A 115,343-nucleotide genomic window follows, 5' to 3' on the forward strand; every position below is an offset into this window, starting at 1 on the left:
ATGCTTACATGAAGAGTTTCGCACATAAGCTTTACAGTCCAAAGTTCATTGTGCTTGTCATAAAATGAACTGATAACGGTAATGAGCCCTTATTTCTTCCGGCTTACGGCGAAAAAACCGAGAGCCTCTTTAAGAATGTCATTAGACCGTTGAAGTTCTAAAACCTCTTTTTCAAGCTCGCATATCTTTTGATCCTTGGCATCATTAGATAAACGTTTGTTACCGCTTCCAACATATGCGGTTTCCTGATATTTTTTACGTTTATTACGCCAGCCCGAAAGGGTGTAATAAGGAATACCGAGTTGGTTAGCAGCGGCATTAAGACCAATTTCATCGGATAGCTTAACAGCCTCTTCTTTAAAAGTTTTGTCGTATTGCATTTTGATCACCTCTGTGTTTTTAATAATACCATAGATTTGGTGAGTTTACCAACTCTACTTAAATGCTACCACTCCACTGCTCCACAGCTTAAAGAGCCACTAAATCCGCTCATTGCATCCAAGTATAATTTGTATACACAAACGGAAATGTAGATTATAAACATAACTGCGCATATTAACTCCGGAAATATTGTATATTCTATCTTACAGCCATTATCTTGTTCTTCTATGCTACCTTTCACATAACACAATCCTATATGCTTAAATCCACTTTTTTTACCTTGTAGTATTATTTGAAATTTTTTATCTTTTAATAATTTCATGAAAGATAATTTATCAAACATTTTCAATATTTCTGCTGTAGTTTTATTTGTTATACATGACCCCTTTACTATAAAGCTTACCATAAACATTTAACCTCCATATGTCAAACACTGCTTTGACTGAAATTATTAGAATCTGCTATCAATGATCCAGAGTCAAAAGGATATGATAATCTCGGATTATGCCAATTAATTGGAGCTTCCCCATATACCCAACCTTCTGACAGCTGTTTATATAATGTAATTTCCACTCCTGCACCACCTCAAAGTCCTTCTCCTTCAATAACTTCGCTATAATTATGTCCTTATTTTTAAAAATATCATTACAAAGCACTTTTTCTACCGCCTTTTTCCAGAGTACTGCAATAATATCTTCATATCCTTTTAGAACAAATCTTATTCCTTCCTCTATTTCCGTTTCACTGAAATCAGGTATAGTTGCAAGCATATTAATAAAACTTTATTCTAGCCTTCCCATAATAAACAAACATTCCATCCAAATGATTTGGAAGTGATATATTTCTATAATGATCAAATATTCCTCGTCCAAAAACCTCTGTTGAAACAAATTTCACACTTTCCGGCAAATAAATTTCTCTAAGATTTTTACAAGATGAAAATATATCATTTCCCAAATATTCCACTCCGACAGGAATATTTGCGAATACTAAGTTATTACAATTCTCAAATGCCCTATCTCCAATTATTTTAATCCCTTGTAAAAAATCCAAATTATAAATTCTTGTACCCTCTAAGGCGGCTTCCGATATCATAGTTGTCCCCTCTTTAAGCTGTATATCAGCCTTTGTTTTGTCTAAACATTCTACAAGTACCTTTCCTACATATTTGCATCCGTCCACTTCTTCTTGACTGTTATACCAAGGGGTTTCATTTAATGCCTTATAGCCGACAAAACTTACACCGGAAGAATCACCTATGTCAACCAATTTTTTACAGCCTTCAAAGGCTTTCTCTCCTATGTACCTTGTTTTATCAGTTAAATTAATTGAACTTAAATTTTCACATTCTGCAAATGAATTATCCCAAATATTTTCTAAACCGGAGCCTAATACCACTTCCTTTAAATTTTTGCATTGATAAAAGCTATATGACTGTATCGACTTTATTTTACTTGGCAATACTATCTTTTCAAGTGAATCGCAGGCTGCAAATACACTATTTCCCATTAACTCCACATTCTCCGGTATATCTATATATGACAGTTTTTGACAATAACTAAAGTTGGCACCCCCTATAACCGTTAAGCTATCAGGAAGAATTACTTCCTCAAGTTCGGAAGAATTAGTAAAAACTCCACTTGCTATACTTTTAATTCCATCTCTAACTATTACCTTCTTCTCATTTCCTTCATATCCCATTAAAATGTTCGAAAAATATTTATACCCGGCATCTATTGGAAGTTCGGATAACCACAAAGTATTTTCAAAAGCATCTGAGCCCAACAAAATATCTTCTCTATTCAAGACAACTTCTTTCAAATTTTTACAACCCATGAAAGCTTCACTTTCTACATTTCGTGTATTGAAAGGTATACAAATCTTTTCAAGACTTATACAATTATAAAAAGCCCTGTATTCGATTTTTGTCAAATTTTCTGATAATTGAACATCATTTAACGAAATACAATTTTCAAAAATCCTTAAGCCTATATATGTTTTGGAATCCGAAAAGTTTACTTTTTTTAGGTTGAAACAGTTTGCAAAACTTCCCCAAGTCAAATGTTCCAAAGAATCAGGAAATACTATATCCTCTAAACCTGCACAACCTTCAAACGAAAAGAAACCTATTTTCTTTAGCCCTTGTGGAAAATTAATTTTCTTCAATCCGGTACAATCTGCAAAAGCATAATTTCCTATATTAACAATTGAATCAGGTAAAACCACCTCTTCAATATGTGTATTACCTGCAAAAGCATAATCACCTATACTTTTAACTCCTTCCGGAATAATTAATATTTTGGAATTATCACCTCTATTTATTATGCCTTTTTGTATTCCTTTTACAGTATTATTATATATAACCATATGTTCAAACAACATATTTCTTATGTAATGTTGAAATGTAAAAACACAAGTTATTATAACAATTGAAACAATAATTAATCTTCTTATTAAACATTTTTTCTTTAATAATTTCACCGGTTTACTCCTTCTGTGTATTATTCACCTAGAAACATTTGTATAATACCATTTAAAATTTGTACAACTGACAATCCCTTTCTACCTGTGTCTTGTAATATATATTTTTTCCTCTCTCCAGTTTTTCATATTTAATATCCGGTTCCAATCTTATTTCTTTACCGGGTTGGTCGGTACTTAACATATTAATTCTCTCAATTCTGTCAATATTATCCGGTGCATAGGACATTTCAAAACCATTTACTAAATCATTATTATCAAAAGTAATCTTTATACCAAATTCATCATTATAAAGTCCATCTAAAAAATAATATTTCTTATCTTCAATTTTTTTATCACCGTCATTTTCAATATTTCTGCTGTCGTTTTATTTGTTATACATGACCCCTTTATTGTAAAGCTTACCATAAACATTTAACCTCCATTAACGCTTACAATGTTTTGAACTATAAAACTGTAATTACCTAACTCTCTATTTTTCTGTTTCTCTCTTGAATTTCTACTTTTCTTAATTCTCCCATATACTCTCCGACAAGAATATAAGGGATTTCCCTTATGTCCTTATTTTTAAAAATATCATTACAAAGCACTTTTTCTACCGCCTTTTTCCAAAGTACTGCAATAATACCTTCATATCCTTTTAGAACAAACCTTATTCCTTCCTCTATTTCCGCTTCACTTAAATCAGGTATCTTTGTTTTATTTTGTACAAGCTTTTCCCTAATAATACTCGCATCCTTTTTCACAAAATCAGGTACCCAATATCTTATGTTTAGTGGTTTATTTATATATAGACTTTCATCCGCTGCATATAGCATATATTTATAAGATTTCGTATAAAGGCTTGTATCAAGAAAAAACAGTACAATATAAGCAAGTTTAGTTTCTTTTATTTCACTTTTGTTTTCTATAATATCTGCCAAAAGTATCCTGATTTCATCTTTTAAACTTTCTGTAGAATACATTTTGTATTCTTTAATTTTTTTGCTTATCCATTGATACCTGAAAGCTTCAAAATACTTTATTTTTTGATTTTCTCTATTCATCTTTTACTTTCTTATAAGTTCAATATTTTGAAATATATCAGTTGCCGCCTTTTTCCATGCATTTGAACTGTGTTCCCTACAATTAAAGATTAACTGTATCATTTTCCTGTCGGTTTTTCCCATTCCTACTATATGATAAATTTTTTCATCTATTCCGGGTAGGATAAAATCAAAACAATGCATTTCAATACAGCCTTCTTTATTAAGTTTTGCAGTATCTAAGAACTTTATACCCTTATGTGCCTTTGAAAGAAGATTTACAAAATCACCTACCAGGGTCTCGACATCTGCATTCTCACTTTCTTCCAAAAGACTGAAGCTGAAATTTATATCTCCTGCAAGATTTGTTTTTATCATCTCAGGTCTGAAACTGGTAGGATACTTTATTTCTTTTATTTCATCCGGCATATCTATAAAGGAAGAAGGGGTGTATATTGATACAGAATCATTAAAGTATATAGCTTTTGTAAAGGTTTCCAACTTACCTGATATATAGTAACCGTCTTCTAAGGACATGGAAATACTATTATCCATTTCTAATTTCATTGGTATAATTTTCTCGTCAATATGATTTTTTGACATTTTATTCAATATATCTCACTTTCACATCACTATAATAATTTTTATCATTGTTTTTAACTTTAATATTTTTAATATGTCATAAAACCTATAGCTTTAATTTATTAAATATATTAATTTACTACTTTTAGTAGAATACCAGTTTAGGCGTCTTTATGCCGGCAGTTTCAATCCAGTAGTACTCCCCCTTCAATCTTTCCGGCAGCTGAATTTCTTCTAAAAGAAAACATTCTCTGATAGCAAGCGGATCAAGTTTTTCAACATTTTCCGGTATTTTTATACTTTTAAATGCACATCCTCCAAAAGCATATGCATATATGCTTTTTAGGCTTTTAGGTAATTCTATATTTTCCAGCTTTCTACAACCTACAAATGTAAAACCATAAATTTCCTCTATTTTAATACCGTCCTCGAAAATTACCTTTTTTTAATTGGAACATAGAAAAAATGCTTGTGATAAAATTATTTCTACACTTTTAGGAATGAAAATCTCCTCAATATCTTTATTATTTGCAAAAGTTTCAGCTGCAATTACTCTTGTTCCATCCTTGATTTTTATTTTTTTTACTCCATTATCTACAACATCCAAAAGTATATTGTCTGCATACTTACAACCGAATTCATCTGTTTTCATATTCTTCAAATACAATGTGTTTTCAAAGTTGTAAGCCGCTATACTTTCAATTCTGTGAGGTAAATTTATATACTCAAGTTCTTTACAATTATTAAATGCTCCATATCCAATCGTAACTATACTTTCAGGTAATTTGACTTTTTTTAACTTTGAATTTTTGAAAGTATCATTTCCTATCCTTTCCAATCCCTCTGAAATATTTACTTTTTCCAAAGATACACAATTTTCAAAACATCTATCTCCTATTTCCAATATACCTTCAGGAAAGTCCACTTCCTCTATAACAGAATTATTAATAAACGCAGCATTCGCAATTACTTTACTTGATTCTTTAATCTTAACAAACTTACTTATACCCTTGTTATATAAAAGAACTTTTCCCAAGTATACAGACCCGTACTCATCAGACTTGGTATTATTTATAAGAGCAGTACCTGCAAACGCATCTTCTCCAACACTTCTGATTCCCTCAGGCATCTTTACCGCTGAGAGATTACTACAAGCTGCGAATGCGAGAGCATCAATCCTTTCCAGACTGTTCGGCAAATCTATACTTTTAAGATTTTCGCAATTAGCAAAGGCACTCCCGCCAATTTCCGATAATTTATCGGAAAAAGTTATCTTTTTCAAAGAATGGCAACCCAAAAATACATTCGCTTCAATACTCTTTATTCCCTCAGGGAGTTCTATTTCTTGTAAGAGCACACAATTTGAAAATGCACCGGTCTCTATAGTTTCTAATTGCTCCGGCAAACTGATACTACTTAGTTTTACACAGTTATAAAAAGCACATACACCTATGCTTCTTACACTACCCGGTATCTCAACACTTTCCAGGTTGGAGCAATCTTTAAATGCAAAAAAACTAATCGCCGTTACTCCATTGGGAATTTCTATAATTTTAATATCAGCCCTTTTTTCTATAATTCCATCTTTTATTCCCAGCAAAATATCATTCTTAATTATCACCCTGCACTTCAAATTTGCGACTGTCCAAAGCACGGCAACAATAATAAAAAATCCTATTAATATATATTTATGTATTTTTTTTATTTTAAACATTTTCATAATCCTTTTGACACAAATTAATTATTTAAAATTATCATCTATCTCTTTAAAAGTATCTCCTATTTTATTTTTAATATCTTGCAATTCTTTAAAATCTATGTTTATAGGTTCCAGCATATGAAAAAATGCTTGTATATATCTAGCACTGGTACATACAGCCGATACTAAACTAATAATATTTAGAAGTGTTACCAACTATGTTACTATTTTGTGCAATCCTTATTGAAATAAAATCTCTAATTAACTATTATATCCTTTCGCTAAATACATAATTACAACCGGATTCCCAATACCATTGTCATAATATTTTGCTACTTTTAAGTATCGATATACATACGGATTCATTTTTTAAATTCATCATTTAATATCCAAATTCCGCCTGTATTATCATCTTTTATCATTTCTTCCTCTTGATTTCCAATCAACATATAATCAAATGCCTCCCTGCTTGGACAATCAATCTCAAAATAATAGTCCTTTCCAGCTTTAGTATGTTTTAATATGTCCTAGAAAATCATTATTATAATCCGTATTCTCCTAAATTCTGTTGATCCGCTAAAAGTCCAAATGAAACCTATATATTCAATTGTTGCTATTGTATACAGCTACTTAATGATGTATAAAATCTTGCTTTCCTACAGTTATTTTATATACATTATCATCTTCATCAAAATAGCAATCTATTTCAAATGCACCATCTACAACTGACAAGTATCCATCGGGCTCATATTCAAAATATCTAGCATTCCTATATATTTTCTCAATAGTATTTTTACTTGTACCTACTCCTATTTTATAACGCCCGAACCTATATTTAGTACCGGTAACTTCTATTCTACACAAACTAGCCACATTACCACGCATTGTTCCAAATACAAAGTTCCTTCCATCTGTAGTATATACTTCTCTAAAACCATATCCATATTCTCCATAACTGCTATCTTTAATTTCCTTAATTGGACCATTATTTACAATAACCGATTCATAAAAATTATTTTCTGCAAAATTTACTACTGCATAATAATCTTTAACATAAATGCCTTTATTGTTTATGTTAAAGATTATTATTAAAAATATTAAAATTACAACTCCTGTCAACAGTATAATTTTCATTGTTCTATTTGCTCCCATCACATGCATTGTTTATGCAAGTTCCCGGATAGTATCCATTACGCATAAACTCTCCTTTATAATATATAACTACCTCCATTAACACTTGTAATGTTTTTATCAATAATTCTTTTTTTTACTTTCCTATAAGTTCAATATTTTGGAATATATCCGTTGCCGCTTTTTCCCAGACATTCGTGCTGTATTCATTCATTTAAAGATTGCCTGTATTATTTTTCTGTCAGCTTTTCACACACCTATCATAGGATAAATCTTTTCATCAATGTGTTCTTTCATAAACTTTCATAAAATATCAGTTTTTATTAGATTCAACTATCTGTGTAATATAAATATTTCATGAATAGATTTATGTAATACCTATATTTGAAATATTATATCAATATTATTAAGGATAAAATGGCCATATGAAGTCATCTGCAACTTCCTGAAGACCATATTGTTTCCCATACATAACTTTCCCATTTACCGTCTTTTTTTATATAAGTAACCAAATCCATTGAGCCTCCTCTATAATATATCTGTGCTATATTTTCACTATATTCAAATACCTTTATAAAATAATAATTTGCCAAAAAACAATTATCCTTTTCTAAGTATAAAAACTCTTTAGAGTATAAATGTGTTAGTATTTCTACTTTTATATAAGGATATATTAAAAATCCTACTAAAAAGAATACTGCCAACAATATATATTTTTTCATTTTATACCCCCTACTATAATTACCTTTGTATCTTCATAGTTGTCTTTTATAAATTCAATATCCTCTATTAAAAAACTCTGTCCTGTATTTAATATTACACCGTGAAGTACATATTTAGTCTTTCCATGCACAAGTATCCATGAATCATTAGACTCACTACTATACTTTTGCTCCAGTATTTCCTTTACTTTATCACCATATTTAACCGTTAAATGTATGGGGTGCAAAATATAACTGTAAAGAACTGAAAAGCATAATCCTAAAATAAATGCATATAAAAATTTTTTCAATGTTTTATTCTCCCATTCTATTGTAATTTTCTTTAACACTATTACCAAAAGGGCTAGGTCTCGGAGCATCATGTGGTAATCTTGGTTTATTTCCGATTCCAAATATATATCCCAACGTTCCATCACCTCGCTTTACATGAGCTAAATTATAAATTGAACCCAATAGTTCAGGAGATGATACCTGTGGGGCAAGAGGTTCCCACTCATCCAACATTTATCTAAGATAGGCGGCGGCATATACTATATTTATCTCATTATTATATAAGCTATAAATTATCTTGTATTATCATTAGCATTTACATCATACTCCCTGCCAACTACTACTATAAACAGCAATATCAATATTGATGTTACAGCAATAATTACTCTTAACTTCTTTTTACTATTTGTATTCACTGCCGCCTTTTATGTCTCTCTGATATTCATAATTTCGATATGATATGGAAAACAATTCTCTAACTCCTATAGTTCCACTCTCATGTATAACATTTTCTGTGCCATCACCCATATCAAATGTTATCCTACCATTGAAGCCTGAACCGTCTAATCCTATTACTGAAAGAGCATACAAATAATATTCACCGTCTTTAGTTGACTTGTGCATATAAGCTATTAATTCATCCAAATTCTTTATTTCCTGAAACTCCTTCATTCCTTCTCCCTCTGATATAGTCTTTGGTGGGATAGGAATTCCGGCTCCGCTTTCTCCGCTTATTCTTATATTTTTCATATTGTCATTAAAGTTCTCAATATATTTCTGTATATTTTCATTTTCTATAATTTTGTACTCATAAAGACTCTGCTTATCCCCTGATATATAATCTGTAATGTCCTGATTAACCATATCAAGCAAGCTTTTATTATTCCTCTTTATGACCCATGTATTTCCTTTGTTGTCATTGCATTCCATGTCCATTACCAACATGTCTGCCAAAATTACTGTTGTTGATATTGCATCATAATATCTAAGTGCTCTATCTCTTCTCTTTTCATCCAAGTACTCCCTGCCAACTATTGCTATAAACAGCAGCATTAATATTGATGTTGCAGCAATAATTACTCTTAACTTCTTTTTACTATTTGTATTCACTGCCGCCTTTTACGCCTCTCTGATATTCATAATTTCGATATGATATGGAAAACAACTCTCTAACATCTATCATTCCACTTTGATGTATAACATTTTCTTTTCCATCACTTCTACCTTCCGGTTGCTCAACTTCATGGCATGAATATGCCGTATATAATCCAATACATCCTTACACCTTACTCCTATTAAAATATTGTATTTTAGATTACCTTATCCATAAGCCATATTTAAATATTACTTGCTATTATTTTTAAAATAGACTATGTTTTTATCTTCAATTATATATACATCACATTACAATACTTCAAATAATTTTCTGAAAGATATTCTCCCATATTCTTTTATTACTTTTTCTTCTCCATTTCCGTAGTCATAGATAAACTTTGTAAATTGTGCTGTCCTATCATGCCCTATTATATTAAGTTCATCAATATACAGCACATTGAACTCACTTTTCTTATACATATATCTATACAATTCATCCAGATTTCTTATTTCCTTAAATTCTTCCAAGCCTTCGTTCTCAGAGATTGTCTTATATCTTTTCTCCGGTTCATTCCATATTTTTATATGAGACATATTATCATTAAATATCTCTATCTTCCTTGCTGTATTTTCTCCCTCCGTCAGTTTAAATTGTCCTAATACTTTTAGCTCCCCCCTTATATATTTATCAGATACTTCATTACACTTATCAACCAACATAGTTTCATTATCAAAATAAAAAATACTTCCATCAGCAGAGATATATTCTAATTTAGCTTCTGTAGCTTGCTGTAATTCATATTTTCTTAGTCCATCATATAAAAATTCTATAGAATCTTCATTACGCATATATCTTATATTTTGTAAGTGAATTCTATATCTATAAATAGAATAACTAATAATACATACTAAGGTAACTATTCCCCAAAAAATAAATAGTCTTATCATTCTCCCCTTTTTATCCAAAATTAATCTCCTATGTATTTTAATCAAATAAATCACCAAAGTCTATTTTTCCGTAGTCTGTTATTACTTTTTCTTCCCCATTTCCGTAATCATAAATAAACTTTGCAAATTAGGAAATTTTATTATTACCCTATCTCCAACTTCAGGCATACAATACCAACTTCCTCCTTCCGGTGAAGAATATACAGTAGCATAGTTTAGTAGAGCCTTGTCATCAGTTTTATCAACTTCTATATGCCTGCTAAAAGCTGTCAATATATTCAGAAATCGTCTTAATATTTTCTTTTTCAATATCGCTTAAATCATTCTCACTAAAATTTTCATTTTTCTCATACCATCTTTTTGTTCTGAAATAATTATATTCCGGACTGTTTTTGGTATATATCTTTCCATGTCTTGCATATATCTCTTCACGAGCCATACATGCCGCAAATTTTGAAAGTTTTTTCAGCTTTTCTAAATTTGATGTTCCACTAATGATTTCCGTAGCACTTCCCGGAAAAAACTCACCATTATCACTTGTACTGATATACATACTGATTCGATTACCCTTAGAATCATACCCGTATTTTTCTATAAATTCCTCATAGTCCGACAGTAGGCTATATTCTGGATCAAAAAATAGCCTCATTCCATGTCCCAGATCATAGTACGCCAAGTCATCATACCATTGCAAAACCTTAGATATCCTCCATTTATTATCTTCACACAGTTCAAAATACACCTCACCATCACTGATTTTCGGCATATCCTCAGCTAAAAACTCACTTTTTATAAATTGTATTTGTACGCATATACTTTTTTTATCTCTATACTTTATATGAAATTTTCCTTTCGTATAGATTCTATAGTACATGCAGTTACTGAATTCGCTTTCGGATTCTCTCGACTGTGTATGCCTTCCTCTATAAAATCTTATATTATATAATTTACATAGATAATTATATGCCATATCCTTAATATAATCTCTATGATACACATACAGTTTTTCTTCATACTCCTGATTTTTAAAATAGTAATCATCATATCCGTCCGACTCTCTGCAAGACACCTCATGACTGATTTTTTCTCCTAAATACATAAAATCGGCAATTTCTCTAATAATTTCTATGGCTCTTTCATCAGTCATTTCAGTATTACTGTCTTTATTTTCAATGGCAACAGTTTTAGCATTAAGTATAAAAAGTAATATTACACCTATGCAAAATACGCCCAATAATTTATATCTCATACTCTTGTCTCCTAAAATTCTTCCAAATGTGCTTTTATAATATCTAAATTATGTTTTTCAATATCACTTAAGTCATCTTCACTAAATCCCTGATTTTCTTTATACCAATCTAATCCGTTGAAATAATTATACTCTATGGAATATTTCGGATATATTTTCCCATGCCTCGCATATATCTCTTCACAAGCTATATAGGTCGCAAGCTTAGAAAGAATATCTAATACATAACTATCATCTAAACGCTCCAATACATCAAAACTGCTAATTCTTCCAAATGTGCTTTTATAATATCTAAATTATGTTTTTCAATATCACTTAAGTCATCTTCACTAAATTTCTGATTTTCTTTATACCAATCTAATCCGTTGAAATAATTATACTCAATGGAATATTTCGGATATATTTTCCCATGCCTCGCATATATCTCTTCACAAGCTATATAGGTCGCAAGCTTAGAAAGAATATCTAATACATAACTATCATATAAATGCTCCAATACATCAAAACTGCTGCTTGATAGAATCGCAGCTTTTGGAGAATATCTTAACATCTGCATAGGTATTTTATTTCCATTTTTATCATATCCATATTCCTTAATAAAAGCTTCATAGTCCTCTTTCACATTATTCTTACTGTCGAAAAATTCATCTATATATTCTTCCAATTCATAAAATACCAAATCATCATACCATTGAGATATCTTAGATATTCGCCATTTATTATCATCGCATAAAGTAATAAATATTTGTCCCTTGTCCGTATCCGGCATACCATCTCCAAGGCTGCTGTCTTTATTGAAAACCGCCTCTATACATATCTCTTTATCCTTTTTTGACAAAATATTAAAATTGCCTGCACTGTCTAACCTATATCTAATATAACCGCCGCTAAACTCATTTTTCGCTTTTCCCATACCTGATCTAAACCTGACGATTTTATACATACCTGTTAAATATTTATAAGCAGTATCTTTTATGTAATTCCTTTGATAGATTTCTAATTTATTCTCATCTTCTTTGTTCTTAAAATAGGCAAATCTCTCCCCGTCAAAACCTTCAACATCCTCACCTGTTTCTATACCTGTATCCATAAAAGCTATAATTTCTTTTACAAGCTTTATAGCCTCTTCATCCGAAAGAATTTCCACTCCGGCATTATAATCAATAAACTTTTCTTCCTTCACATGTAAATTTGTCCTACATCCGCAGCAAAGACCAATTATTAAAAGTATCACAGAAAATATGTATAAATTTTTATTTCTCACTTTCTCCTCCTCTCACTGATGGGTTATCCGGTATATCCCCATAATCAGTACCTCCATTACTACAAAAACCGTCAAAATATTTATAACCTTTAGCAGAATAATCTATTTGCGTTTTTCTTACAGCTGTTCTGCCATTAAAATTTCCTGTATCAAAAAATTACTCAATCTGCTTTCTCTCTGACATATAAATATTGTAATATTGTGGGACTCTTTAAAAAATATCATTTTTTTTCATCTTTCACTTCATTGTATAATTAACATTTCCGGTTCATCATCCAAACCATCTTCCGTGCGAATCACCTCAATTTTAGGCTTCTTATTCTCATCGATACATAAAGTAAAGTCCTTTCCGTATTCTATATATCCTATAATTTCTTCTTTCTCCCCCTTCTTTACCCATATTATGTCCATATCTTTAGCCCAGCCAATTTTATACAAACTCTTGACCTGTACATATAAAGGCTCATCATACAGAGTCAGTTTATAGGAAACATCCCGCTCAAGTTCAATATTTCCCTTTCCTGTAATGCTTACTTCCCCCTTAACATCTGTGGCAATTTCATTTAATCGTTTTATTCTGTCTATATATTTATGAGCATATGTCATAGTAAAACCCTTTATCGTTTTATCACTGCCTGTACCTGTATAGATACCAATTCTGGCTTCCAAATATAAGGGATCTACAAATCCGTATATTCCATGAGCTCCATATCCGTAAGCATAGTCTCCTCTATTATGATCTTCAAAAAGTTCAAAATCAACATCAGAAATCCCCTCTCCAAACCCTGTCTTTAGGCTTACAACATACCATTTTGGATCATCTCTCCTTTGGCAATACCATACAATACAGTATATTTCCTTACCCTCCTTCGTAAGTATGATTTCCGCTCTTTTTTCATCCTTTTTCAGCTTTTCAGTATATTTCCAACCGTCTGATGTGAGTTCATCCAAAGGAAAAGGCATTTGATATAAAGATCCGTCCAGCCTGAAAATATAATCGTCTATGGAATCTCCCATAGTAAGAGGTTTTTTGTATTCATCCCAATCATTTCCCTGGAAAAGCTCCTCCTTTTCATAAGTTGTTTCTTCAAGCTCTATGGGAACAGCCATCAAATAGTCCGCACTATACGCCTAGCCATGCAAAAATTGCACTTCACGGGTTAAAGAACAGCCATCAAATAGTCCGCACTATACCCGCCGAATATGCTTTTCTCATTCTTATGAAGCCTAACCTCTACATACTCTATATACCTGCAAAAAATAGGGCTATATATTTTGTATTTTACCGTAAGTTTTCCATCCTCTCCCATTCTAAATTTCCAGTCTCTAAATTCTATAAAGTAATCACTTCCTTCTCTTCTGTACATTGGCAGGATAAATACATCTTCAGATTTCATATTATAGCTGTAATTTTGAGAGAGATACCGCCATGTCTTTGTTGTCGTGGAAGCTCCCGCCATTTTCAGTATAAGCTCCGCATTTTCACGGCTTATAAGTTTTTTATCATTTTCAAAAACAACGTACTCTCCTAAACTATCTTTAAGAATATGTTCATATTCCATTTCATTTAAACTATAAAGAAACTCTACCTGTTTTTCCTTAGTATCCAGCACACATCCCTTTCCTATAATATTTGAGTCGCCTGTATGAGATACATGCAGAGTCTGTATCAGCCATTTAAGTTTTTCAAGATCCGATTCAGACAATTCTTCCGCCTTATTATCACGCTTTTCGGATTGACTTTTTACAAATACAGGAGTTTGTCCTATAACTTTTTTCCTGTTTATAAAACCACAGGAGAATAAAACACTTGTGCATACTATTAATACTGTTACTATAAATATCTTTCTCATTTTTCTATTCTCCAATATCCTGATGTCCTGCCATATACGGTAATAATGGCACACAAGATAGCTGCTATTATTCCTAAAACATCAAGTAAAAATCTTTTATTCATAAATTCTTTTCAATTTTATATTTTATAAAAATAGGCTGCATGACAATAAATGTCTTGCAGCCCAAACTTTTAACGACTGATTTTTTTGTTACTCGGCTGCGTATCCGCCTTCAACTATCAGACCTGCCATCTAAGTTTTTCAGGATTAATATCTTCAATCAACAAAGTACGATTCGTTTGTTTTATAATACTCTCTGCCATCCTGCACCTCTTTAAATCTGTATTTTTTCTTTATAAAATACAAACTCTAAGATTTCATTACATAAATATATCGGGTAATAAGGAACATAAAGATATAAAGCCAATGATTATTTTTGGCAGTACAGAACATAGACTAAATAGAAAAATAACAACAGATAAATTGTGTTGTTTCTCTCTATCAGAACTAACTTCAGTTACCAACAGTATCCTTTCTTACTAAGAAACATTCCTTAATAACAATAAAACAACAATTACACCTATTTTATTTACAAATTTTTATATTGCCTTTGAGATATAGCAAGCGACTTTCTTTGTCTCCTTTTGGAAAAGCATAAGTTTTGAACTACTATGAGTTCACCTTGCTCAAAGCCAAAATATTTATGCCATTCATTATGGTTATAATATTAACATATTTACAAAATAATTTCAAGATATTTTACTTGATTTTTTTTATTTGCAACTAAATTTAAGAATATTTTTTTGCAAATACTTCTCAAAAAATACCATAAATATTTCTCAAAAAATATCGTAAATATAAGGAGTCTTTACTCTTTTTGTGTATAATTTAATCAGACCAGAAAACATACCAAACAAAAACCATGATGTTGCCTTTTGTGTAATTGACAGGGAATTGTTTTGTATTTTAAATTACGGTTTTAAGGCTCTTAATTAAAACTATATGCTTCAATTTATATTACTTTTAATTTCCTCAGATATTATAATCTCCTTTTTTGAAGCCGAGGAAAGTGCTGCACCCAATGCCCCTGCATATCTGCCCAGTTTATGAGTCTGTATATCTTTTCCAAGTTTTTGTGATAAAAGCTCTACAAAATAATCTGTACTGCATAACCCTCCCGTTAAAAATACTCTATTCATAAAACCGTGCCTTTTACATAAATTGGCTACCCTGTCTGCAACAGAATCTATAACTCCGGCAGCGATATCCTCACGCTTTTCGCCTGCACCTATATGGCTTATAACCTCAGATTCGGCAAAAACTGTACACATCGAACTTATTGAAAGTGCATTGCCTTCCTTTGCCATATCATAAAGCTCATCAAATGTCGCACCTAATCGGTTTGCCATTATTTCTATAAATTTACCTGTTCCGGCGGCACATTTATCATTCATAAGAAAATCCCTTACATTACCGCCCTCAAGGCTTATTATTTTAGTATCCTGCCCACCTACATCAATTACTGTGCAGTCGGCACCAAAAAGCGCAAACGCCCCCCTGCCATGACATGTAATCTCAGTAATTATTTTATCCGCATACTCAACACAGATCCTTCCGTAGCCGGTGGCAACACACCTCATAGAGTCCGTATATCCCTTTTCTTCAAGGATTTTATAAATTGCTTTGGCAGTTTCCTTACTGTTCCAGCCTGTAGGCAGATTAAAACATTCCAAAAGCTTCTCATCATCAATTACTGCCACCTTTGAAGCAGTAGAACCTATGTCAACTCCTGCAAAATAATTATAATCCATAAAAGTACCCTTTTAAACCAATACCTGTTATTTATCAATCGTCTCAAGGAATGCCTCGAGCCTTGTATTTATCTGTCCCACATCAGACTTTGAATAATCAGTTTCTATCATTATATAAGATTTCCCTTTCTCAAGCACTGTTTTTTTAACATAATGTGATTCAATAGCAAATGTATGACATGCCTGAAGTATTATCTCAAGCACACCGTCAATATGATACTCGTCAATCATATCACCTATATATTCCAGCCTTGCAGTATTTGGGCTCATGATAGAACAGTTTATATTAAGGTACTTTTTTGCAAGAGCTTTATAAATAGGAAGCTGCGGATCAACCTTTTCAATTTTTTCTCTGGTTGCATTGCAGGCATCAAATGCCACCACATCAGCCCCAAGTTCCTCAAGTGCCTTTATAGTCTTATCCCTCACACCTCCGTTCGGGCAGCCTGTAATTAAAATCCTCGGTCTTTTCGAAGTTCTTCCCTTATAGTTTTCTTCCCAGTCCTTTAATACCTCTTCGGTTCTTTTTTCTATCTGTGATATACGTTCATGTATATCCGGAATAAAACTGAGTGCATCAAGTTTTGTACCAAGCTCATATCCTGTTACAGGAGACGGATCAAGTTTCCCAAGTTCCAAAAATTTAAGCACAACATCTCTTTCTATATTTTTTAATCTTATACATTCCTTTATATCATCTTCAGTTATTGTTATACCATAAAAATCCTCAAGCTTTTCTTTAAATTTTACCATCTCATGTTCCCATACCGTAAGTGCCATATCATCCCTATGATTAGGAAGTTTCATTACATACGTTTCCTTAAGCTCATTCATAATCTCAAACATCTTCCTCTTTCCATCACAGGTGGTTTCACCGACTATAAGATCGGAAAAGTAAAAATACGGGCATGTATCTGTAAGTGCAAAACCATAACTTGCCTTTATAAGCGGGCAAAGATTTCTAGGAAGATCCGCCTCTGCAGCATTTATAGGTTCTTCGCTTGTAGCACATAAGGAAACCGGTGCAGCCTTTGCCGCCATAATAATTTCTAAAGGTACAAATGAGCAGTATATACCTACAACCCTTCCGCCGTCTTCCTTTAACTTCTTCATTTTCATAAATCCCGCCTGGCGTGCTTCATTAAATGTTTCAAAATTCTCAGGTAATTTGAGCATATGTTATTTCCTCCAAAAAATATCAATTTAAAATAAAAATTTTAATATTTCAGTGTCATAGTATATTATACAATATATAACTTCAAAATTAAACTAAATATTACATAGAAAGTAGTTTTTGCCAATTTCTTTATTTCTGTTAATTATACTCTAAGTTAGATAAATATGGATTAGCTTTAAAAATAAAACTCATGAAAAACATATAAGAAACCATATAATTTAATTGACATTTTCTTAAATATACATTTAAACATCTATATATTAAAAAATCTAATTAATTACAATAAAAAAATCCCTACCGTCTTAATACGGTAAAGATTTTATATAAAAGTCTATCCAAGTCCCACGACTATCCCTCCGTCGCATGCATATACAGTAGTTACTCCGGCAGCTTCACTTGTAATAATATCTTTAAACTTTCCGGTATTTCTAAAAAGTTCAGCTACATATTCTATCCTTTCAGGATTGTTTACATGAGTTATAACTACCGTCTTTTCACCCTCAAACAGCTTTGCATCTTTTTGAGCTATTTCTACCAGTTTTGCAAGTGCTTTATTTATACCTCTTGCCTGATCCAGCTTAACTATACGCCCATTCTCAGCCCCCATAACCGGCTTTATATTAAGTTTTGTGGCAAAAAACGCCGACAGCCCTGAAAGCCTGCCGTTTTTTCTAAGGGTTTCAAGGTCTTCAAGTACAAAATAGGTTTTCGCCCTGTCTCTAAATTTAGTTATTTCTTCACAAATCTTATTAAAATCGAAGCCCTGATTTATAAGCCTTTCAAGTTCTATAAATATCCTGAGTTGAGTTGCGGAAGCTCCATGTGAACTTAATACAAATATATTTTTGGCACTGTCTCCATGTTCTTCTTCAAAAAGCTGCTTACCTATTGCCGCACTCTGATAGGTTCCACTTAAATGTTCTGAAAGCGTTACAACAAATATATTATCCTCCTCACATTCATAAGCATTCTTAAAATCCTGTGGTGAAGGACAGGCTGTTTTTGATGAAGCATTTGATCTTTTTACTCTGTTTAAAAAATCTTTCTGGTTAAATGAAGTATCATCTAATATCTGGTAATTCTCTATCTGAAGCGAAAGAGGAACTATAGTATAATGAGGATCTGCCTTCCTGCCTGCATCAAGGTCCGAACAGCTATCACCTATAAGTCTATATTTCATATAAATTAAAGCCTTTCTTTTATACAGAAAAATCGTCCTGTTTAAAATGCTCTAACCTGAAAGTCAGAGCTTACTATCTTAACTTAGCTTTTTACTGCATGTAGTTTTGAAAACTATGTAACATTATAGGCGTTGATTAAAATAAAGTCAACAAGTAAAATTATCCGCTCTTTAAGTAGCAATTTACTTATTTCATTTACTAAAAACAACCTTATCAGCAGATCTTCTATCAGCAAATTTTCAAATCAAATAAGGCTGTTAAAGCATAGTTAATAAACTTACAATGTGAAAATAGAAAAATAGACAATCTAAGGAGCCGCAAAATCATCTGTTATAACTTTACGGCTCCTCTATATATAACTGTTAATTATACTTTCTATACTTTTTCAGTTTTTAAAGCTTTCAATAGAGCCGCAGCTGAAAACAGCATTATAAATATAAATGGAAAAGCTGCCGCTATTGATATTATTTGCAGTGGCTTAAGTCCTCCCGCTATAAGAAGTCCTATTGCCATAACTGACTGAACCGCACCCCACAGTATTTTTTTATTATTCGGAGGATTCAAGTCTCCATCAGAAGTAAGCATTGCAAGCACAAAAGTACCTGAATTTGCAGAGGTTACAAAAAATGTACAGACTAAAATCATTGTAATTATTGAAAGTATTATACCTAAGTTATAATATGAAAACACTGTAAATATCCCTGTTTCAGGGGCAGACTTAATACTTTCTATAACCTCTTTCGGAATTTTTACCACTTCAGAAAGATGGAGTCCCATACTTCCAAATATTGCAAACCATAAAAGAGAGCCAAGCGAAGGCGCAAGCACTACCCCTATTATAAACTCTCTTATAGTTCTACCCTTTGATATTCTCGCTATAAATATACCTACAAATGGAGCCCAAGCTATCCACCATGCCCAGTAAAATACTCTCCAGCCTTGAATCCATGAATTATCTCCATAAGTTGATATATTTAAGCTGTCATTAATAAATCCGCTTATATAAGCTCCTATACCGGAGATAAAATTATTTAAAATCTCCAATTTAGGACCTACAAGCACTGCAAGTATCATAAGACCGAATGCTATATAAAGATTTGCATCTGAAATCAGCTTAATACCTTTTTCAATTCCTGCAACTGCCGACCATATATAAATTATTGATATTATAATTACTATAATTACCTGAACCTGAAGACTTGAAGGTATTTTAAACATGTAGTTTAAACCGCTGTTTATCTGCATAGTCCCAAGCCCGAGTGAAGTGGTTACTCCTGCCACAGTAGCAAATACTGCAAGTATATCTATCAATTTCCCAACCGGTCCTTTTACACCCTTCTCACCAATTAAAGGTTCAAATATAGTGCTTATAAGTCCGGGCCGGTTTTTCCTAAACTGAAAATACGCTAAAGCCAGACCTATTATTGCATAATTTGCCCAAGGGTGAATACCCCAGTGCATAAACGAAGCTTTTATCGCAAAAGCTGCAGATTCAGGACTCATTTCCTTTATACCTGCTATAGGACTTACATAATGGGATATAGGTTCTGAAATACCCCAAAATACAAGCCCTACTCCCATGCCTGCACCAAAAAGCATAGCAAACCATGAAGCGGTAGAATATTCAGGTTTTGAATCATCAGGACCAAGTTTAATATTTCCGTACCTGCTAAAAGCGATTGCAAATACAAATACTACAAATGCAAGCATAGCAAGCAGGTACAGCCAAGCAAATTTGACAGTCAGAAAGTTAAACACTGCTCCTGAAGCCACAGTAAAACTCGCATTGCCCAGTACAGCCCAAAGAGCAATCCCGCCTACCAATATGAGTGAACCTATAAATACTACATTTTTATTATTTTTTTCCATTATTTCAGCCCCCTTTTTACAAGAATCAGACCGGAAATACAGTCTGTTCTGTTATATCGGCAGTCAGACTTAAAAGTGCAGTCTTAGTTCTTGAATAGCGCAGCTTCCACTGGGTTTCCTTTGGAGTTGCAGGATCTCCAAGCGGATAAGGTATTGATATAGTAGGTACTATACGATTAGAACCTACGGTTTTAGCCACAGGAATAAGATTGCACATCTGTACTATGGGTATTCCCGCTTTTTCAACTTCTTTTACCATCGTTGCACCGCAACGAGTACAGGTACCTCATGTTGATACCATTATAACACCGTCTACATTATCTTCTTTAAGATAAGGAATCATCTCGTTTGCCATTCTCATGGCTTCCGCCTGAGTAGTTCCCGTACCTACAGTTGTGTAAAAATAAGGATGAAGACTTCCGTAAACTCCTTCTTTATTCAGAGTCTTAAGTACATCAATCGGTACAACCACATTTGGGTCTGCATCCGCTGCTGCCGGATCAAAGCCTGCATGTATAGTCTTATAAACGCCGCTCTTTAAAGAATCTATATTCTCTATATTATAACGTCCCCAGCGTGTTGCCGAAGCTGATTGGATCTTATCCGGATTATCGACGGGAACTATACCGCCTGTATCAAGTATAGCTATCCTTGCTTTTGATAAATCCTTTATAGGAGGTGCTATCGGTACTCTGTCAGGCTCAGGTATAGGAAGTTCAGTTTCAAACGCCTCTCCCCTAATCTTTTTAAGAAGCATCTCTATCATCCTTTCAGAAGCAGGCTTTAAATCTTCTCTCCATACCTGCCTGCGTATACCTCGACCGAAGTAACCTTCGTCCTGTGCAGAACCTATTTCCTCATTATTTAATATCTTATTTGCAAGTTTTATCATAGCTGCCACATCGGCACGCATTTTTGAAGCTATATTCCCTCCCTTAAGTATGTACATATCTTTTTTAAACATTTCCACACCGGGATTTTCTACATTCATTGAAGTTATTACAGGAATATTGTATTTTGCTTTTATAGCTTTACATATAGTTCCACATGCTACACCGTATCTTCCGGCCTGAAATGCCGGTCCGGCTAAAAATATATCAAACTCTTTTCCTTCTAAAAGTTCTATAATTTCATCTACCGCCTTATCAGCATTACTGCCCATATAATTATCACCACATATTACAGTACCAATTATCTCCGCATTAAGATTTTTTGCAAATTCCAATGCCGGACCTATTTTTTCTTTTTTAAATACCGGAGCAAAGTCAGCCTTATCTTCTCCACCTATCTGACCGAAAAACTGGTTTATATAAACAACTGCTTTTTTCATAGTCGCCTCCTAAAATTCTTTCATAGTTTTTGGGGACCATCCACATACCATGTCGCCACAGAACATTGAATTGTTTTCCATAATGATTGAACCGTCTTTTCTTACTGAAGGACCAAGTATTTCATCATCAGCCCAACCTCCTGATAAGCCGTCTCTTCCTAATGACTCAAGTTCTCCAAGTACAGTTTCCATAGGCGGCAGTTCTATTAACTCAGAAACATTTCCGCATGAAACTATAGCATCACATTTTACATCAAGTGTTACCAATGGCTGAGACTGACCATCTCTGCCTGTACATTCATTTGTAACGCCTACTGTCTTTATGCCTGCATCTTCAAGTGCTACACAGCACGCTATAAAATCCGCATCAGGATTTCCATAACCTTCTTCCGCTACTATAGCAGCCTCTGCACCTAAAGTTTTAGCAATTTGTGCTACAAAAAGGGCAGCCCTTTCTTTTTGTTCAAGTGCGACATTCAAATTTGACATAATAACACCTAAGAAATTGATAGTTTTACCATGTTCCTTATAAAGCGCTTTTATATTAGGACAATTTTGAAAATCATAGGTTGACCATTTTGAAGAAACCGGCATAAAGCTTCCGGAAACCAGTGCTCCGTCTAAAACTTCATTAGGATGCATAAAAGTAGGAAGCATCCTGTTCATATCCCATCCATAAACAAGGTCATTATAGCCTATCTCTTCCATCTGGGATTGAGGCTGCATTACATACACCACCGAAGGCAGTTTTTCTATTTCAGGATTCCTTTTTATTACCGCTTCAAGTTCAAATACTTCCCTATCCTCAGGAGTAAGGTTTTTAACACATTGTGCTATAAATTCAGCAAGCCTATGACCTGCCCTTCTTAAAGCATCATTTTTCTTCTGCTGCTCTCTTTGTTCAAAAACTTCGTCCGTATCAGCAACTAATACTATATTATTAAGACTGCCGAAAAGAGTATATTTCTGACCCTCACCGCTCATATCTATAAGACCATCCTGAAATCCTCCCCAATGTCTGCCTACTACAAGTACGCTACAGTTTTTAAGTGCATAACTTATGCCCTCTCCTGCCTTGTCAAGATTTGAGGTATATCCCGGAAAGCTGCCTTTACCATTTAATCTGATCCTGGGTTCTATCGCTTCTTTTACAGGACATAACCTTATCTTATCACCTGGTTTTGCAATATATAACTGAGCTTCGGTGATCCTTTCATCCTGTCTTATAAAATCCAGTGCTTCATCTTTATTAATAGTTAATAAGCCTTTGTCATAAGATAAAGCACTCCCAAAGACTATATCTTTAACATAGAAATTACCTATCTCAAGTTTCATAAGAATCCTCCTTGTTAAATTTTTGTTAAATATAGATTATAAAACTCTATAAAATCCGGTTAAATAAAGTACAATCGCGATTGTCCTTAAATTAATGATATCTATATACGTAAATTAAGTCAAGTCAAAATAAAAAAATAGTCTGTATGCTGAATATCTAAACGTTTTTTTGTATAGAATAAACAAAAATATTTTTTTGTTTAAGTCATATTAAATAAAAAACAAGATTAAATTCTGTTAATAATTACTAAAGCTTTTTTATTATTAAGTTTTATGTTATAATCCTATAGTTGCTTATATTATAAGGGTAAACCAATTTATTTTTCTGAAAATTACTAATATTTTTAAAATAAAATAAATATTTATTAATACTTTATCTTTTAATATAACGTATATAAATATTTATTGTAATATAATGTTTGACTGCGTAGTTCTAATGTCATATACTACTTTAATACTTTTATTTTCAATTAAAAAACTTGGAGGTTATTTTGAATATCGAAATTTTAAAAGATGAAAAAAAACTGAATAACATAAGTAATTTTATAAAAGCCACAAGAAGTATTATTGATAAAGAGGGTATAACAAAGGTAAGTACAAGGAAAATCTCAGCTTTGTCAGGACTTCATAATTCAACTATATATAGCTATTTCGATAATCTTTCAGAACTTGTTATGCTGTCTTGTATTTCATATTTTAATGAATATTGCAAGGCTCTTAAGGCATTTGATGATAAACAAAAAAACCCGGAAAAAAATTTATAGGAATATGGGATATTTTTATGCAGTGTGCATTTAAACAACCTGAAATATTTTATTATTTTTTCTTTGAAGTAAAAGAATTTAACCTTGAAACATTATTTAAAGTCTACTATATGATATTCCCGGAGGAAGCAAATGAATTTACTGATACAGTAGCACAGATGTATTATGGTCCTAACATATATGCAAGGAGTATTAAGATCCTTGGTTTTTTAATTAACAATGAACATCTATTAGTAAATAAAGACAATATCACTCTTGTAAATGAACTGATAGTCGAATATTCAGGTTTTAAAATAATACAGGCAAAGCTTCATACAAAGAGTAAAGAACTGCTCAAACAGGAGTTTATTCAGATTTTATACCATGTAACAGGCTTGGAAAATATTAAATATTAAGGTTAATAAAATGTCAATTAAATTTCATCTTATTATTCTAATTTTATATTCTCTTGCCTGATTATGTGATGTGTAATATAATAAAGCAGCTTAAAATTTTTATTAAACTAATCCCCTGAAATATAAGCTGTTTATATAGTTAAAAGCAGTTTTCACTACTACTAAAACATAAGTAAAGGCAGGCAAAATGTTTATGAATAATAAGAAAACCCGACTGCACAACAAATCTTCAGATGAATATAAAAATAATAAAAAACCGAAAGGAACAAATATATTGAGAAACATAAAATTTATTATAATTGCATTTATTATAGGCTTTTTTTCAAGTGTTTTAATTTTAAATTTTTTTAACAAATCTTCAGCCAGAAATGATAAAGTAACCATAGACGGAAATATAATTAAGGGTCCAAACTATACCGCTACGGTAAAAGCCGTCGAAGATACGGTAAAGTCTGCAAGCAATCTTGTTACCACTGAATATTTTTATAAAGATGCCGATACATATGTAAACTATCGTGAATTTATGGGTTACAAAGTTCCGCTTACAACTGATATGTCGGTATTTACATATAAAGGAAAAGTGGGAATAGGCATAGATCTGTCTGAAGCCTCATATTCGGTTGACAATACAAATGGTATAATAACCGTTACGCTTCCTGAAGTAAAAATTATGTATAACGAAATAGATATGGGTTCATTTCAGTATGCATTTAAATCGGATTCTATTTTAAACAATACAGATATGGAAAATCATACACAGCTCCTTGAACAGCTTAAAAACAAAACAAGCAATGAAGTCAATCAGGATAGCGAGCTTTTACAAAAAGCCGGAGAAAATGCCAGAAATGTAATAAGTACATTTCTTACGTCAGCCGAACAGACAAAAGACTATAAAGTGGAATTTAAATAACAGGTCTTATTCAGATGTTTAATTATCATGTATATAATGTCTAATCGCTACATACTAAATTTAACAGTTATTATAAAAATCATGACCACCCTTTTAACGGGTGGTCATGATTTTATAAAATTACTTTTATAACTATATTAACTTCTTTATATTAACCATTTTTCCTGGCAGCAAAAGCTTTAGTAAGCTCAGGAACTATCTCATTAAGATTTCCCACTATACCGTAATCAGCTACACTGAATATAGGAGCATCAGGATCTTTATTAATTGCTATAACAGTATCTGAAGCACTGATTCCTGCAAGATGCTGTATAGCACCTGATATACCTATTGCAAAGTAAAGCTTCGGAGCAACAGTCTTTCCCGACTGTCCTACCTGATGTACTTGAGGCATCCATCCGGCATCAACTACTGCACGGCTGCAGCCTACAACTCCGCCAAGTACTTTTGCAAGCTCTTCAATAATTGCAAAATTTTCTGCGGAACCCACACCACGTCCGCCTGAAACTATAATTTCAGCCTCATCAAGTGCAACACCGCCTGCAATCTCCTCAACACGATCTATAAGACGTGTACGTATCTTATCTTTTGCAAAGTGGATTTCCTCTTTTATAATTTCGCCTGTACGGCTCTCATCATAAGGATTTTTCTTAAATACTCCCGGGCGTACGGTACCCATCTGCGGACGATGATCAGGGCACATTATATTTGCCATAAGATTACCGCCGAATGTAGGTCTGGTCCATACTATAACACCTGTGTCCTCATCAATTGATATATCAGTACAGTCAGCAGTAAGTCCTGTCTGAAGCCTGCATGCAACCCTAGGTCCAACATCACGACCGTTATGTGTCGCACCTATCATAAATGCCTCAGGTTTATATTTCTCAACAAGTTCGGTAAGTGCCGCAGCATATGCATCTGTTGAAAATTCTTCATATTCATCCGAATCAACCAAAATTGCCGAATCAGCACCATAACATATAGCATCTTTAGCAGCCTTTTCAACATTCTTTCCAAGTACAACCGCAATCAGACCGCACTTTTTCTCATCAGCAAGCTTCCTCGCAACACTTAAAAGCTCATAGCCGACATTTTTTACTTTTCCATGTTCAGATTCTATAAAAACCCAAATATTTTTATAATCACTAAGATTAGCCATTTTTAAATAATTCCTCCTACACTAATTTTGCTTCATGCATAATATCTGCAAGTTTTACTGCCGATTCATCAGCGGCAAGCCCCTTAAGTATTACTCCGTCCTTTGTATTTACAGGAGTATAAGTCTTTTTAACCTTAGTAGGAGAACCCTTTATTCCGCATTTTGAATAGTCAAGCATTGAAAGATCTTCTTCTGAGAGAACCTTAATCTCTTTCTTTTTTGCTGCAAGCTTACTCTTTAAAGTAGGATATCTCGGCTCATAAGGAAGCCTTACAACTGTAACAAGTGCCGGGAGATTAACGCCTATTACATCATAGCCGTTTTCACCCTCTCTCTTAACATGTATTTCACCATTTTCTTCCAATACGTCAAGTGCATATGTAACCTGCGGTATATCAAGACATTCCGCAACCTGCGGTCCAACCTGTGATGTATCACCGTCAATTGCCTGTTTCCCGCAAAGTATAAGGTCAAATTTAAGATTTTCTCTTTCTTCCACAAGTTTTATAGCTTCTGAAATTATATAACCTGTTGCAAGTGTATCTGAGCCTCCAAAGCTCTTTCCCGATATAAGATATCCCTCATCAGCACCTACTGAAAGGCAGGTCATTATGGCTTCCTCAGCCTGTTTCGGTCCCATAGAAAGTACTATAACTTTTCCGCCGACCTTCTCAACAAGCCTTACGCCTACTTCAAGTGCATAGGTATCAAACGGATTTACTATACTGGGTACTCCTGCACGCACAAGATTATGTGTAACCGGATCTATCTTAATCTCATTGGTATCAGGTACCTGTTTAATGCAAACACAAATATTCAATTTTTTATCCTCCTTAAATTATAAACGGTGGCATACCTTGCCCGGATTTAATATCATCTTAGGATCAAATACCTTTTTAATTCCTTCCATCAGGTTCATATTTACTTCACCTATCGATTCCGCAAGATATTTAATCTTTCCTGAACCTATTCCATGCTCGCCTGAAACAAGTCCGCCACAGTTAATTGCCTCTTTATAGATCTTTTCAAAGAAAGTATCAACTCTCTTTTTAAATTCATCCTCAGCAAGGTCATTTGAGCACTGGTATATATGAAGGTTACCGTCTCCTGCATGTCCAAATGATTTAATTACAAGACCGCATTCCTCACCGGTTTTATTTACAAATTCAAGATAATCTGCAATTTTATTTACAGGAAGTACAACATCACATTCGTCAAGAAGCTTTGTTTCTTCCATAATAGCCTCAAGGAATGATGAACGTGCAGCCCATGCATCCTTAAGCTTTGCAGGTGTGTCCGCTACAAGCACATCCATCGCTCCGGCTTCAAGTACAAGCTCACCTGCCTGTTCTATCATAGCATCAAGCTCCTCAGGAGTGTTTGCATCAAATGTAAGAAGAAGATAAGCACCTATATCCTGACCGTTTAAACTCTTTGGAAATACTTCCTTTCCTACATATCTTTCCGATGAAAGAACAATTTCTCTCTCCATAAATTCAATAGCCTGAGGATTCATATGTGAAAGTTTAAATTTAGGAACTGTGGTAAGTGCAGTTCTGAGGTTCTCAAACGGAACTATAAGCGATACAACATTTTTAGGCTTCGGAATAATCTTCATAGTAAGTTCTGTAATTATACCGAGTGTTCCCTCAGAGCCTATCATCAGATTAAGAAGTGAATAGCCTGATGATGTCTTTGAAACCGTTGCACCGAATTTTGTAATCTCACCTGTAGGAAGCACCACAGTCATAGCCCTTACATAATCACGGGTCGTTCCGTATTTAACAGCTCTCATACCTCCGGCATTAGTTGCAACATTTCCGCCGACACATGCAAATTTCTCGCCCGGATCCGGAGGGAAAAGCATCCCCTTTGTAAGGCAGTCTTCTGCAAGATCATTAAGCAGTACGCCTGCCTCAATCTCAACAACAAAATTCTCAAGATCATATGACTTTATCTTATTCATCTTTGTAAGATCGATCAGTACTCCTCCGTAAAGCGGCACTGCACCGCCTACAAGACCTGTTCCTGCACCTCTTGGAGTAACAGGTATATTATTCTCATAGCAAATCTTAACTATCGCTGCAACTTCTTCAGTTGAAGTGGGAACAGCTGCAAGACCCGGCATCCTTGTACCATAAATAGGCATCTCATCTTTTGCGTAATCAGGATTTATATCATCACCTGTATAAACCTTAGCACAAACTTTTTTGATCTTATCTACAATTTCCTGATTCAGTTCATTGTACATTGCTCAAAACCTCTCTTTCCATACATAAAATAATCTTAAATCTATAATATAGGCAGATATATACTATGTCAAATAAATATTCATAAAAGATAAACTTACACAATATAAATATTGCCATATATTCTAAAAACAGCACCTGCCGTGTTATAAAGCATGTATTTTGCCTGAATATAAACAGCTTTCAAAATATTTAAACCTGCAAAACAGCCGGCTGTAAGTTATTTTTTAACTTCAGGCTATATATTTGGATATTAAACATACTTTCCTTTAAATCTTAAATATAAATGATCCTGCAAGGCATATAACCCCTGCAAGCAGTGCATAAAATATAAAATATTTAAACACTGCACCTAAAACCTTGCTTTCAGAACCGACCTCATTTACCGCACCCGTTCCTATGGCTATGCCCTGCGGGCATACCATCTTTCCTATACCTGCACCAAATACATTGGCAGCAGTAATCCAGTAGACATTTAAGCCCAGCTGCTGGGCGGTCTCTTTTTGAAGTTCTCCGAAAAGAACACAGGTTGATGTACCTGAACCCGTTATAAATGCTCCTAAAACTCCTATAAGCGGTGAAACAAACGGATATACCGGACCGGTAGCTTTAACAAGCATCTCGGCTATGTCCTTTATCATACCGCTGTAAGTCATTATCTTTGCTATTGCAAGCACTGCACATATAGTAACTATAGTTTTCCAGTATTTCTTTAATGTGCCGCAAAATACTCCAATTATATCGGCAATTCCTGCACCCTGTATAATTCCACCTATAAATGCGGAAATAAAAATCATAACACCGGGTGTATTTATCCATGAGAAAGCCAGCGGCTTACCGCCCTCTCCCGGATAAATAAGAAAAGAAGACTTAATAGGTTTTATAAGATTGTTTATAGGCGGACATATGGTTGAAGTAAGTGTCAGCAATATAAATATAAGTATAAACGGTGCCCATGCTTTAACACCTTCTTTTGGAGTTATACTTACCTTTGCAGCAGAGCTGCTTTTTTGATTTTTTAAATCTCCCTGTCCGGATGTTTCAATTAAATATTCCTTATCTGAATCAGTCTTAAATATCCTTGAAGCGGCAATCATACATAATATGGAACATATAGAACCTATTATATCAGGAAGTTCAGGTCCGAGATACCTTGCTACAAAGAACCATGGAAGTGTAAATGACAATGATGCGGTTAAAAGCATAGGAAGCATGCCTTTAAATGCTTTTTTTCCCCCTCCTATTATATATACCATTATAAATGGTGATATAAATGTAAGTATACACTGTATAAGTGCAATATAGCCTGCCATTGTTATATGTTCAAGATCAGTTACGGTTGAAAGCACGGTTGTCGGTACACCTACTGAACCGAAAGCGGTCGGTGTAGAGTTTACCACAAGGCATGCAACAACTGCGTTTATAGGATTCATACCTATACCGGCAAGCATTGAAGCCGGTATTGCAACAGCGGTTCCAAATCCTGCCATACCTTCCATAAAATTGCCGAATCCCCAGCCTATTATAAGTGTAAGTACTCTTTTATCATTTGATATACCGGCAAGCATTTTTTTAATCTGCTCCATTGCACCGGTTTTAAGTGTAAGGTTGTAGGTGAAAAGTGCGGCAACTATAACGAGGCATATGGGCCAAAGTGCATTTAAAGAGCCTTCCAATGCGGCGGCAGCCGTATTTACAGGTGAAAGCTTCCAAATAGCAAGTGCCAGCACAGCCGTGATTGCCAAAGCAGACAGACATGCCGTATGACTCGGCATTTTTAAGCGACTTAAAGCTACGATCAGCCAGATTATAGGCAGCATTGCCAAAAGAAATTTTACAAGCATCATAGGGATCATAATATAAAAATTCCTCCTTCATTCATTTAAACAATATCAAGAAATAAACAATATCAACAAAGAATAGTATCTAGAAAAATCCGTTTATATTAAGTTATTTTTTTAACTAATTTTATATCTACATAGAAGTACACTTTGTTTAATAATTATTTACAATGTATGTTTCAGTGAAATATGGCCCATAAGTCTTATACATTTTATATATTAAACTCCTTTTTTTGTCAATAGTTTTCTAAGTCATTTTATGATTTTAATAATACGGATTTTTTATTTTATACTCAAATAGGGGTTTAAATATAGCAAAAAAATAACAGTTTTATATAAATCCTATATATTATGCAGATTATTAAAATTAAATACCGTAATTTAAGTTAGTATGTGAATTATTCTTAATACACAAAGATATGGCTGCAAATATATAGCAACATATTATTGCAGCTTTTAATTTATTTTATTTATATTATTTTTTAAAATGATTAATAATAAAAAAAGCAAGCCGTGCAGCCTGCTTCTTTTAATTATTAATCTTTAAGATTTTTATTTTCCTATAACATGATTTGCTATAACTATCCTTTGAATCTCATTTGTACCTTCAAATATCTGGAATATCTTTGCATCCCTGTACAGTTTTTCTACCGGATATTCTCTTGAATACCCATAACCTCCGAATATCTGCACTGCCTCGCTTGTAACCTCAACAAGCATATCTGAAGCATAGCATTTTGCAATTGCGGAATCAAGACCGTACGGTATCCCTGCATCCATCTTATTAAGCGTATTTGCTACCATCTGCCTTGCAGTTTCAATCTTTATAGCCATATCAGCTATCTTAAATTGAATAACCTGATTTTTTATTATAGGCTTACCGAATTGAATTCTTTCCTTTGCATAAGCTATCGCTTCTTCCATAGCCCTCTGTGCTACACCGACTGCCATGCAACCTACCCATGTTCTAGCCTGATCAAGTGTCTGCATCGCAATTTTAAATCCCTGACCCTCTTTGCCAAGTAAATTTTCCGCCGGTATCCTGCAGTCTTCAAGAACCACATCACAGGTATGTGAACCTCTTATACCCATCTTATCCTCATCTTTTCCAGTACTGAGCCCGGGAGTACCTTTCTCAACAAAAAACATTGATATTCCCTTTACTCCGGCTGATTTATCAGTCATAGCCGTGATACAGAAAAAATCGGCAGCAGGAGCATTTGTTATAAAGCATTTCCTGCCGTTTAATATATAGCTGTCTCCGTCTTTAACCGCAGTAGCTCTGCCTGCACTGGCATCAGAACCCGCATCAGGTTCAGTAAGTGCAAATGCACCCATCTTTCCGTCAAGTACAAGTTCACACAATTTCTTTTTCTGCTCCTGACTTCCTGCAATAAGTACGGGCTTCATAGCAAGGCTGGTTGCGGACATAGTTACTGCAAATCCGGCATCCGCCTTTGCCATCTCCTCCAAAAGAGCAGCAATATCAATCCTTGAAAGACCTATACCGCCGTATTCTTCAGGAACCTCAAGTGCTGTATATCCAAGCTCTCTCGCTTTATTATACATATCTTCAGCCCACTCTCCGGTTCTGTCATATTCCTTTGCCTGCTCCCTTACCTCCTTATCACAAAAATTTTTAATGTCTCCCAGTAAGTCCTTTGCATCATCTGAAATTATATAACCCAAAGTAATGCCTCCTTTATAATGATATTTTTTAAACAAAAGTTTTTGAGTTGATTCCACTGTTTAAATGTAGAAAAACACCAAAAACTTATTGTATTATGGTGCTTTTCTACTAATAATATACTATTTATTTAATTTTAACAAGTAGAATTATATTTTTTTATAAAATTAATATCAGATTTTTAAATCATTCCCATAAGTTTATTGCTTCTTTCTACAAAGCTTGCCATTCTTTCCGGTGAAAGGTTTCCCTGTGCAAGTCCTGCCAAGTCATAAAGCTGTTTACATATAAGCTCATTATTATCACCTTCAGGATTTTTAAGAAGTTTTTTTACAAGCTCATGTTTTGAATTAAGCACCAGTGTTTCATCATTATTTGAAAACATCGAGGCATCCATACCCGGCATGGCATACTGCTTCATCATCTCCTGCATCCTTCTGCCCTCTTCCGATATAAGAAGCACGGAAGCCGTATTTTCATTTTTAAGCGGACTTATTTCGACTTTAATTTTATCATTTTCAAGTACCTTTTTAAAGACCTCACAGAGTTTGTCATATGATTCTTTTTCAGCCTCGTCCGTATCCTGTGCCTCTCTCATCTCATCACTTATATCGGAATCTATTCTTAAAAATTTAAGACCTTCATTTTTCATCTCAAGTTGTGCAATAAAAGGCATATCTATATTATGAGGAAGTATAACTGCATCTTTTTGGGCTTCTTTGAATAAATTAATATATTGACTCTGCATATTTATATCATTTACATAATATATCTTATTTTCTTTTTTATCAGACTCTTTATTCTCCTGAGTCCCGGAATCAGTTGCGGCATCTGAAACCTTGGAACCGGAAGCCTCATCTGCCGCAGCTGTATCAGCCGTATCCTGCGAATCACTGTCCTCAGCCTTGTTTTCTCCCTGAACATCAGCCTTTTTATCATTTATAAGTTCATCAAGCGTAAGATATTTTGAATTAATATCTTTAAAGAGTATTGACGGCATTACTTTCTCACCAAATTTATCATCCTTGAGATAACCGAATTTTATAAATGGTGCTATATCATCCCAATATTTTTCATATTTTTCACGTTCCGTATTACAAAGTCCGTTAAGCTTATCAGCAACCTTTTTAGATATATAATCAGATATTTTCTTTACAAATCCGTCATTTTGGAGTGCAGACCTTGAAACATTAAGAGGCAGATCAGGGCAGTCTATGACGCCTTTAAGAAGCATTAAAAATTCAGGTATTACCTCTTTTATATTATCGGCGATAAACACTTGATTGTTGTAAAGTTTTATAGTGCCCTCTATTGACTCATATTCCATATTGATTTTTGGAAAATACAATATTCCCTTAAGATTAAACGGATAATCCATATTGAGGTGAATCCAAAAAAGCGGTTCCTTATAATCCTTAAATACTTTTCTGTAAAAATCCTTATATTCATCCTCAGTACACTCATTCGGATGTTTTGCCCAAAGCGGGTGATTATCATTTATAGGCACCGGTCGTGCCTTTATTTTTACTTTTTCTTTTGCAGGTTCTATCTCTACGGTTTCAGTACTTCCGTCATCTTTTTTCTTTTCTTCGGTTTTTGCAGGTTCTACTATATTTTCAATTACGGTATCGCTTTCAAGCAGCTCATCTTTTTCTATTAGCTGCGTCTTTTCCTCTGCATCAATGTCATTTAAAAATATTTCAAAGGGCATAAATGAACAGTATTTTTGAAGAACCTCACGAACTCTGTATTCATTTGCAAATTCATAGCTGTTATCATTTAAATGCAGGGTTATCTGTGTACCTCTCTCTGTTCTGGTACCGTCCTCCATCTCATATTCAGCACCGCCTTCACTGCTCCAGTGTACCGCAGTGCCATCTTTTTTATATGTAAGTGTATCTATCTCTACTTTATCCGCAACCATAAAGGCTGAATAAAAACCGAGACCAAAATGCCCTATTATCTGATCTTCATTTGCCTTATCCTTATACTTTTCAAGGAAATCACGTGCACCTGAAAAAGCTATCTGATTTATATATTCTTCAACTTCTTCGTAGGTCATCCCTATACCATTATCTGTAAATTTAATTGTTTTTGATTTTGGACTTACTTCTACAATTATTTTATATTTTTCATCGGCAGGTTCATTAAATTCACCTATAAGTGCAAGTTTTTTCAGCTTGGTTATGGCATCACTTGAGTTTGATATCATCTCCCTTACAAATATATCATGGTCTGAATAAAGCCATTTTTTTATTATTGGAAACAAGTTTTCACTGTGTATAGAAAGATTACCTTTCTTCTTCGTCATATTATTTACCTCTTTCTTTTATATTTATAATATTAATTTGCAACATAAGTTTAATCACAGGTAACATTTTTATAATTACTTAAAACCGGGAAGCTTTGTCTTATTCCCGGCACAAAAGTATATCAGGGGTATAAATACGGCAATTTAAAATTTCGACATTTCTTTAATCTGATTTAATATAAGTCTGAGTCAGGCTCTTATAATACCCTTCTCAGTGCAGATCAAATTTAAAATATACCGTAAAGAATAATTATAAACACAGCTGATAGCTATGTCAAATCTCTCCTGCTGCCAAAAATATATCATATTCTATATTCTCTTTTTTACCATGCCTGATTATTTCATAATTTGTTAATTTCCAACCTGTATTTTTAAAATAAGTACGGATCTCTTCCTCTGAAAATCCGTTATGCCCGTCAAAATCCGGAAAATCTTTATGAAATTCAGCCGGAATTGTACAAAAGTCCATAAGATAAAATTTACCTTTCGGCGTGATCAATTTTTTTAATAATTTCAGCTCGCTTTCCACATCTGCAATATGGTGAAAAACCCTATGGCTATATATAAAATCATATTTTTCAGTTATATTATCAAGGAAGCTTTCATCATAAATAAATACATTGTCTGCTGAAAATTCATCCTTGTTCTTAAGAAACTCTTCCCTCATACCAACCGAGCTGTCTACACAGTCTATTTTATAAAAATGTTTTGAAAGAAGCATAGCCAGTATACCATTTCCTGCACCTATTTCAAGTACTTTTATTTTTGACAGATCCCTTTCTCCTTCTAATCTGTTTAAAATAATTTCTTTTATCTCCTCACTTGCAGAATTTCTTTTCGGAGTATTCCACTCCTTTGCCACCTTATCAAAATAATTTTCTTTCATCATTTATCCCTTCTATACCAAGAAATTAGCACTCATTGTAAATGAGTGCTAATTAAATAGTTTTTATTTTTATATTGTACAAAGCTTTATCTACTAATCTGTCCTTGCACCGTCAGCACCTATACTGTGTCCATCAACCTGTGTATTAACTGAAAGACTTCCGTCAGCATTAAAATGGTAGAATTTTCCGCCTATATTTTCCCATGAAGACAGTGCTATATAACCGCCGCCTTTTGCGAAGTACCATTTTCCACCTAAATCAATCCATTTATTTTCGGATATATAGCCTCCATTTTCAGCATAAAACCAGTTATTTTTATTAAATATCCATTTGTTTTCAGATATATAACCTCCGTCCTCGGCATAGAACCAGCTATCTTTTACCTTTACCCATTTATTTTCTACGAGCTTTCCGTTTTTGTCAACTACAAACCAGCGAGAATTACTTTTTATCCATGCGGATTTTACAATTTTTCCATCTTTTTTGTAATACCAGCCATTATTATATATCCACTCTCCTGCCTCTATCGTTGCAACAATATCTATAATAATGCTTTCCTGTGAATTATCAGGCGAAGTTTTTACATTTGACAATCTGCCGCCTCCGCCGTTTCCGCCGCTTCCGCTTCTTCCTGAACCTGAGCCGCCTGCATTATTTTTATTTCCGTTATTTCCCTGATTTTTACCCTTATCATTATCGGGAACTATCGGTTTGTTAGGTTCTTCAGGAGCCGGATTCCCATTTTTATCAGGCTTGGGACTGTCAGGTTTAACATCGCCGGGCTTGTCCGGCTTAGAATTATCAGGCTTGTCCGGTTTGGGATTATCGGGCTTAGGATTGTCAGGTTTAGGATTATCAGGACTTTGCCCATTTATCTTATTAACCGCATTTTTAATTGCATCATAATAAACCATACTGCTTACAGTGGCACCTGAGATTGTATCAATATCCAGCTCTTTGCTGTTTTTTGAAGCTTTGATTTCAGATATATCCTTGCCTATATACCTTAAAAGTACAGGCTTTGCCATCTCAAGATATCCCTCATTATGCTTCTCATCTTCATCCGGATCATCGGACTGTGTTTTATTGTCCATGACATATGCCAGCTTTCCGTCCTTTACCCATACTCTGACTTTTATAGTATACGGCTCTATATAATGTGTTTTTGGAACCTCGGCTTCACCGTCATAATATTCACTTCCATATATACCGTCAGATTCAAGTCTTGAAAGTGCAAGTTCAAGATTGCCTGCAAGCTGCTTTACCTTTTCATCGGTTATATTTACAATCATAAGATATCTTTTTGCATATGTATAAGCTATATCAACATCTTCCCAAAGAGCCTTATCAAACCCGGAGCTTTTTTTCTCAAGAGCTTCCTTTTTTGCCATCTGCATGCTAAGCTCTACCCTGCCCTGTGCAAATTTAAGTGCTGTAACAGCACCCTGCACGGCTGCAACGGAACTCTTTTTATTTTCAAGCACCTTTTTCCCGTAATCAAGGTTCTCTTCAAAATATTTTTTAAAATCCTTCCCAAGACTTTCTTTATCAACCGTTTCAAGCTTTTCAATTATATCCTTTAACTGTGCTATATCATTTTCATCGGCTGCTATTTCAGGATCTATAACAAAAGTACCGCTTATATCGTCGGCAAGCTTGTTTATATTTTTCCCGTCCTTAGTATGCAGGACTACTGCATTGCCGTACTCCTTTATACCCGGATTTCCTACAAATGCCTGTATTTTTATAACCTTAAGTGAATCAGGTATATTCAGCTCTGTAAATTTATTGTTCCCGAATGCCTGTGAGCCTATCTCTTCAAGTCCTTCAGGCAGAACCACCGTACTAAGTTCATTATCGGCAAATGAAAGTGAATCAACCTTTTTAAGATTATTTCCGTTAAATTTAAGACTTGTAAGGAAACATTTCCTAAATGCGGCATTTCTTACAACTTCAACAGAACCCGGAAGCTCAAGCTCTTTAATCGGACATTCAAAAAAGCATGCCTGGTCTATGTATTTAAGCTTATTATTAAATTTAATATCGCTAAGAGTACTGTTTGACATAAACACTCCCATGCCGAGTGTTTCAAGATCCCTTGGCAGCGTAACCTCGGTAAGCTCATTGAACTGAAATGCATAATCACCTATTTCAACTACTGTATCGGGGATTTTTACACTCTCTATATCAAAATTTGAATTAAGTGCTCTAAAAGCATCCTGTTCTATTTTTAAAACCTGCTTTCCTTCCGAATTGAAATCAGGTATTACAAGAGCTTTGTTTTTCTTGATTTTTTTAAATCCGTCAGCGGAAAATCCGTTAACTGTCTGACCCGTATATTCAAAGTCCTCAACAGTCCATTTTGTATAATCCATATCATCAGGATTTTCCTGTTCTTTAGGATCAATTATATAATTTTCCTTATTAGGCAGTTTCTGGGGATTATTGCCCGAAACAGTTCTTAATACCAGCTTTCCGCCATACCCCGCTTTTCCGTGATTTTTTTCAAATGCCTGAATACCTATTTCCTTTAATGAATCCGGTATATTTATCTCTTCAAGACGGTTTTCACCAAAGGCAAATCTATCTATACTTACAATATCACCCTTAAATACAAGTTTCGCAAGTCTGTTGCCTCTAAAACATGATATAGGTATATAAGTAATGTTTGCAGGTATTTCAACACTGTCTATTCTGTTTCTGAAAAATGCACCCATTTCAATTGATTTTAATGTAGATGGAAGCTTAAGTTCACCCTCTATACTGTTAAAAGCAAATGACATTGAACCTATGTAAACATAGCCTTCAGGTATTGAAACACCCGTAATTCCCCTTATGCCGAAGCTTCCGGTAAAAGCACGGTTTGCAACCGCTTCTATCTTCTTTCCTGCGGCATCGCTTTCCGGCAGTTCAATCATTTTATTTGTCTTATATTTTTCCTTGCCCGAATCGCTAAGACCTGTAACCGCATATAAATCCGTATTTGCATTATCAATGTTAACTGATATGGAGTCGTAGGTAAAATCCCCTTTAAGCCATTTTTCCGAATCTTTCGGTTTTTCCGGTTTAGACGGTACGCCTCCCCTAACTTCAAGTTTTACATAATCACTTTGGTTATTAATTGATTTAAGTTTTTCCTGTGATGAAACATAGCCTGTTACAGTTTCTCCATCTTGTCTGTAAAAAGCCATCTCACCTATACTTTCAAGGCTGTCGGGAAGTTCAATTTCTTTTACTGAAGCCTCCCAAAAAGCCATATCACAGATTTTTGTATAGCCCTGCGGAACTACTATTTTGTCAACTTCAGGCACATCATTCTGAAATGCATACTCTCCTATCTGGGTTATGGCTTTTGAATCGGAATCTTTTGCAGGAAGTTTCAGTACGGTACCTTTTCCCAGTTTATCAAGTTTTTTACTTCCTGCTGCTGAAAAACCTGTCAATATGCCGTCTTTCACAGTAAAATCCTTTATTGTATATTCAAGATTTTCTGCCGAAGGATCTACTATAAAATTCCCTCTGTTTACAAGATTATTAGGATTATCTTTATTTTTAGTCCATAATATCACTTTCTTTTCTGAAGGTATTTCAGGATTTTCAAGACCTGGATTGTCATCAAATGCACTGTCATATATACCTTTAATCCCGTCTTCTATATTCTTCAATGAAAGCGGTATATTAAGTTCCGTTATTTGATTGCCTTTAAAAGCTCTTTCAAATATATGTTTTGTATTGTCTCCGAAAATAATATTCGTTATCTGATTGTTCATGAAAGCTTCCGGTCCTATGCTTTCACAGCTTTGAGGAAATTCAATACTTTTAATGTTATTGTTTTTAAACGCTCCCTTTGCAGCATATTTAAATGTTGACGGAAGATTCAATTCTTCTATCTGATTATTTAAAAATGCATAACTGTTGGCATAAATCACACCTTCTTCAAGTGTAAGCGTTTTAATTGCATTATTTTCAAAAGCACTGTCCTGTATATGTGTATAATTGCCGGGAACTGTAAGCTCCTCAATCCCAAGTCCCTTAAAAGCATTTTCATTTACCCACAGCGGAATTTTACCATTTGAATCCTTATCCGGAAGTATAAGATTTTTATTGCTCTCTATCTTTTCTTTTCCACTGTCTGAAAGCCCTGTAATGCCATAGTAAACATCAGGATATCCATCATCATCTTCAGTTCCCGGAACAGGTATCTCAGCATAACTGAAATCTACGGCTACCCATTCATTTACATTAATTTCATCTTCACGCTTAATTGTAAGATCTGCAAGATTATCAGAAACGGACTCATCTTCAGTATTTTCTTTTAAAGAAGCAAAATCCGATTCTTTTTCTACCGCTTCAGTAGGGATATTCTCAGTCTTGATGCTGCCTTCTGAAATCGTCTTTGTATCTGCGGTATCGCCCTGTGAATTTAATAAATTACGTTCATCACTTTGCTCATACGCCAGTGCAGAACCTACCGGACCGAATGCCAGTATAAATGCCAGAACAAAACATGCCAAGCCCTTATATCTGCGTTTTTTTAATTTTCTGCAGTCTTTGCGGTTTAATGCACTCCAATTAAATTTCTTTTTAAAACTATCATCTGAACTTTTCATAGAACCCTCCTTTTAAGATTTTCCATAAAATAAATAAAAAATGTATTTTCCCCCCACATCATCTATTATTATTATATAATAGTATGTTAGTGTTTGCTAACTGTCAAGTGGTTTTATCAACTTTTTTCACTAAAAATTATATATATTTTAAAAAATCTTTTACATCGGTTTTATATTTTTAACATTAATTGCATATACAATATTATATAAAAAACAGGAGCCGACATTTGCAAAGACCGTATAAGTAATCGATCTGAGCTTTTGTCAGCCCCTATTTTAAATTAAGTATTTTTTATATATGCAAATTATTTGTTTTTACAGGCAACAAAGCCATATAACAAACTTAACTGCAATACCGCCTCTGTTATATAACTATAACGGCAACAGTATTAATACCTTTATGAGTATAAGTCCACAAGCTTCTCAAGATAAGCAAATCTCTCTTTTGCATTATCCTCGTTCTGTTTAAAGAGTCTTTCAGCCCTTGCAGGATCTTTAAGTGCAAGTGAAGCATAACGCACCTCACCTTTAAGAAATTCCTGATAATCTCCCGTAGGAGCCTTTGAATCAAGTGTAAACTTCTTCTGTGCAGCAGGATTAAATCTGAAATTATGCCAATATCCCGCTTCAACTGCAAGCTTCTCCTCAGTCATCGCTTTGCCCATGCCCTTTTTAATACCATGTGCTATACATGGAGCATATGCAATTATAAGCGAAGGTCCGGGATATGCCTCAGCTTCCGATATGGCTTTAACAGTCTGTGCATAATCAGCACCCATAGCAATCTGTGCAACATATACGTAGCCATAGCTCATAGCTATACTTGCAAGATCCTTTTTCTTTACACATCCTTGCCGCCTGCGGCAAACTGTGCTATTGCACCTGTTTTAGTTGATTTTGAGGACTGTCCGCCTGTATTTGAATAAACTTCGGTATCAAATACAAATATATTTACATCACGACCGCTTGCTATAACATGGTCAAGACCTCCAAAACCTATATCATATGCCCAACCGTCGCCTCCAAATATCCACTGGCTTTTCTTGGCAAGCATATCCTGATTTTCAAGAAGATCCTTTACAAGAGGATTGTCTATACCGCTTATTGCTTTTACAAGTTTTTCAGATGCCGCACCATTTTCAGCACCTACAAGGAATGTATCAAGATAATTGCGGCAGGCTTCCTTTACTTCCTCCGAAACATCCTCAGTCATAAGCTTTTCAACCTTTGATTTAAGCCCCTGCCTCATAGCATCATGAGCAAGAGACATACCGAATCCAAATTCGGCATTATCTTCAAAAAGTGAGTTTGACCATGCCGGACCTTTTCCGTTATCTTTTACAGTATAAGGTGTTGACGGTGAAGAATTGCCCCATATTGAAGAACATCCTGTAGCATTGGCAATATACATCCTGTCGCCGAAAAGCTGTGTTATAAGTTTTGCATACGGTGTTTCACCACAGCCTGCACATGCTCCTGAGTACTCAAGAAGCGGCTTTTTAAACTGTGAACCCTTAACCGTTGTCTCCTTAAATTTAGATATTACATCAGGTTTTTCAGGCAGTTTAACCGTATAATCAAAGAACCTCTGAGTATCTTCATTCTCTGCCATATTTTTCATAACAAGTGCTTTCTTTTGCTCTCCGGTCTCCTTATCTTTTTTACCCGGACATACATTTGCACATGAGCTGCATCCCGTACAGTCAAGTGCGGAAACCGTTACGGCAAATTTATACCCCGGCATACCGTTAAGAGCAAGACTTTGCATTCCTTCCGGTGAGTTTTTAGCTTCATCATCGGTAAGTGCAACAGTCCTTATAACTGCATGGGGACATACATAAGAACAAAAACCGCATTGTATACAGTTATCACTATCCCATACAGGTATATTTACTGCAATACCTCTCTTTTCAAATGCGGCGGTACCGCTAGGTGAAGTTCCGTCTATATAATCGGCAAATGCGGAAACAGGAAGACTGTTGCCCTCATGTGCATTTACAGCAGCCTGTATATTATTTACAAAGTCAATTACTTCTTTCCTGCCATCAGTTGCAGGTCTAAAATCAAGACCTTCATCTTTGCAGTCTTTCCAATGCTCAGGTACATTTACCTTTACAACCTTCTTTGCACCTGCGTCTATTGCCGCCCAGTTCTTCTTTACAACATCCTCACCCTTACGACCATAGGTTTTTTGTGCTGCCTGCTTCATAAGGTCAATTGCCTTTTCCTCGGGAATTATCTTTGCAATCTGGAAAAAAGCGGACTGAAGTATGGTATTAATCCTTGTAGCTCCCATTCCGGTCTCTACACCTATCTTAACACCGTCAATTGTATAAAAGTTAATATTATGATCGGCTATATACTTTTTAACCTGTCCGGGAAGCTTATTTTCAAGTTCCTTTTCATCCCAGGGGCAGTTAAGAAGGAAACTTCCTCCGTCAACAAGCTCCTGAACCATGTTAAATTTCCTTATATATGCAGGATTATGGCATGCCACAAAATTCGCTTTACTTATAAGATAAGTTGATTTTATAGGCTTATGTCCGAATCTAAGATGTGAAACCGTAACACCGCCTGATTTTTTTGAATCATAATCAAAGTACGCCTGTGCATACATGTCGGTGTTATCACCTATAATTTTTATCGAGTTTTTATTTGCACCTACCGTACCGTCAGCACCAAGTCCCCAGAACTTACAGTTTTTTGTACCCTCCGGTGTAGTGATAAGAGGCTTGCCCGTTTCAAGAGACAGATGGGTTACATCATCAACTATGCCCACTGTAAATCTTTTTTTCTCAGTGTTTTTAAACACTGCAACCATCTGTGCAGGTGTTGTGTCCTTTGAGCTGAGTCCGTAACGTCCTGAAAATACCTGAACATTATGAAATTTAGTATCTCTTAAAGCTGCAACTACATCAAGATAAAGCGGCTCTCCAAGTGCTCCGGGTTCTTTTGTTCTGTCAAGTACCTGAATTCTCTTAACGCTATCCGGTATAGCATCTATAAACGCCTGTACATTAAAAGGTCTGTAAAGTCTTACTTTAACTACTCCAACCTTTTCTCCATTAGCTATAAGATAATCTATTGTTTCTTCTATTGTGTCATTAACAGAACCCATAGCAACTATGATTGTCTCGGCATCAGGTGAACCGTGATAATTAAACAGTTTATAATCTGTACCTATCTTGGCATTTATCTTATCCATATATTCCTGCACTATCGCCGGAAGTGCATCATAATAAGGATTACATGCCTCTCTCGCCTGGAAGAAAACATCAGGATTTTGTGCTGAGCCTCTTTGAACCGGATGCTCCGGATTAAGAGCATGTCTTCTAAATGCGTTTACTGCATCAAAATCTGTCATCTCTTTAAGATCTGCATAATCCCAAGCCTCAATTTTCTGAATCTCATGTGAAGTTCTAAATCCGTCAAAAAAATTTATAAAAGGTATCTTGCCTTTAATAGCTGCAAGATGTGCTACCGGGGTAAGATCCATAACTTCCTGTACTGATGAGCTGCAAAGCATCGCGCATCCTGTTTGACGACAGGCATATACATCCGAATGATCTCCAAATATACTGAGCGCATGTGTTGCAACCGTTCTTGCAGATACATTAAATACACCCGGGAGAAGCTCTCCCGCTATTTTATAGAGATTAGGGAGCATGAGCAAAAGTCCCTGTGAAGCTGTATAAGTTGTTGTAAGTGCACCTGCTGCCAATGAACCGTGTACCGCACCCGCAGCACCTGCCTCTGACTGCATCTCCGTTACTTTTACCGTTTGACCGAAGATATTTTCCCTTCCTTCGGTCGCCCATTCATCAGTATGTTCAGCCATAACTGATGATGGAGTTATAGGATAAATAGCCGCAACATCAGTAAATGCGTATGATGCGTGAGCAGCGGCCTGATTTCCATCCATGGTTTTCATTTTTCTATTAGCCATATTTACACCTCCTACTTACATGTTAGCATTTTAAAAAAAATAAAATCCTTACTTTAATTATAATCATTAGATAAAAAAAAGCAATTGATAAAAGATATCTATTGTGTATTATTCTAAGAACAATCCGTATTATACAGTTTTAATAAAAATTAGTAACATTGGTTAATTTTATTATTTTTATATTCATATCTATATTTTTATACAAAATATATACTTTAAATTTACTTTATTAATATTAATTCATATATTTTTACCAAATTATATATTTATAAATAAAAATATACTCCCGAATTTTTCTAAGGCATACATAACTGTTTAAATCTAAATAAAATACAGCAATAATGATATCTGCCTTTTGGTTATGTAAAAAAGCGATCCGGTCAATTTAATTAAACTGACCAAACCGCTTTTTATTATACAATATTAATCTCAATACAACTTATATACACATCATACCGGTTTTTAATTGTTCGGATTTAACGGTGCTATAGTTTCCTCAGTGGTTTCAGTTGCTCCCTGTGAACGCTGTGTAGTTGAGGAGGCTTTAGCTGATGAAGTTTTTGCACCTGATGAATCCTTTGTATGCTTTGAAGAGCTTCCCGGTTCTCCTGATGATGATTTTGTTGTAGTTTCTCCGGGTCTTGTTGCCGAACTCGAACTCGTCTTTGAACCGTCCGGACGACTTTCAATTGTCTCTGAATCGGAGCTTGAACTTGATTTTGAAGATTTTGAAGCTTTCTTGGCGGTCAAAGAGGTATTGGCATTTCCTGAAGCCGCTGATCCCTGATTTGATTTCGGAGGAGCCGTTGCAGCAGTATTTCTCTTTATAATAGGACCTTTGCCCTTATAAGTGCTGTTATGAAAAAATTCACTTGAAATAACTTCATTGCCCTTTTTCTTTATAAGTTTAGTCTCCCAACGACTTCCTTTTGTCGCCGGCTTGATTTCCCTTGATTCACCCATTGGAAGACTGTCATCTTCTTCATATTGGATTACTGAATCGTCATTTTCGGAAATCTTTTTAGACTCCATACTTATCTTAACACCCTCCTCAAGTATAGGCATACCGACTATGGATACGGAAAGCTTCTGTTCTACAAGTTTTGCCCTTATGGCTATAGCTGTACTTGAATTATTTTTAAATTTCATATCAGGACCGGCATAGCCGTCATAGCTTACCATAGCATCCTCTCCGGGAGTACAGTATGTAGGCTCAAATGTATGTGCATGACGTTCAGTAGTTTCAAGCCCTGAAAACACCACCGCATTATATAATGTTGACGACACCTGACATACACCGCCTCCGGGTTCTTCAATTAAAACTCCGTCAAGATATGCACCTGCCGGTTTATATCCTCTTTCAAGAGTCCTGTTGCCTGTAGCGTTATTAAATGAAAATTCTTCGCCAGGAGGTATTATAACCCCGTCAATAGCCTGTGCCGCAAGACTTATATTTGTATTTCTGTCTTTATTCTGTGTAGTATTTGTAGTAAAAGTACCTATAACTTTATACATTGCCTTTGCCTGTTCTTTTGTGATTTCAGGCGTTATAACTTCAGAATTTGCAGTAATTACAGTATTGAAATTCTTTGATTCAAGTGCCGATTTTATATCCTGTGTAAGTTTTGTTTCATCAATTTTAAGCCCATTCTGTTCATCATCATACAAAAACTCTCCACTTTCTTTATTAAATCCCGCTATAGAACCATTTTTAGCAGCTACATTCCATTTCTGTGCCATGGCTGCGACTTCCGCCGCAATCTCATTATCAAGACCTGTAAATTTAAGTGTGTAGTTCTCCTCGGCAGCACCTGAATATATCTGATCAAGCAGATTATCAACCGTCGGCTCAACCATGTTTTTTAATGTATATTCGCCATCTGCCGAGCTGCTTCCACTTAATCTCACTTTCATATTCCATGTATAAGTTCTTAATATCGCAGCTCTCGCCTGAGCCTTTGACATACCTGAGATAGGTATGCTGTCAACAAATACCTGCTCTTTAAGTATCTTTTCAGTTGAAGATGCCGCTTCACTTTCTTTTTTTGCACCTTTGCCAACTCCTGCTATAACTGCTCTTATGCCGATTATAATGCATATTAACACAATAAGCAGTCCGCCGCCAAAAATTGCAATTTTTTTATAATCCCACTCCGACTGATTAGAATTTTTTCTTTTAGGCCGGTCTGTACGGTTACTCCCCGAACCTGCAAGTCTGTACCTTGTATTTCTTTTAATAGCCATTTTCTAAACCTCTTAAATACTTACTGCATATGAAGCAGAGCAGTTATAATAAGCTCTCTTCTGAAACGTTATATGATATAAATATTACCTGTGAATGTATATTTTAAGATATTTTAAAGTCCTTACTCTTTATTTGTACATTACACAGGTTGTCGTTGCTAAGTATAGCATAACTTATATATACTTGCCAATGTATCTTTTATGTTTTTAATGATAATTTTATGCCTTTGCTTGCAATCCGAACCACAGTTATGCTATCCTAAATAAAAAAGGAGATAACTTCGCTATGCCTGAATATATCGACCTGCATACTCACACAAATGCCTCAGACGGAACTCTTAGTCCGGCAGAACTTGTACAACTGGCGAAAAAATCAGGGCTTGCTGCAGTTGCCGTAACAGATCATGATACTATGGACGGTGTAGAAGAAGCAGCCCAAACGGCATTTAATCTCAATATAAGATTTATTCCCGGAGTTGAAATGGGTGCCGTTTATAAAGAAAAAGAAATCCATCTGCTTGGCTACCTCCTCAAAACGCCTGCCGCATCTATCTCAAATTCAGTAAATCCAATAAAAGATATTATAAATCTTCCTACAGCGGGGATATATAATGATCTTTATGAATTTGCACATAATAGAGATTTAAGAAATGATGAGATATTAAAACGCCTTGCAGCGGACAATATAATACTTGATAAAAAAGAACTTTATTTCGATAATCCCAAAACACAGATAACAAGGGCACATTTTGCCAGACTTATGATTAAAAAAGGCTATGTCAAGGATATAAAACAAGCCTTTTCCTCCTATCTTGTATACAACGGCAAATATATCCCTCCAAAAACTACTGATGTAGCAAAGGTTATGAACTTTTTTAATAAATATAATTTTTTCACATCGCTTGCACATCCGATACAATACAACTTTTCAAATAAAGAACTTGAACAGCTTATATTATATCTGAAGAACCTTGGACTGTCAGGTATAGAAGTACATCATTCAAGCCATAATCTTGCCGATATTATGAAATTAAAAAAATACGCCCTGAAATACAGGCTTTATCCAACAGGAGGATCTGATTTTCATGGAGAGAACAAGCCTGATATAATGATAGGAAAGGGCTACGGAGGGCTTAAAATTCCTATATCCGTTTTATATGATATGGAAAAATCATATACTATATAATTCAAAAAACTGCGATACATTTAAATAACATTATCTGAAATTTATAAAAATCTACAAGTTAAGTATAAAATAAAGCTGCAGCAAACAGGATAAAATTACCTGTTTTTTGCAGCCTTATTTTTATAATCATTTATTATTTTACAACAATATTTACAATTTTATTTGGAACATAGATTTCCTTTACTACCGCCCCATCAAGTTTACCGGCCGATTCAAGAGCTTTCTTTGCCTGCGATAAAATATCATCTTTTGTAATTTCGGCAGGCACCTTTATAACAATCTTTGTCTTTCCATTTATCTGTACCGGTATATCAAGCACGTCATCTTTCATCCTTTCCTCGTCATATACCGGCCAGGATTGCTTAAATACCGAGTCTGCACCGCCAAGCAGGCTCCAGATTTCTTCACCTATATGCGGTGCAAACGGAGCAAGAAGGATTGTAAAGGTTTTTAACGTTTCCGAATCTATTCCCCCCTCTTTTTTGGCAATATCAATAAATTTATTATTATATTCCATAAAACCGGCTATTACGGTATTTAAACCGAAGGAACGAAACCTGTGATCAATATCGGAAACAAGCCTGTTTCTAAGCCTTATCATCTCATCAGTAGCTTTTATATCTTTTCCAAGTGAATCTGAAACAAGATTCCAAAATTTATTTAAAAATCTTGAAACTCCCTCTATACCTCTGTCATCCCATTCTGCATCAAGGTCAGGAGGTCCTACAAAGAGCTCATACATACGCAGAGCATCACAGCCATAATCTCTGACAAGCTCATCAGGGGATACAACATTTCCCTTTGATTTACTCATCTTAACACCATTTTTCCCTGTAATCATCCCCTGATTAAAAAGCTTTTTAAACGGTTCTTCAATATCAACCACACCTATATCATAAAGAAATTTTGTATAAAATCTTGCATAAAGCAAATGCAGTACGGCATGTTCAACACCTCCTATATACATATCAACCGGAAGGTATTTATTTGCCTTTTCTTTTGATACAAGCTCTGTATTGTTATGATTGTCAACATAACGCAGAAAATACCAGCTTGAACCTGCCCACTGCGGCATAGTATTGGTTTCACGCTTTGCAGCTTCTCCACATACCGGACATTTTGTATTTACCCAATCATGAATATCTGCAAGAGGCGACTCACCCGTACCGGTAGGCTGATACTTTTCAACATTTGGAAGCAGAAGCGGAAGCTCCTCTTCAGGCACCGGAACATTGCCGCACTTAGGGCAGTGTATTATAGGTATGGGCTCTCCCCAGTATCTCTGACGTGAAAATACCCAGTCCCTTATCTTATAATTAACCGTTTTTTTACCATAACCGAGCTTTTCCATGATATGCGGAGCCTCTTCTTTAACTTCAGAGGCTTTCCTTCCGTTCCAGTCCCCTGAATTTATCATAACTCCGCCCATATCAGTATATGCCTGTTCAAGTTCAGCTTCCTGCTTTCCGTCAGGTGATATAACCTGAACTATAGGAATATCAAATTTCTTTGCAAACTCAAAGTCCCTTTCATCATGTGCAGGAACACACATAATTGCACCTGTACCATAATCGGCAAGTACATAATCTGAAAGCCAAATCGGGATTTTTTTATTATTTATAGGATTTATTGCATAGCTTCCTGTAAATACGCCTGTCTTTTCTTTTGACTGCATTCTGTCGACATTGGACTTCATAGAAGCTTCAAATATATACTTATCAACCGCCTCTTTATTTTCCTTTGAAGCAATGCCTGCTGAAAGAGCATGTTCAGGTGAAAGTACCATAAATGTAGCACCGTAAAGCGTATCAGGTCTTGTAGTATAAACCTTTATAGTGTCGCTGCTGCCGTCAATCTTAAAATCAATTTCAGCACCATATGACTTGCCTATCCATTCGCTCTGCATCTTTTTAACCTTTTCAGGCCAATCGAGTTTATCAAGGTCATTTAAAAGCCTGTCGGCATACGCAGTTATTTTAAGCATCCACTGACGGAGGTTCTTCTTTTCAACCTTGGTTCCACAGCGTTCACATTCTCCGCCTATAACCTCTTCATTTGCAAGTCCTGTCTTACATGAAGGGCACCAGTTTATAGGAAACTCCTTTTCATAAGCAAGCCCCTCTTTAAACATCTTAACAAATATCCACTGTGTCCATTTATAGTAATCGGGATCAGTGGTATTAACCTCCATATCCCAGTCATAGATGGCGGCTATCTCTTCTATCTGCCTTTTTATATTTACAATATTTTCTTCGGTTGATTTTGCAGGGTGAACTCCCATATTTATGGCATAATTTTCAGCAGGAAGTCCAAAAGCATCCCATCCCATAGGATGTATTACATAATGCCCTTTAAGAAGCTGATATCTGCTCCACACATCGGAGATTACATAGCCTCGCCAATGTCCTACATGAAGCCCCGAACCTGAAGGATACGGGAACATATCAAGACAGTAATATTTCTCTCTTTTTCCGTCATTGACATTAACAGGATGATCTTTCCAGATCTTTCTCCATTTTTTTTCAACAACACTGTGGTTATATTGTGCAGCCATATTATTTTCCTCCATCTTATCTTTTAATTAATGCCCGGCATACCTTTAGCTATGGTATGCCGGGCAGCAATAAAACTCTACTTAAAATATAAAGTTTTTTATTTCGCTAGAATATAGCATATCTAAAGCATATATGTCAATAACTGAATTTAAAAACAATGTATAAACTATCTGACAGATTTAAACTTTATTAGATATTACATACTTACTCTAAATACATTATATTTACTTTTTTATCTCACACAGCCTTTTTTTAAGAAGTGTGTTTCTATTTACTACATCAGTATTTGCAACCGAGTAAAATAAAGCATTTTTGCTCCCTATAATTATAAGTATTTTTTTTGCTCTTGTAATACCCGTATATATAAGATTTCTGTGCAGCATCAAATAGTGCTGCATTAATACAGGAATTACTACTATTGGATATTCAGAACCCTGTGCCTTATGTATAGTTGCGGCATATGCCAGCACAATCTCATCAAGCTCGGAAACATCATACTCAACTCTCCTGCCGTCAAAATTTATTTCAAGTGTTTTATCTTCAAAATCAATATTTTCTATAATTCCTATATCACCGTTATATACCTCTTTGTCATAATTATTTCGTATTTGCATGACCTTGTCATGCTTTTTATATATACTCCCGCTTCTTTTTATACCGGCACCTCCGGGGTTTACAGCAGCCTGCAATGCCTGATTCAGATTTTGTGCTCCAATCACACCTTTTTGCATAGGAGTAAGTACCTGTATATCTCCTGAAGATACTTTATAATATGAAGGAAGTTTCAAACTTACCAGTTCAACTATATTTTTAAGAACTTCCTCAGGTATATCCTTTTCAATAAAAAAGAAATCACTGCTCTTCCCGTTTGAAATATCAGGCGATTCACCTTTATTTATCCTGTGTGCATTTAATACAATGCGGCTGTTTTTTGCCTGTCTAAATATTTTTTCCAGTCTTACAACCTTAAAACTGCCCGAATCTATAAGATCACACAGTACATTACCTGCCCCTACACTAGGCAATTGGTCGGTATCACCTATAAATACTATATTCATATTATCCGGCACAGCCTTAAGCAGGTTATACATAAGTATAAGATCTATCATTGAACACTCGTCAATTATTAGAACATCTCCAGAAAGAGGATTTTCTTCATTTTTTTTATATCCGTTCGGAGGTTTTACCTCTAAAAGACGATGTATTGTCTTTGCCTCCATGCCTGTGGCTTCGGAAAGCCTCTTTGCAGCTCTTCCGGTCGGTGCTGCAAGAAGTATCCTTGCCCCTGCAAGTTTAAAAGCGGTGATAATGCCTAAAGTTACCGTAGTTTTACCGGTCCCTGGACCGCCTGTAAGTATAATTATCTTATTTATCAGTGCCATATATACCGCTTCAAGCTGAACCGGATCATAGCAGATATTTGTTTTTTCCTTAATCAGGAATTCAAGCCTTTTTAAGATAGCAGGCTCTGTTTTGTCTGAGCCTAAAAGGCGGTCTATATAACAAACCGGGTTCTCTTTGTTTTCACTGATTTTTTTCAGCCTTCTGACACAGCCTGTTTCAGAAAAATAAAATGGCGGCAGATATATCGCCTTTTCTTCATGCCCATTTGTCTTAACATCCCCTAAACTCTCAGTGATTACATCTTTTGTACGTATCATCTCGTCAAGTGTCATTGAAAGCAGATTTTCATCAACATCAAGCATTTTTGCACCTGATTCAACCAGCATTTCCCTGCATGCATAGCAATGACCGTCCTCAGCAAGTCTGTTAAGTGTATATATCAGACCGCTGCGCAGCCTTACATACTTTTCATGTTCAAAACCCATCTTTGATGCTATTATATCAGCGGTTCTAAAGCCTATTCCTCTTATCTCATCAGCAAGTCTATAAGGATTCTCATTTACTATATCAATACTTTCATTGCCATACTGTTTATATATCTTAGTCGCATGCCCTGTGCTGACATCATGATTTTTTAAAAAAAGCATTATATTTTTAATTTCCTTTTGCTGTATCCAACTTTTTTTAATCTGTTCAACACGCATCTTTCCTATGCCGGGTACATTCAAAAGTTCATCAGGTTTTTCCTCTATTATGCTGAGAGTATCTTTTCCGAAATATGCTGTAATCTTTTTTGCAAATCTGGGACCTATTCCTTTTATAAGACCGCTGCCAAGATATTTTTCTATACCAAAAACCGTAGCAGGCAGCATCTCTTCATAATTTTCTATTGAAAACTGTTTCCCGTATTTTGAATCTATACGCCAGTTTCCTCCAAGCTTCAGTACACTTCCTACATATACCTCATTCATACATCCGACTGCCACTATAAGCTCTTTATAGCCCGCCGCACGACATTTTATAACATAGTATCCGTTTTCCTCATTATAGTATGTAATTCTTTCAATCACACATCTCAGATATTCCAAATTAACCCCCCTATAAAACGAAGTATAAAAAGCGGTGAAATTTATAATATCATTATATTACATATATCTAAAATACTGCAAGTCCTGCTATATACCATGCAAAGAGATTTTTGCATGTTTTAGTTTTTCGGTCTAATTATACTTTAAATATATCTATTACGAAATTATTTGTCTAAAGCCTTTATAGGATATAATATTTAAAATTATACACTAAAAAAGAGGCTTCACCCAGATAAATCAATCATCTAAAGCGACAGCCTCTTTTAAGTTTATATTCATACAGATTATGTATGTTGCATATATAGCTTTCTAAAGATCTTACCGAATAAAAGATATGGTTCTTTAGAATTCCACCGGAAATTCTAAAGATTTTATTTTCATAAAACCAATATCACTTCCAGTGGAACAAAAACCGGTGATGACTTAGAACAAGTCTTCGGTTTTCAGAAAGCATCTAAAAACTAAAGCCTTTAAAAACCTATCTGACTATATGAACCACTGGACACAGTATATCATATTTACTATATAAATAAACCGTAAAAATAGTAAAATAATTAAATACTACAAAATATAGTTGTAATTAAGTGTATTTGGTTGTTTTTTGTAGCTATTCGGTGTTTATTCCGCCTAAAACACATAAAATATGCAAAAAAGATATTCTGCTAATACTGGTTAAGCCCTTTTAGAAATTCCTTTATAGTCAATACCTGCTTTTTTTGCCTGTTCATGCTGGTAGATGCGTTTTATTTTATAAACCCTTCCGTCTTTTCTAAATAACGCTCCTGTCTGTCTGAAATTAAAACTGACATTATATTTTATGCACTGCTTCCTTGTATTTAACACCCATTCAAAATCACAGAGCCTTGCACTTTCTCCGGATTCACCACCACATAAAACCATCTCAATTTCGCCTTCTTTAAGGTATTTTTCAATATCAACACTTTCAAGCATAGGTTCATGTATTATATATTTATGCCTGATCGGAAGGTGTATAAATAAAGGAAGCCTGTAATCTGCCATTTTTTGATTTTCACATGTACACATTATTGATACATTATCATAACCCTCTCCCCAATCCCACGGTATACAATGCATAAAACGGTGGATTCTTTTTGTTATTATAATGAAATTCAAATCCCTTCTTAAACGCATCATATTCCATGCCTCATCACGCCATGAGTCGGCTTGTTCGAGAAAAAAGTCTGAAGTCATACATGTAAATACATCTCCATATTCGCTTACAAGCTTATATTCCCTGTTCCTTTTTCTTTTTAAGGGAAGATTAAAATCATTTGTCTTTGCAATTACACTGCTGTCTTTTCCAAACTGTGAATCACGGCGATATACATAGCAGTTTTTACAGCCTTCGCTTATCTTTATACATCCATGCCACGGATTCCAGACGGGCATATAAACCTCCTAAACTTACAATTAATAAGAATATGCCTGCTAAAATTTCATAAGCTGTGTATGCCATAACTCTAATTACGATTAATAAAACTTTCCATGATAATCTCAATATCAGTCCTATCATCCCTTCTCCTTATAGCAGCCTTTACATCCCTTATATAATCTGTAATTATACCGTCAACATCGGAATCTACAAATCTTTCCATTGAGCTTTTTGAATTTACTGTCCAGACATATGATTTTTTACCGGCTCTATGTATTATATGCACTTTTTCAGGTGTCGCTTCTCTCTCCTCCATTATAAGTACATCAGCCCTTATATCAGATATTTTACCAAGCACAAAGAAATATAAAAAACCTGTCTGTATTTCCGGATATTTATCCTCAATATAATTTACAAGTTTATAACTTGATACCAGTATAACCACATCTTTTTCCATATCTCTGGCTTTAACCATAGCTATAACGTCATCTGCCATCTTTGTATCAGCCGTCTTTCCCTTAAGTTCAAGAAAGAGACCTATCTTTCCCTTGGCAGTATCAAGAAACTCCTCAGGTGTTGCAACCTTCTGTGCCTGCCCGGCTATATTAAACTTATCCTTAATCCTGAGTTTTGATATCTCTTCAATGGTCATATCCTTTGGAGCCTTTTTAACACCGGTAAGTCTTTTAAATGTCCTGTCATGATTAATTATATAATACCCGTCTTTTGTTCTTTGTATATCAGTCTCACTCCATGCCACTCCCTCTTCTATAGCAGCTTCAAGCCCTGCAATGGAATTTTCTGCAGCAAGATTGCCTCCGCCTCGATGTGCAACTATATCAATTTCCTTATGTTTTCTATAAATATCATCAAAGTTTACACCTGAATCCCATGCAACAAGAAAATTCAAAGCTATAATTGATAGAAACAAAATTATAAAACATACTTTTGTTGTTAGTTTTACTCTGAAAAAAGCCTCATCGCCCAGCCTGTCCGCCTTTACATTCATTACTATACTTACCGGCAACCCGTCCTTTTCATTATACCTGTAAAATAAAACTGTAAGTCTAAAGCATATAAACGGTACTGTCATTAGTGCTATAAACGTTGAAAACTCACCTACAAGCATTATTCCCATGATTGTCCAGACTCTGGTCTGCAAAAGCGATATTGAAAGCATATGTGCAGGAAGCACTGTCAGTCCCATTATAACAGCTACCACTCCTGAAATAAATAATGTCATTATAATTATCTGCAGTAAAAAATCTATTAAAAATTCCTTCCAGTGCTTTTTCATAAGGTTTGAAGCATTTCTCAAACCTTCTCCTATTCTGTTTCCAAGTATAAGTATATAGTGAAATAAAAATATATACCTAAGGCTTACAAATAATGAACCTGCTATTATAGTATAATAAATAATCGTATAAAGTCTGTTTCCGAAGATTACACTTGTTATAAATTTAGGTATCTGAAAATCTTCCATAGGCGATATTGCAAGTCCGATACCTGCCAGCGGTACTACTGCCGCAACATACAGAATTATAAGTATCCCTGAAGGTCTTAAAAACGATTTAAGGGATTTAATTCCTGCAATAAGCATATTACGTGCAGTCATCTTTATACGTTTTTCTTTTATTAATGCACTCATTATTATAAAGCCGTTTATATCAGTCCCTATAAGGAAAATAACCAGTACTATACCTAAAATAAGGGCTCCGACCCCTTGAAAACTAAGTAAAAATCTTTTATAGTCGCCACTTGATATAGTGCTTCTGCCTGAAGCCCTTATAAGGTAATTTAAAATAGCTGAAGATATATTAAAAACTGCTGCAAGAAGCAGACCTTTTGTTATTATCTGATATTTTGTATAGAGCCATGCCACCCTGCCGAACTCAGCTATTTTATTTTCCTTTTTTAATTCTCTAAGTCTTATTTTTTTTGCTTTTATTTTACTTATTAAAGTATCTGTTTTTTTTCTGCCATCTCCTGGATATTGTTCTGTTTTATTTGTTTTATCATCTGTATGTAAACTGTTATATTCAGGTGATTTACTATTTTTACCTCTATTTATTTCTTCCATTGTATTTTGCAAATAACCTCTGTTTTATTGTGTATATCTTTAATCCGTGAAATATTTTAGAATAAAACATTTTTTAAAAATTATATTATCCACAATAAATTTAATAATCTGCTCCTTAAATTTAAAAAACCCTGTTCTATAATATACGCAATACAGACAGTATATAAAAAAGAACAGGAAAGTGTTTGCTACTTGGGAATTATAGCATATGTAAGTAAAGAAAACAAATACTTTAAAACTTTATTGGCAAAGGTTATAATTATAAAAAACTGTAATATGGAGGAATAATGGCTTACAATGAGTTAATAAAGGATTTTGAAAAAATACGCAAATATATCCGTGAGTTTTATATCTATGGATTTAAAAGCCGCAGTGAATACAGTATAAAAAGCTCAAGATCCTATGATGACGAAAAGCGGCGTATGGAAAGCTGGCTCGGCAGGCATATGACATTTACAAGAACCTCAAAGGGAAAGATTGCAGCTATCTCTATAGACAGCCGGGCGTTCAGGCAGAATCCTCTATATAGAGCTTTAAAAACTGCAAGCTTTACTCCCAGGGATATAACACTTCATTTTATATTATTTGATCTGCTTTATACAGATTCCGAAAAGCTATGCCGCAATGAAATCCTTGATAAGATTAATGACTGTTATCTTAAAGATTTTAAAAATCCTATGGAATTTGATGATAAAACTCTGTTTAATAAACTTAAGGAATATATCTCATATGGATTTATAAATGCAGACAGAACTTCAAAACCTTTTAGCTATACAAGAACAGGCAGTGTAAACCTCTCATCTGCCATTGATGCGGTAAACTTCTTTTCCGAGGCTGCACCATGCGGTATAATAGGTTCTTTTATAAAGGATTTATTAAACTATGAATTATTTATAAAAAAGCTGATTTCAAAAAAATCAGTATATGTAGATAATGATGTATGTAAAACATTTAATGATAACTCCTGCTTAAAAATATCAGACTCTGCAAATACGACTTTAAAAAGCATATTTCTATTTAAACATCATTATATAACACAGGCACTTGACAGTGATATTCTTGCATCACTTTTTACGGCAATGCATGAAAAAAGCTTTGTAAGCTTTTCATATCATTCAGGTTCGGGAAACCCAAATAATATAGATAATATAGTACCAATCCGCATATATATAAGTGCACAAAGCGGCAGACAGCATCTCCTCGCCTACCGAAAACAAACAAAAAGAAGCTACTATTCATTTAGAATTGATTATATGTCCAAAGTTAAAATCACAGGGCGGTGTGAACAATTTGAACAGATACGCACCCGGTATAACCGGCTTAAGCCCTATATATGGGGGGTAAACTGTAAACGCTGTATAAAGTATCTTGAACATGTTGAATTTACAGTAGTTATAAATCCTGATGAAAATCACATACTCCACAGGCTTGAGCGTGAAAAGCGATGCGGAAATATATCTAAAATTGATGATACACATTATAAATTTTCAGCCGATATATTTGATACAAATGAGATAATCCCCTGGATAAGAACATTTATATGCAGGATTACACAGATTAATTTTTCAAACAGAAGCATTGAAAACAGATTTAAAAAAGATATTCAAAGCATGTATGAAATATATGGAATATAAATTTAGAATTGAGGATTTTACCATGATATTCAGTGAAATTTATTCAGTATATTATATTACTGCGGCTAAAATTGTCGCAGAGATTTTAAGCAATGGTTTAAGCAATGATAACAAAGATTGTTCAGACGGCGGTATTTCAGAAAGCGAACTTACAGATATTATAAATAAAAATGCTTTTTCAGAAAGTATTCTTGCCATACCTGAACTGCTGAATTCCGAAAAATGGCAGTTTATACAAAAAAACCAAAAAGAGTATATTACAATGCTTAAGAATTTTCCTTCAAGACCTCTAAGCCATCTTGAAAAACGCTGGCTTAAAGCTGTTCTTGAAGATCCACGCATAAAGCTTTTCAATATTGATATACCTGAACTTAGGAATACTATACCTCTTTTTACAAATGAGGATTATATGGTGTTTGATAAATATTCAGACGGAGATCCTTTCAATGATGAAGCTTATATAGAGCGCTTTAGACTTATTTCAAATGCCATACATTTAAAAAAACCTATTGAAATCGAATTTCTTAACAAGTATGCTCAGTGTAAAAAGGTATGCGTTTTCCCCCTGCGACTTGAATATTCTGCAAAAGATGATAAATTCAGACTTATTGTAAAAGGGCGCAATTTAAACTATTTTAATCTTGGCAGAATTACAAGCTGCAGCTTTTGCAGCAGCGAAAAAATATTAACACAAGGTATAAATGTCCGAAACAATAAAACAATTACTATAAGCATGGAAATAACCGACAGACGCAACGCTCTTGAAAGAGTAATGCTTCACTTTGCCCATTTTGATAAACATGCAAAAAAAATTGATGATGACCATTATATTATAGATGTAAAATGTTCAAAAAATGATGAGCTTGAGCTTGTAATAAGAGTACTGTCATTTGGACCATTTTTAAAGGTTATAGGTCCTGACAGCTTTATAGAACTTATACGAAAACGGCTTAAACTCCAGAAAGAACTTGGTCTCAGATAATTATTATAATTATCTTACGGCAAAATCTTATTTTCCGAACAGTATATAATAATATCTGTTAAATCCTGTCTTCTTTTAAATACTTTTTTGGCAGATATTTTAGATGCTGCCGTTTTTGTCCGTAATGAAAACACATACTTGAAAACCTATATACCTTGCTGTATAATGGGTAGACTGTGAAGTTGTGAAATACATAGCAGATAAAATATAATAGAAATTATAATAGATACATTATACCAGTTCTAAGGAAGTGAAACAGATTATTTATGAAAATATCAACCAAGGGACGTTATGCAATAAAAATCATGATAGACCTTGCTGAAAATCAGAAAGATGATTTTATACCTTTAAGAGATATAGCTTCCCGTCAGAATATATCTGAAAAATATCTTGAAAGCATCATAAAAATTCTGGTCAAAAATAAAATGCTTTTAGGTCTCAGAGGTAAAGGCGGCGGATATAAGCTTGTTAAAAATCCGGACACATATACCATTGCAGATATACTTAAAGTGTCTGAAGACAGCATAGCCTATATAGAAAGCTTTGAAGATGAAACAAATAGCACATCTTCATATAAAACAATTAAAATGTGGAATAAACTAAATTCATTAATTGATGAATATCTGAGCGGCATTACAATAGCAGACCTGATCTGTGAAGATCCCGGCAATGATTATGTAATATAATCAATATCCTTATTATATTTCAAAGGTCTAAGAATAGTGCCGCTTTTATATGTATTCCAGTTTTTTTAAGATTAGGGGGATTATATTAAAATAATTATGACAATAACAAAACGTTCAAAAATATTAAATGAAATAACTAACGGTCCTATAATACCACAGATACTTATGCTTTTTTTCCCTGTGCTGCTTGGGACTCTTTTTCAACAACTTTACAATACTACAGATGCAGCGATTGTAGGAAGATTTGTAGGTAAAAATGCCCTCGCCGCAGTAGGAGGCACTACAAGTATGGTCATAGGCCTGTTTATAGGATTTTTTGTAAGCCTTTCTTCAGGTTTTGCCGTTATAATAGCACAAAGATACGGTGCCGGTGATGATGAGGCAGTAAATGAGTGTGTACATACTTCATTTGCTTTTTCATTAATTATAGGTATTCTTCTTACCATTGTAGGTACTACACTTGCTCCGAAAATACTGCTTTTAATGAATGTACCTACAGAAATATTACCCGATACCACCGCCTATATACGCATTTACTTTATAGGCATAATACCTAACCTTATATATAATATAGGAGCTGCCATCTTAAGAGCTATAGGCGATACGGTAAGACCCCTGTTTTTTTTAATATTCGGCTGTATATGCAATATAATACTTGACAGTATATTTGTAATACTCCTTAAATACGGCGTCAGGGGTGCAGCCATAGCCACTATACTTTCACAGGCTCTTACATCCCTGATGGTATTGGCAGTCCTTTCGACAAGCAAGGGTTCTTACAGGCTTTCAATCGGCAAAATACATCTGAATATGCTTTTTCTTAAAAAAATGGTTTATTTAGGTATGCCTGCAGGATTTCAAAACAATATGTTTAATATAGCCAATATTACAATACAGTCCGCTGTAAATAATTTCGGTACTGAAAGCATGGCAGCCTGGGCGGCATACGGAAAAATAGACAGTATATTCTGGATGAGTATCCAGGCACTGGGCATAGCGGTAACTACCTTTATAGGACAAAATTACGGTGCAGGAAAAAAAGAAAGGATTAAACAAGGAACTGTAAAGTCAATATTTTTAGCCGTAATGATTACGCTTATAATTATGTTCTGTATACTGTCTTTAAGAAATTATGTTTTTTTGATATTTACAAATGATGAAAATGTAATAAAAATAGGCATAGGCATATTAATGACCATAGTTCCTCTCTACCTTACCTATTTTTTAATCGAAATTTTTTCCTCTATTTTAAGAGGACTTGGAGATACGCTCATTCCCATGCTCCTTACAGCTCTGGGTATCTGTGTATTTAGGGTTATATGGGTATTTACCGCCGTTAAACATTATAATACGCTACATACCCTTGTAATGGCTTATCCTCTTTCATGGATAATTACAAGTATACTCTTTATTATTTACTCATTGTTTTTAAGCCGTCTGAAAAATTTTCTTTTTATAAAATCAAATTCCTTAACATACTAGACTGCACAGGCATTTTGCAATTCCTTCAGAATTAAACGGATATGCCTGTGCAAATGGAGTGATTCCATAATTTACACAGGTCTGTGTAGTTACAGGACCTATTGAAATTATATTATTTTCCGCCGGTTTATCTTCATTTTCTTTAAAACTGTTTTTTTCAGATGTTTTGTCAGCCGTCATCTCAAAATAAGCTCTTGCTCCCATGCTGCTGCATAAACATACATAATCACATAAAGGCAGTATTCTTTTAAGCTCATCTTTTCTGGTCTGAGCTTTTACAGTTCTATAAACAGGTATATCACTGAAATTTATATTATTTAATGTAAATATCTCATTAATATCACTGCCTGCTTCCTCCGCCCTCAGTATGAGCACCCGATCCTTTTCAGTAAGCATTTTTACAAGCCCTTGTGAAAGTGCTTTAAGCGAATAGGATTTCGGTACAAAATCCGGATTAAATCCATGTTTTCTAAGCGTAGAGGCACTGCCGCTGCCTATTACAGCAATCTTTATATCGCCAAGATTCCTTAAATCAAGGGGATATTTATAACTATCTTTAATATCGTTAAAAGGCATACCGGATTCTGTTTCATCTTCAATACCGGTAAGCTCATCAAAAAATATATTTATACCATTTGAACTTGTAAATACCAGCCATGTATACGAGGAAAGCTCCTCCATAGCCCTGTAAAATCTCTCTGTATATAAGGGTATTGTCTCTATAAGGCTTATTACAACTGTTTCAGCACCATAATTATCAAGAATTTTATTTAATCTTGAAGCCATATATCTGCTTGCCGTAATTAATATTTTTTTGCCGAAAAGCGGTCTTTTTTTATATTCCTGCATAAAATTATCAAGTTCATATGACAGCTCAACAACTTCACCAATAACTATAATTGCCGGAGTTGTTATTTTCTCAGCCTTTATTTTTACATTTATATCTTTAAGCGTAGATATACATTTTCTCTGTCCCTGCATACTTCCGTTTGATATTACCGCTATCGGTGTTTCTTTCGGCTTTCCTGCATTTATAAGTCCATTTGTTATCTCATCAATAACATTAAATGACATAAGAAAAACCAGGGTTCCTTCAAGCTTTGAGAGTGCTGCATAATCAGATATATCATAACCTTTTATATGCTTTACAGACTTTGAATCGTATTTAATATACTTTCCTCTGCGTGCAGTTATTATATGAACCTGTGATGCATATCTTCTGTCGGTAAGAGGTATGCCTGCACTTGACGGAACGCTTAGTGCAGAGCTTACACCCGGTACAACTGCATATTCTATGCCTGCATTTTTAAGTGCCTGAGCTTCCTCGGAACCCCTTCCAAATAAAAAAGGATCCCCCCCTTTAAGACGCACTGTCATCTTTCCTTCAAATGCTTTTTTAATTAATAAATTATTAATCTCATCCTGCTCCATCGCATGGACACCGTTTCTTTTGCCCGCATATATAAGTTCACACCCGTGCACGGCTTCATTTAAAAGTGAAGGATTTATAAGATCATCATATATTATGGTATCCGCATTTTTTATACACTCATACGCCTTAAGTGTCATAAGCTTTATATCACCCGGACCGGCACCTACTATAAATACGGTTCCGTATTTACCGCCGTTATCAGATGTGATATTTTTTTCTGTGTTTTTAAATTTTAAATTAGAATTTATATAATCATACTTCATATATTTATCAGTTTTTATTAAATGTATCTTCTGCCGTATTTTTTAATTTTAATGCCATATCCCTTGCCGCCTTTAATGCATCCTTTGCTTTTATTTCAGCCTTAAGTGTTTCTATTTTATAAATTCCGTATGCTGAAAAAATGCTTACGACTTCAGCACTATCACTCCTGCAATAGATACCGTAAAGTGCATTGCAGTCAGCACCTATATTTTTAAGAAATTCCCTTTCAGTATTATAGGCAAGCACGCAGTTTTTATCAGATATACTTTTAAGTATGCCGGCTATTTCATTATTATCATAGGCATACTGCCCTGCCAGTATCCCCTGTGCGGCAGCCGGCAGGAAAATTTCAGGATCCATCCTTTCTATATTAAAAATACATTGATTGCCATTACAGATATATTGATTATTATAATCGGATTTAATATTGTTTCCGCATGAAATAAACCGTTTTGAACCGGCATTTAAAAGTTCATCACCCATTTCATTATATAATCTGTTAAATCCTGCAGCCGCAAGTATTATAGCATCATATCCGTCATTTTTTAATTTTTCAAGCCTCGTCAGTACATTGCCTCGTATAGGTTTTATAATTATATCGGGATTTATAAGTTTTGCAAAATATCCTCTCCTCATTGAGCCGGTTCCTACTACACTGCCTTTTTTTAATTCTCTTAAAGGAATTTTATTAAGACTTACAATTATATCACAGGGATCTTCTCTTTTTAAGACAGGCACTACATTCAGTTCACGTCTCATAACAAGCGGCATGTCCTTTGCGGAGTGTACGGCAAGGTCTATACTTTTGTATAACAGTGCATTTTCTATCTCATGCGTGAAAAGCCCTTTTCCCCCAAGCTCTAAAAGCGATCTGTCAGTTATCATATCCCCTCTTGTAGAGATAGGAACAAGCTCGGTTTTTATGTCCGGGTATTGAGCTTCTATTGCATCTGCCACAAGCCTGCTCTGTATAAGTGCAAGTCTGCTTTTTCTTGTACCTATCCGGATAATCTTATAATTCATCTATAAATCCTGAACCGATTCTCTTGCATGTTTTATAAATATTTCTCTTATAGATTTATACTCTCCAAGTCCTTTAAGTATACAGTGTACTTCAAATCCTTTCTTTACAAGGAGATTTTTCCATGAATCATCATCATCTCCTGCCATATCGTTTTTTACATGTTCTCCCGCCACTATCATAAAAGGTGCAAGTATTACCTTTTTATATTTTTTTTGTTCCAGCTTTTCAATTACATTATCAATATATGGATATGCTTCAACATTTGCTATAAAAATATTTTCCATACCATGGTCTCTTAACCTGTATTCAAGTGCCGCATATGCTGAATTGGCATGGTGGTTGCTTCCATGTCCCATAAGAAGCACGGCATTCTCCTTTGAATTTATTATACTATTTTCATCAGCAGCCTCAATCTCCCATGAATTAATTATATCATGAATTGCATCGGCAACATCTGAATAATCATTTTCAGAGGTAAGAAGCGGAGCTGAACATATAATTTTTTTAAATAAACTCCCGGACTCTCTCACCGCACTAAGCATATTATCATTTTCAACCCCGTTTATTATATGACTTGGCTGAACTATAACCTCTTCGATTCCATCTTTATACATTCTCTTAAGTGCGAAAGTCATATCATCTACAAACAGTTCTCCTCTCTCACGAAGCTTTTTTATAATTATACCGCTTGTCCATGCTCTATAAATTTTAAAATTACTAAATTCATTTTCAAAATCTTTCTCAATTGCCTCTATTGTTTTAACTCTGGTATCTTCATGTGCAGTACCGAAGCTTACTGCTAAAATTGCTTTTTTTATAATCTCACATCCTTATCTAATTATGTATTGTTTAATGAAATTAAATTTATATTTTAAATTATACCCGTTTTATGCCTTAAATCGGATTATTATATAAAAGCCTGAAAATAATTTATTTTAATATAGCGTTTTTTATATATTCTGCAAGCTCTAAAGCATAATATGTGATATAAATATCAGCACCTGCCCTAAAAGCTGAAACAGCCATCTCATAAACTGTTTCTTCTTCCTTAATCCAGCCGTTTAGAGCAGCCGCCTTTACCATTGCATATTCTCCGCTTACAGAATATGCGGCTACCGGAACATTTACAATATTACTTACCCTGTTTATAATGTCAAGATAATTCATACATGGTTTTACCATAACTATATCAGCACCCTCCTCAATATCGGCAAGAACTTCACTTAATGCCTCCTTAGAATTGCGAAAGTCCATCTGGTAGGTTTTTCTGTCCCCTTTAAGGCTGCACTTTGCAGCTTCCCTGAATGGACCGTAAAAATTTGACGCATATTTTGCCGAATATGACATTATAGGAATGTTCTCATACCCGTTTTTGTCTAAAGTATTTCTTATTGCTGCAACTCTTTTATCCATCATATCTGACGGTGCAACCATATCAGCACCTGCCTGCACATGGGAAAGAGCAGTTTGTGCAAGGAGTTTTATGGTTTCATCATTGTCAACCTCTCCGTCATGTATTATACCACAATGCCCGTGGCTGGTATACTCACACATACATACATCAGTTATTATATATACATCATTATACCTTTGTTTAATACTTCTTACCGCCCTCTGTACAATACCGTTTTCATCATATGCTCCGCTTCCGTTATCATCCTTTTTATCTGTAATCCCAAATATCATAAATGCCTTTATGCCGGCGGCAGTATACTTATCTATAACTTCATGACATCTGTCAATACTGTATCTATACTGTCCCGGCATTGAAGTTATCTCCTCCTTTATGCCATATTGCATATAAGAATTTTTATCAGAGTTTTTATACAGACTTTTTTCAGAATTGTTTTCTTCGTAATCCTCCGTTATAAATATAGGGTATACCAGAGAATTTATGTCAACTTCAGTTTCACTCACCATATCCCTTATAATTTTATTTCTTCTAAGTCTTCTTGTTCTTTTAAACATTATTTTTTCCCTTATCCTTAAAGATATTTTCTATTTTTCCCTTTATCAATTCAACAGTTTCTGCAACAAGCTTATGATTTGTTCCGGAAGCACATACGCCTATAACAAGAGAGTCTTTATTTATGATCCCCGGAAAATAAAAATCACAGTTATCCTTATAACTGCAGTCATTTACTATAATATTTCTTTTTTTAGCTTCATCCGCTATATTCTGATTGATTTTTTTATCATCAGTTGCAGCCAGTATTATATCTACATCTTTAAAATCATCTTCACACAGCTCTCTTTCAAATATTTCCATTTTTTTGTATGTGATTTTTAAATCGACAATTCTTTTATCCACCTTTCGGGCTATCACTTTTATAAAAGGATTAAAATCTGTAAGAATATTTATACGCCTAAAAGCTATATTGCCGCCGCCTACTACAAGTACGTTTTTTTCACTTATATCAATAAATAACGGGAAGTATTTTTTCATAAAACTAATCACCTTAAATGGTTTTATATATTTTGTATATTATTTTTGATTTGATTTGTAGTTAAATCTTTTTAAAATACTTTTAAAGCAATGGTATTATAAAACTTTATATGTTTTTTTGCAATATAAGGATAAAACTGTGTCAAACAATGACTGTTTCAATTTTTAATAAAGGTAATATATTAATAAATTGATCACAAATAAATTATATTTTTTTATACATGCAAAATAAGGATATATTGACTTGGATATTATACAGATGCTATAATCCGCTGTAATATCAACATATATAATATTTGGAATAATTTGAAATATTTGAAATAAATATTCACTAGATAAAGGAGGTTCAGTCGCTAACATGGATTTATATAAAGATGATGAATACTGTATGCAATTTACCTATGATGAGATAAAAGAGTTCCTTATAAAACCTTTATTTCAGAATGAAAATGTGGCTCCGTTTATAAAACCGATTATTGATTTTCATTTAGACAAAAATTTTAATTTTATTGATATAGGTCCCCTGGAACTTCAGGATATACGGGATATTTCTCTTTCTGTTCACTTTTGTAATTTATCAACCAACATATATTTTGCAGATGAAGAAATTATGCTTATTGATGATAACGCCAAATCATATATCAGTCCGAGTGACGCCTATAAAAATGCTGTATATGAAGGAAGTCTAAGGGATAAAACCCATAAAGAAATACTTAAAATCATATATGATATTGTATGTATACTTATAAATAGTACCGGGGGTGAAATACATGAAACTCTTATCAAAGAAAGAGATGAGCCGGAAAAAGGTATTTATATTTTTCCTTTATGTGATTATATCATCGATATAAAAAATGATTTAAATAAATCATACCATGTACAGATTGAAAACATCCTATTCAGGATTAATGAGCCGCATAAAGAAATAAAAAGTTCAACTCTTCCACAGCTGTATTTATTTAAACATACCAAAGAATCTCAAATACTGGATAAAATGAATGAATTTACCGCTGCCGACACCGGTTTATATAAAGATGGTAAATTCTGTATGGAATTTACTTTTGAAGAAATAAAAGAACTGCTTATAACTCCTTTGTTTCAAAATAAAGATATAAATAAATTTTTAGATCTATCTATAGAAATTTATCTGGATAAAAACTGTAATTATATCGACATAGGTATTTTGACTCTTGAAATAAAAGTACCGCCAAATTCAGTGTCATCAATATCAAGACTGTTAGTCGATTTTAATAAGCACTCAACTGTTATTATTTTAGAAAGAGAAAAAATTGTTCTTATTGACGATATCGCAAGAACGGCTTTGGCTGCTGCCGATATATATGAAAATATTGTATATGCAGGAAAACTAAGGGATAAAACCCATAAAGAAATACTTAATATTATATATAATATAGTATGTATACTGCTAAATAATATAAATTCAAAAACCCATAAAACTATTGTCAAAGAAATAAATAAACCGGAAAAAGGTACTGATTTTTTACCTTTATATGATTATATCCTCGATATAAAAAATGATTTGAATACATCATACCACGTACAGATTGAAAACATCCTATTCAGGATTAATGAGAGCTGTTAAAATTGATAAATAATACAATAATCAATTAAAGCTTCTATGATAATGAACAAGGGCTGCCTTCCATTTTATAAAGGAGCCCTTGTTGTATATAATATATCTATATTCATAAATTATAACTATATTATTATATAATCCGCTTTCTGAAGTTTTATAGTTAAGAAGCTAATCAATCTGTTTTATAGTTGCATTATCAAGTCTGCAGTACAACCTGTCATCTCCCGGCTCCTTATATGTTATAAAGGTTCCAGTAACCTCAAGCCGCACATTGCCCTTCGGATATTCATCCGGAAATACATGGCTGCCGTCTCCCCATACAAACTCAATGCCCTGCGCACAACATGCCGCCGCATCCTCTATGATTATATAATGGTAATTCCTTGCAGTAGGTTCATACCATGTTGAATAGTAGGTTCCAACCATCTTAAAGGTCTTTCCTTCAAACTTTTCCGGTTCAACCATTAGCTGATATACGCTTGCATATATCATATCTGCACCCATCTGAGTAAGATCATAATCAACCTTATTCGCAGGAGTCTCGGGCTGTTGCTGTTTTTTTGATGCAGCTGTGCTCCGGCTGTTTTCACTCTCCTTTTGTGCCTGAGCATTATCCTGTTTTACTTCGTTTGCAGCACTTCTCTGTCCATCAGATGTTTTGCTTTCTGCTTCCATACTTTGGGTATTTTGCCTTTTTGAATCATCACCCTCCGTATCTGATGCCTGCACCGAAGTATCTTCTGATGTACTTTCTACATTTTTTTCCTTGGTTTGTTCGCTATCAGCTGCATTTTTTTGCTCACTGCCCGCCTCTGATGAGGATATCTCATCTTTAGAAGACTCTGATGAGGATTCTTCCTCAGCCATCCTGCTTTCCATATAGTTTTTAAAATTATTTTTTGACGGAGTCTTCCTTGGACTTGAACATGCTCCTGATATTACGGACATGGCAAGAGCTATTGAAAAAAAGCAGGTATTTTTATTGAAATATTTTTTAAGTTTTTTTCTCATCTTTAATACACACTTATCCTTTTGATATATTTAAATTGTTTTTGGACTGTCTATAAATAAAATATCACTTAAACAGATTCATTATATCAAAAATCATTTATTTTATCCATAAAAAATACTCTCTATATTCCCATTATCTTTCCTGCTATAAAACATATAATAAATACAATCATATTCGTAGCAACTATGGTAGAGCCTACCGGAGCCGACATAACTATTGAAACTACCATGCCTAAAAATGAACATAGTACCGAAATAACTGCGGAGCATAATACAACTCCTTTAAAATTATTGATGATTCTCATAGCTGAAAGAGCAGGAAATATAACAAGGGCTGAGATAAGCAGCGAACCTACAAGGTTCATTCCCAATACAATTATAACCGCTATAATAACCGCAATAAGAAGATTAAACCTGTCTGTTTTTATACCTGTTGCCTTTGCAAAATTTTCATCAAATGTTACTGCAAATATCCTGTTATAAAACATTATATATATAGATATAACCACTATAGACATAATAACGCAGACTATAACCTGATTCCCTGAAAGCGTCAGTATTGAGAAGGATCCGAACAAAGTAACGCATACATCTCCTGAAATATTCGACCCCGGGGGGAAAATATTCATAAGCATATACCCGAAAGCCAGTGCACCGACTGAAAGCATCGCAATAAGAGCATCTCCGTTAATTTTTTTATTCTGCCCCGTCTTAAGCAAAAGCACTGCAACAAAAACAGTAACAGGCATAACTATAAAGGTTGACTGCTTTGCCATACCCAAAACATTTGCTACAGCCATAGCGCCAAAAGCAACATGTGAAAGCCCGTCTCCTATATACGAATACCTCTTAAGCACAAGAGTTACACCTAAAAGTGATGAACACAGTGCTATAAGTACTCCTACAGTAATTGCATTTCTTACAAACGCAAACTGCAGATAAGAATTTATTACTGATATAATATTGTTCAAAGTTAAACGCCTCCAAATGTAGAAAATATCTTATAGGCTTCACTATTTCTGTAATCCTGTACTTTTCCAAAATAGAGCTGCCGGCTGCCTATATGCAGTATCGTATCTGCATATGACATAGCTGCATCAAAATCATGTGAAACCATTATAACTGTAAGTCCGTTAGAATTAAGTTTTTTAACCATCTCATAAAAATTTAAAGTTACTTTCGGGTCAAGTCCGCTTACAGGTTCGTCAAGTATAAGTAGCTTTGATGTGGCACATAATGCCCTTGCAAGAAGCACTCTCTGCTGTTGACCTCCTGAGAGGTTCCTGTAACTTTTTTCCCTCAGGTGCCATATTTCAAGTTTTTCCATATTCTCCTGTGCAGTATTTTTTTCAACAGATGAATAAAAAAACCTGTTTTTAAGCTTTGAAAGACAGCCAGAGAGCACTACTTCAAATACTGAAGCCGGAAAATCTCTCTGTACAGGGCTCTGCTGCGGAAGATAGCCTATCTCATAAGGTTTAAGCCCGTCTCCGTAAACTATCTTTCCGGAAACGGGCTCTATCAAATGCAGTAATGTTTTCATAAGGGTACTCTTGCCCGCACCGTTTTCGCCTAAGATACAAAGATAGTCCCCCTCTTTTACACTGAAGTTTATATCCCTGCTTACTACATTGTTATCGTAGCCAAGGACCAAATCACTACAGTTTATAAATGCCATAATATTACATGCTGCCGGTAAATACTATATTCACCGGCAGACCTTCCTCCTCAATATATATAATTAATCAAGTGCTTTTTTTAACACTTCAAGATTTTTCTCCATGACACCGTAATATGTCGTACCGGCTTTTATATCATCCTTTGTAACCGACTGGAGAGAATCCATAACTTCTATTTTCTGGTTTTTATCCCTTGTGTTTTCAACTATAGTTTTAGCTATTTTCTGATCAGATTTTTCAATTGTAAGTACCACAGGGATATCAAGTTCATCAACCTTATTTGCAAGAAATACTACAGTATTGAAGCTTGCTTCCGTTTCAGCGGAACAGCCTACAAACGCCGCATAGTAGTCAAGATTATAATCATCAACCATGTATCTGAACGGGAAACGGTCCCCAAAAACCAATGTATTTCTCTTTGCAAGTTTAACTGCGGTTTCATATTCCTTATCAAGTGATGCAAGCTTTTTGGTATATTTATCCGTATTATTTTTATAAACTTCCTTATTTTCAGGATCTATCTTTTCAATAGACTCTTCTATCTCAGATATAAGTGCCTGAGAATTTTTTAATGAAAGCCATACATGTTCATCATACTCTATCTCTTCAACATCTGAGTGTTCATGGTCTGAATGTTCATGATCCGAGTGTTCATGATCCGAGTGTTCATGGTCTGAATCTTTATGGTCGGCATGATCATGGTCCGCTTCCTGTGAATTATCGTGCTTGTCTTTATCGGAATGGTCATGATCATGATCATCATCAGCCTGCATTCCTTCTTTTACTTCTTCCTCTTTTGCCTTGTTTCCCATTATCTCCATAAGGTTTATAACCTGCATATTCGGGTTGCTTGACTCTGAAAGCGCTCCTTTAACCCAGCCGTCGGATTCTCCTCCCACATATATAAATAAATCACAGGCTGAGATTTTCGCTATATCATCAGCGGTAGGCTGATAGCTGTGAAGATCGCTGCCGTTATCAAGAAGCAGGGTTACATCATATCTGTCTTCCTGACCTTCTATTATCTGATTTACCCAGTCATACTCCGGAAATATAGTACATACTACTGAAATCTTCTTTTGACTTGACTTTTGGTCTCCTCCTGAAAGACCTGATGATGAACTTTGACCTTGTGGTGCTGCACATCCCGATATAAGCAGTGCTGACATAAGTACCGCTGATATTTTCTTAAATAAACCTATTTTTTTCATAATATTTTAATTATAACCTTTCTATAAATAAATGTATAATACACCTATATATTTCTTAAAGCATAAATATTTTTGTTTATAACTCTAATAAAGTTACAGCTTTATAACTTCACCGGAAAGTTCCGCATAGATGTCCCAAAATCACATAAAAAAAGCTAAGAATTCCTGTGATTTATGTAAGGAAAACTCTTAATCAGTGTTTTTCCGGTAAATCCTTATCCTTTCTGCAGCTGCTGCAATATCCCAAAAGAAATGAATCACTGCATATAATTGAATATCCGCATTCCTCTAAAAGACAGGCATTTATCTTATCCATAGCCTCTCCCTCAAGGTGGTACACATGCCCGCAGCCTCTGCATTGAATATGCAAATGCTCATCGCACCCACCGTCAGGATCTAAAAGCTGATAAACGCTGTAATCATCACTTGAGTTTTTGATTTTAAGTATAACACCTGCCTCAGTAAGCTTGTCAAGATTTCTGTAAACAGTAGTCAAATTTGTATGTTTTCCACTGTTTTTAATATGCTCATAAATTTCAGAGGCTGAAACTCTCCTATGCTTATTTGACAGAATGTATGACATTATCTCATCTTTCGCTTTTGTACGGTATCCTCTCTGCACAGTTTCCTCACTTTCCACTTCGCATAAAGATTTTATCACCGGCGCCGGTAATATCTGATTGATTAATATGTTTAAATACAAGTTTCACCGTCTTATACCCAACATATAATCCTCTGCTGATTTCGTATAGAGTATATTTGCAATACTGCCACACAGAACACTATGGCTTGAATATATCTGAAAAATTCCAGAAAACGCAAGTCTTTTGCAATTCTACATAATTTACTTTATGTTGTCAAGAACTTTTATAAAATTTTTTTGTAAAACTCTTGAAAACCCTTTATTTTTTTTCATTTATGTATTAGGATATAGTCAGACAAGTTTTACAAAAGTAAAATTTAAAAATATTGAATCTTTCAGTCATACCTGTCCTATATATAAAAGGCAGAAAATTATATCAAAAACAATAATTAACAATTAATACAGGAGGTTTAGACGATATGGCAAGAAGGAGATTAGGTGGTCTGGTATTACTGGCAGCAGTTGCAGGAGCGGTTGCCGCAGGTGTCTCATACATACTCCAGTACAACTCCTACCACAAAGAACTTGAATCCGAATTTCATGAGTTTGAAGATGAAGATATCAAAAAAGAAAATGAGGACTGTTTATTCAGTACCAAAAAAACTCCAAGCAGAAATTATGTGGCTTTAAGTTCAGACAGGGATGATTTCGTAATAGCTGCAAAAGATACTGCAAAAGCCGCAAAAGGTATGGCAGGTGCGGCAAAAGAAATGCTTAAGGATGTCGGCAATATAATACTTGAAAATGCATCTTCAGCTTCTTCATTTGCAAATGATGCTGCAAAATCAGTTTCAAATAGAGTTAAAGCCGACAGCCGTTTTGAAAAAAAGTATTCAGCAACTGAATCTGTTAAAAGTGCCGAATCTGTTAAAGTTAAAAATGAGGAGGCAGAAAAAAACACAGATGAAAGTGAATATGAAAGCAGTATCTATACAAAGGTTGAAACTGAGCCCTATAAACATGGCGGCGATATTTTACATATTTATGAAGATAATCCGCAACAAGATGATTTTGTATACAAAAGTGCCATGTCGGAAGATAATAACACCGTACCAATAGATAAAGACACTGTATCAGAAGATAATAACACCGTATCGATAGATAAAGGCACTGTATCGGAAGATAATAATACCGTATCGGAAGATAATAAGTTTACATATAAAGCCGATATATATAGGGCTGATAAATATACAGAAAGCAATCAATCCGGTATAAAAGATGTTGTTTTATCTGAAAATACATTGGAGGATGGAAAGACTGACACAAAGCAGACATCAACTACAAGCCAAAGCACCGGAACATCTTATACTAATTTATATAAGGTATCATATACAAATTCAGGTACTTCAGATTCAAGAAATATTAAATCAAAATCAGGAGGTTGGGAATTCAGAGTCAGAAATTCATTTACCCGTGGGGACGATGATAACAATGCAGCTGTATCCGGTTTTAGAACCGTACCTTATAATAATTCTGCACAAAACAGCATGTCAGGCAGTGCAATCCGCAGCTCTGACCGAAACATATTTTTAGATAAAGACTTAAACAGTGCTGCTAAAGAAACTCAGGCAAGCGGTACGCAAATTGAAGAAGAGGATTTTTAAATATCCTGTCTGATTCCATCTTATATCACTTTTGTTATTTTATTATAACAGCAGTATAAATACGACTTTGCAGCAAATATATTTATATTTTTACTTTAAGGTTTAAGGACACAGTATGTAAATTACGGTGTCCTTTATTAATTTAAACTTCAAATTTATATATATTTATATATATATTTATCTTCCATAAATTTAGTAAAATCAAAGCGGATTTACTATAATTTATAAATATCAGACCATTTCGCTTAATTCACTTAATATTAAAAGACTGCCGGGTAATTTATACACTATATGTATATTCAATGTCAGAATACCGTTATAAAATTTTAATTGTTTTACTTATAATAAAGGGGTATAATAAAGTGCATTAACTTTTTGAAAGGATATAAAATGAATAAACTAAAACTATTTAGAAAGATTTCTACCATGCTTTTTATGGCGGGTATGGTGTGTTTTACTCTACCTGCTCATGCTGAAGAAAATACCCCCCCTGCAAATCAGGAGCAGGAGCAAAAAGTCGAGATTACCGCAAAATCAAGAATTACTGAAACCCTTATAACTTCCGACAAACAAAATATCAGTATTAAAGCTGAAAATTCCGGAGATATGCAGGGAACTGACGGTAAATATTACCTGTTTGAACTAAAAGCCTATGAAAACGGAGTGGCTTCAAGAACTGATTATATTAAAGCCTTTGAACCCGGAAAAGTTGAAGCGGTATTTCCGCTTAATTACAATACCGATTCCGATAGGCTTTACAGCAGCTTTGTAATGACGGTATATGATGGCAGCAAATATATAGAAGTCAGCGATCCCAGATATATAACCAATCCTGAAGCAGTTGCAAAAAATACTGCACCATTTAACGATCCTCTTACAAAAAAGGGACTTAATATTGAAATAAATATGCTTGCAGATGCTTTTGAACTCGGAGTAAAGCATGTTGCAACCAATATAGCTTTCCACCAGATACTTGGCGAAGGCATTGATTTTGAATATGAGGGCAAAACCTATCATTTCAATAAAGAGGTCATAGAAAATTATGATAAAACTATAAGTGCCCTTTCAGGCAAAAGTATGACTGTAAGTGCAATTATACTTAACGGATATAATCCGAAAGAACCTGACCTTTTCCATAAAGGCACTCAAAAAACAGATAAAGCGCTTTATTATATGTTTAATGCCGAAACTAAGGAAGGGTTTGAAAAGACTAAGGCAATAGCAGCTTTCCTTGCACAAAGATATGACGGAAGCAATCCTGACCACGGTAAGATATCAAACTGGATAATAGGAAATGAAATAAACAACCAGTACTGGAATTATATAGGCGAGCGAGATATAGCAAGTTATGTCGCTACATACGAAAAGGCATTCAGATTATTCTATACTGCAATTAAAAGTACAAGTGCAAACGACAGAGTTTATTTTTCACTTGACTTTTACTGGAATACACCTTCACAAAAGGACAACAAGACCAAATACGGCGGAAAGGAAATCGTTGATTATTTCAACTCATTTGTAGAAAGAAAAGGTAATATAAACTGGGGTGTTGCGTATCATCCTTATCCGAATCCGCTTACAGAACCTGAATTTTGGGATGATGACCCCACGCAGCATACTAACGACTTTGAATCGCCTGTAATTAATTTTAAAAACCTTTCAGTGCTGACCGACTACTTAAGTCAGGAGCCCTTAAAAGAACCAAGCGGACATGTACGTCATATAATCCTTACTGAACAGGGCTTTACTGCCACAAGTAAAACAAGGGGAGATGTTGAATACCTTCAGGCAGCCGCTTACGCTTATTCATACTATCTTGTTGATTCAAATCCTCATATAGATGCGTATATAGTAAGCAGACAGGTTGATGCACCCCTGGAAGTAAGAGACAGCCTCTCGTTCGGTCTTTGGAGATGTGATATGAATGTCGGTGATGATATAAAAGCTACCTCAAGACGTAAAATCTGGCAGGTATTTAAAAATATAGATAAAAAAGAAACTACACTTGAAAATACTGAATTTGCAAAACAGATTATAGGTATTAGTAAATGGTCTGATGTCGTTCCGAATTTCAGGTGGAAGGCTCTTGAAAAATAATGAGTTAACTATAATTGCACAGCTGACTTAAAATATCTTAAATCTATAAACTATATTATTAAACCTCCACACCGGGTGAAGTGTATACTGCACCGGTCTGGAGGTTTTGTTTCAATTTCACATACTCCAATCTTTATTATACTGACGTTTTAATTAATCGAATTACGCTTCGATAATTAAGACGGCAGTTTTCTATTATCCTGAAAATTCTTATAAAAATAATTACCTGATAAATTAAAGTTCTCAAATTTTCACATACTCTTACATATAAATAAGATATACATGCAAAATTATTAAAAGTATATGCGGAAAATAAAACAACCCGTCAAATAAACTCGTCATAGTTGATATTGCACTTAAAGAGACTCCAATACTGAAACAATAGATTATAAAAAATGTGCCCCGTAAAAGCAACTTTCTTGTTGAAACTAAAATAAATAATGACACTAAACCTGAAATATACGGCACTATCATATATCTGTCTATCATTTTATACACACTGTCAATCCACAACATTTTTATATGGTCTGCATTAATACCTCTTAACCCTAATCTTTGCAATACTATCGCTACAAACGGAAAATAATATATAATATATGCAATAATCAATATCCATAATATATATTCATTTTTCCATGATACTCTTTCAAATGTAGATTCCTTAATTTTCCCTGATAATATATGTATACTTTCAGCAAAGCCTTTTATAGCAGACACTGCTATATGCACTGCCTTTTTTGCAAAAACAGGCAGTTTTTCCTTAAAAATTTTAAAAATTTTCATTGTTCAAAACCTACCTTTAAATTAATTACATACGCTCAGGAGCCTCTACTGCAATAAGTTGCAGCGCTTCACTTAAAATGTCCTTTGTAAGCATTATTGTTGCAAGATAACTTCTTTTAAGCTTTTCATCGCTTTCAGAAAGTATCTTTACATCATGATAAAATGTATTAAATGCATCTGCTACTGCATACATAAACTGACATATTCTATGCGGTGCAAGCTCCTTCCATGCATTTTCAACTACCGAGTTATACTGTACAAGCTCAAGCTCAAGCTTTTTGTGAACCTCCAGTTTTGCAGGCATAAAATCCTCATATGTAAGTTCTGTCCCGCTGCTTTCATAATATTTTGATAAAATTGACTTAATCCTTACTACCGTATAGAGTATATATGGACCTGTATTACCTTTAAATGAAGTAAATCTGTCCGTGTCAAATATATAATCCTTTGAAGCCTGATTTGAAAGATCAGCATATTTTAATGCGGCAAGGCTTATCATCCTTACAGTATCCTCATCTATATTATAATTTATCAAATCAGAATTTCCTAGAGCAGATTTTTCCTTATCAGAATTTTCCTTATCAGAATTTTCCTTATTAAAATTTTCTTTATCTGAATTCTCATTATCAGTATCCGATTCTTTTCTGCTTTCAATTATCTTACTGCGAACGGCATTTTCCGTCTCTTCTATAAGCTGCTCAAGACGCATAACGCCACCTGTTCTTGTCTTAAAAGGTTTCCCGTCTGCACCGTTCATAGTTCCAAAACCTATAAAATTAAGTTCATGTTCAGGTTTTACTATACCGGCTTTTTTTGCCACTCTAAAAAACTGTGTATAATGTAGCTCCTGTCTTTTATCAGCTACATAAATATATCTGTCGGGATTATAAAGTGCCTCTCTTTCAATCAATGTGGCAAGATCGGAGGTGGTATAAAGGGCACCTCCGTCAGATTTTTTTATAATACAGGGAGGCAGCTCCTTTGTATCACCTTCCTGTCTTATATCAACTACAAGTGCACCCTCGGACATATAAGCTATGCCTCTTTTTTCAAGATCGGTACACATATCTTCTATATAAGGCTGTGCATCCGACTCTCCTTTCCAAAGTTCAAAATCCACATTTAAATTTCTGTAATTTTTTACAAGGTCCTCTTTTGAAACCCTCATTATATGTTTCCATAAAGCCATATAATTCCTGTCTCCGTTTTGGAGCTTTACGGTAGATTTCATAGCCCTTTCTTTAAATACGGGATTTTCTTTTGCTTTTTGTGAAGCAGACGGATATATCTCCTCAAGCTCGTCTATATCAAATGGTGCTTTATCAGGAAATTCGCCTTTAAAGTTCTCATCAAAATATACAAGCTGAGGCTGTCTGTCCCTAAGTTCCTCTATTATAAGCCCCATCTGAAGCCCCCAGTCTCCAAGATGTATATCTCCTATCATTTCATTCCCGAAATATTTTCCCATTCGCTTAAAGCTTTCGCCTATAACGGCAGAACGCAGATGCCCTACATGTAACGGTTTTGCCGCATTTGCACCGCCATAATCCACAATTATCTTTTTAGGCGGATTATCGGCAGCCGCACCAAACCTTTCATTTTGTGCCATCTCCTTTAAATATGAATTTAAAAGCTCCGGATTTATATCTATATTTATAAATCCGGGTGCACAGATATTTACATTTTCAAATGCGGAATTTTTATTTAATATTGCAGCAACATCACCTGCTATTTCCATCGGATTTTTTTTATACTGTTTTGCGGCGGAAAGTGCCGAATTGCACTGGAACTGACATAAATCGGGACGGTTTGAAACTAAAACGGTACCATAACCGCCTTCATACGAGCACTCCTTAAAAGCCCTGCTTACTTCATCACTCAATATTTCTAAAATTTTTTTCATTTTATCTCCTAAAATATATGCAAACACCGGAATACATCTAACAGGTATAGACTGCTTTATGCATTCCGGTAGTAAATTTAAAAAGCATTTAAATTTTCGGTTTTTTATATAAATTGTAAATCTCTATTTTAGACTCTTGAAAGATACTCACCTGTACGGGTGTCTATCTTAATTTTATCGCCTATATTTACAAATAGCGGCACATATACTACTGCACCTGTTTCCACAGTTGCCGGTTTAGTAGCACCTTGAGCTGTATTTCCTGCAAATCCGGGTTCAGTCTCTGTTATCTCAAGTTCTACGAAAAGAGGAGCTTCAACTGAAAAGACATCTCCGTTAAATGAGCATATCTTTACCATATCATTCTCCTTTACAAACTTAAGCGCATCACCGACTTTATCCGCATTTAATGCTATCTGGTCATAAGTCTCGGTATTCATAAAGTTAAACATATCTCCGTCTGAGTACAGATACTGCATTTCAGCCCTATCTATTCTTGCTTGTGGAAATTTTTCAGTTGGGCGGAAAGTACGCTCCACAACACTTCCCGTCTTTACATTTTTAATCTTTGTACGAACGAAGGCAGCACCTTTTCCCGGCTTAACATGCTGGAATTCAATTATCTGGTACACCTGTCCCGGCTCAATCTCCAATGTTATGCCGTTTCTAAAATCACCTGCTGAAATCATATTTTTTTCCTCCTAAAAATCGCATTGCTTACCTATTTTAAACTAAAAATGCACTCTTTTCAAGTGGTTTTTACTTAAATCATTTTATTAAGTATAAGATGTCTTTAGTCAACTGCTCCTTTTTAAGCGGAATATTTTTCTTCAAGTAATCATTCTTCAAATGACTCTGCATCATTTGCGTACACACAGCTTAATATAAGTTCAGATATAAATATAGCTAAAAATAATATTTTTTTGTATTATCCTCATTGTTATTAAATAAAAATCTAAAATTAATCAAATAAGATCTTTTAATCATTTTTAATGCAGTTTCAAAAAACCGCAGACCTGCATACAATTAAGCAGACCTGCGGTTTTTAATATACTATAATTAATTAAATTTATTAAATTAAATAGAACAGCTCTAATACATAGGTCTTCTTCTGAAAATAATATCATCAAAACCCTGTAAGCAGATTATTCTATAATCTTAATAACTCTTCCTGAACCTACTGTACGTCCACCCTCACGGATAGCAAAGCGAAGTCCCTGCTCACATGCGATAGGATGGATAAGTTCGATAGTCATCTCAACATTATCTCCCGGCATGCACATCTCAGTACCTGCAGGAAGTTCACATACACCTGTGATATCGGTTGTTCTGAAATAAAACTGCGGACGATAGTTATTAAAGAAAGGAGTATGACGTCCACCCTCTTCCTTTGTAAGAACGTATACCTGTGCGGTAAACTTCTTATGGCATTTTACTGTGCCCGGCTTTGCAAGAACCTGTCCACGCTCAATCTCAGTTCTCTGTACACCACGAAGAAGTGCACCTATATTATCACCTGCCTGAGCCTGGTCAAGAAGCTTCCTGAACATCTCTATACCGGTAACAACTGTTTTCTTAACATCTTCATGTATACCGAGAATTTCAACCTCATCATTAAGTTTAAGTGTACCTCTCTCAACACGACCGGTAGCTACAGTACCACGTCCTGTAATTGTAAATACATCCTCAACAGGCATAAGGAAAGGCTTTTCGGTATCACGCTCAGGATCCGGTATATACTCATCAACTGCATCCATAAGCTCCATTATCTTATCTCCCCACTCACTGTTCGGATCTTCAAGTGCTTTAAGTGCAGAACCCTGTATTATAGGTGTATCATCTCCGGGGAATTCATACTCATTAAGACGCTCTCTGATTTCCATGTCAACAAGTTCAAGAAGCTCTGGATCATCAACCATATCACATTTATTCATAAATACCACGATATAGGGAACACCTACCTGACGTGCAAGAAGGATATGCTCCTGTGTCTGTGCCATAACACCGTCAGTAGCGGCAACCACGAGGATCGCCCCGTCCATCTGTGCTGCACCGGTGATCATATTCTTTACATAGTCGGCATGTCCGGGACAGTCAACATGTGCATAATGCCTTTTCTTTGTTTCATACTCAACATGTGCGGTTGAAATAGTAATTCCACGCTCTCTTTCTTCCGGAGCCTTATCAATATTTTCAAAATCAACAATTTTATTTGTATCTGAAGGGAGCTTTGTTGCAAGTACTTTTGTAATTGCTGCTGTAAGTGTTGTCTTGCCGTGGTCAACATGTCCGATGGTACCTATGTTAGCATGCGGCTTTGATCTGTCAAATTTTGCTTTTGCCATTTTAATTCCTCCTTGAAATGCATTTGCATTATATTATTTTATTGTATTTTCACTGCATTGTATTATATATTATATACAATATTTTATCAAGCAAATTTACAGGTATTTAAACCCGTATCATGTTATATAATTTGCTTTTGTTTATTTATTTCCTTTTCTTTCAGAAACAATTTTTTCCTGAACTGACTTGGGAACCTGTTCGTATTTCTCAAAGAACATAGAGTAATTTCCTCTTCCCTGTGTCTTTGAACGTAAGTCTGTAGCATACCCGAACATCTCTGCAAGCGGTACATAGGCATTTATCTGCTTTCCTGCAGCTATATCTTCCATGCCCTCTATACGTCCTCTTCTTGCATTTATATCTCCGATTACATCTCCCATGTAATCTTCAGGCATTGTTACCTCAACCTTCATTATAGGCTCAAGAAGTACAGGACCTGCTTTTGCCATAGCATCTTTAAATGCAAGTGAGCCTGCTATATGGAAAGCCATCTCTGAAGAGTCAACCTCATGGTATGAACCGTCATATACATTTGCATAGATTCCGAGTACCGGAAAACCTCCAAGTATACCCGCTTTTGCAGCTTCTTCTATACCTTCTCCAACAGGTGGTATGTATTCTTTAGGTATTGAACCTCCAACTACTGAAGATTCAAACTTAAATGTCTCCTCTCCATTCGGATCCATAGGTTCAAACCTGACCTTACAATGTCCGTACTGTCCACGTCCGCCTGACTGCTTTGCATACTTGCTGTCAACCTCAACTGATTTTGTAAAGGTCTCCTTATATGCAACCTGCGGTGCACCTACATTGGCTTCAACATTAAATTCTCTTAAAAGCCTGTCTACTATTATCTCAAGGTGAAGCTCACCCATACCGGATATAATTGTCTGTCCGGTTTCAGTGTTGGTCTTTGCCCTGAAAGTGGGATCTTCTTCAGCAAGCTTCTGAAGTGCCTCTATCATCTTGGTCTGACCAACCTTTGTCTTAGGTTCTATGGCTATATCTATAACCGGCTCCGGGAATTCCATAGATTCAAGAATTACAGGGTGCTGTTCATCACATAATGTATCTCCTGTAGTTGTAAGCTTAAACCCGACTGCAGCCGCTATATCGCCTGAATATACCTTATCAAGCTCCTGTCTCTTATTTGCATGCATCTGCAATACACGACCTATACGCTCTTTTTTGCTCTTTGTAGCATTCAGTACATATGAGCCTGAATTGATAGTTCCTGAGTATACTCTGAAAAACGCAAGCTTTCCTACATAAGGATCGGTCATTATCTTAAATGCAAGTGCTGAAAAAGGCTCTTCATCTGAAGAATGTCTCTCAACCTCATTTCCATCAAGATCAACACCCTTTATAGCAGGTATGTCAACCGGTGATGGCATAAACTCGATTATAGCATTTAAAAGTTTCTGTACTCCCTTGTTTCTGTAAGCCGAACCGCAGCATACCGGAACCGCCGTACATTCACAGGTAGCTTTCCTAAGCACCTTTTTAAGCTCATCAATGCCGGGCTCTCTGCCTTCAAGATATTCCATCATAAGATCATCATCAAGCTCACATATTTTTTCAATCAACTCGGAACGGTAAAGCTGAGCATCCTCTTTATAATCCTCAGGGATATCCTCTATACTAATCTTTTCTCCCTTGTCATCATGATAAAAATATGCCTTCATCTCAAAGAGATCTATGATGCCTTTAAATTCATCTTCTTTTCCTATCGGAATAGTAAGTATTATGGCATTTTTTCCGAGACGCTTGCGTATCTGCTCAACTGCACCGTAGAAGTTGGCACCGAGTATATCCATCTTATTTACAAATGCCATACGTGGTACATTATATGTATCCGCCTGTCTCCATACATTTTCCGACTGCGGTTCCACACCGCCCTTTGCACAGAATACTCCGACTGCACCGTCAAGAACCCTAAGAGATCTTTCAACCTCAACAGTGAAGTCAACGTGTCCCGGCGTATCTATAATATTAATTCTGTTATCAAGCTCACCCGGCTTATTTTTGTTATTTTCCTGTATTGTCCAATGGCATGTTGTGGCAGCGGAAGTGATTGTAATACCTCTCTCTTGTTCCTGCTCCATCCAGTCCATTGTCGCAGTTCCTTCATGAGTATCACCAATCTTATAATTGACACCGGTATAATACAGGATACGCTCTGTAAGTGTAGTTTTACCTGCATCTATATGTGCCATTATACCTATATTTCTGGTCCTCTCTAAAGGATATTCTCTTCCTGACAAATTTATTCCTCCTTATAAGACTAGAATCTATAATGAGCAAACGCCTTGTTAGCTTCTGCCATCTTATGCATGTCTTCTTTTCTCTTGACTGCCGCCCCTGTATTGTTGGCAGCATCCATAAGTTCATTGGCAAGTCTTTCTTCCTGTGTCTTTTCACCTCTTTTGCGTGAAAACATAGTAAGCCATCTGAGTGCAAGTGCCTGTCTTCTTTCAGGCTTGACTTCTATAGGAACCTGATATGTGGCTCCGCCAATTCTTTTTGCTTTTACTTCGAGCACGGGCATAATATTGTTCATGGCTGCTTCAAAAACCTCAACAGGTTCTTTTTCAGTTTTTTCAGCTATTCTATTAAATGCTCCGTACACTATTTTCTGCGCAACACCCTTTTTTCCGTCTAACATAATATTGTTAATAAGCTTTGTAACAACCTTATTATTGTACAAAGGGTCTGCGAGAACATCTCTTTTTTGCTTATTACCTTTACGTGGCACGTTTTCTTCCCTCCTTAATAATTCCGCCGTAAACGGCTTTTGATTAGATCTCCGGTACTCATATTTATATGTTTCAGAATATAGCAGTTACAATTTAATTATAATATACTTATACCCTTCATTTATATGTGTCGTGCTTTTCATGTCTGCTATCTGCAACCAACAGATTTATACAATCCAGCACATCCCTATCTAAACTGTGATTATTAAAATTTTAAGCTGTTTTTTATTTTATTTGTATCGTTAAAACCTATATGCAACTGACTATTTCTTATCTTTAGGTTTCTTTGCACCGTATTTTGAACGGGCTTGTTTCCTATTTGCCACACCTGCCGTATCAAGTGTACCACGGATTATATGATACCTTGTACCCGGAAGATCCTTCACCCTGCCTCCACGGATAAGCACAACGCTGTGCTCCTGAAGGTTATGTCCCTCGCCCGGTATATATCCGGTTACTTCTATTCCATTTGAAAGACGCACCCTTGCAATCTTACGGAGTGCCGAGTTGGGTTTTTTAGGTGTAGCTGTTTTAACTGCTGTACAAACTCCTCTTTTCTGAGGTGCAGATACATCTATCGCCTTCTTATGAAGTGAATTAAATCCCTTCTGGAGTGCCGGCGATGTCGATTTTTTTACAGATGTCTGTCTGCCTTTTTTTACAAGCTGGTTAAATGTAGGCATTTCCTTTTATACCTCCTTTAATATTGTAATTTCTGTGGTTGCGTACATCCTGTTTAAATTAAACTAAGTTATTTACTTTCGCATTTAACTTAAAAATACAACAGAACTGCACTGAAAAAAGCATGTTTTCACACGCCCTGCTATTATATATTCCATAGACAAAGGTGTCAAGTGGCAAGTTACTTAATGCTCCCGACAACTTTTTCAGATGATTTTAAAAACTTATTATCCTGTAGGTTCCTATTTAACAAGTTTTACAGTCCCTATAAGCTTTTCCGCTTCCCCAGCAAGTTTAGATTCGCTGATTGCGGCTGAAAATGCCTGTACTCCTATAATATAGCCATCCTTTTCAAAATGATATATATACATATATATATCATTTTCTATATTCTGCTGAGGATTTTTTACCATTACCGATTCAAAACCGTATACATCAGTATCGCCTATTTTTTTACTGCTCCTATCCTTCATTGCATACAGATTACTTCCTTCAAAATCCTTATATATCAGCTCATTCAAATCCTTTGCAGTCTCTTGCTGTGCCCCTTCTTCATCATTAAGCTTATATACGCTAAAAGCAAACTGAGTACTTCCCTCATCATTTGTAATCTCAAGACTGCTGTCATCATAAAGCAGTTCACTGTCATTTACTTCACGATATCTGGCAGGTGAATCCACTGTAAATGTTTTATCCCAAAAAGTATAGGTTACTATTTTATTACCTTCTATATTTTTTTTAATCATAATAATACCGAAAACTATAAGTATTATTACTGTTACAAATATTCTAAGCCTATTTAAAAAACGCATCTTAAACTCCTTTAGGGTTAATTATAAAAATTAATATGACAAAGGCTGCACGGGAATGATAGACATTCCCGTGCCACCCGGCTGTAATGTTTCATTTTAATCATCAGTATTTTTTACTGCATTTTCTGCCATATTTTCAACACTTTCGGCTGCAATACCTGTTTCGGTATTATAAGCCGCATCGTCAGCTATATCCGCTGTACTGTCTTCTCCCTGCCCTGACATCTCCGAGTTCTCCTCATCAATCTCAAGCACCTCAGAATCAATCCTTACGTTTCTGTAACGCTTCATTCCCGTTCCTGCAGGTATAAGTTTACCTATAATTACATTTTCCTTTAAGCCGTACAGGCGGTCAATCTTACCATTTATAGCCGCCTCAGTAAGCACCTTTGTAGTTTCCTGGAATGAAGCTGCGGAAAGAAATGAATCCGTTGCAAGTGATGCCTTTGTAATACCCAGCATTACCTGTCTGCCTTCAGCAGGTCTTTTGCCCTGTGATATAAGTCTTTCATTAATGTCATTATATTCAAGTACATCAACAGATACTCCCGGAAGAAATTCCGAATCGCCGCCTTCTTCAATCTTAACTTTTTTAATCATCTGACGTACAATTATCTCTATATGCTTGTCATTGATCTCAACACCCTGGAGCCTGTAAACCTTCTGAACTTCCCTTATCATATAGTCCTGTACCGCACGTACACCCTTTATCCTAAGTATATCATGCGGATTCAGGCTTCCCTCGGTAAGCTCGTCTCCCGCTTCTATCTCCTGATTATTTTCAACCTTAAGTCTTGCACCGTAAGACATAAGATAGGTCTTTGATTCGCCTGTTGTATCATTTGTAACTATAATTTCACCCTTTTTCCTGATATCGGGTATCTCAACCCTTCCCGCAATCTCTGATATTACTGCAAGTCCTTTGGGTTTTCTTGCCTCAAAAAGCTCCTCAACACGGGGAAGACCCTGAGTTATATCGCCACCCGCAACACCGCCTGTATGGAAAGTACGCATAGTAAGCTGTGTTCCCGGTTCTCCTATAGACTGTGCCGCTATAATTCCTACAGCTTCTCCTACCTGCACCGCCTGTCCTGTTGCCATATTTGCACCGTAACAGCGTGCACATACACCGTTATGGCATTTACATGAAAGCACCGTTCTTATCTTTACATAATCACGATTCTCCCTTTTAAGTACATCCATAACCGCAGCTGCCCTCTTAGGGGTGCACATCTGATTTTCTCTTATTACTTCCTCACCCGTGTCAGGATTTATTATAGTTTCTGCTATGTAGCGTCCTGTAATCCTCTCCTCAAGGCTTTCTATAACTTCACTGCTTTTTATCATATTGCTTTTTTCACTGAACGCCTTTATTTCCATAAAAGGAATTTCTTTGCCTTCACAACAGTCAACTTCACGTATTATAAGATCTTGAGATACATCAACCAGTCTTCTTGTAAGATATCCTGAATCTGCCGTACGCAGTGCAGTATCTGAAAGACCCTTTCTTGCGCCATGTGCTGATATAAAATATTCAAGAACATCAAGTCCTTCACGGAAGTTTGATTTTATAGGAAGCTCTATAGTATGACCTGTTGTATCAGACATAAGTCCTCTCATGCCTGCAAGCTGTTTTATCTGTTTATCAGAACCTCTTGCACCTGAATCAGCCATCATAAATATATTATTATAGGCATCAAGTCCTTCAAGAAGATCCTTTGTAAGCCGTTCATCAGTCTGCTTCCATACTTTTATAACTTCCTCATAGCGTCCTGTATCGGTAAGCAAACCTCTTCTATAATTTTTTGCAATCTCCTCAACAGTATGCTCAGCTTCTTTTATAAGCACTTTTTTACTTTCAGGAACTGTCATATCCGATATGGAAACGGTCATAGATGCAGTAGTTGAATACTTATATCCTATCGCCTTTATGTCATCAAGTACCGTTGCGGTTTTTGAAAGGCCGTGTATATTTATAACTTTTTCAAGGATCTGCTTACATTTTTTCTTATTTACAAGAAAATCTATCTCAGGAAGCAGTTCATTGCCCTCTATACTCCTGTCAACAAAGCCGAGATCCTGAGGTATTATCTCATTAAACAAAAGTCTCCCTACTGTAGATGTTATTACCCGGCTCTTTTTTCTTCCGTCAGGAAACAGCCTGCTTACCTTTACATGTATTCTTGAATGAAGTGTAATAACTTTATTTTCATACGCAAGTATTGCTTCATTTATACTCTTAAAGTATTTATCTTCACCTTTTGCACCTGGACGCATCTGTGTCAGGTAGTAAATCCCCAATACCATATCCTGCGACGGAACCGCTACCGGACCTCCATCTGACGGCTTAAGGAGATTGTTTGGTGAAAGCAGAAGAAATCTGCATTCCGCCTGTGCTTCAACTGAAAGCGGAAGATGGACAGCCATCTGGTCTCCGTCAAAATCCGCATTAAAAGCCGTACATACTAAAGGATGAAGCTTTATAGCCTTACCCTCCACAAGTACAGGTTCAAAAGCCTGTATGCCCAGTCTGTGCAGTGTAGGCGCCCTGTTAAGCATAACAGGATGTTCCTTTATAACCTTCTCAAGCACATCCCATACTGAAGTCTGCATCCTCTCAACCATCTTTTTTGATGCTTTTATATTGCTTGCAATACCCTGAGTTACAAGCTCTTTCATAACAAAAGGCTTAAACAGCTCAATTGCCATCTCCTTAGGAAGTCCGCATTGATAAATCTTTAATTCAGGACCTACAACTATAACGGAACGACCTGAATAATCAACACGTTTTCCAAGAAGATTCTGTCTGAAACGCCCCTGTTTTCCTTTAAGCATATCCGAAAGCGATTTTAATGCACGGTTTCCGGGTCCTGTTACCGGTCTGCCCCTCCTGCCATTGTCTATAAGTGCATCAACAGCTTCCTGAAGCATCCTTTTTTCGTTTCTTATTATGATATCCGGAGCACCCAGCTCAAGCAGTTTTGCAAGACGATTGTTTCTATTTATTATCCTTCTGTAAAGATCATTTAAATCACTTGTTGCAAATCTGCCGCCTTCAAGCTGCACCATAGGTCTTATATCAGGAGGAATAACAGGTATAACATTAAGAACCATCCATTCAGGTTTATTTCCCGAATTTCTAAATGCCTCTATCACCTCAAGCCTTTTTATTATCTTTGCCCTTTTTTGACCTGAAGCTTCTACAAGCTGTTCTTTTAATTCTCTTGATTCCCTCTCAAGATCTATGTTCTGGAGAAGCTCAAGCACCGACTCGGCACCCATTCCTGCCCTAAAATTTCCGAAACCGTAAAGTTCTATTGCCTCCCTGTACTCTTTTTCAGAAAGTACCTGTTTATAACTAAGTTCGGTTTTGACAGGATCAAGGACTACATATGAAGCAAAATACAATACTTTTTCAAGAACTCTAGGCGACATGTCCAGAATCAATCCCATACGAGACGGTATACCTTTAAAATACCATATATGTGATACCGGTGCAGCAAGCTCTATATGCCCCATACGCTCACGTCTTACACTTGACTTTGTAACCTCAACTCCGCAGCGGTCGCATATAACACCTTTATGACGTATTTTCTTGTATTTTCCACATGTACATTCCCAGTCCTTGCTCGGTCCGAAAATCTTTTCACAGAAAAGTCCGTCTCTTTCAGGTTTGAGTGTTCTGTAATTTATAGTTTCAGGTTTTTTCACCTCGCCATGAGACCATTCCCTGATTTTTTCAGGTGAGGCAAGACCTATCTGAATATTGTCAAATGCTATTGGCTGATAGATTTCATTATTATCAGGCATGAATTTACTCCTTCCTTAAAATACGACATATCATCTGTGAATCTTTTAGTAGCTGTCATCATCCGTATCATCAGATACATCCGGTTCATCTTCATAATCTGTATCCTCTTTTTCAAAATCATCATCAGAATCATCACCGGAAGTCTCTTCTACATCTACAAGCTCCTCCCCATTAAATTCCTTTGTGGAAAAGCCGCCTTTTGACAGTTCCTCGTCATTATGGTATTTCCTGTCTCCTTCTATAATGGAATTAATGCTTAAATCACCGTAACTTAGGTTTTCCTTAAGCTCAACTTCAGTTCCGTCTTCATTTAATACTCTTATATCAAGGCCTAATGACTGAAGCTCTTTAAGCAGAACCTTAAATGATTCGGGGATGCCCGATTCGGGTATGTTTTCACCTTTTATAATGGCTTCATAGGTCTTAACACGTCCTATAACATCATCAGACTTAACTGTAAGTATTTCCTGAAGTGTATATGAAGCTCCATATGCCTCAAGTGCCCATACTTCCATCTCACCGAAACGCTGACCGCCGAACTGTGCTTTACCTCCAAGCGGCTGCTGCGTAACAAGCGAATACGGACCTGTAGACCTTGCATGTATCTTGTCATCAACCAGGTGATGCAGCTTAAGGTAGTGCATATGACCTATAGTAACCGGGCTGTCAAAATATTCTCCGGTTCTTCCGTCTCTAAGCCATACCTTTCCGTCTCTTGAAATAGGAACCCCTTTCCAAAGCTTCCTATGTTCAAGGTTATTTTTAAGATAATCCATAACACGGCTGTCAACTATGTCTTTATATTTTTCTTCAAAAAATTCATATTCTTCATTTACATAGTCATTTGCCATCTCAAGCATATCCATTATGTCATTTTCATTTGCACCGTCAAATACGGGTGTTGCTATATTAAAACCAAGTGCCTTTGCCGCAAGCGACAGGTGTATCTCAAGAACCTGCCCTATATTCATACGTGAAGGAACTCCAAGCGGATTCAGCACTATATCAAGCGGTCTGCCGTTTGGAAGAAATGGCATATCCTCTACCGGAAGTACTCTTGAAACAACACCTTTATTTCCATGACGACCTGCCATCTTGTCCCCTACGGATATTTTCCTTTTTTGTGCTATATATATACGCACACTCTGGTTTACACCCGGCGGAAGATCAGGATTGTCTTTTCTTTTAAATATCTTAGCATCAACAACCACACCGTATGAACCGTGCGGAACTTTAAGTGATGTGTCTTTTACTTCCCGTGCCTTTTCACCGAATATTGCACGCAGCAGTCTTTCTTCGGCAGTAAGCTCAGTCTCTCCCTTAGGCATTACCTTTCCTACAAGGATATCACCGGCACGCACATCCGCACCAACTCTTATAATTCCGCTTTCATCAAGATCCTTAAGAGCTTCATCACCCACTCCCGGAACATCTTTTGTAATTTCCTCAGGACCGAGCTTTGTATCTCTTGCAACACATTCATACTCTTCTATATGTATTGAAGTATATACATCATCCTGTACCAGCTTTTCACTTAATAAAACCGCATCTTCATAATTATAGCCCTCCCAGGTCATAAAACCTATAAGAGGGTTTTTACCAAGTGCTATCTCACCATTATGTGTTGAGGGTCCGTCAGCTATAATCTCGCCCTTCTCAACATGATCTCCTTTATAAACTATCGGTTTTTGATTGTAAGAATTTGACTGATTGCTCCTTAAAAATTTAGTAAGGCGATACACATCTTTCTGTCCGTCCTCATCTCTTTTTATCACAATAGAATCAGCACTGCTTAAAAGTACCTTGCCTGCATGTTTTGCAAGTACACATACACCTGAATCAACTGCCGCTTTTTCCTCCATACCCGTACCTACTACAGGTTCTTCGGTAATCATAAGCGGAACAGCCTGACGCTGCATATTTGAACCCATAAGTGCACGGTTTGCATCATCATTTTCAAGGAAAGGTATCATACTGGTAGCAACTGAAAAGACCATTTTGGGAGAAACGTCCATAAGATCTATCCTTGACTTTTGGAACTCAGATATTTCATCTCTAAATCTTCCTGAAACATTGCTGTTTTTAAAATGCCCTTCCTCATCAAGCGGCTCATTTGCCTGTGCAACTACAAAATTATCCTCCTCATCGGCAGTTATATAAACTACTTCATCAGTAACCACAGGATTTGCAGGATCTGTAGTTTTATCAACCACTCTATAAGGTGCTTCTACAAACCCGTAAGAATTGACTTTTGCAAAACTTGCAAGCGAATTTATAAGACCTATATTCGGACCTTCCGGAGTTTCAATAGGGCACATTCTGCCATAATGTGTATAATGCACATCACGCACTTCAAATCCTGCCCTGTCCCTTGAAAGTCCACCCGGTCCAAGTGCTGAAAGCCTTCTTTTATGTGTAAGCTCTGAAAGCGGGTTGTTCTGATCCATAAACTGTGAAAGCTGTGAACTTCCGAAAAATTCTTTTATGGCGGCTGTAACAGGTTTTATATTTATAAAACTCTGTATATTCAAATCCGTTCCGTCATATGTTGACATCCTCTCTCTTACAACCCTCTCCATCCTTGAAAGACCTATTCTGAACTGGTTCTGCAAAAGCTCGCCCACAGCCCTTATACGTCTGTTTCCAAGGTGATCTATATCATCATTATTACCTATACCTTCTTCTATATGCATATTGTAATTTATCGAAGCAAATATATCTTCTTTTGTAATATGCTTAGGTATAAGTTCGCCTATATTTTTCTTTATAGCCTCTTTAAGTGCCTCCGTGCTTTCCGATTCTTCAATGATCTGTTTAAGCAGCGGATAGTATACAGCCTCTGTAACTCCAAGTTCCTGAGGATTTTCTATATCTACAAATTTTTTAATATCAACCATAAGATTTGAAAGAACTTTTACATTTCTGTCATTTCCTTCAATATATACATATGGCACTGCCGAATTCTGTATCTCAAGAGCTTTTTCCTTTGTAAGGCTTTCTCCCGCTTCGGCAATAATCTCACCCGTTTCAAAGTTAATTACATCTTCAGCAAGTACATGACCTGCTATACGATATTTAAAATTGAGTTTCTTATTGAATTTATAACGTCCTACTTTTGCCAAATCATAACGTCTGGGATCAAAAAACATAGAATTAAGCAGACTCTGTGCATTATCCACTGAAAGCGGTTCTCCCGGTCTTATCTTTTTATAAAGCTCCAAAAGACCTCCTTCATAGTTTTCCGATGAATCCTTTGCAAGACTTGCTATAAGTTTAGGTTCATCACCAAACAGATCAAGTATCTCTTCATTTTTTCCAATACCCATTGCTCTTAAAAGCACTGTAATAGGCACTTTTCTGGTTCTATCAACACGTACATAAAATACATCATTTGAATCCGTTTCATATTCAAGCCATGCACCACGGTTGGGAATCACCTGTGCAAAGAAGCACTTTTTACCAAGTTTATCATGCTCTATGGTATAATAGATACCGGGTGAACGCACCAGCTGGCTTACAATAACTCTCTCGGCACCGTTTATTATAAACGATCCTGTTTCTGTCATAAGGGGGAAATCTCCCATATAGGTTTCCTGACTGATTATAGTATCATCACTTTTCCGCCTTAAGGTAAGATTTGCTTTCATAGGTGCGGAGTATGTGGAATCTCTGTCCTTACATTCTGCTATGGTGTATTTTATCTCATCTGTGAACAGCTTATAGTTTGAGAAATCCAGTGTAAAATTCCCGGCAAAATCTTCAATCGGGAATATATCTTTAAAAACTTCTTTAAGACCTTCTTTTAGAAACCACTGATAAGAATCTTTTTGGATCTCTATCAATGCCGGCATTTCAAGAACTTCTTTCTGCATGGAGAAGCTCATCCTTACGCTTTTCCCGGATTGCACGGGATGCATCTTGCTTTTTTCCATAGATGTTTCACCTCTGTTAATATATGAATTGACTGCTTCCATACTTTAGAGAAGCAGCTTGATATCTCAAAAGGCTACTCCCCCACGATAGTGCACCCCTGATAGTATCACTTTCTACAAAATGTGTCAATACAAATTTCCTTGATTTTTGTTTTTTTTTTGATATAATTCCAGTGCGTTTTATACGTTATTTAATATATCCGGAGGAAATATAAATTGAATACAATCATCACTGTGATCGGTATAATCCTTGTTATTGTTGTAGTACTGCTTGGCATACTTTATTTTATAGGAAGCCGGCTTGAGAAAAAACAGAGTGAGCAACAGGCTGCCATAGAAGCATCAAAACAAGTGGTTTCAATGCTCGTTATAGATAAAAAGCGTTTGAAAATCAAGGAGTCAGGGCTCCCCAGAATAGTTTATGAACAAACTCCTGCCTATCTCAGATGGACTAAAGTCCCTGTGGTTAAAGCAAAAATCGGTTCCAAAATCATGACACTTATGGCTGATGAAAAAGTATTTGGCCTGCTTCCTTTAAAATCTGAAGTAAAGGTAGTTATAAGCGGTATCTATATAAGCGAAATCAAAAGTGTACGGGGCGGTATTCCGGTAAAGAATGAAACAAAAAAAGGGTTCTTTGCAAAATTTGCAGAAAAGATGCAGACCCGTGTACAGGAACAAAAACAAAAAACAAAATAGTACTATCAAGATTATAAAAATCCCGGAGCTAAAATACATCCGAGATTTTTATTTTTATCCTATATTTCAAATGTCGCATTATATATGCTTATCACAAGTTTACATTCCGACAAAAGCATCTCCCCTGTATAAAGCGAGTAATGAATATCTGCCGTTATTCTGTCATTATTCCTGCAAATATCTACCGCATAAGTCCTTACTCCCATATCTATATCTCCGTAAACAGTCTTATACAATGCAGGATTCATATCCTCTCCGGGTCTAAAATCCATACTTGAGTCCACAAATCCCCGTCTTATAAGACTTGCACTTTTATCATTAAACGTAAAGGTATTTTTTATCAGGCTGCTTTTATCATCAGCAATTTCTTCATAATTAATTTTATGCATGCCGTCCTCAAACTCATAAAAACCGGAAACGTTATATTCCATATCTTCAGCAGCCATACCTTTAACTATATGTGTACTTTTTATATTTAATAAAACCTTTTGCTTCATTATAAAGTTTCGCTTCACTAATAAATATTATTAATAAAATAATTAAGTTCTAATATTCCTCTATCTGTATTTTTATACTTTCCTCCACTTCTTTAGGAAGTATTGAAGATGCAAAATCTCTGAACCTCTCAGCAAGATCGCTTACATAAAAACTGTGTCCGCCTTCATTTTGTCCATCACATAAAAGTTTTTCGCTTCTTAGCAGTTCTCTTAATTCAATGGCAGTTTCATATGCAGGATTTACAAGAGTTACTTCATCTCCCATAATCCGTCTTATTGCAGATCTTAAAAGCGGGTAATGCGTACAACCCATAACAAGTGTATCTATATATTTTTGCTTTATCTCATTTACATACCTGCTTATTATCTCATCAGTAACACTATCATGAGTAAGCCCTTCTTCAACCAGCGGCACCAGAAGCGGACATGCCTTTTGTATCACTTCAACATCCGGCTTTAAAGCTTTAATCGTCTTAGGATATATCCTGCTGTCAACGGTTCCGCTTGTACCTATAATGCCTATCCTGCCGTTTTGTGTGGCTTCAACGGCAGCTCTTGCACCTGAATGTATCACACCTATTATAGGCACGCTGCTTTCAAGCGAGAGTGTTTCAAGTGCATAGGCACTTGCGGTATTGCATGCTATAACTATTGCCTTTACCTTTTTAGTCATGAGGAATCTATAAATCTGTCTTGAATAACGTATTATAGTATCCTTTGATTTACTTCCGTAAGGTACTCTCGCAGTATCTCCGAAATATACCAGCTTTTCATACGGCATCTGCCTTATTATTTCTCTTGCAACAGTAAGCCCGCCAACACCTGAATCAAATACCCCTATCGGTGAATCCCTCCTGCTCTCAGTATCAAGACTGCCGGCTTTATTTTGCCAATTTGCCAGGCTTTTTACCTGCGGTTTGTCTTCACCTTTTTTAGGATCGGAAGTATCATTTTCTTCGATACTCTTATATTTAAAAGCCATAGATACTGTCCCTTTTAAATGAAAGTTCTATAAGATTTTTAATAAGTTCCTTTTTGTTAAGCCCTGCCGCCTCCCAAAGCATAGGATACATGCTTATAGCGGTAAATCCGGGCATGGTATTAATCTCATTAAAAACCGCCTCTCCGTCCGGCTTTACAAAAAAATCCACTCTTGCAAGTCCAAATCCGTCAACCGCATTAAAAATTTTTTTCGCATATTCAGGTATTATATGTTCAGCGTCATTTGGCAGTTTAGGGTTTATGACTGTTTTTGACTGTGTGCTGTAATACTTCGCATCAAAATCGTAAAAATCAGCACCTGCAAGTATCTCGCCTACTCCGCTTGCTTTAACACCTGCACCGCTTCCAAGTACCGCACACTCTATCTCTCTGCCGTTTACAGCTTCCTCAATCAATACTTTTCTGTCATGTTTAAGTGCTGTTTTAACGGCATTTTTCAGACTTTCGGCATCGGTTGCCTTTGTTATTCCACGACTCGAGCCCGCATTTGATGGTTTTACAAACATAGGATATCCAAATCTCGACTCGACTCTTTTAACTATATCTTCCCAACTCCTGTCCTCAGGTATAGTTTTATTTGTATTTTTATAATCATCACTGCTGTACACATCATCAGTGCAGCTTTCAAATTCTTCTCTTAAAACCACCTCATATGCCGCCTGTTTTATACCAAGTCTTTCAACTATTATCTTGGTATAAACCTTATCCATGGAAACCGCTGAGGCAAGCACGCCGCTTCCTACATAGGGTATACCTGCCAATTCACATAATCCCTGTATAGTCCCGTCCTCGCCGTACAGTCCGTGCAGCACCGGAAAAACAACATCTATCTTAATTTTATCATAACTATCCTTATCATTTATCAATATACTTCTATCCTGTGCATCAGGCAGAAGCAGTGCCTGAATTTTTGAATTTGTCCAACTGCCACACTTTATACTGTCAAGCGTATCAACCTTAAGCCAGTTCCCCTTTTCGGTTATGCCTACTAAAATCACATCATACATACTGCGGTCTATATTTTCTATAACATTTATCGCCGACATGCATGAAACTACATGTTCTGATGACTGTCCACCGAAAATCACCGCTACCTTTTTCTTTTCCACAAAAAATCTCCATTCAGTATATTATTTTAATTCAGAAACCGATTTCTGATATTATACATTATTTAAATTCAGTGTCCGAGTTTCCGACATCGATATACTATTTTACTTCAGCAATAAGGTTTCTGACAATAGATAATTCCTGATTATATATATGTTCTCTTATAACCTTCTTTGCAAGCGGGATATTTCCTGCAATCAGAGCATTTGCAATATCTTCATGTTCAGTTATAAGTAGAGTTCTGCTGCCCGAATCTTTTATATATTCAACCCTGTATCTGTACATCTGTTCCCTCAGATGTTCTATAAGCTGAATAAGCTTTTTATTGCATGTACCGGCATATATAAACTCATGAAAGGCCTCATCAGCTTTAGCAATCTGAATGGCATCATGATTTTTTACAGCTTCTTTAAAAACCTTATTTAAATGTACCAGCTCTTTCTTATCATTATCATTCATTCTTGTACATGCAAGTTCAATAGCAAGTTCTTCAAGTGCTCTTCTAACCTCAAGAACATCCCTTAAATTCTTTTCGGTTATTCCTGCAACCTCAGCCCCTTTTCTTGGAACCATTTTTACAAGCCCCTCAAGCTCAAGCATCCTCATCGCTTCCCTTATAGGAGTTCTGCTTACACCAAGTTTTTTTGCAAGCTGTATCTCCATAAGTCTTTCACCAGGCTTAAGACTGCCCTTTAGTATAGCCTGTCTTAATGCACGAAATACTACATCTCTAAGCGGCTCATCGCTTATTTCGAGTTTTAAATCATCATCCATGTCGGTACACCTCCCATCCTTTATTTATATTTCCTGCAGAAATAATTCTGACATCCGTATTTAAAAAAAATGTTTTTTTAAGCCTGCCGGCAGACGATACGGCAGTGTCCATATCTTTAAATATGCCATATACCGCAGAACCGCTGCCTGTCATTGAAGCAGCCATAGCACCCTCATCATATAATGCTTTTTTTATAGTTTTTATCTCAGGAAGCCTTTTTGCCACAATACTTTCAAGAACATTTACAGCCTGCTTTGAAACAGCATCTAAATCATGTTGTATAACTGCAGCTTTAAGCTTATATATATCAGGTCTTAAAACAGTTTTTAAACCGTTAGCCTCACTTTTGTCAAATTCATTAAATATCTCACCTGTACTCATACCTTTAAATGGTTTAATAATAACAAAGCCACATCCAACCAAATCGGGCAGCTTTGTAATAACCTCACCTATACCGCTGCATAAAACAGTACCTCCTGTAAGACAGTATGGAACATCCGCACCCAGACTAAGTGCATATTTCTGAAGTTTTATATCATCAATCTGAATTTTAAAAAGTTCTCTCATTCCTGCAAGCACAGCGGCGGCATCAGCACTGCCGCCTCCCATGCCTGCCTGTACCGGAATATTTTTTTTGATTTCTATCTCTATATCAATAGCACTTAAGTCATCATTAAAACATGTACCTTTTTGGGATCTTTTAGCTTCATCCAGCATAAGCCTTGCCGCCTTATAGGCTATATTTTTGCAGTCTTTAGGTATGCCCTCATCATCCGAAACTATATATATATTCCCGGAAGTCTCTATACCTGACTGCGAATCCGAAACACGGACATTATTTCCGCCAACATATCCCTCAGTGCAGACGCTGCTTTTTTTAAGCTTTCTCACAGTTATATAATCAGCCAGATCAACCGACTGCATAATTGTGCTAAGCTCATGATATCCGTCATCACGCCTGGCAGATATGTCAAGTCCTATATTTATCTTTGCATATGCCTTAAGGCTTATCTCATTCATTTTATATAATTTATATCCTTATCTTCTATAATTTACAAATATTGATATCATTCTTTGATTATCGTAAAGTTTCTTTTTCACCTTAAGAATAAGCGATTTTGAAGCTTCGTTATTATAAGATATTCTTGCCGTGAATTTACTTATAGCGAATTTTTTATATGCATATTCAATTACCATATACAAAGCTTCAGTTGCATAACCCATTTGTCTAAAATCCTTATGGACTGCATAACTTAATTCGTATATATCGGCTTTATCTGTTTCAGTAAAACCGACAGTCCCTATAAGACATCCTCTTTGCTTTTCAACAACTGCCCAAAGCCCGTAATTATAAAATTCATATCTGTTTTTAATATATGATATAAATAAATCTCTGTCGGTAAATATTGCTACATCGTCATTAAAAGCACTAAGTTCCGAAAGGGCATTAAAATCTCCGGGCTTAAACTCTCTTATATAGATTCTTTCACTTTCCGACAGCATAAGCGGTAAATTTAAATGTCTGCATGCAACAGTATATAAAAAATCTTCATCTATATCATTTATATCCTCTATCTGTGTCAGTGCATATCTGCATAAACCCACAGGTATAGTGCTGTTTCCGTTTATAATTGCAATCACTGCCATCCCTGAACTAAGAGCATCATTGAGTACTTTTACCTCATCCGAAATAAGTACCGGAACCTGCTGCTTATCATACAGTTTAACATTTCTTAGGAGCTTCATACTCCATTCCCTTAGTATCAACTTTTATAGATTTAATCTGTTGTTTTTCAATCGGTCTGTCATTTGCACCCGTTTCAGTCTGAGCTATCCTGTCTACTGCATCCATACCCTCTATAACCATGCCAAAACCTGCATAGGCTCCGTCAAGATGCGGTGAATCCTTATGCATTATAAAAAACTGGCTTCCTGCGGAATTTGGATTCATAGACCTTGCCATTGAAAGCACTCCTCTTGTATGTCTTAAGTCGTTGGTGAAACCGTTTTGTGTAAACTCACCCTTTATGCTGTATCCGGGACCGCCCATACCTGTACCGTCAGGGCAGCCGCCCTGTATCATAAAACCCTCTATAACTCTGTGAAATATAAGGCCGTCATAAAATCCCTCATTTGCCAAACTTATAAAATTCCTTACAGTCTCAGGTGCCGTATCAGGATACAGCTCAGCCTTTATTATATCACCATTTTCCATCTCAATTACTGCCATCGGATTATTCATACTTAAATACCTCATTAATCTAGTCAAATTTGTTTTACTCAAGTATACAACTACAACGCAATTTAAACAAGAAAAATTAACAGCTGGAATTTTGAAATACCGGTAAATAAAAAACAGCAAACCTTTGATTTACTGTTTCTTAAACTACTGTATTTATTAAATTATTCAGTTCTGCAAGCCGGAATTTGTATTCATTATTTAATAATTGAAAACAATTACCTGTCTGCATACATCCACTTCGGCATCAACTCCAAACGGAATAATACATCTGGGTGTTGCATGACCGATATTCAGGTTATAGACAACAGATAAATCTTTATTAGAAATCTCCTCCAACAAAATTTTCCTGTACTCGTCATAATATGTTTCGTTTTGAGGTTTTCCAACTAAAACACCTGAAAGTACATCAAATATTCCATACTTTTTTATAGTGTTAATCATTTTTCTAAATAATTCCGGAGCAGGCTTTTCCTCACTGGTCTCTAATAACAAAATTTTATTTTTCCAATCTTCAAGTTTTGGAAATAAATTATATTTACTACAAACGGATACTGTGTCATTAAATCTGGTGTTGTCAAATACATAATATATCGACTCCAGGCAACCTCCTAAAATCTTACCCTTAAATACCGGCTTGCCACTTAATAATTCAAATCCGTCGTTTGTATACTTTTCCATATCAGTTCCGACAGCATTCTCACTAAAATCCTCTCTTTCCTGATACCAAACATCACTAGGACGCACTTCCTTTATTTTTCCCGTTGTAATCAGCTCTTCAAAGTATTTTTTTGTATATGGTAACATTTCATTTGAAAGTTCACATACGTCTGTCAAAAATGCCTGTCCATAAAATGTTCTGACACCGACTTTATTCAACATAAAATGATTTATGGTTGTATCAGAGAAACCCAAAAATATTTTTTGCTTAACAATATTTTCCAGTTCATTATTTTCAAACAAATAAGGCAACAACCTATATGTATCATCTCCTCCTATCGCACATAAAATCATATCAATTGAATCATCCTTAAAAGCCGTTAACAAATCATCCGCTCTGCTTTCGGGATGATTTTTTATAAAGTCAACACCTTTTAGTGCATTAGGTAAGAACTCAATCTCTATGCCATATTTATTTAATCTTTCTTTGCCTATTTCGAGTTCATGTTTGATAAAACTTTCTCCTAAAATCCCGCTTGACAGGCTAACTATACCTATTTTATTAACCATACATACTTCCTTTTACATTCATAGTAAATTTTTTAGCAAAGAAAAGCAGTAACCTTTTCTGATTTACTGTTTGTTTCTTAAATTACTATATTCAATTAGACAAATGGAGAATTATCGTCTATGTCCGGCTTTATCAAATGTTTTCCTAAGAGCAATCTCTGTAACAAGAAGTGCACCTGCTGATAAAAATCCTTGTACGGTACAAATTATTCCACCAACTAATCCAATTGTACTCACAGTCTTAGAAATAAATAAGAGCATCACTATAATTGATAAAGGCATCATAATTATACCCGTAAAAAAATAGTACTTACTGCAAAAATTATAAGCAAATTTCTCGGTATCATTATTTTTCACCCACATTGCCGTTTTAAAACCGAATACCTCCCTAGCTTTTCTACTTTTTAACAGATACCATCCAAGAGCAATCATAGTAAGAGGGTTAATTAAATCAATACCTACCATTAAAAGCCAAAATTTCATAATGAATGCCTCCACAAGTCCTAAATTTGTTTCATTAAATATTTATTGATATTCTACCATGTTTCAGTCCGGTTTTACAGGTCTAATTCGTTATCATATCTGCTTTCAAGTCATTCATAGAAACAGATAGAAAAAGAACTGAAAAGCCGGATACAAAACAGTTTGTTTTTCTTTACTCTTTCTGTTCTACTTTTACTAACTTTATATTTTAATTGTACTATATATACCGCTTCACAAGTTGGGTAAATATATGTTTTTTTTATGAACTTCTTGCAATATACTGACAGATGACTATAATTACATTTGTCAATTTTTAGAGATACTAAAGGAGTATTTAATTTTATGAAAATTTATAAGGAAAAAAATTATGATGAGGCATCAAAGAAAGCGGCTTCTATAATAGCCGCACAGATTACACTTAAGCCTGACTCTATCCTAGGGCTTGCAACAGGCTCCACTCCGATAGGTGCATATGAAAAACTTGTTGACTCTTACAAAAAAGGAGAACTTGACTTTTCAGGTATAACTTCAATAAATTTGGATGAGTACAGAGGACTCTCTCCTGAACATGACCAAAGCTACAGATATTTTATGAATTTACATCTCTTTAATCATGTAAATATCAATAAATCAAATACATTCGTTCCGGACGGTCTTGAAAAGGATGCTGACAAGGCATGCCGTTTATATAACTCAATTATAGAAAAATATGGCGGTATAGATCTCCAGCTTCTCGGACTCGGGCACAACGGCCATATAGGCTTTAATGAACCCGATACAAAATTCACATGCGATACACATTGTGTAGATCTTACACCCAGCACTATTGAGGCAAATACACGTTTTTTTAATTCACAAGCCGAAGTTCCCAAACAGGCATATACTATGGGAATCAGAACTATAATGCAGGCACGCAGGGTGCTTTTAATGGTTACCGGAGAAGCTAAGGCTGATATACTGAAAAAAGTGCTTTACGGTCCTGTAACTCCTGAAGTTCCTGCTTCAATCTTGCAGCTTCATAAGCATCTATATGTAGTAGCAGATGAGGAAGCCGCAAAATATCTGTAAAATGCTTTCTCTATACTATTCCGTATTAATATTTCTAAGTTAAAATATCATTTTTACTATCAAAAAAATAATTTTGGTTATAAAAATAACTTTACATACCGTTTAAACATGACTTTTTTTAAAAAACGCCTTAAGCTCTAAGCTTTAAGGTGTTTTTTGGTTTGATTATATATAACAAAATATGCTGAATTAGTAAAAAAACTGCCGGCGGCTATATTCTTTTTATTTTTATGTTTACATCTCATCAAATTCATTTATAATGGTATAAAAAGGGATATCATTTCATCTCTTTCGCTTATACATATTCAATTTTTTATTATATATTATATTTACAGGAGTTTTTATATATAAAGACTTCTGCCTGAATTTAGTCAGGAAGTAATATTTTCAGCATTATACTTTATATAAACCTTTTATATAAAGGGGTTATGTGAATATAAATATTTTTTATCTATAAAAATACAATTTTATTTTTTAAGGAGGATTGACAGAATGGCAAGTTTATCTCTTAAGGGGATAGAAAAACAATACCCGAACGGTTTTAAGGCGGTTCATAATTTTAATCTCGAGATAGCTGATAAGGAATTTATAATATTTGTAGGACCTTCAGGCTGCGGCAAATCAACAACTCTGCGTATGATAGCCGGTCTTGAGGATATCACAGGGGGAACTCTTGAGATAGACGGTAAAGCGGTTAATGATGTAGAACCGAAAGACAGAGATATAGCTATGGTTTTTCAAAATTATGCTCTTTACCCTCATATGACGGTTTATGATAATATGGCTTTCGCACTTAAGCTAAGAAAAGTTTCTAAAGATGAAATTGATAAGGCTGTAAGAAATGCGGCAAAAATACTCGGACTTGAAAGCATGCTTGATAGGAAACCTAAGGCTCTTTCAGGAGGACAACGTCAGCGTGTTGCTATGGGACGTGCCATAGTCCGCAATCCTAAGGTTTTTCTTATGGATGAGCCTCTGTCAAATCTTGATGCAAAATTAAGAGTGCAGATGAGAATAGAGATTGCAAAGCTTCATGAAAGACTTGGAGCCACTATGATATATGTAACTCACGACCAGACTGAGGCGATGACTCTGGGTACAAGGATAGTTGTAATGAAAGACGGTATTGTACAGCAGGTCGATACTCCTAAAAATCTCTACAACAACCCGGCTAATCTCTTTGTTGCAGGATTTATAGGTTCTCCTCAGATGAACTTCATGGATGCACTTGTAAATGTAGTGAATAAAAATACAGTTGAGCTTACAGTCGGAAAATATAAGCTCAATCTCCCGATAGATAAGGCTGAAAGACTTATAAAAGGAGGCTATGATAAAAAAACCATAGTACTTGGCGTTCGCCCTGAAGATATACACGATTCAGAGATTTTTATTTCAAATTCCCCTTCAAGTGTTATTGAAGCACAGGTAAAAGTCTATGAGCTGCTCGGTGCCGAGGTGTTTTTATACTGTGATTTTGAAGATATTCAGATAACTGCCAGAGTAAACCCACGTACAAACTTAGTTTCAGGTGAACGTGGAACATTTGCAATTGATCTTGAAAAGATTCATCTATTTGACAAAGAAAGCGGTGAAAGTATAGCCTTGAAGGAGCAGTAATAACTTTAATGTTATATAGTGATAAAGTAAAACCTAATAATGCTATTTCAGAAAAAAATTATGGCAGTGAAAAATAACACTAACAATTTAGGAAAAGATATGATCGAAGCAAAAGGTTTTGCAATTTAAATTTATACTGAAAACTTTAAAAATGACTATATAAGTCTTACGGATATTGCAAAATATAAAAGTGATAAGCCATTTATAGTTATTAATAACTGCCTGAGAAGCAAGGATAATATTCAGTTTTCAGGTTTACGGTAATCAATGCATAACCCGGATTTTAAACCTATCGAATTCGATAGGTTTAAAATGAAGCCGGCAGTAATGCATTTACATTATCACCACAAAAGTCATTGGTAAATGAATTGACCGGAAAGAAAGAATGATTGAACTGAGAAAGCTTGCAAGAACTAAATTGATATCAGGGGAACTTGATGCCTCTGAACTTTACTTTTGACAATATTATATGTCTGAATTTTTCTATAATCAATCAAATACATTGCAAATAGATTGATTTTGTATTATAATTCAAGTATAAATCATTACATTGGCAATGGAGGTGTACTATGGCAACATTACAGATTCGTATTGACGATAATTTGAAAAAAAATGCCGATTTTCTTTTTGCAAGTCTTGGACTTGATACATCAACAGCTGTACGCATTTTTTTAAATGCGGCACTTGAACATAATGGAATACCATTTATGGTAAGTCATACCAATCCGGATATATTGGAGGCAATTATTGATGCTCGCCTTTCCAGAAATCTTCACGGTCCTTACAATTCAGCTGAAGCCGCTGTACAAGCAATGCTGGAGGATTAGATGTATCAAATTTTATTTACCAATAAAATGAAACACGACCTTAAACTAATGAAAAAACGTGGCAAAGATATTTCAAAACTCACTGCCATCCTTAATAAATTATCAAATGATAAAATACTTCCTCATAAATATAAAGATCACCAGCTATCAGGAAATATGTCGGATTTTAGAGAATGTCATATAGAGCCTGACTGGCTGCTTATCTACCGCATCGAAAAAGATAAGCTCATCTTGACAGCCACTGCAACGGGAACTCATGCAGATTTGTTTAAGGTGTAAGCTAAATTTTGTTTACATTACCCAGGATATAATTAATATCCTGTTAATATCACCAGCCGTGTATATGCCGGTATATGCTGATCCAAATCAGCTCAACCGGCTTTTTTATTATATTTATTCGTTATCCGTCTATATTACCGTCCCTATATCCCTCTGCAGCTTCATAAGGTGCTTATATTCACTAATCAGCAAAACAACTGCAATTAAAATGATAATTATGTCATTCAAAGGCAATGCCAGCCATACTCCAAGGACGTTTCCGCCCAGTATGCGAGGCAATATAAGCACTAAAGGAACTGCCAGAAACAGCTGCCTTAACATAACTACCAGCCCCGCCTGCTTCGCTTTACCGATTGACTGAAAGTAGGTAACCGTCATTATAAGAAGCCCGTAGGTAGGAAACATGCAGTACATAATCCGAAAGTTGTATAAACCTAACCTTACAATAGATGAATCGGTAATAAATGCTGACAATATTTGTGTTGAAAAAATTTCAATTATAGCAAAGAAAAATCCGGCAAGGCAGGTAGAACCTATAATAAATATATTTGTAAGCCTTTTAACACGCATATACTCCTTTGCTCCGAAATTTGTTCCGACAGCAGGCTGCATCCCCTGACTCATCCCCCATATCGGAACAAAAGCAAGCTGCATAACTCTCTGAGCGGCTCCCATAAGAGCGATTTGGTGTTCTCCTCCAAAGTGCACCGCCGTATTATATACAACCGTCATTTGAATCAACATCATAATCTGCATAAGCATAGCACTCATGCCCACAGAAAAGATTTCAGGCAATAAATCCTTTGCAGGTTTTATTCCGTGAAAACGTACTACCGGACTTTTTTTCAGAAAATATATTAAGGTTACTAAAGCCTGAATAAATTGAGAAATTACAGTTGCTATTGCAACGGCTTGCGGTCCTTGAGATCTCATAAGCAGAATGAATATCGGATCCAATATAATATTGAGAATAGCACCGGCTGCCATAATTCCCATTGCGATCCCCATGCGCCCCTCTGCCCGTATCACCATATTTGCACCCTGCATAAAATTTACAAATATAGATCCGAGATATACCGTTCTTAAATAAGAAACACCCATGTTAAGGATATCTCCTTTCGCACCTGATAAACGCAAAAATTCAGGAGCAAATATAATACCTATAACCATAACCGCCGATGATAACATAATCACTAAAAAAGTAAGATTTCCTATAATCTTATCAATTATATCCTGAGCTTTCTTTCCGATCGCTCTGGAAAGGACTGAGCCCGAACCTATTCCCAGCAGTACCGCAATCGCATTGTTTATAAGTATAAACGGAGATGCTGCCGAAACCGCACTCATAGCATCAGTTCCCACCATTTGACCGACATAGATCGAATCGACAAAAGCATATAAGCCTACTATAAGCTGCCCTAAAATTGCCGGCAAACTGAGACTAATCATCAATTTCCAGGGATTTTCACTAAGTAATTTATCACGTATATCCATTATAAATATCCTCCTGTAAGTATATTTTCACATTCATTCATACATTAAATTATACCCTTTAAAGATACTGAGGCTTGGTTTATTTATCGTTTCTAAAACAAAAGTCGCATTTTTCACCGTTCATTCCCAGAGTTTGACTCCGCTCAAATACAAACCCCTCTATATTCCCAAATACAATATGATCACATAAACAGAATATCTCACAAAGTTCCGGGCATTCAAAAAAATTGCAGGTATCTGCCCAAAGACATTTAAGCACATCAATGCGGTAATACTTTTCATCATTTGACAGGATTTTACTTTTCCATATTTCATCACCTGACATCCCCTTTTTCATAAAAAAGCGAAAAACTCTGAAAAATCCAGGAATGTAAAAAAATGTTTTCAAAAGCTTATGTACCTTTTCAGCAATATAAAATGAATACTCCTTTACCAATTCCTTTGCCTCGTTTTTTGAAAGTCCAAGGTCTATAAATCCTCTGTATAATGCTATATTGGAGATTATACTGCTTTTTTGCCTCCTCTTTTGTTTTTGTGTCCATGCTCCTCTATCTATTTCATCAGTAAGAATTTTTCTTTTCTTTTCATACTCTGCATCTATCCTATCTAATATATGCATATCCAGTCTTCCCGAATAAAATTTTCTGTATGTCATGATCGACCCCCTAATTCCCATCCGATAGCCTTCTCACGGATCTCTACAAAACGTCTATAAAGCCCTTCCTCTCTTATAAGCTCCTTATGTTTTCCATGTTGTACAATCTGTCCGTCTTCAAGAACAAGGATTTGATCCGCACCTCGTACCGTATTAAGCCTATGAGCGATCATCAGCAGAGTTTTATTCTTTGTAAGCTCCGCAATAGCCTTCTGTAATTCCCACTCATTTTCAGGATCAACGCTTGCCGTGGCTTCATCTAAAATTACAACGGGGGCATCTTTTAAAATCGCCCGTGCTATAGATATACGCTGTTTTTCTCCTCCTGAAAGAGTTGAACCGCCCTCTCCAATCCTTGTTTTATATCCGTCAGGAAGTGCAGATATAAACTCATGACAGCATGCCTTTTTAGCCGCTGAAATCATCTCTTCCTTTGTAGCCTTCGGTTTTCCGAAGATTATATTATTTTCAATTGTATCTTCAAACAGGTAAACCTTTTGAAATACAATTGAGAAATTCTTAAGAAGACTGTCGCAAGTATAATCTTTTACATTGATACCTCCTAAAAGAATTTCACCCTCACGTACATCCCAGAAACGTGCAATCAAACTGCAAAGAGTTGTTTTGCCCGAACCTGAAGGTCCTACAATTGCACAGCTGGTCCCATGCGGAACAAAAAAACTGACATTATGTATGACTTCCTTTTCATTATATGCAAAAGAAATATTTGAAACGGTAATATCACAGCTATCCGGGGTAATATCCGTTCCATATTCATCAAGCATAGGCATTTTTGAGACAGCCTCAAGCCTGTCTAATGAAGCATCTACAACTCTTGCAACAGCGGCAGTGCTTCCTGCAAGTTCAACCGTTGTATATATCATAAAGCTTGCAACTATAAGCAGCAGACATTTTTCAGGAGACATCTCACCTTGCAGCAGCAGATAGGGGGCTGCAATAAGGATTGCAAATCTGGCAAATTTAAATACCATCTGAAATACGGCAGCTAAACATGAAAAAACTTTCTCCAATACAATGTTTGCCTCTGCACTTTCACTGATAGCGGCATCCATAGATTTATCTGAGCGTTCTGCAAGTCCAAACGCCTTGACTACAGCCATTCCCTGTATATATTCTAAAATGCCTGTTACAAGCCCTGCCTGTGCCGCTTGCCTGCGCATAGAATATTTCACTCCCGCTTTCTGCGTTTTTGCATATATAAAAAGAGAAAAAAGCAGTCCTATAAACATTAAAATACCGATTTTCCATTCATAAAACAGAAGCCATATACCTATCACTGCGGCATGGATAAATCCGCCTGCCACAGCTTCCATCACTGTAACGGCACTGGTTTCAAGATCTCCCAGTGTTGTAGTAACTGCGGCTGTAATATCACCGAGCCTATGTTCACTAAAATATCCCATAGGTACACGTTTTAATTTTTCTCCCAGCTCCATACGCCATTTTGAACACATGGAAAAGCTTCCTAAAGCTCCTTTTACGGAAGAAAGATTTATAAATAAAATACGCCCTAAGATACTTAAAAGCATAGTACCGAAAGATATCCATACAGTTTTGACCGGCATTGCACTGCCTGAGAGTGATGAAAGTATCCCGGTCAGAACCGAAAGCACCGCCATTATAGGAAGCATTTCAAATACAGAGTTACACATATGAAAAACAAATGATAAAATCAGCCTTTTTCTTTCTGTTCCTGAAAAATCCAAAAGCCGTTTGAACATATGAATCATGCCGACACCTCCTTAGTATCAAGGGCACTGATATGAGCATTCCAAAGCTCTCTGTACAGAAGGCAGCTTCCAAGCAGTTCAGTATGAGTACCTTCCGCTTCTATAGAGCCCTTATTCATCACTATAATCTTATCAGCCGCTGTAATTGTAGAAAGACGATGCGCTATTACAATAAGAGTTTTTCCTTCGACCAGTTTACTTATTGAACGCTGTATGACAACCTCATTTTCAGGATCTGTAAATGCCGTCGCTTCATCTAAAATAACTACCGGGCTGTTTTTTAATATAGCTCTCGCAATAGCGATACGTTGTTTTTCTCCTCCTGAAAGATTACTTGTACTGCCCCCGACAATCGTGTCATAACCGTCCGGAAGTAATGTAATAAAGTCATGACAAGCCGCTTTTTTTGCCGCATCTCTTATCTCCTCATCTGCGGCATCCGGCTTTCCCAGTCTTATATTTTCCCTTATGGAAAGATTAAACAGGTAGTTATCCTGTGAAACATATGCAACATGTTCCATAATCTGTGAAAGAGGTATATTTTTTACATCAATGCCTCCTATACTTACAACTCCGCTTCCCGCTTCCCAAAATGATGCAATCAGTCGTGCGACAGTGGATTTTCCCGAACCTGAGGGTCCTACAAAAGCTGTCATCTCATTTGTATCGGCTATAAATGAGATGTTATGCAAGACCTCCATATCTTTATAAGAAAAGCATACATTCGAAAATTCTATTTTTTCGCCCTCAAGCTTCACCGGTTGTACAGGTCTTTTCAGTTCCTGAGTATCTAACAGATTTCCTATTTCTTTAACAGTAGCATCCACCATAGCAAAACTGTCTGTATATCGCAGTGCCTGAATTAGAGGAGTGATAAGCCCTAATGACAGAATAATACAAGATATAAAACTGCCCGCATCTATACTCCGGTTTATATAAAATAAACTGCCGGCAGGAAGAACGCAAATCAAACTGGAAGGTGCTACAGCAATACCTGCCGAATAATACGGATTTGTTTTTTTGAGCCATTCCGCTTTAGAGTTTTCATTTTCTTTTACCGTTTCCGCATATTTCCGGTAAGAAGCACTGCTTTGATTAAAGGCTTTGACTACCTCTATGCCCCCTATATATTCAACAGTGGCTGCATCCATAGCTTTAGCAGCAGCAAGAACTCTTGCATAACGATTTTCATAATCTTTCATCATACCCATATAACATAACATTCCTATAGGAAAGGTTGCAAGAGAGATAAGTGCCAGTCGCCAATCAAGAAATATAAAGTAAATCAATGTTAATACAGGAATCATAATATTTGCCGTCAATTCGGGTATCATATGAGCAAGGGGTAGCTCCAATTTTTCAACCGTATCAACTATCATGGTTTTAAATTTCCCTGAAGGTGTATCTAAAACAAACCCCATAGGCACTTTTGATAGTTTTTTTGTAAGTGCCCTGCGAATATTTTTTAATATAGTGAATGCGGCTCTATGGGAGCGTATTGTCGAAACAGTCGATAACCATAACTGTAAAAGATACCCCGAAAGTGCAATAAATGCCATAAAGCTAATTGACTTCAAATTATAATCGCCGGCACATATCTGAATAATTATTCGTGAAACAGCTATATAGGGAACTATTCCGAAACCTGCGCCGAGTACGGCAAAAACAACCGAACTGGCAAGCAGAGCTTTGCAGGGGTGTGCAAACTCAATTAAGCGATCCAATGTGTTTTTTTGCGTATTTTTCATTCAGCCTCCTGGTTATATAAGCTTTAAAAGTCCATCCCAACCGGAATTAAAAAAAATTGCCAATTCCTTAATATATTCTATTGCCTGTTCTCTGGTCATATCATGAACAACAGTTTCAAATACAGCCGTAAAATATGCACTTGTAATCATGTGATGAAGCTCATGGCTGACACTTCCTGCTATCTTACCTTTGTCTTTAAGTAAAGTGTAATATTTCTCTGTCCTGGATACATCAAGCTCTACAAGTTCATGAATATAATCTGAGTATTTTGTGCCTTCAGAACAACAAATGATAAGTTTAAATTCTTCAAAATAATCATAAATATAATTCACAAAGTACAAAAGATATTTTGTAGACAACTCCCTGCTCTTAGCAGTCTCATTTTCAGAAATCAAATCAAAATGTGCATCCTGTGCAGATTTAAACTGCTCCGTTAAGCCGTCTGCCGCATCGGAAACAAGTGCTTCAAACAAAGCAGCCTTGTCCGGATAATATCCATAAAAAGCTCCTTTTGTAAAACCCGCTTCTGCTACAATTTTTCTAAGAGAGGCATCCTTAAAGCCTTTGTCTAAAAACTCACGTTTTCCGACCGTCAATATTTTTTGTTGTGTTTCTGATATTTTCATTAAATACCTCCGAATTAATATACCAGCGGTATATACCACTGGTATATTAGCATGGATTTCAGTTTCAGTCAAGAAGTTTCGAGTAATAACTCATTTTAAAAAGAGGCTGTGAGAACAGGGATTTTTAACCCTTTTTCTCACAGCCCCTTAATTTATGTAACTAAAACCGGCTTTAATTAAATTAATCTAATTTATATCAGCGTCCTACAACATCGTAAAACTCTGTGATATATCCCTCTTCATTTAAAACAACATTCGGTGTACCGGGTGCAAACATTCTCCAATTTGTATACTTTCTGTTAAGCATGTAGTAAAGAAGTTCAAGATCAGTCTTTTTATCACCATCCATCATGTGAACTATAACGTCTTTCTTTACCCTTACTACGGTGGAGAACTGCTCAGTAGTTCCGTCAGCTGCAGGTATACCCTTTGAAACTACCGCCTCAACCTCATAGTAGTCCCCCCTGTCTTTTATCTTTGTAGGAGTTATACATGTAAGCTCACCAAACTTTTCGGTAACCTTTGTATTAAAATATTTCTCATCCGCCTTGGCATCTTCTCTTATCTGAACAACTCCGTCAACAGTCCATGCACCGTTTTCATTAACTGTATATCCATCAGGTGTTGTATTGTTTTCATACATATACCCTGCATCATCAAAATAATAGCATCTCTTTCCTATCCACTGCCAACCGTTCTTAGTATAACTTCCATCATTATTTACAAACCACCATCCACGGTCATCTCTCTTCCAGCCATTAGGTAAAGTCTTTTTAATTTTTACAGCTGCAAAACTTGACATTGCCGTTAAAAGTACAAATGCCGATACAGCTGCCATACATACTAATTTTTTCTTTATCATTTAATCCTCCTTGGTTATGCACAAACAGTGCTTATTTTTTGTCTTAAATCCGGAAAAGGCGGCTATTATAACTGATAATATTATCAACCCTCCCGAGTCCTGCAAGCCAAACCAATCCCTCCATTCAGTGATAATGCAGGCTGTTTCAACACACAGATACCAATACCGGATCTCTCTGACAGATTATAACCTTATGTATAAATATATTCAATAACTATATGTAAAATGTAAATAAGTTATAGTAAAAACGTAAGCAATCCGTAAAATCTAGAATAAAAATCTGCAATAGGTTTTAAGTCAATATATGCTGTAATACAGTTCTTTCAGTTTAAATATTTTTATTTAAACTATTGTTCTTTTTAAAAATTTTGCTTATAATTATAGAAGTAAAAGATATTTTTCACTAAAAATAAAATATACTTTAAATAGGCAGGAGATTAATCCTGATAGTATTTATAAGGAGGTTATATGCATAAAAAACTATTGTTTATATCAACACTGACAGCAGCCTTATCATGCTTTTTTTTTACGGCACAAGCCGGTTCATGGCAAAGCGACGGCAGAGGCTGGTGGTATCGCAATGATAACGGCAGCAGTTTAAAAAGTTCATGGATTAAGGATAAGGATTTATGGTATTATCTTGATTCTGAAGGCTATATGAAAACCGGCTGGCTGCTTGACGGTTCAACATGGTATTACCTTGAAAAAGACGGCAGTATGTGCACTACGGTATTAAAACCGGATGATGTCAACCATGGAGTTACCTACTATTTTAATTCATCAGGTGCATGCACAAATCCGTATGACAGCTATAAAGATACCACCCGCAAAACAAAAAAGCTTTATTCAGGAAACCCGGGGCTTGGCATATACCATGAGGTTACTCTCACTTCAGTAGGTAAAGAAATTACAAATATATATATACGTAAATCAACATCATTTTCAGCACTTCATGTAAATGCAAAGAGTAAAGCCGAACAATTATATGAACCGTATATAAGTACTTATAAGTCTATAAAAGGAGTATCTGTAGATATCTCATATGACAACAGTACGGTGATTGAAAACACTGAGATAGACTTTAATGTACTTGATCTTTCAAAAATCGATAAGGTACAGATAGCAAAACTTATCTATGGTGAAAGTTACAGTACAAGCGACCTTGCAAATATTACCGACGCTGAAACTGTTGAGCAGGTACTTCGTAAGGCAGGCTATAAGATAAAAGAATAAACCACCCTTTCGGCAGCCGACATTATGTAGGCAAACCTGCTTATAGCGACTTGCCTGAGGAAGTGAGGCTGTTCATATTTTGTTTACAATCAGTTAAAAGTTCTTTTACACAATGAACAAACTCCTGTCATTTATGACATATATAATATCAGGCATAGATGAGAGATACGGAGGAGATAAAAATCTCAACTTCCGGTTATCTTGTCTGAAATAGCTTACAAGATTTTTTTCATAATACTCGAGCCGGCAGACCGAATCTGCCGGCTCTCCTCCCGTTATGGGATAATTTACTATGCTCCGCCCTCAAGCGGTGTAAACATCCTCTCATCCTTCATACCGTCTCTATGTTTCTTAACACGAATTTCTTCTTCAATACTCTCATTTATAAATATCTGCTGTGAATTAACCCTTACTTTACCTCTTAAATCCTGCTTTTCATATGAACCGTCGGGCATGTAGATATATGCTTTTACATTGTCTTCAAGCTCGGTTTTTAAATAATGCTTAAGCTTTAATTTGAGTTCTTCATCAACAACAGGAAAGACTATCTCAATCCTTTTTTCAAGATTTCTTGTCATCCAGTCGGCACTCCCAAGATAATATTCTTCCTCTGTATCAAGATTAAAATAAAATATTCTTGCATGCTCCAAAAAATTTCCCACTATGGAGTGAACTCTTATATTACTGCTGAGACCTTCAATTCCTGCCCTTAAACAACATATTCCTCTTACTATAAGTTCAATCCTGACTCCTGCACATGAAGCGGCATATAGTGCCTTTATTATATCCCTGTCAGACAACGAATTCATCTTTGCAATTATACAGGCATTATTCCCCTTTCTTGCTACGCTTTCCGCAAGCTTTATCTTATGAAGAAATTTATCCTTCATCCAAAGCGGTGCAACTATAAGTTTATTCCATGAAAGAGGCTCAGAATATCCGCTAAGCATATTAAAAACCGCATTTGCATCCTCTCCATAATCACTGCGACATGTAAACATACCTAAATCAGTATATATTTTTGCAGTTGTATCATTATAGTTGCCTGTACCAAGATGAACATACCTCATAATGCCTTCATCCTCTTTTCTAAGAACAAGAGTTATCTTAGAGTGAGTCTTTAACCCTACAAGTCCGTATATAACATGACATCCTGCCTGCTCAAGCTTCTTTGCCCAGAGTATATTATTTTCCTCATCAAATCTTGCCTTGAGCTCAACAAGCACCGTAACCTGTTTTCCGTTATCTGCAGCCTTGGCAAGTGCTGCAATAATAGGAGAATTGCCGCTTACTCTGTACAAGGTCTGTTTTATAGCAAGCACTTTAGGATCCTTTGCCGCCTCCTTGACAAAATCTATAACCGGTTCAAAACTCTGATAGGGATGGCTTAAAAGTACATCTCCTTTTTTTATATTTTCAAATATATTGTCATCATTTTCAAATCTTGGATTTGCTCTCGGTGTAAAAGCTTCAAGTTTATATTTTTCAAAACCGCAAAGTGCATAGACCTTCATAAGTACTGTAAGATCCAGTGGACCGTTTATTTTAAAAAGATCTTCATTGTCAATGTCAAGCTCATCTTTAAGTATTTTAAGCAGCCTTTTATCCATACCCTCTTCTGCTTCAAGCCTTATAGCTTCACCCCACTGACGTTTTTTAAGCTGTTTTTTTATCTCTTCAAGAAGATCTGCTGCATCTTCTTCATCAAGCTCAAACTCCGCATTTCTCATTATCCTGAAAGGATGCGCTGATATTATATTGTAATTTAAGAATAAATTATCTAAGTTTTTTTCAATAATCTCTTCAAGCAGAATTATAGTCTTTTTTATACCCGGCTTTTTTGCAGCATATTTTTCAGGTATCTCAACCACTCTGGGAAGTACTCCGGGTACCTGAACCACCGCAAAGTCAAGACCGTCTCCTGCATACCCTTTATAATTTACATTATGTGAATTTTTTTTACTTTGATTTTTTTTATTTATCCCTTTCATCAGAATAATTTTCTCTATTTACATTCTCTTTCTGTGCCTTGTCAATATTTGCAAATCCTACAAAAGGCTTTACATCCTCCCTCCTTTTTACAAGAGCTGCGATATTCAGTGTCTTATTTCTTATAAGCGGAAAGGGTCTTGAAGAATCTACCGCCATAGGAGTAAGCACCGGATAAACATTGTCTGCAAAATACTTGTCTATAAACTGAGCTTCATTTTCATCAAGCTCCTCATAATTTTCAATTATCCTAAGCCCTGCCTTTTCAAGCCTCGGAAGAAGTGAACGCTTATAGGTAGAATACTGCA

General features: G+C 35.5%; 90 protein-coding genes and 2 pseudogenes (1 of these 92 only partly in view). 17 read left to right on the forward strand and 75 right to left on the reverse strand.

What is annotated here, in order from left to right; all coding sequences use genetic code 11:
- Positions 1 to 89 precede the first annotated feature (89 nt).
- The 25 genes from HMPREF9333_RS05390 to HMPREF9333_RS05505 form a co-directional block, all read right to left on the reverse strand.
- Complete coding sequence (locus tag HMPREF9333_RS05390; protein ID WP_005539276.1) at positions 90 to 380, reverse strand: transposase; 291 nt, start codon at positions 378 to 380, stop codon at positions 90 to 92.
- Positions 381 to 445: 65 nt separating this feature from the next.
- On the reverse strand, positions 446 to 787 hold the full coding sequence (locus HMPREF9333_RS05395; protein WP_242822315.1) for a hypothetical protein: 342 nt from the start codon (positions 785 to 787) through the stop codon (positions 446 to 448).
- Between the two features lie 58 nt (positions 788 to 845).
- Complete coding sequence (locus HMPREF9333_RS05400) at positions 846 to 1,151, reverse strand: hypothetical protein (RefSeq protein ID WP_005540421.1); 306 nt, start codon at positions 1,149 to 1,151, stop codon at positions 846 to 848.
- Between the two features lies 1 nt (position 1,152).
- Positions 1,153 to 2,862 (reverse strand): leucine-rich repeat domain-containing protein, encoded by a 1,710-nt coding sequence (locus HMPREF9333_RS05405; protein ID WP_040882320.1) that lies wholly within the window; start codon positions 2,860 to 2,862, stop codon positions 1,153 to 1,155.
- Positions 2,863 to 3,326: 464 nt separating this feature from the next.
- On the reverse strand, positions 3,327 to 3,908 hold the full coding sequence (locus tag HMPREF9333_RS05410) for a hypothetical protein (protein ID WP_005540425.1): 582 nt from the start codon (positions 3,906 to 3,908) through the stop codon (positions 3,327 to 3,329).
- 3 nt (positions 3,909 to 3,911) lie between these two features.
- Positions 3,912 to 4,490 (reverse strand): hypothetical protein, encoded by a 579-nt coding sequence (locus tag HMPREF9333_RS05415; protein WP_005540427.1) that lies wholly within the window; start codon positions 4,488 to 4,490, stop codon positions 3,912 to 3,914.
- A gap of 124 nt (positions 4,491 to 4,614) precedes the next feature.
- Positions 4,615 to 4,905 (reverse strand): leucine-rich repeat domain-containing protein, encoded by a 291-nt coding sequence (locus HMPREF9333_RS13640; protein ID WP_083816588.1) that lies wholly within the window; start codon positions 4,903 to 4,905, stop codon positions 4,615 to 4,617.
- Between the two features lie 9 nt (positions 4,906 to 4,914).
- Positions 4,915 to 6,183 carry a leucine-rich repeat domain-containing protein gene (locus HMPREF9333_RS05420; RefSeq protein ID WP_005540429.1) on the reverse strand — a complete coding sequence of 423 codons (1,269 nt, stop codon included), beginning with the start codon at positions 6,181 to 6,183 and terminating at the stop codon, positions 4,915 to 4,917.
- A gap of 615 nt (positions 6,184 to 6,798) precedes the next feature.
- Positions 6,799 to 7,302, reverse strand: a complete 504-nt coding sequence (locus HMPREF9333_RS05425; RefSeq protein WP_005540431.1) for a hypothetical protein — start codon at positions 7,300 to 7,302, stop codon at positions 6,799 to 6,801.
- 428 nt (positions 7,303 to 7,730) lie between these two features.
- The gene (locus HMPREF9333_RS05430; protein WP_005540433.1) at positions 7,731 to 8,021 is read right to left on the reverse strand and encodes a hypothetical protein; all 291 of its coding nucleotides are present in this window, start codon (positions 8,019 to 8,021) and stop codon (positions 7,731 to 7,733) included.
- Complete coding sequence (locus HMPREF9333_RS05435; protein ID WP_005540435.1) at positions 8,018 to 8,311, reverse strand: hypothetical protein; 294 nt, start codon at positions 8,309 to 8,311, stop codon at positions 8,018 to 8,020. The genes HMPREF9333_RS05430 and HMPREF9333_RS05435 overlap by 4 nt, the downstream gene beginning before the upstream one ends.
- A 382-nt stretch (positions 8,312 to 8,693) precedes the next feature.
- Positions 8,694 to 9,401 (reverse strand): hypothetical protein, encoded by a 708-nt coding sequence (locus HMPREF9333_RS05445; protein WP_005540437.1) that lies wholly within the window; start codon positions 9,399 to 9,401, stop codon positions 8,694 to 8,696.
- Between the two features lie 294 nt (positions 9,402 to 9,695).
- The gene (locus HMPREF9333_RS05450) at positions 9,696 to 10,352 is read right to left on the reverse strand and encodes a hypothetical protein (RefSeq protein WP_005540438.1); all 657 of its coding nucleotides are present in this window, start codon (positions 10,350 to 10,352) and stop codon (positions 9,696 to 9,698) included.
- A gap of 63 nt (positions 10,353 to 10,415) precedes the next feature.
- Positions 10,416 to 10,607 carry a hypothetical protein gene (locus tag HMPREF9333_RS12885; protein WP_169311757.1) on the reverse strand — a complete coding sequence of 64 codons (192 nt, stop codon included), beginning with the start codon at positions 10,605 to 10,607 and terminating at the stop codon, positions 10,416 to 10,418.
- Positions 10,594 to 11,583 (reverse strand): YARHG domain-containing protein, encoded by a 990-nt coding sequence (locus HMPREF9333_RS05455; protein WP_005540440.1) that lies wholly within the window; start codon positions 11,581 to 11,583, stop codon positions 10,594 to 10,596. The genes HMPREF9333_RS12885 and HMPREF9333_RS05455 overlap by 14 nt, the downstream gene beginning before the upstream one ends.
- 11 nt (positions 11,584 to 11,594) lie before the next feature.
- Positions 11,595 to 11,831, reverse strand: coding sequence for a YARHG domain-containing protein (locus tag HMPREF9333_RS05460; RefSeq protein ID WP_005540442.1), 237 nt, complete (start codon positions 11,829 to 11,831; stop codon positions 11,595 to 11,597).
- Positions 11,819 to 12,766, reverse strand: coding sequence for a YARHG domain-containing protein (locus tag HMPREF9333_RS05465; RefSeq protein ID WP_242822316.1), 948 nt, complete (start codon positions 12,764 to 12,766; stop codon positions 11,819 to 11,821). The genes HMPREF9333_RS05460 and HMPREF9333_RS05465 overlap by 13 nt, the downstream gene beginning before the upstream one ends.
- Positions 12,767 to 13,090: 324 nt before the next feature.
- Positions 13,091 to 13,957, reverse strand: a complete 867-nt coding sequence (locus HMPREF9333_RS13270) for a hypothetical protein (RefSeq protein WP_005540445.1) — start codon at positions 13,955 to 13,957, stop codon at positions 13,091 to 13,093.
- A gap of 50 nt (positions 13,958 to 14,007) precedes the next feature.
- Positions 14,008 to 14,700, reverse strand: a complete 693-nt coding sequence (locus HMPREF9333_RS13275; RefSeq protein ID WP_005540446.1) for a hypothetical protein — start codon at positions 14,698 to 14,700, stop codon at positions 14,008 to 14,010.
- A 989-nt stretch (positions 14,701 to 15,689) separates the two neighbouring features.
- Positions 15,690 to 16,493: an acyl-CoA dehydratase activase gene (locus HMPREF9333_RS05475; RefSeq protein ID WP_005540447.1), complete on the reverse strand. Its 804-nt coding sequence runs from the start codon at positions 16,491 to 16,493 to the stop codon at positions 15,690 to 15,692.
- A 27-nt stretch (positions 16,494 to 16,520) separates the two neighbouring features.
- Entirely contained in the window at positions 16,521 to 17,669 is a 1,149-nt protein-coding gene (locus HMPREF9333_RS05480; protein WP_005540448.1) for a double-cubane-cluster-containing anaerobic reductase, read from the reverse strand.
- A 332-nt stretch (positions 17,670 to 18,001) separates the two neighbouring features.
- Positions 18,002 to 18,850 carry a DegV family protein gene (locus HMPREF9333_RS05485; protein WP_005540449.1) on the reverse strand — a complete coding sequence of 283 codons (849 nt, stop codon included), beginning with the start codon at positions 18,848 to 18,850 and terminating at the stop codon, positions 18,002 to 18,004.
- 376 nt (positions 18,851 to 19,226) lie between these two features.
- Positions 19,227 to 20,720: a BCCT family transporter gene (locus tag HMPREF9333_RS05490; RefSeq protein WP_005540450.1), complete on the reverse strand. Its 1,494-nt coding sequence runs from the start codon at positions 20,718 to 20,720 to the stop codon at positions 19,227 to 19,229.
- 25 nt (positions 20,721 to 20,745) lie between these two features.
- The gene (grdH, locus tag HMPREF9333_RS05500) at positions 20,746 to 22,050 is read right to left on the reverse strand and encodes a betaine reductase selenoprotein B (RefSeq protein ID WP_083816584.1); all 1,305 of its coding nucleotides are present in this window, start codon (positions 22,048 to 22,050) and stop codon (positions 20,746 to 20,748) included.
- Positions 22,051 to 22,059: 9 nt separating this feature from the next.
- The gene (locus tag HMPREF9333_RS05505; RefSeq protein WP_005540454.1) at positions 22,060 to 23,385 is read right to left on the reverse strand and encodes a glycine/sarcosine/betaine reductase component B subunit; all 1,326 of its coding nucleotides are present in this window, start codon (positions 23,383 to 23,385) and stop codon (positions 22,060 to 22,062) included.
- 491 nt (positions 23,386 to 23,876) lie between these two features.
- Here HMPREF9333_RS05505 and HMPREF9333_RS05510 point away from each other — a divergent pair, with 491 nt between their 5' ends.
- The 3 genes from HMPREF9333_RS05510 to HMPREF9333_RS05520 all read left to right on the forward strand — a co-directional run bounded on the left by HMPREF9333_RS05510 (position 23,877) and on the right by HMPREF9333_RS05520 (position 25,454).
- Positions 23,877 to 24,149: a TetR/AcrR family transcriptional regulator gene (locus HMPREF9333_RS05510; RefSeq protein ID WP_005540456.1), complete on the forward strand. Its 273-nt coding sequence runs from the start codon at positions 23,877 to 23,879 to the stop codon at positions 24,147 to 24,149.
- Positions 24,150 to 24,166: 17 nt separating this feature from the next.
- Positions 24,167 to 24,544 carry a hypothetical protein gene (locus tag HMPREF9333_RS05515; protein WP_005540459.1) on the forward strand — a complete coding sequence of 126 codons (378 nt, stop codon included), beginning with the start codon at positions 24,167 to 24,169 and terminating at the stop codon, positions 24,542 to 24,544.
- 193 nt (positions 24,545 to 24,737) lie between these two features.
- Entirely contained in the window at positions 24,738 to 25,454 is a 717-nt protein-coding gene (locus HMPREF9333_RS05520; RefSeq protein WP_040882325.1) for a DUF4230 domain-containing protein, read from the forward strand.
- A gap of 151 nt (positions 25,455 to 25,605) precedes the next feature.
- Here HMPREF9333_RS05520 and HMPREF9333_RS05525 read toward each other — a convergent pair whose 3' ends face one another.
- From HMPREF9333_RS05525 to HMPREF9333_RS05570, 10 genes and pseudogenes are all read right to left on the reverse strand, one after another.
- Positions 25,606 to 26,616, reverse strand: a complete 1,011-nt coding sequence (locus HMPREF9333_RS05525) for an electron transfer flavoprotein subunit alpha/FixB family protein (RefSeq protein WP_005540464.1) — start codon at positions 26,614 to 26,616, stop codon at positions 25,606 to 25,608.
- A 16-nt stretch (positions 26,617 to 26,632) separates the two neighbouring features.
- Positions 26,633 to 27,436 carry an electron transfer flavoprotein subunit beta/FixA family protein gene (locus tag HMPREF9333_RS05530; protein ID WP_005540465.1) on the reverse strand — a complete coding sequence of 268 codons (804 nt, stop codon included), beginning with the start codon at positions 27,434 to 27,436 and terminating at the stop codon, positions 26,633 to 26,635.
- Positions 27,437 to 27,454: 18 nt separating this feature from the next.
- On the reverse strand, positions 27,455 to 28,867 hold the full coding sequence (locus tag HMPREF9333_RS05535; RefSeq protein ID WP_005540467.1) for an FAD-binding oxidoreductase: 1,413 nt from the start codon (positions 28,865 to 28,867) through the stop codon (positions 27,455 to 27,457).
- 267 nt (positions 28,868 to 29,134) lie between these two features.
- A complete protein-coding gene (locus HMPREF9333_RS05540; protein ID WP_005540469.1) occupies positions 29,135 to 30,721 on the reverse strand; it encodes an L-lactate permease in 1,587 nt (528 codons plus the stop codon).
- A 537-nt stretch (positions 30,722 to 31,258) separates the two neighbouring features.
- Complete coding sequence (locus HMPREF9333_RS05545; RefSeq protein WP_005540472.1) at positions 31,259 to 32,395, reverse strand: acyl-CoA dehydrogenase family protein; 1,137 nt, start codon at positions 32,393 to 32,395, stop codon at positions 31,259 to 31,261.
- Positions 32,396 to 32,574: 179 nt separating this feature from the next.
- Positions 32,575 to 34,704 (reverse strand): molecular chaperone HtpG, encoded by a 2,130-nt coding sequence (gene htpG / locus HMPREF9333_RS05550; protein WP_005540474.1) that lies wholly within the window; start codon positions 34,702 to 34,704, stop codon positions 32,575 to 32,577.
- A 274-nt stretch (positions 34,705 to 34,978) separates the two neighbouring features.
- Positions 34,979 to 35,593: a class I SAM-dependent DNA methyltransferase gene (locus HMPREF9333_RS05555; protein WP_005540476.1), complete on the reverse strand. Its 615-nt coding sequence runs from the start codon at positions 35,591 to 35,593 to the stop codon at positions 34,979 to 34,981.
- A gap of 90 nt (positions 35,594 to 35,683) precedes the next feature.
- Positions 35,684 to 40,201 (reverse strand): leucine-rich repeat protein, encoded by a 4,518-nt coding sequence (locus tag HMPREF9333_RS05560; protein ID WP_005540478.1) that lies wholly within the window; start codon positions 40,199 to 40,201, stop codon positions 35,684 to 35,686.
- 398 nt (positions 40,202 to 40,599) lie between these two features.
- Positions 40,600 to 44,147, reverse strand: a pseudogene (gene nifJ / locus HMPREF9333_RS05565) (pyruvate:ferredoxin (flavodoxin) oxidoreductase).
- Positions 44,148 to 44,609: 462 nt separating this feature from the next.
- Complete coding sequence (locus HMPREF9333_RS05570) at positions 44,610 to 46,391, reverse strand: VanW family protein (protein WP_005540482.1); 1,782 nt, start codon at positions 46,389 to 46,391, stop codon at positions 44,610 to 44,612.
- Between the two features lie 286 nt (positions 46,392 to 46,677).
- Between HMPREF9333_RS05570 and HMPREF9333_RS05575 the strand changes: the two genes are divergently transcribed.
- Positions 46,678 to 47,577, forward strand: coding sequence for a PHP domain-containing protein (locus HMPREF9333_RS05575; protein ID WP_005540484.1), 900 nt, complete (start codon positions 46,678 to 46,680; stop codon positions 47,575 to 47,577).
- A 133-nt stretch (positions 47,578 to 47,710) separates the two neighbouring features.
- Here the strand turns inward: HMPREF9333_RS05575 and leuS are convergent, their stop codons facing one another.
- From leuS to HMPREF9333_RS05595, 4 genes are all read right to left on the reverse strand, one after another.
- On the reverse strand, positions 47,711 to 50,131 hold the full coding sequence (leuS, locus tag HMPREF9333_RS05580; protein ID WP_005540488.1) for a leucine--tRNA ligase: 2,421 nt from the start codon (positions 50,129 to 50,131) through the stop codon (positions 47,711 to 47,713).
- Positions 50,132 to 50,356: 225 nt separating this feature from the next.
- Positions 50,357 to 52,564 (reverse strand): SF1B family DNA helicase RecD2, encoded by a 2,208-nt coding sequence (gene recD2, locus HMPREF9333_RS05585; RefSeq protein ID WP_040882328.1) that lies wholly within the window; start codon positions 52,562 to 52,564, stop codon positions 50,357 to 50,359.
- A gap of 672 nt (positions 52,565 to 53,236) precedes the next feature.
- Positions 53,237 to 53,974 carry a DUF5131 family protein gene (locus HMPREF9333_RS05590; protein ID WP_005540490.1) on the reverse strand — a complete coding sequence of 246 codons (738 nt, stop codon included), beginning with the start codon at positions 53,972 to 53,974 and terminating at the stop codon, positions 53,237 to 53,239.
- 71 nt (positions 53,975 to 54,045) lie between these two features.
- Complete coding sequence (locus HMPREF9333_RS05595; protein ID WP_005540491.1) at positions 54,046 to 56,037, reverse strand: glycerophosphodiester phosphodiesterase family protein; 1,992 nt, start codon at positions 56,035 to 56,037, stop codon at positions 54,046 to 54,048.
- Between the two features lie 287 nt (positions 56,038 to 56,324).
- Between HMPREF9333_RS05595 and HMPREF9333_RS05600 the strand changes: the two genes are divergently transcribed.
- The 4 genes from HMPREF9333_RS05600 (at position 56,325) to HMPREF9333_RS05615 (ending at position 60,821) form a co-directional block, all read left to right on the forward strand.
- A complete protein-coding gene (locus tag HMPREF9333_RS05600) occupies positions 56,325 to 57,671 on the forward strand; it encodes a WYL domain-containing protein (protein ID WP_005540492.1) in 1,347 nt (448 codons plus the stop codon).
- Positions 57,661 to 58,653, forward strand: a complete 993-nt coding sequence (locus tag HMPREF9333_RS05605; RefSeq protein WP_242822317.1) for a WYL domain-containing protein — start codon at positions 57,661 to 57,663, stop codon at positions 58,651 to 58,653. The genes HMPREF9333_RS05600 and HMPREF9333_RS05605 overlap by 11 nt, the downstream gene beginning before the upstream one ends.
- 266 nt (positions 58,654 to 58,919) lie before the next feature.
- The gene (locus tag HMPREF9333_RS05610) at positions 58,920 to 59,339 is read left to right on the forward strand and encodes an RrF2 family transcriptional regulator (RefSeq protein ID WP_005540494.1); all 420 of its coding nucleotides are present in this window, start codon (positions 58,920 to 58,922) and stop codon (positions 59,337 to 59,339) included.
- A 96-nt stretch (positions 59,340 to 59,435) separates the two neighbouring features.
- Positions 59,436 to 60,821 carry an MATE family efflux transporter gene (locus tag HMPREF9333_RS05615; protein ID WP_005540495.1) on the forward strand — a complete coding sequence of 462 codons (1,386 nt, stop codon included), beginning with the start codon at positions 59,436 to 59,438 and terminating at the stop codon, positions 60,819 to 60,821.
- Here the strand turns inward: HMPREF9333_RS05615 and cobA are convergent.
- The 5 genes from cobA to HMPREF9333_RS05640 all read right to left on the reverse strand — a co-directional run bounded on the left by cobA (position 60,810) and on the right by HMPREF9333_RS05640 (position 65,987).
- Complete coding sequence (gene cobA / locus HMPREF9333_RS05620; RefSeq protein ID WP_005540496.1) at positions 60,810 to 62,516, reverse strand: uroporphyrinogen-III C-methyltransferase; 1,707 nt, start codon at positions 62,514 to 62,516, stop codon at positions 60,810 to 60,812. The two genes, HMPREF9333_RS05615 and cobA, sit on opposite strands and share 12 nt — an antisense overlap.
- 7 nt (positions 62,517 to 62,523) lie before the next feature.
- Entirely contained in the window at positions 62,524 to 63,540 is a 1,017-nt protein-coding gene (gene hemC / locus HMPREF9333_RS05625) for a hydroxymethylbilane synthase (RefSeq protein WP_005540497.1), read from the reverse strand.
- Positions 63,541 to 64,362, reverse strand: coding sequence for a sirohydrochlorin cobaltochelatase (locus HMPREF9333_RS05630; protein ID WP_040882329.1), 822 nt, complete (start codon positions 64,360 to 64,362; stop codon positions 63,541 to 63,543).
- A 109-nt stretch (positions 64,363 to 64,471) separates the two neighbouring features.
- Positions 64,472 to 65,509, reverse strand: a complete 1,038-nt coding sequence (hemB, locus tag HMPREF9333_RS05635) for a porphobilinogen synthase (RefSeq protein ID WP_005540503.1) — start codon at positions 65,507 to 65,509, stop codon at positions 64,472 to 64,474.
- Positions 65,502 to 65,987 carry a precorrin-2 dehydrogenase/sirohydrochlorin ferrochelatase family protein gene (locus HMPREF9333_RS05640; RefSeq protein WP_005540504.1) on the reverse strand — a complete coding sequence of 162 codons (486 nt, stop codon included), beginning with the start codon at positions 65,985 to 65,987 and terminating at the stop codon, positions 65,502 to 65,504. Before HMPREF9333_RS05640 ends, hemB begins: the two co-directional genes overlap by 8 nt.
- A gap of 358 nt (positions 65,988 to 66,345) precedes the next feature.
- On the opposite strand from HMPREF9333_RS05640, the gene HMPREF9333_RS05645 reads away from it, so the two are divergent.
- Positions 66,346 to 67,590, forward strand: a complete 1,245-nt coding sequence (locus HMPREF9333_RS05645; RefSeq protein ID WP_005540505.1) for a hypothetical protein — start codon at positions 66,346 to 66,348, stop codon at positions 67,588 to 67,590.
- Positions 67,591 to 67,752: 162 nt separating this feature from the next.
- Here the strand turns inward: HMPREF9333_RS05645 and HMPREF9333_RS12210 are convergent, their stop codons facing one another.
- From HMPREF9333_RS12210 to HMPREF9333_RS05670, 5 genes are all read right to left on the reverse strand, one after another.
- Positions 67,753 to 68,595: a hypothetical protein gene (locus HMPREF9333_RS12210; RefSeq protein ID WP_005540506.1), complete on the reverse strand. Its 843-nt coding sequence runs from the start codon at positions 68,593 to 68,595 to the stop codon at positions 67,753 to 67,755.
- Positions 68,596 to 68,717: 122 nt separating this feature from the next.
- On the reverse strand, positions 68,718 to 69,566 hold the full coding sequence (locus HMPREF9333_RS05655; RefSeq protein ID WP_005540507.1) for a metal ABC transporter permease: 849 nt from the start codon (positions 69,564 to 69,566) through the stop codon (positions 68,718 to 68,720).
- A gap of 2 nt (positions 69,567 to 69,568) precedes the next feature.
- The gene (locus tag HMPREF9333_RS05660) at positions 69,569 to 70,273 is read right to left on the reverse strand and encodes a metal ABC transporter ATP-binding protein (RefSeq protein ID WP_005540509.1); all 705 of its coding nucleotides are present in this window, start codon (positions 70,271 to 70,273) and stop codon (positions 69,569 to 69,571) included.
- A gap of 63 nt (positions 70,274 to 70,336) precedes the next feature.
- Positions 70,337 to 71,485 carry a metal ABC transporter substrate-binding protein gene (locus tag HMPREF9333_RS05665; RefSeq protein WP_005540511.1) on the reverse strand — a complete coding sequence of 383 codons (1,149 nt, stop codon included), beginning with the start codon at positions 71,483 to 71,485 and terminating at the stop codon, positions 70,337 to 70,339.
- A gap of 193 nt (positions 71,486 to 71,678) precedes the next feature.
- Positions 71,679 to 72,146, reverse strand: a complete 468-nt coding sequence (locus tag HMPREF9333_RS05670) for a Fur family transcriptional regulator (protein WP_005540512.1) — start codon at positions 72,144 to 72,146, stop codon at positions 71,679 to 71,681.
- Between the two features lie 401 nt (positions 72,147 to 72,547).
- Between HMPREF9333_RS05670 and HMPREF9333_RS12215 the strand changes: the two genes are divergently transcribed.
- Positions 72,548 to 73,732 (forward strand): hypothetical protein, encoded by a 1,185-nt coding sequence (locus HMPREF9333_RS12215; RefSeq protein ID WP_005540513.1) that lies wholly within the window; start codon positions 72,548 to 72,550, stop codon positions 73,730 to 73,732.
- Between the two features lie 390 nt (positions 73,733 to 74,122).
- Positions 74,123 to 75,829 (forward strand): DUF5722 domain-containing protein, encoded by a 1,707-nt coding sequence (locus HMPREF9333_RS05680; RefSeq protein ID WP_005540514.1) that lies wholly within the window; start codon positions 74,123 to 74,125, stop codon positions 75,827 to 75,829.
- Positions 75,830 to 76,090: 261 nt separating this feature from the next.
- Here HMPREF9333_RS05680 and HMPREF9333_RS05685 read toward each other — a convergent pair whose 3' ends face one another.
- The 10 genes from HMPREF9333_RS05685 to rpoB form a co-directional block, all read right to left on the reverse strand.
- A complete protein-coding gene (locus HMPREF9333_RS05685) occupies positions 76,091 to 76,612 on the reverse strand; it encodes a hypothetical protein (RefSeq protein ID WP_005540515.1) in 522 nt (173 codons plus the stop codon).
- Positions 76,613 to 76,637: 25 nt separating this feature from the next.
- Entirely contained in the window at positions 76,638 to 78,515 is a 1,878-nt protein-coding gene (gene argS / locus HMPREF9333_RS05690) for an arginine--tRNA ligase (protein WP_005540516.1), read from the reverse strand.
- 128 nt (positions 78,516 to 78,643) lie between these two features.
- Positions 78,644 to 79,204, reverse strand: a complete 561-nt coding sequence (gene efp, locus HMPREF9333_RS05695) for an elongation factor P (RefSeq protein ID WP_005540517.1) — start codon at positions 79,202 to 79,204, stop codon at positions 78,644 to 78,646.
- A gap of 456 nt (positions 79,205 to 79,660) precedes the next feature.
- On the reverse strand, positions 79,661 to 80,860 hold the full coding sequence (gene tuf / locus HMPREF9333_RS05700; RefSeq protein WP_005540518.1) for an elongation factor Tu: 1,200 nt from the start codon (positions 80,858 to 80,860) through the stop codon (positions 79,661 to 79,663).
- Positions 80,861 to 81,001: 141 nt separating this feature from the next.
- The gene (fusA, locus tag HMPREF9333_RS05705; RefSeq protein ID WP_040882331.1) at positions 81,002 to 83,125 is read right to left on the reverse strand and encodes an elongation factor G; all 2,124 of its coding nucleotides are present in this window, start codon (positions 83,123 to 83,125) and stop codon (positions 81,002 to 81,004) included.
- A gap of 20 nt (positions 83,126 to 83,145) precedes the next feature.
- A complete protein-coding gene (gene rpsG, locus HMPREF9333_RS05710; protein ID WP_005540521.1) occupies positions 83,146 to 83,616 on the reverse strand; it encodes a 30S ribosomal protein S7 in 471 nt (156 codons plus the stop codon).
- A 264-nt stretch (positions 83,617 to 83,880) separates the two neighbouring features.
- Entirely contained in the window at positions 83,881 to 84,300 is a 420-nt protein-coding gene (gene rpsL, locus HMPREF9333_RS05715; RefSeq protein ID WP_005540523.1) for a 30S ribosomal protein S12, read from the reverse strand.
- Between the two features lie 240 nt (positions 84,301 to 84,540).
- A complete protein-coding gene (locus HMPREF9333_RS05720; protein WP_005540525.1) occupies positions 84,541 to 85,110 on the reverse strand; it encodes a hypothetical protein in 570 nt (189 codons plus the stop codon).
- Between the two features lie 96 nt (positions 85,111 to 85,206).
- Positions 85,207 to 88,920: a DNA-directed RNA polymerase subunit beta' gene (gene rpoC / locus HMPREF9333_RS05725; protein ID WP_005540526.1), complete on the reverse strand. Its 3,714-nt coding sequence runs from the start codon at positions 88,918 to 88,920 to the stop codon at positions 85,207 to 85,209.
- Between the two features lie 45 nt (positions 88,921 to 88,965).
- A complete protein-coding gene (gene rpoB / locus HMPREF9333_RS05730) occupies positions 88,966 to 92,853 on the reverse strand; it encodes a DNA-directed RNA polymerase subunit beta (protein WP_005540528.1) in 3,888 nt (1,295 codons plus the stop codon).
- Positions 92,854 to 93,069: 216 nt separating this feature from the next.
- Here rpoB and HMPREF9333_RS05735 point away from each other — a divergent pair, with 216 nt between their 5' ends.
- Positions 93,070 to 93,552: a hypothetical protein gene (locus HMPREF9333_RS05735; protein WP_005540530.1), complete on the forward strand. Its 483-nt coding sequence runs from the start codon at positions 93,070 to 93,072 to the stop codon at positions 93,550 to 93,552.
- 59 nt (positions 93,553 to 93,611) lie between these two features.
- Here the strand turns inward: HMPREF9333_RS05735 and HMPREF9333_RS05740 are convergent, their stop codons facing one another.
- The 9 genes from HMPREF9333_RS05740 to HMPREF9333_RS05780 all read right to left on the reverse strand — a co-directional run bounded on the left by HMPREF9333_RS05740 (position 93,612) and on the right by HMPREF9333_RS05780 (position 100,885).
- Positions 93,612 to 94,049, reverse strand: a complete 438-nt coding sequence (locus HMPREF9333_RS05740; protein ID WP_005540531.1) for a DUF1934 domain-containing protein — start codon at positions 94,047 to 94,049, stop codon at positions 93,612 to 93,614.
- Between the two features lie 49 nt (positions 94,050 to 94,098).
- Positions 94,099 to 95,031 carry a glutamate racemase gene (gene murI / locus HMPREF9333_RS05745; protein WP_005540533.1) on the reverse strand — a complete coding sequence of 311 codons (933 nt, stop codon included), beginning with the start codon at positions 95,029 to 95,031 and terminating at the stop codon, positions 94,099 to 94,101.
- On the reverse strand, positions 95,021 to 96,160 hold the full coding sequence (locus HMPREF9333_RS05750) for a D-alanine--D-alanine ligase family protein (RefSeq protein ID WP_040882332.1): 1,140 nt from the start codon (positions 96,158 to 96,160) through the stop codon (positions 95,021 to 95,023). The genes murI and HMPREF9333_RS05750 overlap by 11 nt, the downstream gene beginning before the upstream one ends.
- Before the next feature lie 97 nt (positions 96,161 to 96,257).
- Positions 96,258 to 96,932, reverse strand: a complete 675-nt coding sequence (locus tag HMPREF9333_RS05755) for a GntR family transcriptional regulator (protein WP_005540536.1) — start codon at positions 96,930 to 96,932, stop codon at positions 96,258 to 96,260.
- Positions 96,925 to 97,953 carry a 4-(cytidine 5'-diphospho)-2-C-methyl-D-erythritol kinase gene (gene ispE / locus HMPREF9333_RS05760; RefSeq protein WP_005540537.1) on the reverse strand — a complete coding sequence of 343 codons (1,029 nt, stop codon included), beginning with the start codon at positions 97,951 to 97,953 and terminating at the stop codon, positions 96,925 to 96,927. Before ispE ends, HMPREF9333_RS05755 begins: the two co-directional genes overlap by 8 nt.
- Before the next feature lie 18 nt (positions 97,954 to 97,971).
- Complete coding sequence (locus HMPREF9333_RS05765) at positions 97,972 to 98,679, reverse strand: GNAT family N-acetyltransferase (RefSeq protein ID WP_005540539.1); 708 nt, start codon at positions 98,677 to 98,679, stop codon at positions 97,972 to 97,974.
- Entirely contained in the window at positions 98,657 to 99,175 is a 519-nt protein-coding gene (locus tag HMPREF9333_RS05770; protein WP_005540540.1) for a peptidylprolyl isomerase, read from the reverse strand. Before HMPREF9333_RS05770 ends, HMPREF9333_RS05765 begins: the two co-directional genes overlap by 23 nt.
- A 198-nt stretch (positions 99,176 to 99,373) precedes the next feature.
- Positions 99,374 to 100,402, reverse strand: coding sequence for a S66 family peptidase (locus tag HMPREF9333_RS05775; protein WP_005540542.1), 1,029 nt, complete (start codon positions 100,400 to 100,402; stop codon positions 99,374 to 99,376).
- A gap of 111 nt (positions 100,403 to 100,513) precedes the next feature.
- A complete protein-coding gene (locus HMPREF9333_RS05780) occupies positions 100,514 to 100,885 on the reverse strand; it encodes an SdpI family protein (RefSeq protein ID WP_005540544.1) in 372 nt (123 codons plus the stop codon).
- A gap of 342 nt (positions 100,886 to 101,227) precedes the next feature.
- On the opposite strand from HMPREF9333_RS05780, the gene nagB reads away from it, so the two are divergent.
- The 4 genes from nagB (at position 101,228) to HMPREF9333_RS05800 (ending at position 104,676) form a co-directional block, all read left to right on the forward strand.
- Positions 101,228 to 101,953 carry a glucosamine-6-phosphate deaminase gene (gene nagB, locus HMPREF9333_RS05785; RefSeq protein WP_005540546.1) on the forward strand — a complete coding sequence of 242 codons (726 nt, stop codon included), beginning with the start codon at positions 101,228 to 101,230 and terminating at the stop codon, positions 101,951 to 101,953.
- A gap of 492 nt (positions 101,954 to 102,445) precedes the next feature.
- Positions 102,446 to 103,570 (forward strand): ABC transporter ATP-binding protein, encoded by a 1,125-nt coding sequence (locus tag HMPREF9333_RS05790; protein ID WP_005540548.1) that lies wholly within the window; start codon positions 102,446 to 102,448, stop codon positions 103,568 to 103,570.
- Positions 103,571 to 104,139: 569 nt separating this feature from the next.
- Positions 104,140 to 104,397 carry a type II toxin-antitoxin system RelB/DinJ family antitoxin gene (locus HMPREF9333_RS05795; RefSeq protein WP_005540549.1) on the forward strand — a complete coding sequence of 86 codons (258 nt, stop codon included), beginning with the start codon at positions 104,140 to 104,142 and terminating at the stop codon, positions 104,395 to 104,397.
- Positions 104,398 to 104,676 carry a type II toxin-antitoxin system YafQ family toxin gene (locus HMPREF9333_RS05800; protein ID WP_005540551.1) on the forward strand — a complete coding sequence of 93 codons (279 nt, stop codon included), beginning with the start codon at positions 104,398 to 104,400 and terminating at the stop codon, positions 104,674 to 104,676.
- Positions 104,677 to 104,805: 129 nt separating this feature from the next.
- On the opposite strand, the gene HMPREF9333_RS05805 is transcribed toward HMPREF9333_RS05800, so the two are convergent.
- From HMPREF9333_RS05805 to HMPREF9333_RS12220, 6 genes are all read right to left on the reverse strand, one after another.
- Positions 104,806 to 106,170 carry an MATE family efflux transporter gene (locus HMPREF9333_RS05805; protein WP_005540552.1) on the reverse strand — a complete coding sequence of 455 codons (1,365 nt, stop codon included), beginning with the start codon at positions 106,168 to 106,170 and terminating at the stop codon, positions 104,806 to 104,808.
- A gap of 79 nt (positions 106,171 to 106,249) precedes the next feature.
- Complete coding sequence (locus tag HMPREF9333_RS05810; protein WP_005540553.1) at positions 106,250 to 106,825, reverse strand: L-2-amino-thiazoline-4-carboxylic acid hydrolase; 576 nt, start codon at positions 106,823 to 106,825, stop codon at positions 106,250 to 106,252.
- Entirely contained in the window at positions 106,822 to 108,576 is a 1,755-nt protein-coding gene (locus HMPREF9333_RS05815) for an ABC transporter ATP-binding protein (protein WP_005540554.1), read from the reverse strand. Before HMPREF9333_RS05815 ends, HMPREF9333_RS05810 begins: the two co-directional genes overlap by 4 nt.
- The gene (locus HMPREF9333_RS05820; RefSeq protein WP_005540555.1) at positions 108,573 to 110,324 is read right to left on the reverse strand and encodes an ABC transporter ATP-binding protein; all 1,752 of its coding nucleotides are present in this window, start codon (positions 110,322 to 110,324) and stop codon (positions 108,573 to 108,575) included. Before HMPREF9333_RS05820 ends, HMPREF9333_RS05815 begins: the two co-directional genes overlap by 4 nt.
- A 12-nt stretch (positions 110,325 to 110,336) precedes the next feature.
- Positions 110,337 to 110,951, reverse strand: coding sequence for a TetR/AcrR family transcriptional regulator (locus tag HMPREF9333_RS05825; RefSeq protein WP_005540556.1), 615 nt, complete (start codon positions 110,949 to 110,951; stop codon positions 110,337 to 110,339).
- Between the two features lie 196 nt (positions 110,952 to 111,147).
- Positions 111,148 to 111,813, reverse strand: coding sequence for a hypothetical protein (locus HMPREF9333_RS12220; protein WP_005540557.1), 666 nt, complete (start codon positions 111,811 to 111,813; stop codon positions 111,148 to 111,150).
- Positions 111,814 to 112,281: 468 nt separating this feature from the next.
- Between HMPREF9333_RS12220 and HMPREF9333_RS12225 the strand changes: the two genes are divergently transcribed.
- Positions 112,282 to 113,046 carry a DUF1307 domain-containing protein gene (locus HMPREF9333_RS12225; RefSeq protein ID WP_005540558.1) on the forward strand — a complete coding sequence of 255 codons (765 nt, stop codon included), beginning with the start codon at positions 112,282 to 112,284 and terminating at the stop codon, positions 113,044 to 113,046.
- Positions 113,047 to 113,336: 290 nt separating this feature from the next.
- On the opposite strand, the pseudogene HMPREF9333_RS05840 reads toward HMPREF9333_RS12225, so the two are convergent.
- Positions 113,337 to 115,343: pseudogene (locus HMPREF9333_RS05840) on the reverse strand (RNA degradosome polyphosphate kinase) (it continues 316 nt past the right edge of the window).

It is taken from the genome of Johnsonella ignava ATCC 51276, assembly GCF_000235445.1.
In the GTDB taxonomy this organism is placed as follows: Bacteria; Bacillota; Clostridia; order Lachnospirales; family Lachnospiraceae; genus Johnsonella; species Johnsonella ignava.

Excerpts from the sequence above, each read along its gene's own strand:
- HMPREF9333_RS05390 (WP_005539276.1), bottom strand. The coding sequence starts at position 380 with ATGCAATACGACAAAACTTTTAAAGAAGAGGCTGTTAAGCTATCCGAT.
- HMPREF9333_RS05395 (WP_242822315.1), bottom strand. The coding sequence starts at position 787 with ATGGTAAGCTTTATAGTAAAGGGGTCATGTATAACAAATAAAACTACA.
- HMPREF9333_RS05400 (WP_005540421.1), bottom strand. The coding sequence starts at position 1,151 with ATGCTTGCAACTATACCTGATTTCAGTGAAACGGAAATAGAGGAAGGA.
- HMPREF9333_RS05410 (WP_005540425.1), bottom strand. The coding sequence starts at position 3,908 with ATGAATAGAGAAAATCAAAAAATAAAGTATTTTGAAGCTTTCAGGTAT.
- HMPREF9333_RS05415 (WP_005540427.1), bottom strand. The coding sequence starts at position 4,490 with ATGTCAAAAAATCATATTGACGAGAAAATTATACCAATGAAATTAGAA.
- HMPREF9333_RS05420 (WP_005540429.1), bottom strand. The coding sequence starts at position 6,183 with ATGTTTAAAATAAAAAAAATACATAAATATATATTAATAGGATTTTTT.
- HMPREF9333_RS05425 (WP_005540431.1), bottom strand. The coding sequence starts at position 7,302 with ATGAAAATTATACTGTTGACAGGAGTTGTAATTTTAATATTTTTAATA.
- HMPREF9333_RS05430 (WP_005540433.1), bottom strand. The coding sequence starts at position 8,021 with ATGAAAAAATATATATTGTTGGCAGTATTCTTTTTAGTAGGATTTTTA.
- HMPREF9333_RS05455 (WP_005540440.1), bottom strand. The coding sequence starts at position 11,583 with ATGAGATATAAATTATTGGGCGTATTTTGCATAGGTGTAATATTACTT.
- HMPREF9333_RS13270 (WP_005540445.1), bottom strand. The coding sequence starts at position 13,957 with ATGGCTGTTCCCATAGAGCTTGAAGAAACAACTTATGAAAAGGAGGAG.
- HMPREF9333_RS13275 (WP_005540446.1), bottom strand. The coding sequence starts at position 14,700 with ATGAGAAAGATATTTATAGTAACAGTATTAATAGTATGCACAAGTGTT.
- HMPREF9333_RS05475 (WP_005540447.1), bottom strand. The coding sequence starts at position 16,493 with ATGGATTATAATTATTTTGCAGGAGTTGACATAGGTTCTACTGCTTCA.
- HMPREF9333_RS05480 (WP_005540448.1), bottom strand. The coding sequence starts at position 17,669 with ATGCTCAAATTACCTGAGAATTTTGAAACATTTAATGAAGCACGCCAG.
- HMPREF9333_RS05485 (WP_005540449.1), bottom strand. The coding sequence starts at position 18,850 with ATGAAATATAGACTTATAGGTGATAGCTGTTCGGACCTTGATGCAGGC.
- HMPREF9333_RS05490 (WP_005540450.1), bottom strand. The coding sequence starts at position 20,720 with ATGGAAAAAAATAATAAAAATGTAGTATTTATAGGTTCACTCATATTG.
- HMPREF9333_RS05505 (WP_005540454.1), bottom strand. The coding sequence starts at position 23,385 with ATGAAACTTGAGATAGGTAATTTCTATGTTAAAGATATAGTCTTTGGG.
- HMPREF9333_RS05515 (WP_005540459.1), top strand. The coding sequence starts at position 24,167 with ATGCAGTGTGCATTTAAACAACCTGAAATATTTTATTATTTTTTCTTT.
- HMPREF9333_RS05520 (WP_040882325.1), top strand. The coding sequence starts at position 24,738 with ATGAATAATAAGAAAACCCGACTGCACAACAAATCTTCAGATGAATAT.
- HMPREF9333_RS05525 (WP_005540464.1), bottom strand. The coding sequence starts at position 26,616 with ATGGCTAATCTTAGTGATTATAAAAATATTTGGGTTTTTATAGAATCT.
- HMPREF9333_RS05535 (WP_005540467.1), bottom strand. The coding sequence starts at position 28,867 with ATGTACAATGAACTGAATCAGGAAATTGTAGATAAGATCAAAAAAGTT.
- HMPREF9333_RS05540 (WP_005540469.1), bottom strand. The coding sequence starts at position 30,721 with ATGATCCCTATGATGCTTGTAAAATTTCTTTTGGCAATGCTGCCTATA.
- htpG (WP_005540474.1), bottom strand. The coding sequence starts at position 34,704 with ATGACGAAGAAGAAAGGTAATCTTTCTATACACAGTGAAAACTTGTTT.
- HMPREF9333_RS05555 (WP_005540476.1), bottom strand. The coding sequence starts at position 35,593 with ATGATGAAAGAAAATTATTTTGATAAGGTGGCAAAGGAGTGGAATACT.
- HMPREF9333_RS05560 (WP_005540478.1), bottom strand. The coding sequence starts at position 40,201 with ATGAAAAGTTCAGATGATAGTTTTAAAAAGAAATTTAATTGGAGTGCA.
- HMPREF9333_RS05570 (WP_005540482.1), bottom strand. The coding sequence starts at position 46,391 with ATGGCTATTAAAAGAAATACAAGGTACAGACTTGCAGGTTCGGGGAGT.
- HMPREF9333_RS05575 (WP_005540484.1), top strand. The coding sequence starts at position 46,678 with ATGCCTGAATATATCGACCTGCATACTCACACAAATGCCTCAGACGGA.
- leuS (WP_005540488.1), bottom strand. The coding sequence starts at position 50,131 with ATGGCTGCACAATATAACCACAGTGTTGTTGAAAAAAAATGGAGAAAG.
- HMPREF9333_RS05590 (WP_005540490.1), bottom strand. The coding sequence starts at position 53,974 with ATGCCCGTCTGGAATCCGTGGCATGGATGTATAAAGATAAGCGAAGGC.
- HMPREF9333_RS05595 (WP_005540491.1), bottom strand. The coding sequence starts at position 56,037 with ATGGAAGAAATAAATAGAGGTAAAAATAGTAAATCACCTGAATATAAC.
- HMPREF9333_RS05600 (WP_005540492.1), top strand. The coding sequence starts at position 56,325 with ATGGCTTACAATGAGTTAATAAAGGATTTTGAAAAAATACGCAAATAT.
- HMPREF9333_RS05605 (WP_242822317.1), top strand. The coding sequence starts at position 57,661 with ATGGAATATAAATTTAGAATTGAGGATTTTACCATGATATTCAGTGAA.
- HMPREF9333_RS05610 (WP_005540494.1), top strand. The coding sequence starts at position 58,920 with ATGAAAATATCAACCAAGGGACGTTATGCAATAAAAATCATGATAGAC.
- HMPREF9333_RS05615 (WP_005540495.1), top strand. The coding sequence starts at position 59,436 with ATGACAATAACAAAACGTTCAAAAATATTAAATGAAATAACTAACGGT.
- cobA (WP_005540496.1), bottom strand. The coding sequence starts at position 62,516 with ATGAAGTATGATTATATAAATTCTAATTTAAAATTTAAAAACACAGAA.
- hemC (WP_005540497.1), bottom strand. The coding sequence starts at position 63,540 with ATGAATTATAAGATTATCCGGATAGGTACAAGAAAAAGCAGACTTGCA.
- hemB (WP_005540503.1), bottom strand. The coding sequence starts at position 65,509 with ATGTTTAAAAGAACAAGAAGACTTAGAAGAAATAAAATTATAAGGGAT.
- HMPREF9333_RS05640 (WP_005540504.1), bottom strand. The coding sequence starts at position 65,987 with ATGAAAAAATACTTCCCGTTATTTATTGATATAAGTGAAAAAAACGTA.
- HMPREF9333_RS05645 (WP_005540505.1), top strand. The coding sequence starts at position 66,346 with ATGGATTTATATAAAGATGATGAATACTGTATGCAATTTACCTATGAT.
- HMPREF9333_RS12210 (WP_005540506.1), bottom strand. The coding sequence starts at position 68,595 with ATGAGAAAAAAACTTAAAAAATATTTCAATAAAAATACCTGCTTTTTT.
- HMPREF9333_RS05660 (WP_005540509.1), bottom strand. The coding sequence starts at position 70,273 with ATGGCATTTATAAACTGTAGTGATTTGGTCCTTGGCTACGATAACAAT.
- HMPREF9333_RS05665 (WP_005540511.1), bottom strand. The coding sequence starts at position 71,485 with ATGAAAAAAATAGGTTTATTTAAGAAAATATCAGCGGTACTTATGTCA.
- HMPREF9333_RS12215 (WP_005540513.1), top strand. The coding sequence starts at position 72,548 with ATGGCAAGAAGGAGATTAGGTGGTCTGGTATTACTGGCAGCAGTTGCA.
- HMPREF9333_RS05680 (WP_005540514.1), top strand. The coding sequence starts at position 74,123 with ATGAATAAACTAAAACTATTTAGAAAGATTTCTACCATGCTTTTTATG.
- HMPREF9333_RS05685 (WP_005540515.1), bottom strand. The coding sequence starts at position 76,612 with ATGAAAATTTTTAAAATTTTTAAGGAAAAACTGCCTGTTTTTGCAAAA.
- argS (WP_005540516.1), bottom strand. The coding sequence starts at position 78,515 with ATGAAAAAAATTTTAGAAATATTGAGTGATGAAGTAAGCAGGGCTTTT.
- efp (WP_005540517.1), bottom strand. The coding sequence starts at position 79,204 with ATGATTTCAGCAGGTGATTTTAGAAACGGCATAACATTGGAGATTGAG.
- tuf (WP_005540518.1), bottom strand. The coding sequence starts at position 80,860 with ATGGCAAAAGCAAAATTTGACAGATCAAAGCCGCATGCTAACATAGGT.
- rpsL (WP_005540523.1), bottom strand. The coding sequence starts at position 84,300 with ATGCCTACATTTAACCAGCTTGTAAAAAAAGGCAGACAGACATCTGTA.
- HMPREF9333_RS05720 (WP_005540525.1), bottom strand. The coding sequence starts at position 85,110 with ATGCGTTTTTTAAATAGGCTTAGAATATTTGTAACAGTAATAATACTT.
- rpoC (WP_005540526.1), bottom strand. The coding sequence starts at position 88,920 with ATGCCTGATAATAATGAAATCTATCAGCCAATAGCATTTGACAATATT.
- rpoB (WP_005540528.1), bottom strand. The coding sequence starts at position 92,853 with ATGGAAAAAAGCAAGATGCATCCCGTGCAATCCGGGAAAAGCGTAAGG.
- HMPREF9333_RS05740 (WP_005540531.1), bottom strand. The coding sequence starts at position 94,049 with ATGAAGCAAAAGGTTTTATTAAATATAAAAAGTACACATATAGTTAAA.
- murI (WP_005540533.1), bottom strand. The coding sequence starts at position 95,031 with ATGGCTTTTAAATATAAGAGTATCGAAGAAAATGATACTTCCGATCCT.
- HMPREF9333_RS05755 (WP_005540536.1), bottom strand. The coding sequence starts at position 96,932 with ATGGATGATGATTTAAAACTCGAAATAAGCGATGAGCCGCTTAGAGAT.
- ispE (WP_005540537.1), bottom strand. The coding sequence starts at position 97,953 with ATGAATGAGATAAGCCTTAAGGCATATGCAAAGATAAATATAGGACTT.
- HMPREF9333_RS05765 (WP_005540539.1), bottom strand. The coding sequence starts at position 98,679 with ATGAAGCTCCTAAGAAATGTTAAACTGTATGATAAGCAGCAGGTTCCG.
- HMPREF9333_RS05770 (WP_005540540.1), bottom strand. The coding sequence starts at position 99,175 with ATGAATAATCCGATGGCAGTAATTGAGATGGAAAATGGTGATATAATA.
- HMPREF9333_RS05775 (WP_005540542.1), bottom strand. The coding sequence starts at position 100,402 with ATGGTTAATAAAATAGGTATAGTTAGCCTGTCAAGCGGGATTTTAGGA.
- HMPREF9333_RS05780 (WP_005540544.1), bottom strand. The coding sequence starts at position 100,885 with ATGAAATTTTGGCTTTTAATGGTAGGTATTGATTTAATTAACCCTCTT.
- nagB (WP_005540546.1), top strand. The coding sequence starts at position 101,228 with ATGAAAATTTATAAGGAAAAAAATTATGATGAGGCATCAAAGAAAGCG.
- HMPREF9333_RS05790 (WP_005540548.1), top strand. The coding sequence starts at position 102,446 with ATGGCAAGTTTATCTCTTAAGGGGATAGAAAAACAATACCCGAACGGT.
- HMPREF9333_RS05795 (WP_005540549.1), top strand. The coding sequence starts at position 104,140 with ATGGCAACATTACAGATTCGTATTGACGATAATTTGAAAAAAAATGCC.
- HMPREF9333_RS05800 (WP_005540551.1), top strand. The coding sequence starts at position 104,398 with ATGTATCAAATTTTATTTACCAATAAAATGAAACACGACCTTAAACTA.
- HMPREF9333_RS05805 (WP_005540552.1), bottom strand. The coding sequence starts at position 106,170 with ATGGATATACGTGATAAATTACTTAGTGAAAATCCCTGGAAATTGATG.
- HMPREF9333_RS05810 (WP_005540553.1), bottom strand. The coding sequence starts at position 106,825 with ATGACATACAGAAAATTTTATTCGGGAAGACTGGATATGCATATATTA.
- HMPREF9333_RS05815 (WP_005540554.1), bottom strand. The coding sequence starts at position 108,576 with ATGATTCATATGTTCAAACGGCTTTTGGATTTTTCAGGAACAGAAAGA.
- HMPREF9333_RS05820 (WP_005540555.1), bottom strand. The coding sequence starts at position 110,324 with ATGAAAAATACGCAAAAAAACACATTGGATCGCTTAATTGAGTTTGCA.
- HMPREF9333_RS05825 (WP_005540556.1), bottom strand. The coding sequence starts at position 110,951 with ATGAAAATATCAGAAACACAACAAAAAATATTGACGGTCGGAAAACGT.
- HMPREF9333_RS12220 (WP_005540557.1), bottom strand. The coding sequence starts at position 111,813 with ATGATAAAGAAAAAATTAGTATGTATGGCAGCTGTATCGGCATTTGTA.
- HMPREF9333_RS12225 (WP_005540558.1), top strand. The coding sequence starts at position 112,282 with ATGCATAAAAAACTATTGTTTATATCAACACTGACAGCAGCCTTATCA.